Consider the following 110,291-nt stretch of genomic DNA (forward strand, 5'->3'; position numbering starts at 1 on the left):
TACGACCTGCCGGAGCCGATCGCCCGCGAGGCTTGGAAGGGACGCTATCGCGGCCAGAAGCAGAAATGGATCGCGCTGCGCTTCACCGGCGAGGAGACGGAGATCGACGTCCGCCGCCCGGGCGGGGGGCATCACAAGCCGGAGTTCACCGGCTGGCGCTGGGAGCGGCTGGAGCGCACACCCGCTCTGATCATTCCGTTCAAGCGCCCGGTCTATGAGCGCGTGGTGCAGGAGTTTCAGTCGCTGGTGACGTCGGCGCACTAGGCGCCGCGCCCCGCGAGCGCCGCGCTTTCCTGGCTTCCGGCGAATGGCCGACCCGGTCTTCCTCGCATCCGGGAGTTAACTGTGCGGACGAGATCGAAGGTGCGAACGAACGTTCGTTCTTGACTCGCCCGGCAGGATTTATCTACATGCGAACGAACGTTCGCTCCGCTGCTGGAGCCAAGGGATCGTATCCTCAATGGCCGTGCTTGCTCCACGCTCCCGCGCCGCCGCTTCGAAGAGCGCGGCAAAGCTCGCCCCCCGGGCGGGCGCCAAGACCGGCGCGGCTGCCGCTGCGGTTTCCGCTGCCGGCGCGGCGACGCGGCGCGATCCGCGCCGGCGGGTGCTGGATGCGGCGATCCTGTGCTTCTCCCGCTCCGGCTTCCACGGCACCTCGATGCACGAGATCTGTAGCGAGGCCGGCATGAGCCCGGGCGCGCTCTACCGCTATTTCCCCTCCAAGGATGCGATCATCATCGCCATCGTGGAGGAGGAGCGGGCGGCACGGGCGAGCCTGATGGAGATGCTGGAGAGCGCCCCGAGCTTCGTCGAGGGGCTGAGGCGCATGGGCCACGCGCTGTTTTCCGGCGAAATGCCGATGGTCTGCCTCGAACTCGGCCCCGAGATCTATGCCGAGGTGGCGCGCAACTCGGCGCTGAAGGCGGTGTTCGAGAGCGTCGAGCAGGAGATGGACGTCGCGCTGCGCGGCGCCTTCCTGGCGGCGCAGGCCCGCGACGAGATCGATCCCGCCATCAGTCCGGATGTCGCGCTGCTGCTGATCGGCGCCATCGGTGACGGGCTGCTGCTGCGCAACCGTTTTGAGCCCGACCTTTCGCTCGATCAGATGATGCCGGCGCTGACCGCGCTTATCGGGCGCATGCTGGCGCCGCCCGGCGCGGCGCGCCCCCTTTCGGATGTGAATCCATGACCGTGAAGCTGCCTTCCTTCCGCGCCCGCGTGACGCTCGCCATCGCCATGACCGCCGTGGTCGTCGGTATCGCCGGCTATGCCTTCCGCGACCGCATCCTGTCCGGCTTCAGCTTCGCCGAGCCGGCGCAGGCCGATGTCGCCGCGCCGGAGCCCGCGCAGGTGCGCGGCATCACCATCACCGTGGTGCCGGCCGCCCGGCGCGAGGTGATCGAGAGGCTGCCCGTCACCGGCACGCTGGTGCCGCGCGAGGAGATCATGGTCGGCCCGCAGATCGACGGCTACCAGATCACCGAGATCCTCGTCGACGAGGGCGACACGGTGGAGAAGGATCAGGTTCTCGCCCGGCTCTCGCGCGAGACCATCGAGGCCCTGCTCGCCCAGAACACCGCCAATGCGGCGAAGGCGCAGGCCGCCATCGCCCAGCAGAAGGCGCAGCTGCTGCAGATGCATGCCCAGCGCACCGAGGCCGATGCCGCGGTCGAGCGTGCCCGCACGCTGATCAAGACCGGCGCCACCTCGCAGGAAGTGCTCGACCAGCGCGAGCGCGCCGCCAAGGTCGCCGCCGCGCAGGTCACCGCGGCGCAGGAGATGGTGACGGCGGCCGAGGCCGAGGCCGCGCAGATCAAGGCCAACCGCGACGAACTCGAGGTCCGCCTCTCGCGCACCGAGATCAAGGCGCCGGCGGCCGGCATCGTCTCGGCGCGCTCGGCCCGCATCGGCGCCATCGTTCTGTCCTCGCATGCCGAGCCGCTATTCCGCATCGTCCGCGACGGCGCCATCGACCTCGACGCCGAGGTGCCGGAATCGGCGCTGCCGCGCATCGCGGTGGGCCTGCCGGTGGCGGTGACGCCGGCCGGCTTCGACGCGCCGCTCGCCGGCACGGTGCGCCTGGTCGGCGCCAAGGTCGATTCGTCGACGCGCCTCGCCCGCGTCGCGGTGGCGCTGCCGGAGGACGAGCGCCTGCGCCCCGGCGCCTACGGGCGCGGCGTGATCGAGATCGCCCGTCATGACGGCGTCGCCCTGCCGCAATCGGCGGTGCAGTTCTCGCCCGAGGGCATCTTCGTCCTCGTCGTCGAGGGCGAGACGGTGCGCCAGCGCCCGGTGAAGACCGGCCTGCAGGGCGACGGCTTCGTCGAGATCCTCGACGGCGTGAAGGAAGGCGAAAGCGTCGTCGCCCGCGCCGGCGGCTTTCTGCGCGATGGCGACCGGGTGACGCCGGTGCCGGTCGCGCCGACGGCGAAGGACGGCGTCTGATGGCTCTCAACGTCTCCGCCTGGGCGATCCGCAAGCCGGTGCCCTCCATCGTGCTGTTCGTGGTGCTCACCGCGATCGGCCTCTACACCTTCGACCGGCTGCCGATCACCCGCATGCCGAACATCGACGTGCCGATCGTCTCGGTCACCATCACCCAGCCCGGCGCCGCGCCGAGCGAGCTGGAAACCCAGGTGACCAAGATCATCGAGACGGCGGTGTCCGGCACGCAGGGCGTGAAGCACATCACCTCGACCATCACCGAGGGCACCTCGCTCACCGTGGTCGAGTTCCAGCTTGAGACGCAGGTCGACCGCGCCGTCAACGATGTGCGCGATGCCGTGACCAAGGTGCGGACCGAACTGCCGCAGGATATTGAGGAGCCGCTGGTCCAGCGCGTCGACGTCGAGGGCATGGCGATCGTCACCTATGCCGCCTCGGCGCCGGGCATGACGCCGGAAGAACTCTCCTGGTTCGTCGACGACACGGTGATCCGCTCGCTGCAGGGCGTGCGCGGCGTCGCGCAGGTGCGCCGCGAGGGCGGCGTCGACCGCGAGATCCGCATCTCGCTCGATCCCGACAAGCTCGCCGCGCTCGGCGTGACGGCGGCGGACGTCAACCGCCAGCTCGCGGCGACCAATGTCGATCTCGCCGGCGGCCGTGGCGAGATCGGCACGCAGGAGCAGTCGGTGCGCACGCTGGGCGGCGCGGCCTCGGTCGCCGACCTCGCCGAGACCCGCATCACCCTGCCGGCGGTAGGGGGCGGGACGCCGCGGAGCGTGCGTCTCGCCGATCTCGGCACGGTGACGGACGGCGCGGCCGAGCCGCGCATCTTCGCCCGGCTCGACGGCAAGCCGGTGGTGGCCTTCGGCATCTACCGCGCCAAGGGCTTCTCCGACGTGGTGGTGGCCGAGCGTGCCGAGGAGGCGTTGCGGACGCTGGAAGCCCAGCACCCGGACGTCGACATCACGATGATCGACTCGACGGTGAAGTACACCCAGGCCGACTACCAGTCCGCCATGCACACGCTCATCGAGGGCGCGGTGCTGGCGGTGATCGTGGTGATGCTGTTCCTGCGCGACTGGCGCGCCACCATCATCACGGCGACGGCGATCCCGCTCTCCATCCTGCCGACCTTCTGGGTGATGGACCTGCTGGGCTTTTCGCTGAACGGCGTGAGCCTGCTCGCCGTCACGCTGGTGACCGGCATCCTCGTCGACGACGCAATCGTCGAGATCGAGAACATCGTGCGCCACATGCGCCTGGGCAAGTCGCCCTACCGTGCCGCCATCGACGCGGCCGACGAGATCGGCCTCGCCGTGGTGGCGACGACGCTGACCATCGTCGCGGTGTTCCTGCCGGTCAGCTTCATGGGCGGCATCGCCGGCCAGTATTTCCGCCAGTTCGGCATCACGGTCGCGGTGGCGGTGCTGTTCTCGCTGCTGGTGGCGCGGCTGCTGACCCCCATGCTGGCCGCCTATTTCCTGCGCGACCAGGGGCACCGGGAGAAGCCGGACGGCGTGCTGATGCGCTTCTATGTCGGGCTGCTGAAACGCTCGGTCCGCCATCGCTTCCTCACCGTGGCGGCCGGCATCGCGCTGTTCATCGGCTCGATGTGGCTTTCCACGCTGCTGCCGTCCGGCTTCATCCCGAATTCCGACGTCTCGCGCTCGGTGCTGGCGCTGGAGCTGCCGCCCGGCGCCACGCTCGACACCACCAAGCGCGTGGTGGACGAGGTGACGGCCAAGCTGAAGGCGCAGCGGGAAGTCGACAGCGTGTTCGCCACGGCGGGTTCCGGGGCGACCGGCGGGGCGGTCGACGGCGCCGGCGAGGTGCGCAAGGCGACGATCATCGTCAATCTGGTGCCGCGCGCCGCGCGCACCGAGACGCAGAAGCAGTTCGAGACGCGCCTGCGCGAGGAGATCGCGCGGATCCCCGACCTGCGCTTCAATTTCGGCGCCTCGGGCGGCGCCGGCCCGGGCGGGCGCGAATTCACCCTCGTCCTGTCCGGCTCGGACGGCGTGGCGGTGGAAAAGGCGGCGCTCGAGCTGGAGCGCGAGATCCGCGCCGACGTGAAGGGTCTGTCCAACGTCCAGACCTCGGCGGCGCTCGACCGGCCGGAGCTGCGCGTCGTGCCCAAGCTCGCGGAAGCCGCCGAACTCGGCGTCTCGGTCGCCGACATCGCGCAGACCGTGCGCATCGCCACCATCGGCGACGTGTCGCAGAACCTCGCCAAGTTCTCCGCCGGCGACCGTCAGGTGCCGATCCGCGTGCAGCTCGACGAGGAGGCGCGGGGCGACCTGTCGACCTTCGAGACGCTGAAGGTGCGCAACGCGGCGGGCGCCTCGGTGCCGCTGTCGGCGGTGGCGGACATCTCCTTCGGCACCGGTCCGTCCAGCCTCAACCGCTATGACCGCGCACGCCGCGTCGCCGTCGAGGCGGATCTCGCCGGCAACACCCAGCTCGGCGAGGCGCTGGCCGAGGTCTATGCGCTGCCGGCGGCGAAGAACCTGCCGCGCGGTGTCATGATCACGGAGACCGGCGATGCCGAGATCATGGCCGAAGTGTTCGGCGGCTTCGCCACCGCGATGGGCGCGGGCATCCTGATGGTGCTGGCGGTGCTGGTGCTGCTGTTCGCCAACGTGCTGCAGCCGGTGACGATCCTCATCGCCCTGCCGCTGTCGGTCGGCGGGGCGTTCGTCGCGCTGTTGCTCACCAACAACGCCATGACGCTGCCGGTGGTGATCGGCTTCCTGATGCTGATGGGCATCGTGACGAAGAACGCCATCCTGCTGGTCGACTTCGCCATCGAGGCGGTGCATGCCGGGGTCGACCGCACCACGGCGCTGATGGAGGCGGGCCGCAAGCGCGCCCAGCCGATCGTGATGACCACCATCGCCATGGCCGCCGGCATGATGCCCTCCGCCATGGGCTTCGGCGAGGGCGGCGACTTCCGCTCCCCCATGGCCATCGCGGTGATCGGCGGCCTCATTGCTTCCACCGTGCTGTCGCTGGTGTTCGTGCCGGCGGTGTTCACGCTGATGGACGATCTCGGCCGGCTGTTCGCCCGTCTGTTCGGCCGTTTCGTCGGCGAGCGCGACGAGCCGGGCGAGCACGGGCACACGCCCGCCGCAACGATGGGCGTGCACGCCGTCGATGCCGGCCCGCATTCGACGCCGCGCCCGCCGCTGGCGGCGGAATAGGCGGCGGGCGCACTATCTACTGCAGCGAGCCGTCGCCCTCGCCGCCGGTGCGGGCCATGGCCATCTGCGTGACGGCGATCAGCATCTCGGCGCGCGAGGCGAGGCTCGGCGCTTCCAGCAGGGCCTGCTTCTCGCGCGGCCCGAACGGCGCCATCATGGCGAGGGCGTTGACCAGCGCCTCGTTGGGCGCGTCCTTGATGCTCTTCCAGTCGGCTTCCAGCCGGTTGGCGTCGAGATAGTCGGCCAGCGTGCGCAGCAGGGCGCCGCGGTCCACCGCCTCGGCGCCGGCATTCGGCGTGAAATCGTCACGGAACGCCTCGTAATCCACCTGCGCCTGCCGGAACGGCGTGCCGGCATCGACCTCCGCCACGACACGGAAGCGGGCGACGCCGCTCAGATTCAGCAGATAGCGCCCATCGCCGCTCTCGGCGATCTCGGTGATGCGGCCGACGCAGCCGACGCCGACGATCTCCGGCGCGCCCGGCACGGCGAGGGACGGCTGCTCGGGCGCCGTCTGGATGATGCCGATCAGCCGGTTGCCCGCCAAAGCGGCGTCGATCATCGCGAGATAGCGCGGCTCGAACACGTTCAGCGGAAGCTGGCAGCGCGGTAGCAGCAGCGCGCCTTCCAGCGGGAAGAGCGGGATGATCGTCGCCAGCTCGGAAGGGGCGGTATAGGGATGGTTGATCGCCATTGAGTTCCTTGAGGCGTTGCGGGCGGCATGTCTCGGCGGCGTCGCGCGAGATGTCGTCCCGCGGCCATGGCGGGGAGTACCCCCGTCGGCGTCAGGCGAACAGGATGGAGGACAGGCGGCGACGGCCGGCGACGGTGTGCTCGTCCGTGGGGCCCCAGGCCTCGAAGAACTGCACGAGCTGCTTGCGCGCGCCGTCCTCGTTCCAGTTGCGGTCCTTGCGCACGATGGTGAGCAGTTCGTCGACCGCCTCCTCGCGCCGGCCGCGCGCGCTGAGCGCGACGGCGAGGTCGAAGCGGGCCTGATGGTCGAGCGGGTTGGCGGCGACCTTGGCTTCCAGCTCCTTCACGTCGCCCAGCGCGCTCGCGGCCTCCTCCAGCTCGATGGCGGCGCGGACGGCGACGATGGCGCTGTCATTCGCGGCGGTTTCCGGCGCCATGGCGAGCGCGGCCCTGGCCTGCTCGATATTGCCGGCGGCAAGCTCGGTGCGGGCGAGGCCGGCGATGGCGGCGAGGTTGGCCGGCTCCTCGCCGAGCACGGCCGCGAAAATCTCCGCCGCACCGGCGAGGTCGCCCTCGGCGAGCGCAGCCTCGCCACTGGCGAGGATATCGGCGATGTCGTTGCCGCCGCCGGACGCGGCGACCAGCTTGTCGACCAGCGCCTTGATCTGCGTTTCCGGCTGCGCGCCCATGAAGCCGTCGATCGGCTGGCCGTTGACGAAGGCGTAGACTGTGGGCAGCGACTGGATGCCGAGCTGCTGGGCGACGGCGGGATGCTCGTCGGTGTTCATCTTGGCCAGGCGCACCTTGCCCTTGGCGGCACGCACCACCTTCTCGATGAGCGGAGTGAGCTGGCGGCAGGGGCCGCACCAGGGGGCCCAGAAATCGACCAGCACCGGACGGATGCGCGATTCCTCGACCACGTCCTTCATGAAGCTCTTGGTGGTGACGTCCATCACCACATCGTCGCCGGCCGGCGCATCGCCGTTCGCGGCGGGAGAGGAGGGCTGGTTCAGCAACATGGGGCGTCCTCGCAATAGGTGCTCGTGCTCGGCGTCTAAGATGGTCCGCTGCGCCGTGAATGCAACGGGCGGGGGGTACTCAGGCCTCGTCCGCCGCCTCGCTGCGGCGCGGCACGGCCATGATGACCGGCTCGTGCCCGGTGGTGCGCAGGAAGCGCACCAGGTCGTCGCGGCGGATGGTGGTGGTGGCGGTGTTCACCAGCGGATGGCAGTTGATCTCGTCATGCGCCATCAGCTCCTCGTCGAGCACCACGGTCACGCGGCCCTGCGCGTCGTTGACCGGGCCGAAGGCGGTGACCGCGCCCGGCTTCACGCCGAGCACCTCTTCCAGCAGCTCGGCGCTGCCGAAGGAGAGCCGGCTCGCCGCGCCGAGCGGGACGTGCAGGCTCTTGAGGTCGACGCGGGCGTCCTCCTCGACCACGACGAGGAAGAGATTGCCCTTCTTGTCCTTGAGAAACAGGTTCTTGGTGTGGCCGCCGGGAATGTCGCCGCGCAAGCCTTGCGAATCCTCCACCGTGAACAGCGGGGGATGCTCGATGGTGCGGGTCTCCATGCCGAGCTCGGCTAGGCGGGCGAGGAGGTCTTCGGCGGAGAGCGGAGCGGGCATGAGCGGACCGGCATCGGTGCGGGGGAGGAAAGGGCTGGCCGCGTTCTAATGCGGCCCGCGGGGTCGCGGCAAGGCGGGAACGATGGGCCGGATCAGTGCGCCTTGGCCGGGTTGCGTCCGCCGGTGCAGGGGAAGAAGCGCTCGGTCGGCGTGTAGATCAGGATATCCGGCCGGAAGCGGGCGATCAGGCCGCGGTCGAAATGGCACGTCTGATGATGCGTCCACAGGAAGGCGGAGCTGCGCGCCGCCAGCAGCCCGTGCCAGAACGTGCGGGTGAAGGAATCCCCGACCACCATGATGCGCGGGCCGGCATGGCCGGTCTCGACGGCCTGGGAGGGAAAGAGCGGATTCTCGTTGTCGCCGATGACCCCCGGGATCGGCGTCAGGCCCTTCGGATCCGCAAAGGGCTCCTGCCATTTGTAGCGGCGATCGGGCGGATCGCGCTCGTCGAGCCCGCCCAGACGCAGCAGGTCGCCGCCCGGCTTGTCGACCAACGGGCCGAGCGCGTCCTGCGGGCTCACCTCGAGATCCGGCCGGCCGGCTGCCGCCATCGCCGCGTTGAAGGCAACGAGCGCGCCGCGCTCGTTCCAGTGCGTATCGTACTGGAAATAGGTGGGGCCGTCCTTCTTGGCGGCGTCGAGAAGCGGGCGCAGGTCGACGAAGGGGATATCGTCGGCCCTGAGACGCGCGGCGACGAGGTCGTATTCGGTCGGTGCCTTCTTCTGCCGCCGGGCATAGGCGGGCAGATTCTCGAAATAGACGGTGTGCGCGTTGGGCGGGATGAGGACGACGAAGCGGCCGCCCAGCGCCTTCATCTTCTTGTCGAGCTTCTGGGCGAGGTCGATGAAGGCATTCACCGCGTCGGGGCGGATGATGCGGCCGATCGACTGTTCGAGCGCGTTGTTGTCGCGGATGAACAGCCAGCCATTCTCGCCCTGCAGCACGCGCTCGCCCTGCGGCTCGTCGATGAAGCGCAAATACCGCTGATGCGCGGCGAGAACGGCGCCGCGGAAGCCGAACACGTTGTTGACGTAGGGGTCGAGCCGGCGCGAGGCGTCCTCCCACCAGTGCTCCTCCGGCTCCAGCACGGTGCGCATCGGCGCCGGCAGGTCGGGTGTCATCAGCCCGATGGTCGGCAGGGTGAGGATGGCGACGAAGATGATCGCCCACCAGCGGCGGAAGGCCATGAGCAACGGCATCGTCTTCTCCCCCCGCTCAGAACCGGAAATACAGGAAGGGCGAATAGGTCGCCGCTCCCACCGACAGGACGCACAGGCTGAACAGCAGCGCGATCACCACCGTGTCGGTCGCGCCGTAAAGGGCGAGCCGCGCCCGCGTCGCCAGATTGCGCGCGCCGGGCTGCGGCAGCCCGAACATGGCGAGCGGCCAGGCGAGCACCATGATGGCGACGGTCACCGGCTTCAGCTCGGTCAGCAGGTTGACCGAGAGCGCCTCCACGCCGTTCAGCCCGGCGAGGCCGGCGAACAGGTCGAGCGCGTCCGGCAGGCTGTTGGCGCGGAACCAGACCCAGCTGGTCAGCACCACGAGCAGCACATAGGCGTGGTTGACCACGCGTGGGGCGCGGCGGAGCGCGGCGCCGATGCGCGTACGCTCCAGCACCAGGAAGCTGCCATGGTGGATACCCCAGATCACGAAGGTCCAGCTCGCCCCGTGCCACAGGCCGCAGAGCAGGAACACGGTCCAGAGATTCAGCGCGGTGTGCAGATGGCCCCGCCGGTTGCCGCCGAGCGGGATGTAGACATAGTCGCGGAACCAGCTCGACAGGCTCATATGCCAGCGGCGCCAGAAATCGGTGATCGAGAGCGAACCGTAGGGCAGGTCGAAATTGCGCGGGAACTTCAGCCCCATGGCCAGCGCCAGGCCGATCGCCATGTTCGAATAGCCGCCGAAGTCGAAATAGATCTGCAGCGCATAGGCGCAGACGCCGATCCACGCCTCGCCGAGGCTGGGCGTCGTGGTGTTGTCGAAGACGACCGCGACGATCGGCGCCACCTCGTCGGCGATCAGCACCTTCCAGGACAGGCCGATGACGAAGATGCGCAGGCCCGCCGACACGCGGCCCAACGTGGTGCGGCGCGCGCGGATGCGGTGCGCGATGGTCGAATAGCGCACGATCGGACCCGCCACGAGCTGCGGGAACATGGTGATGTAGACCGCGATCTCGTCGAAGCGGCCATTGGCCCGCGCCTTCCGGCGGTAGACGTCGACGAGATAGGAGATGGCGTGGAAGGTGAAGAACGAGATGCCGAGCGGCAGCGCCGGATGGATGACGGGAAGCTGCAGCCCGGCCGGTAGCGCGAGATTGATGTTCTCCGCCAGGAAGCCGGCATATTTGAAGGCCACCAGCCCGGCGACGTTCACCGCCACGGCGAGCGCCAGCATGCGCAGGCGCCACGGCTCCGACCGTCGATCGATGAACAGGGCGAAGAAATAGTTCGCCACGATCGAGGCGGCGAGCACCATCACGTTGGCGATGCCGCCCCAGGCATAGAAGACCAGCGAGAAGGCGAGCAGCACCAGATTCTTCGCCCGCACACCCGGCATGGCGAAGTAGCAGATCAGGAACGCCGGCAGGAAATAGAACAGGAAGGAGACGGACGAAAAAACCATGAGGTCCCGGCGTTGCGTGCCTGCTACCGATGATGTGCGGCCTCTTTCATACACGAAGGCGCGCACTCGGAAACCTTCGGCAAACTTTCTCGCGCGGCAGACGTCGGGTGTGGCGCTGGCGCACCAGGCGGCCGCATGGCGCGCGGGGCCGCTCCCCGGCCGGCGCATGGCGGCCGCGTCTCCGGCGCCGTTGACAGGCGGCGGGGGCCGGTACCACATCTTGCCCAGCAGGTTGCGGGAGACATCATGCGTCCAGTCATCGGTGTGATCAGCGACGTCAAGGCCAGCGGTGGCCACGTCGTCCACGGCGTCACGGAAAAGTACATCTACGCGGTCGCGCGCGGCGCGCAGGCCATGCCCGTGCTGATTCCCGGCACGGTCTCGGCGGTCGACGCCGACATGGCGCCGGAGCGGGTGGGGATCGAGGAGATCTTCGATCTCGTCGACGGCCTGTTCCTGCCGGGCAGCCCGTCCAATGTCGCGCCACATCACTATGGCGATCTGCCACATGATCCGCCGCTGCCGGCGGACCCGCATCGCGACGATATCTCACTGCCGCTGATCCGGGCGGCGCTGGAGCGCGGCGTGCCGCTGTTCGGCGTCTGCCGCGGCTTCCAGGAAATGAATGTGGCCCTGGGCGGCACGCTGTTCCAGAAGCTCTACGAGCAGCCCGGCCGCTTCGACCACCGCGAGGATTCCAGCCTCGACATCGACGGCCAGTACGCGCCGGCGCACGAGGTGATGCTGGAGCCCGGCGGCCTGCTGGCGAGCCTCGCCGGGGCACCGAGCTGGCGCGTCAATTCGCTGCACGGGCAGGGCATCGCCAGGCTGGCGCCGGGCGTCGTCGTCGAGGCGCGGGCGCAGGACGGCACCATCGAGGCGTTCCGGGTGCCGGACGCGCCGGGCTTCAACATGGCGATCCAGTGGCATCCGGAATGGCGCTTCTGGCAGGACAGGCTGTCCACCGGCATCTTCGCCGCCTTCGGCGCGGCGGCGGCGCAGGCGGCCGAGCGCCGGCGCGGCGGCGCCAGGCTGAAGGCGGCGGGCTGAGGTTTCGCCTTTTCCGTCATCCCGGACGGCCGCAGGCCAATCCGGGATGGTGCGCGGGCGCCGATCAGCCGAGCTGTGCCAGCAGGTGGCCGATGCCGTCGCGTATGTCGGCCTCGATGGCGCGGCGTAGCGCCGCTTCGTCGCGCGCCCGCAGCGCGGTCAGCGCCTGCGCGTGGCGGTCGACCGGGTAGTGCGTTTCGAGGTCGGCCAGCGCCATGCGCATGAACGGGCCGATCTGCAGCCACACCGATTCGATCAGCGGCAGCAGCACATTGTCCGCCCGCCCGCCATACAGCGCGGCGTGGAAGGCGAGGTTGGTCTCGATCATCGCCTCGGTGTCGTCGGCCGCGACCGCCGCGTCGGACGCCTGGTTGAGCATGTCGAGACGCTCGATGGCGTCGCGGTCGACAACCGCCAGCGAGCGGGCGGCGGCCTCGCATTCCAGCAGGGTGCGCGCCGCCATCAGCTCCTCGAAGCGGCGGGCGGTCATCTCCGGCACGCGCACGCGGCGATTGTCGAGCAGCACCAGCGCCCGTTCGGCCACCAGCCGCCGCAGCGCCTCGCGCACCGGCATGGAGGAAACGCCGAGCGCGTCGGAGAGTCCACGTATCGTCACCGCCTTGCCGGGCGGGAAGCGGCCGGCCATGACCGAGCGGCGCAGCCGGCGGAAGACCCATTGCTGCAGCGTTTCGCCGTCAAGGCGGGGTTCGAAGGCGAGGTCGAGTGCGGGTTGGTCCATCGATCCGTATGCGAACGCGCCATGTGGCGACGTGAGAATGTCAGCTTGCTGCGCTATATACCCGGAATTCGCCGAATCCGGTCGCCGAGATTGAGAGAGCCGCCCCATGGCCGTGAGACCCGAGAAGCCCGTCGCCCGCGCCGGCTACGAGATCGACCCCAAGCTCCTCGAGCTGCTGGTCTGTCCCGTGACCAAGGGGCCGCTGGAATATGACCGCGAGGCCCATGAGCTGGTCTCCCGCGCCGCGCGCCTCGCCTATCCGATCCGCGACGGCATCCCGATCATGCTGGCCGACGAGGCGCGCCCGCTGACCGAGGAAGAAGCGGCCAAGTGAGGCTGCCAAGTGAGGCTGCTTCAGGCTTGAGGCTGCTCAGCTTGAGCGCCTCCAGCTAAAGCACCTCGCCGCGCAGCAGCCTCGGGGCCTGCCCGCCGATGCCGGCGGCGTCGCGGATGAAGAAGGACTTCAGCGCCGGGAGGCGCTCGACGAGGCCGAGGCCGACGTCGCGCACCAGCCGCACCGCGTCCGAGCGCACCCCGAACAGGCGGTTGAGCCCGTCGGTCGCCGCTCCCATGGCGAGGGTATCGAAGCGGCGCCAGCGCTGGTAGCGCTCCAGCACGTCCGGTCCGCCGATGTCGAGGCCGAGCCGCGCGGCGTCGGTGACGGCCTCGGCCAGCGCGGCGACGTCGCGCAGGCCCATATTGATGCCCTGGCCGGCGATGGGATGAATGGTGTGCGCCGCGTCGCCGACCAGCGCGAGGCGGTCGCCGACGAAGGCGCGCGCCATCTGGAAGCCGAGCGGGAACGCCTTCGGCTCGTCGAGGATCTCGATCTCCCCGAGCTCCAGCCCGAAGCGGCGCTCCAGCTCGTCCTGCAGCAGGACGCGCGGCAAAGCGAGCAGGCGTCCGGCCGTCTCGGTCGATTCGGTCCAGACGATGGAGCAGCGATTGCCGGTCAGCGGCAGCATGGCGAAGGGCCCGGCGGGCAGGAAATGCTCGACTGCCTTGCTCTCGTGCGGGCGCTCATGGCCGACGGTGAGCACGATGGCCGACTGGCCGTAGGGCCAGCCGACGACGCCGATGCCGGCCAGCGCGCGCAGCTTCGAGCGGGCGCCGTCGCAGGCGGCGAGCAGCGCCGCCGAGGCCTCCCCGCCGTCGGCGAGCCGCAAGGCGGTGCGCGTCGGCCCGGCGGTGAAACCGGCGACAGTGGTCGGCAGCAGCTCGATGCCGCGCGTGCGGGCCAGCGCCGTCATCGCGTCCTGCAGCACGGCGTTTGGCACCATGTGGGCGAAGGGTTCGCCCGGCTCCACCTCGCCGGCGAAGGAGAGGAACACCGGGCGGGCGGCGTCGCCCAGCTTCGAATCGGTGATCTCCATGGCGAGGATCGGCTCGGCCTGCGCCGCGACGTGCTGCCACACGCCCAGCGCCTCGAACAGGTGCCGGGCACCGGCGGCGATGGCGGAGGCGCGCATGTCGGTGCTGTGCGGCTCGGCCGCCACGAAGGCAGGATCCGCCACCGCGAGGCGCGCGCTCGCGCCCAGCCCCTGGCGCAGCGCCAGCGCGAGGGAGAGGCCGGCAAGGCCGCCGCCCGCCATCACCGCATCATATCGCCCGGCCTGTTCCATGGCTTTCGCCCTCGTTCCCATTCCATCCGCGCATTGTGCGCCGGGCATCATATGCCTTAGCTACCAGTGTGGAACAATGAGCGTGGTCAAGGCCGCGCTGTGCCCGCGGGGTGCCGCCCCGCGCGCGAAGGAGCCGGAAGCCGATGTCGAACAGCGCCGCCGAACTCGTCGATCTGCTCGATCTGGAGCGGCTGGAGGACAACCTCTTCCGCGGGCTCAACCCGCCCGAATCATGGCCGTTCCGCAGCCGCGTCTTCGGCGGGCAGGTGCTGGCGCAGGCGCTGGTGGCGGCGCAGCGCACGGTGGAAGGGGCGGGCGCCCATTCCATGCACGCCTACTTCCTGCTCGGCGGCGACCCGAGCATTCCGATCATCTACGACGTCGAGCGGGTGCGTGACGGCCGCAGCTTCGCGACGCGCCGCACGGTGGCGATCCAGCACGGGCGGCCGATCTTCATCATGTCGGTGTCGTTTCATCGCGAGGAGCCGGGCCTGGAGCACCAGCTCGACCTCGACATCGTCGTGCCGGCGCCCGAGGAAGTGCCGGGCATCGGCGAACTGCCGGAGGAGGTGCTCGCCCGGCTGCCGGCACCGGTGCGGAACTACTGGCTGCGGCCGCGCCCGATCGAACTGAAGCCGATCGGCCTCGGCGAGCGCCATGCCGCGCCGCGCCGCGCCGTCTGGTTCCGTGCCAATGGCCGTCTGCCGGACGAGGACGGCCTGCACCGCGCCGTGCTCGCCTATGCCAGCGACATGACGCTTCTGGAGGCGACGACGCTGGTGCACGGTACGAGCGTGCTCGGCGAGACGCTGCAGGCAGCCAGCCTCGACCATGCGCTGTGGCTGCACCGGCCGTTCCGCGCCGACGACTGGCTGCTCTATGCCCAGGACAGCCCCAGCGCCGCGGGCGCCCGCGGCCTGGCGCGCGGGCTGGTCTACGACCGGGCCGGGCGGCTGGTCGCCTCGGTGGCGCAGGAAGGGCTTATCCGGCCGATAACGCCTTCCTTGAAGGCACCTGCCTAAAAATTAATCTTCACGTGGCAATTGTGGGGCGGTGACTCCGGATGGATCATTTCGCCGACCAAGAATTGAGCAAGCGGGCCGTGTCTCATCCACCCTGCGTAACGCCAGCCTGGGCCGCGCAGGGGCAGGATGTGTCGCGACTGCGCCGCAGGAAGTGTTGAGTCGGCACGGTTGGCACGGGAATTGTTTCCTGTCTCTTCGGCTTGACCGAATGGTCGGAATAATCCGCCTGGCCGAGTCCGACATGAAACGCCCAGAACCCCGCCAGCGGTTCGGGGCCAAGCGGGGACAGGAACCATGAAGATCGTCATGGCTATCATCAAGCCTTTCAAGCTTGAGGAAGTCCGGGATGCGCTCACTGGCATTGGTGTGCACGGACTGACCGTCACGGAGGTCAAGGGATATGGCCGTCAGAAGGGCCACACCGAGATCTATCGCGGCGCGGAATACGCGGTGAGCTTCCTGCCGAAGCTCAAGATCGAGGTCGCCGTGCCTTCCGATCAGGTTTCCAAGGTCATCGACGCGATTACCACCTCGGCCAAGACCGGCCAGATCGGCGACGGCAAGATCTTCGTCTACGCGATCGACCAGGCCGTGCGCATCCGCACCGGCGAGACCGACGCCGACGCGCTCTGAGCCCGCGTCACTGATCCCGACATTTTCCGATTGCGACGGAGCATTGAACCCATGACGACGAAGAATTGGATACGCGCGGGTCTGCCTGCGCTGGCGACGACGGCGCTGTTCGCGGCCGCCGCTTTCGCCCAGGACAACCCGGCCACCGGCGCGGAAGCCACCGCCGAGGCCGCCGCCGCGGTCGCCACCGTGGACAAGGGTGACGTCACCTGGATGATGGTCTCCTCCATCCTCGTGCTGTTCATGACCGTTCCGGGCCTCGCTCTGTTCTATGGCGGCCTGGTGCGCGCCAAGAACATGCTGTCCGTGCTGATGCAGGTCACGGTCATCGCCGCGGTGATGATGCTGATCTGGGTGTTCTACGGCTACTCGCTCGCCTTCACCTCCGGCAATGCCTTCATCGGCGGCTTCGAGAAGGCCTTCCTCGCCGGCGTGACGACGGACAGCCTGGCCGACACCTTCTCGGCCAACGTGAAGATTCCGGAGTACATCTTCATCGTCTTCCAGATGACCTTCTCGGCCATCACCCCCGCGCTCATCATCGGCGCCTTCGCCGAGCGCATGAAGTTCTCGGCGATCGTGCTGTTCTGCGTGCTGTGGGTGACGTTCGTGTACTACCCGATCGCCCACATGGTGTGGTTCTCGGAGGGCTACCTCTTCGCCATGGGCGCGCTGGACTTCGCCGGTGGCACCGTGGTGCACATCAATGCCGGTATCGCCGGTCTCGTCGGCTGCATCATCATCGGCAAGCGCACCGGCTACGGCAAGGAACTGATGCCTCCCCACTCGCTGCCCTTCGCGATGGTCGGCGCCAGCGTCCTGTGGGTCGGCTGGTTCGGCTTCAACGCCGGCTCCAACCTCGAAGCCAATGCCGGCACCACCCTGGCGGTGATGAACACCTTCGTCGCCACCGCCGGCGCGATCGTGGGCTGGACGCTCATCGAGTGGCTGGCCAAGGGCAAGCCCTCCATGCTCGGCGCGATCTCCGGCATGGTCGCCGGCCTCGTCGCGATCACCCCGGCGGCCGGCCTGTCCGGTCCGCTCGGTGCGATCGTGCTCGGCTTCGTCGCCGCCATCATCTGCTTCTTCTTCTGCACCACCGTCAAGAACGCGCTCGGCTATGACGACAGCCTCGACGTGTTCGGCGTTCATGGCGTGGGCGGCATCGTCGGCGCCCTCGGCACCGGCATCGTCGTCGCGCCGGCGCTCGGCGGCCCCGGCATCGCCGACTACGAGATGGGCCATCAGCTGTGGGTGCAGTTCCAGGCAGTGGCGGCCACGATCGTGTGGTGCGGCGTCGTCTCGGCGATCCTCTACTACATCGTCAACATCATCGTCGGCCTGCGTCCGTCGGTTGAGAAGGAGCGCGAGGGTCTCGACATCGTCGAGCACGGCGAGCGCGCCTACCACAGCTGATCGCGGCCTGACGGCTCCGATGCCCGGCGCGCGACCTGCGCGCCGGGACGCTTCTCAGGACCTGTGCCGAGTTGCGCCGCGATGCGCAGTCTCCGTTCCTGCAGCCTCCCGCTGCCTCGAGACCCCGGTCGACGCCGGGGTCTTTTCTTTTTCAGTGGCGCGGCGTTTCCCGGCGCGGCGTCCTTCGATCGCATGGTTAAGAACGCCTTTACCGCGTCGGCCCTATTCTGGTGCGAGACGCCGCATTCCCGCGGCCGTGGCGAGACGTTCCCCCGTGCCCGAATCCCGTTCCCAAGGCGCAGCGACAGACCTGGCGACGCCGGCTCCCGATCCCGGGCCGGCGGCGCGTTCGCCCTTCGTGCGCCTGACCGAACTGCTCGCCGACATCACGCCCGCCAAGCCGGCGCTCAGCCTTGCCGTGGGCGAGCCGCGCCACGCCATGCCCGGCTTCGTCGGGGAGGTGCTCGCCGCCCATCTCGACGGCTTCGGCCGCTATCCCGCCGGCAAGGGCCTGCCCGAGTTCCGCCGCGCCGCCAGCGACTGGTTCGCCCGCCGCTACGCGCTTTCGCATGCGCCCGATCCGGAGCGCGAGGTATTGGTGCTCAACGGCTCGCGCGAGGGGCTGTTCTTCGCCGCGCTGATGGCGCGCCGGCTGCTGTCGCCGGCAAAGCGCGCCCGCATCGGAGCCGGCGGGCCGGCGGTGCTGCTGCCGAATCCGTTCTATGCCGCCTATGGCGCCGGCGCCGAGGCGGCCGGCTGCGAGAGCGTCGCCCTGCCGCTGCCGCCCGGTGGCGGCTGGCTGCCGGATCTCGACGCGCTGCCGCCCGAACTGCTCGACCGTTCGGTCGCGCTCTATTTCGCTTCGCCCGCCAACCCGCAGGGCACCATCGCCCCGCGCGCCTATCTTGAGCGGCTGGTCGCGCTGTGCCGCGCGCATGAGGTGATGGTGTTCGCCGACGAATGCTATTCGGAGATATGGCTCGGCGACGCACCGCCGACCGGCATCCTCGAGGTCGGCGGTACGGACTTCGCCGGCCTCGTCGCCTTCAATTCGCTGTCCAAGCGCTCCAGCCTGCCGGGGCTGCGCTGTGGCTTCTGCGCCGGCGACGCCCGGTTCATCGAGGCTTTCGGCGAGTTCCGCAACGTCGCCGCGCCGCAGGTGCCGGAGCCGCTGCAATGGGTCGGCATCGCCGCGCTGGCGGACGAGGCGCATGTGAGCGCGAGCCGCGACCTCTACAAGGCCAAGTTCGACATTGCCGACAGGGTGCTCGCCGGGCATTTCGGCTATGAGCGGCCGGATGGCGGCTTCTTCCTCTGGCTCGACGTCTCGGCGGTGGGCGGCGGCGAGGCGGCGGCGCGACGGCTGTGGCAGCGCGAGGGGCTGCGCACCGTGCCGGGCGGCTATCTGTGCCGGACCGGGGCGGACGGCCGCAATCCGGGCATTGATTACCTGCGCATCGCCCTGGTTCAGGATCTGGCGACCACGGAGGCGGCATTGCCCCGCCTCCTGGCCGGCCTGTCCTGAACGGGCGGCGGCGGGGACACGGGCGAGGGAGCGGGGCAGGACATGGGCCGGCAGACGCAGACGACGATGCGGGCGCCTCGGCTGGAGCCAGCCCCCGGCCGCGCGGCCAGGGCGCGCTCGCGGCTCGATGTGGCCGGCAAGGGGGGCGCCGGCAAGGGCGGCGCCGCCACGCGGACCCAGTCCCGGCGCCGCAAGGGAACTCCGGGTGGTTTCCTGCCCGAGGAGATCAAGGGCGCGCTCGGTCGCCGCGGGGCGGAACTGGTGGGCCTGCTGCTGCTCTTCCTGTGCGGACTGATGCTGCTCGCGCTGGCGAGCTGGTCGGCCGACGATCCGAGCCTGAGCCGTTCCAGCGCCGCCGCGCCGTCCAATCTGCTCGGCCTGCCCGGTGCAGCCTTCGCCGATCTCATGATGCAGCTCTTCGGCGTCGCCGCGCTGGCGGCGGTGCTGCCGCTCGGCGTCTGGGGCTGGCTGGTCCTGACCCATCGCCGCCCCCGGCGTCCGCGCGCCCGGCTGATCGCCTTCGTCGTCGGTGTGGTGTTCGCGGCGGGCTTCGCCGCCTGCCTGCCGCGCTTCGGCGGCTGGCCGCTGCCGAGCGGGCTCGGCGGCGTGCTCGGCGAGGGCGTGCTGGCTGTGCCGGGCGCCTTTCGCTCCAGCTGGCTCGGCAGCGTCGACTACGCCATCGTCGGCGCCATCTGCCTGCTCGGCGCCGTGGTCGCGCTGCCGATCGCGGTCGGTGCGGGCCTGAAGGGCGGCGAGGACGCCGAGGCGGAGGACGACGAGGCCGGCTTCGAGGATGACGAGCCGGGGCGGTTCGCCTTCCTGCTCGGCATGGCGACGCATGCGGTCCTCTCGCTGAAGGCGCGGCTCTCCTCCGACACGCCACGGCAGGCCCGTCATGCGCGCCCGCGACGCGGCCTCATGGCCCGCATGCGCGGCGCCTTTGGGCTCGACGAGGAGGAGGATGATCTTCCGGCCCCACGCCGCGCCCGCCACGAGCCGAATTTCGGCCGTCGCGAGGCATTCGACGACGACGACGAGGAGGATGTCGCCGGTTTCGAGAGCGCGCAGGACGAGATGCCCGAGCCGGAGGACGAGCCCGCGCCGGCGCCGCTGCCCGCGCGTTCCGGCCGGCGTCCGCCGCTGCGTTCGATCCGGGGCGGGCGCGCCGCGCTGGAGGAGCAGCGCCGGCGCTACATGATGCCCGGCCTCGACCTGCTGGCGCCGCCGCCGCCGCGCAGCGGTCCCGCCCTGCCGCGCGAGGTGCTCGACCAGAATGCGCGCGACCTCGAGGGTGTGCTCGACGATTTCGGCGTGCGCGGCGCCATCGTCAATGCCCGGCCCGGTCCGGTGGTCACGCTGTACGAGCTGGAGCCGGCGCCCGGCATCAAGTCGAGCCGGGTCATCGGCCTTGCCGACGACATCGCCCGCTCGATGAGCGCAATCTCCGCCCGCGTCGCGGTGATCCCGGGCAAGAACGCCATCGGCATCGAGCTGCCCAATCCCAAGCGCGACAAGGTCCTGCTGCGCGAGATCATCGCCGCGCGGGACTTCGCCGAGGCGGCGCACAAGCTCGCCATCGCGCTGGGCAAGACCATCGGCGGCGAGCCGGTGATCGTCGACCTGGCGCGTATGCCGCATCTGCTGGTCGCCGGCACCACCGGCTCGGGCAAGTCGGTCGCCATCAACACCATGATCCTGTCTCTGCTCTACCGGCACCGCCCGGAGCAGTGCCGGCTGATCATGATCGACCCGAAGATGCTGGAGCTCTCCGTCTATGACGGCATCCCGCACCTCCTCACTCCCGTCGTCACCGACCCGAAGAAGGCGGTGGTGGCGCTGAAATGGGCGGTGCGCGAGATGGAGGAGCGCTACCGCAAGATGTCGAAGGTCGGCGTGCGCAACATTGACGGCTTCAACGCCCGCATCGCCGAAGCGCAGGCCAAGGGCGAGGCGATCGTGCGCACCGTGCAGACCGGCTTCGACAAGGAGACCGGCGAGGCCATCTATGAGCGCGAGGAGATGGACCTCTCGCCCATTCCCTACATCGTCATCGTGGTCGACGAGATGGCCGACCTGATGATGGTCGCCGGCAAGGAGATCGAGGGCGCCATCCAGCGCCTCGCGCAGATGGCCCGCGCCGCCGGCATCCACCTGATCATGGCCACCCAGCGCCCGAGCGTGGACGTCATCACCGGCACCATCAAGGCCAACTTCCCGACCCGCATCTCCTTCCAGGTGACCTCGAAGATCGACAGCCGCACCATTCTTGGCGAGATGGGTGCCGAGCAGCTGCTCGGCCAGGGCGACATGCTCTACATGGCCGGCGGCGGGCGCATCTCGCGCGTGCACGGCCCCTTCGTCTCCGACCAGGAGGTCGAGCGCGTCGTCGAGCACCTCAAGGCGCAGGGGGCGCCGGACTATCTCGACGAGGTCACGGTCGACTTCGACGCGGAGGGCGAGGACGGCGCGGTGTTCGACAAGGGCGGCTTCGGCGCGCCCGAGGAGGGCGGCGATCTCTACAGCCAGGCGGTGGCGGTGGTGATGCGCGACAAGAAGTGCTCCACCTCCTACATCCAGCGCCGGCTGCAGATCGGCTACAACCGCGCCGCCTCGCTGGTCGAGCGCATGGAGCGCGAGGGGCTGGTCGGCCCGGCCAACCATGCCGGCAAGCGCGAGATTCTCATTGAGGCAAGCGGGACCGAGGGCAGCTGAGCCGATGCGGAATCCGCCTCTCTCCGCAGCACCTGCCCCAAGGTCGGGGCCACAGGATCGCCACAGCGACGCGCTACCCGCATCGCTGAAACAGAGATTCGCGCGCGGCCGGTGCCCTGGTGCCCCGCGCCCACCGAGACGTGCTCCATGCGCCATATGATCCGCATTCTTGCCGCCGCTGCCCTTCTGGCCCTGCCCTGCGGTACGGCCTTCGCGCAGGTGTCGCCACCCTTCGTGCCGGTGCCGCCGAAGAAGCCGCCCATGTCCAAGCTGACGCGCACCGCGCAGGCGGCGCCGGCCGCCTCCGCGGCCGCCGACCCGAACATCCAGATCGCGGCGACGGCGAGCCGCAGCGCGGCGGCCGACACGGTCCAGCGCATCAACGATTATTTCAACAGCTTCAAGAATATGACCGGCAATTTCGTGCAGGTCGATCCGGATGGCACGCGCCGCCAGGGGCAGTTCTACATCCTCAAGCCCGGCCGCGTGCTGTTCGAGTACGACCCGCCGAGCCCGATCGAGCTGGTGGCCGACGGGCGCTCGGTCGCGGTACGCGACAAGCGGCTGAAGACGCAGGACATCTCCCCGCTCTCGGCGACGCCGCTGCGCTTCCTGCTGTCGGAGAATTTCGACCTCGCCCGCAACAGCAGCGTCACAGGCGTCTACCAGGACGACGTCTTCGCCACCGTGGTGCTGGAGGAGAAGCAGCCCATGGCCGGCACCTTCCGGCTGATGATCATGTTCGACGCCAAGACCATGCAGCTCAAGCAGTGGACGGTGACCGACCCGCAGGGCTACGACACCACGGTGGCGGTTTCCAATCTCGATACCCGCGAGCGGCCCGACCCGATGCTCTTCGTCATCAATCGGAACTGAGACGGCCCTTTTCGTTGTCCGGGAGCGACTGTCGGATCGTCTCCACGGCCGTGTGACGATCCCGGTTCCGCGCGGCGCTCCGGCCAGGATGAAGATCGCGGACGGGCGCCCCGTTCAACTTCGGCGGAACATGCTCTAGGGTCGCGGCCGAATCCCGCAGACGTCTCCAAGGTTTTGCCGCCCGTGCCGCTGACAATCGCCACCTGGAACATCAATTCGGTGCGCCTGCGCATCGGTCTCGTCGCCAAGCTTGCCGCCGAGCACCAGCCCGACGTCATCTGCCTGCAGGAGACGAAGACGCCGGACGACCGCTTCCCGCTGAAGGAAGCGGCCAAGTTCGGCTACCCGCATGCCGCGATCCACGGCCAGAAGGGCTATCACGGCGTCGCCATCCTCTCGAAGCGTCCCTTCGAGGCGGTGAGCCGGCAGGGTTTCTGCGACATGGGCGACGCGCGCCACATCTCGGTGGTGCTCGGCCGCGAGGCGGGGCTGGCGCAGCCGCTGAGCATCCATAATTTCTATATCCCGGCCGGGGGCGACATCCCCGATCCGGCGGTGAACGAGAAGTTCCGCCACAAGCTGGCCTTCCTCGACGAGGCGACGGCGTGGGAGACGCTGCACCCGGCCGATCCGGCCGCCCGCTCGGTGCTGGTCGGCGATCTCAACATCGCCCCGCTGGAGGCGGACGTGTGGAGCCACAAGCAACTGCTCGACGTGGTCAGCCACACGCCGGTCGAGGTGGACAAGCTGGCGAAGCTGCAGGCGGCGGGCCAATGGGTCGACGTGATGCGCAACTTCATCCCGCCGCAGGAGAAGCTCTTTACGTGGTGGAGCTACCGCGCGGCCGACTGGGCCGCCTCCAATCGCGGCCGCCGGCTCGACCATGTATGGGCGACGCCCGCCCTCGCGCCGGCCGCGCGCGCCATGACGGTGCTGCGCGAGGCGCGGGGCTGGGAACGGCCCTCCGACCATGTGCCGGTGGTCGTGGCCTTCGACGCCTGACCCGCGGACCAAAATGCGGGCATGGCGAAAGGCGAGGCGAGCGAAGCCGTTTTGCGGGCTCGCCTTTCGGCGGGCGTCGTTATAGTTTGCGCCAAACCGTTCGCGTTGAGCGCGCAGGTGCGCGCCATCGCGTGTAAGTGACCCAAGCCGAGGAAGTTTCCTTGTCCCGCCGCTCCCTGCCCCGCCTGACCCGCATGCTCGCCGTTTCGCTCGTCCTCAGCGGCGCGCTGGCGCTGGGCGGCTGCGGCGTGAAAGGCCCGCTCGAGCCCCCGCCGGGCACGCCCCTCGGCACGCCCGGCCCGGACGGCAAGATGCCGAAGGACACCGGTCCGGTGAAGCCGGACAAGCCCTTCTTCCTCGACGGCCTGCTCTGAACGCCCGAACCGCGCCATGCATCACTTCGCCTATCGTGACGGCATCCTCCATGCGGAGGATGTGAGCCTCGTCGACATCGCCCGGGCGGTCGGCACGCCGTTCTACGCCTATTCGACGGCGACGCTGGAACGGCACCACCGCGTGTTCACCGAGGCGTTCGCCGACATGCGCACGACGCTGTGCTACGCGGTGAAGGCCAATTCCAACCAGGCGGTGATCCGCACCTTTGCCAAGCTTGGCGCCGGCGCCGACATCGTCTCCGGCGGCGAGCTCAAGCGTGCGCTCGCCGCGGGCATCGAGCCGCGCAAGATCGTGTTCTCCGGCGTCGGAAAGACGCGCGAGGAGATGGCGGCGGCGCTCGACGCGGGCATCATGTGCTTCAATGTCGAGAGCGAGCCGGAGCTGCTGACGCTGTCGGAAGTCGCGGTGAGCCACGGCGTCGCCGCGCCGATCTCGATCCGCGTCAATCCGGATGTCGACGCCAAGACCCACCACAAGATCTCGACCGGCAAGTCGGACAACAAGTTCGGCATCCCGGTCTCGCGGGCCCGCGAGGTCTATCGCCATGCGAGCGCCCTGCCGGGCATCCGCATCACCGGCGTCGACATGCATATTGGCAGCCAGATCACCGATCTCGGCCCGTTCGACAATGCCACGGCGCTGCTGGTCGAGCTTGCCCGCGACCTGATGGCGGACGGCCACGGCCTGACCCATCTCGATCTCGGCGGCGGGCTCGGCGTGCCCTATGTCGCGGGCGAGCCGGAGCCGCCGCTGCCGTCGGCCTACGCCGCGCTGGTGAAGCGGCACACGCATAATCTCGGCCTCGGCCTGGTCTTCGAGGTCGGGCGCATGCTCGTTGCCAATGCCGGCGTCCTGATCGCCCGTGTGCTCTATGTGAAGGAGGGCGAGGGCAAGCACTTCGTCATCGTCGACGCGGCGATGAACGATCTCATCCGCCCGACGCTCTACGACGCACATCACGAAATTTTGCCCGTGCGCGAGGCGCGGCCGGGCGAGGGGCAGATCGTCGCGGATGTGGTCGGTCCGGTGTGCGAATCCGGCGATTTCCTGGCGCTCGGTCGGCGGCTGCCGGCGCTCAAGGCGGGCGACCTCATCGCGGTGATGACGGCCGGCGCCTATGGCGCGGTGCAGGCCTCGACCTACAACACCCGCCCGCTGATCCCGGAAGTGCTGGCAAAGGGCGGCGAATTCGCCGTGGTGCGCCCGCGCGTCGAGGTGGACGAGCTGATCGCCCTCGACCGCATTCCGGGCTGGCTGGCCTGACGCGGCGGGCCGAGCGCCCGCCACATTGTCCCGCGACATGTCTCACGATGTGATGATGGATTGAGCGCGCCCATTCCGGCGGCAGGGATGGCGTGCAGGGACCGCCATGTTAAGGTGACGCTGGGGCTGGTGTCGGACCAAAGTGCGTCGGAGGCTCACGCGTGACGGCAACACCGGAAGGAACGGAAGGCGTCGAGGCGCGCCCTGAAACGGCCGCCAGTGCGCGGGCGGAGCGGGCGCGGAGCAGGGGCCGGCTGGCTGAGCTGCGCCGTGCCGAGCAGCGCATGGGCGCCGCGCTCCAGCGGGCCTGGGCGACGCTGATGTGGGAGCGCGTCTGGCCGGCGGTCGCGGCTGTCGGCGCGGCCATCGGCATTTTCCTCATCGTCTCCTGGCTCGGGCTGTGGCTGGCGCTGCCGCCCTATGGCCGGATCATCGGCCTCGTCCTCTTCGCCGCGCTGTTCGCGTTCGCGCTCATTCCGGCGCTGCGCATTCGCCCGCCGTCTTCCGCCGAGACGCTGTCGCGGCTCGATCGCGAAAGCCATCTTCCGCACCGGCCGGCGACCGCGCTCGCCGACCAGATCGCCAGCCGGCCGGACGATCCGGTCGCCGCCGCGCTGTGGCGCGCGCATGTCGCGCGCATGTCGGCGCAGCTGGGGAGCCTGCGCGCCGGGCTGCCGTCGCCGCGCCTCGCCGCCATCGACCGCCAGGCGTTGCGCGCGCTGGTGCTGCTGGGTGTGATCGCCACCTTCTTCATGGTGCCGGGCGACCATCTGCGCCGCATCGCGGCAGCCTTCGACTGGCAGGCGCTGGTGCCGCCCAAGCCTTACCGCATCGATGCCTGGGTAACGCCCCCGGGCTACACCGGACGTGCGCCCGTGATGCTGCCCGGCCTGCGCTCGCTGGAGACGGCGCAGCACACCGGCGAGGCCGGCGGCGCGGGCGAAGCGAGTGACTATGAGGCGACGGCGCTGACCGTGCCCGCCGGCAGCGAATTGGTGGTGCGCATCATCGGCCTCGACGACGCGAAGCTCGTCACGCAGGGCGGCATCGCTGCCGTACCAGAAGCGGATGTGGCGGGCCCGGCCGGAACCGGCCCGGCGCCGCAGGCGAGGGCGACGCCCGCCGGGCCAGCGGCATCTCCCGCCTCGACGGCTTCCGCCTCGACGGCTCCCGCCGCGACTGGCGATGAGCGTCATTTCGTCATCGCCGCCGATGGCTCGGCCCGCGTCGAGGGCCCGGACGGACGCTTCGTCTCCTGGCACTTCCGTGCGCAGCCCGACGGACCGCCGACCATCGAGCTGACCAAGGAGCCGCAGGCCTCCGGCAACAACGCCCTGGCGCTGAGCTACAAGGCCGAGGACGACTATGGCGTCGTCGGTGCCGAGGCGCGCTTCGCCGCGCTGCCCGCGCCGCCGCCGCTGCACGCCCTCAAGAATGCGCCTCCGGCCCCGGCGCCGCGCCCGCTGGTGGAAGCGCCGAACTTTCCGCTGCCGCTCGTCGGCGGCCGCTCGAAGACGGCGACGGGCCAGACCACGAAGGACTTCACCGAAAGCCCCTGGGCGGGCACGCGCGTGACCATGTCGCTGAGCGTGCGCGACGAGGCCGGCAATGTCGGCCAGTCGCGCCCGCGCAGTTTCACGCTGCCGCAGCGCGGCTTCTCCAATCCGCTCGCCCGGGCGCTGATCGACGAGCGTCGCATGCTGGCGCTCGACGCCAACCAGCGTGAACGGGTCGAGGCCGGTCTCGACGCGCTGACCATCGCGCCGGACCGCTTCACCCCGAACGCCGCGCATTATATGGGGCTGCGCAGTGCCTATTGGCGGCTGGTCAATGCCAGGAGCGACGAGGACCTGCGTGGCGTCGTCGACTATCTCTGGGAGATCGCCGTCCGCATCGAGGACGGCGACCTGTCCGATGTCGAGAAGCGGCTGCGCGACGCGCAGCAGGCGTTGCAGAACGCGCTCGAGAACGGCGCCAATGACGAGGAGATCCAGCGCCTCACGCAGGAACTGCGGCAGGCGATGCAGGACTTCATGAAGGCGCTGGCCGAGGAGGCGCAGCGCAACCAGAACCGGGCGGACCGCAACCAGCCGATGGATCCGAACACCCGCACGGTGCGCCCGCAAGATCTGGAGAAGATGCTCGACCGCATCGAGGACATGGCGCGCAACGGCGCGCGCGATGCCGCGCGGCAGATGCTGAGCGAGCTGCAGAACATGCTCAACGGCCTGCAGGCCGGACGGCAGCAGCAGCGCCGTCAGGGCCAGAGCCAGATGTCGCAGGCGATGGACCAGCTCGGCGACATGATCCGGCGCCAGCAGCAGTTGCGCGACCGCACCTTCAAGGAAGGGCGCGACGGGCAGCAGGACCAGGCGTTCAACGACCTCAAGCAGAACCAGGAGCAGCTGCGCGACCAGCTCCGCCAGCTGCGCGAGAAGATGCAGCAGGCCATGCGCGGCCGCCAGCAGGGGCAGGGCGAGCAGGGGCAGGGCGAACCGGGCGAGGGTCAGCAGCCGGGCCAGAACGGCGAGGGCCAGCAGGGCGAGGGCCAGCAAGGGCAAGGGCAGGGGCAGGGTCAGGGTCAGGGCACGCCCGGCGCGGGCGGGCTCGCCGATGCCGAGCAGGCCATGCGCGAGGCGGAGCAGGCGCTCGGCGAGGGCGACGGCACCGGCGCCGTCGACGCGCAAAGCGAGGCGCTGCAGGCGCTGCGCAAGGGCGCGCAGCAGATGGCGGAGGCCATGCAGCAGCAGGGCGGTCCAGGCGGCGAGGGACCCGGCAGTCCCTCGGGCGAGACCGCCGAGCGCACCGACCCGCTGGGCCGGCCGCTGCGCTCGCGCGACTATGGCGACGACCAGACCGTGAAGGTGCCGGACGAGATCGACATGCAGCGTGCCCGCCGCGTGCTGGAGGAACTGCGCCGGCGCTTCGGCGAGCCTGAGCGCCCACGCCTCGAGCTCGACTATCTGGAGCGGCTGCTACGGGACTTCTAAGCGTCGCGCGCTATCCCCAATCGTCATCCCGGACGGCCGAAGGCCGATCCGGGAGCGTATTCTTCGGGATAGGGGGCCGACCGGGGAGCGCTTCCGGCTCTCCGCTTCGCGGCGGCCGGGATGGAGGTCGTATGCGGACGAGCAGGTGACGCGGCCCCGCCCTATTTCTCCGCGTCGGGGATGTAGCCGATGAAGGGGAGCTGGCGGAAGGCGTGCGACACGTCCATGCCGTAGCCGACGACGAAATAGTCGGGGCACTGGAAGCCGACGAAATCGGCGTCGATCTGCACCGCCCGCTTGTGCGGCTTCTCCAGCAGCACGCAGACCATGACGCGGCGTGCGCCACGCGCCGCGAGCAGGTCCTTGGCGAAGGCCAGGGTGCGCCCGGATTCCAGGATGTCGTCGATCAGCAGCACGTCGCGCCCGCGTACCTCGGTTTCGATGTCGCGCAGCACCGTCACCTGTCCGGAGGAGACGCGCGCGTCGCGGTAGCTGGACAGGGTGATGAACTCGACCTCCGGCGCGAGGCCGGCCGTGTGCATGGCGCGGATGAGGTCGGCCGCGAAGACGAAGCTGCCCTTGAGCACGGCGATGACCACGAGCTTCTCGGGCTCGGCGGCGACGATCTCGTCGACCAGCTCGCGATTGCGATTGGCGATGGTCTCGGCGTCGTACAGCACCTCGATCCGGGCGTTCTGGTAGGCATTGCCCGCCTCGGGGGCGGCCTGCGTGGCGGTCGTCTCGGTCATCTGTCTCCCCGCGCGCGGCGCCTTGCGCGCCCTGTCATCTGTCCGTCAGGATGGACCGGTCGGCTGGCCCGCGTCCAGCGGGCTTTCGGCGAATGCCGTCCACCGACGTTTCGGTCGCCTTCTTTTGCCGCGCGGCGCACACGCTATGTTAGGGGTGGCTGCGCCATCAGAATCACAGTGCGGCGTAGGGTTCGCCGAAGGATTGAGTCTTGGTTCGCTTCGAGAATGTCGGTCTGCGCTACGGCATGGGGCCGGAGGTGCTGCGGGATGTCACTTTCGGCATTCCCCCACACTCGTTCCAGTTCCTCACCGGGCCGTCCGGCGCCGGCAAGACGACGCTGCTGCGGCTGCTGTTCCTGTCGCTGCGCCCGACGCGCGGGCTGATTACCATCTTCGGCCGCGATGCCGCCAAACTCGATGCCGATGAAACGGCGACGCTGCGCCAGCGCATCGGCATCGTGTTTCAGGATTTCCGCTTGCTCGATCATTTGAGTACCTATGAGAACGTCGCGCTGCCGCTACGCGTTCAGGGGCGCGAGGAGGCGAGCTATCGCGCCGAGGTGACGGAGCTGCTGCACTGGGTCGGGCTGGGCGAGCGCATGCATGTGCTGCCGCCCGTGCTCTCCGGCGGCGAGAAGCAGCGTGCCGCCATCGCCCGCGCGCTGATCAGCCGGCCGGAGATCCTGCTGGCGGACGAGCCGACCGGCAATGTCGATCCGAGCCTTGCGCGCCGCCTGCTGCGCCTGTTCCTCGAACTGCACAAGAGCGGCACATCGGTGCTGATCGCGACCCATGATATCGGGCTGATGGACCAGTTCGACGCTCGTCGGCTGGTCATCAATCAGGGGCGGCTGACCGTCTATGACTGAGAAGCTGAGCGCAGTGCCGGGAATGCTGGCGGGAATCGTCGGCCGTCTGCGCCGTCAGGCACGGACGGCCGCGCCTGCGCCCGCGCCGGCCCTTGCGGCGGCGGAGCGTCCGCCGCGACCGTCCGCCGTCCCGGCCGCCAACCCGGCAAAATCGGCTGCGCAGCGCTCCATCGTGCCGAGCGCGACAGTGACGGCGCGGGCGTTGATCGCCGTGATCGCCATCATGACCTTCCTGGCCGGGATCACCATCGGCGCCGTCTCGGCGGTGAGCAATGTCGCGGCCGAATGGACCTCCGACATCGCCCGCGAAACCACCATCGAGATCAAGCCGGGCGACGGGCTCGACGTCGAGGCTGCGCTCGCCAAGGCGGTCGAGGTCGCCAAGGCGACGCCGGGCGTGAGCAATGCCCGGGTGCTCGACATGTCCGAGACCGCGGCGCTGCTTGAGCCCTGGCTCGGCACGGGCATCGACGTCGCCAATCTGCCGGTGCCGCGCCTGGTGGTGGTGAGCCTCGATTCCGACGCCGACGCGCACACGCTGACGGCGCTGCGCGCGGCGCTGGCCGAGCAGGTGTCCTCGGCGAGCCTCGACGATCACCGACTCTGGGCCGAGCGGCTTTCCGCCACCGCGCACACAGCGATGGCGATCGGGCTCGCCGTGCTGGCGCTTGTGGGCATTGCGACCGTGCTGTGCGTGGCGGTTGCCACCCGCGCGGCGGTCGACGCGGCGCGCTCCGTGGTCGAGGTGCTGCACTTCGTCGGCGCGCGCGACACGTTCATCGTGTCCGAGTTCCAGCGTCATTTCCTGACCGTCGGGCTCAAGGGCGCGGCGATCGGCGGTGGTGCGGCGGTGGCACTGTTCTTCCTCGGCTCGACGCTGCCCTCCTGGTTCGTCCTCGACCGGCAGGTCGACACGCTGATCGGTGCGCTGACGATCGACGCGCGCGGCTATGGCGGCATTCTGGGCGTGGCGGTGCTGGTGGCTCTGGTGACGACACTCACCTCGCGCACCACCGTCTACCGCACGCTGCGCGGCATCAACTAGGCGACCGGCCGTGACCGACATCCTCCCACCGGTCCCTTCCCAGACGCCGCGCCGGCCCGGCCGCCGGCTGCGCCTCGCCGCGCTGCTGGTGCTGGCCGTGGCCGCCGTGCTGCTGGCGGGCTTCGCCGTCTTCGTCGCCTGCATCGCGGGGCGGGAGGCGCAGAGCGCGCGCCGTACCGACGGCATCGTCGCGCTGACCGGCGGCTCCGAGCGCATCGCCGAGGCGACCGGCCTGCTGATGGAAGGGCGCGGCAAGCGCCTGCTGATCACCGGCGTTCACCCGGACACGACGCTGACGGAGATCGTGCGCACCGTGCCGGCGACGCGGGAGGCGCTGGAGTGCTGCGTCGAGCTCGGCCGCTCGGCGCTCAACACGCGCGGCAACGCCATCGAGGCGGCACAATGGGCGCGCGAGCACCATTTCCGCTCGCTCCTCGTGGTGACGTCGGCCTGGCACATGCCGCGCGCGCTCGTCGAGCTGCGCCGGACCATGCCGGACATCGAGCTGGTGCCCTATCCGGTGGTGCCCAGGCGCGCGCCGGAAACCGGCTGGGAGGGCACGCTGGCCAACGGGCGGCTGCTCTTCGTCGAATATGTGAAGTTCCTCGCCGCCTATGCCGGGGTGCGCGCCTGGCCGGCGCTGACATCACAACTCGGCGAGGCAGGACGGCCGGCGACGCCCTGAAGGGCGCTGTGAACGGAACATTCAGCATGTCCGCGGATTCCTGTGATGGGAAGAGTTGACGTCACCTGTGGATGTTCTAGATTTGTTCTCATGATGACACGCGACAGAATCGTTGCCGATTCGCTGCAGGACGGTGGGCCGCTGAGTGCCAGCGGGCTGTTGGCCCGGCGCTTTCGCCTGTGGCGCGGCCCTGATGGGCGGCGGCAGGTGTTCTCCGTCTATGCGGCCGATGAGGCGCCGGATTATCCGGATGCGGTCGCCATCGCCGTGCGCATGGAAGGCACGCGGCGCGTGGCGGTCTGGACGGGGCCGGCGGGCGCCAAGGCGCGCACCGCGGCGCTGGCCGCCGATGCGCAGGAAATCCATCTGCGCATCCTGCCCGAGACCGAGAGCGGCGCCCTGGCGCCGCTCTGAGGCCGCTTGCCGGGCGCGGGCTCCGCGCCCGGCGTCAGAGCCGCTCGACCAGCCAGAGCAGTTCCTCGTCGCGTATGCCGAGCTCTGTCAGGTGCCGGGCGGTGGCGGTGACGTAGTCGGCATTGGGTCCGCCGATGCCGTGACCCTGGCGGATGAGGTGCAGCCGTTCCTCGGCGGAGAGCCGGCCGGCATATTGGGCGTGGCCGCGATCCACCAGGAACGCCACGGCCGGCACGGTGCGTTCGCTGCCATCCTTCAGCCAGACGCGGCGTACCGCCTCGCGATAGATGTTCGTCACCTGCTCGCGCTCGCGCAGATAGGCGAGGGTGTCTTCCGCCTGCGCCGGGGCGACGCGGAAGGCGATGCCGACGCAGGCGCCCCCCCGGTCGAGCCCCAGCACCAGCCCCGGCCGCTCCGGTGTGCCGCGCCAATGCACCGATTTCACGCAGAAGGAGCGGTGGGCGCCGATCAGCTTGCCCGGCACCCGCTCCTCATAGGCGAAGCCGGGATTCCACATCAGCGAGCCATAGCCGAACACCCAGAGCGGGGCGGTGGACGGGACGGAACCGGTGGCGGGCGGGACGTGGCGGGCGGCGGACATGGCGGCGAATCCGGAATCGGCGAGCCTGGACGAGGGAGCAGAAGTCCTTGCGTGAGGCGGAAGCATGGCGCAAGGGGCGTGGCGACGATGAGGGGGCCCGGGGCGGACCGGCTTGCAAGCTGCGGCATGGCGGTTACGGTGCCATGCCTTAAGCCTGCCGCATCGGTATTCGAGCGTGCGCCGCCCGCGATCCCTGGAGTTGCCGCATGAGCCGTCCCGACGTCGCCTTCGAGCCGACCCTGCCGCCGTCCGGCGCCGCGCCGGGAAAACGCCGGCCGTGGCTGATCGCACTGCCATTCGCGGGGCTGGCCGTACTGGGCATCGGCTGGTCGCTGGCGTGGAACTGGGGTGCGGGCCGCGCGGCGGCGGAGATCGACGCCTGGATCGCGCGCGAGGCCACCGAGGGACGCAACTGGAACTGCGCCAGCCGCGAATTCGGCGGCTTTCCCTTTCGCTTCGAGCTGATCTGCGCCGACCCGACGGTGAGCTTCGCCGGTCCGAGCACCTGGACGGCGCGCATGGCAGGCGCCCATGCGGTGGCGCAGATCTGGAATCCCAACCACATCATCGCAGAATTCCAGGGACCGGCGACGCTGGTGGAGTCCTCGACCGGGCGCGAGGTTGTGGCCAACTGGTCGCTGTTGCAGGTGAGCGGCGTCGGCAGCGAGGGGCGTGCCGAACGGTTCTCGATCGCCGCCAACGACTATTCGCTGGCCGAGGGCGGCACCACCGTGTTTTCCGCCCGCCACGCCGAACTGCATGTGCGCCATCACCCCGGCGAGGCGGCCGGGACGCTCGACCTCGCCATGGGCTTCAAGGGCGCGACCGGCATGTCGCTGAACGCGCCGGCGCCGCAGGCGCGCACCACCGGCGTGGCCGCCAGCCAGGCTGCGGCCCAGGCGGCGGCCAGCATCGACGGCGAACTCGAGGCGACGGTGACGGGGGTTCCGCCGTTCCGTTCCATGCCGCCGGAGCAGCGCCTCGCGTTGTGGCAGCAGGCCGGCGGGCGGGTGAATCTTCTGGTGGCCCGGGTCACCGGCGGCGGTGGTTCGCTTAGCGCCTCCGGCGACATCGCCCTCGATCTCCAGCGCCGGCCCGACGGCCGGCTCGACATCGCCGTGGTGAGGGCGCAGCAGCTGTTCGGATCGCTGGCGGCGGCGGGGCTTCTGCCCGACTTCGTGGCCAATCTCGCCCCCGCCATGATGATGGCCGGGCTGCCCGCCACGGTCGACGGCACGAAGGCGAGTTCCTTCCCCTTCGTCTTCCGCGACGGACGGGTCCTGCTCGGCGTGCTGCCGCTCGGCAAGATCGGCCCGCTGTTCTGAGCGCCGGCTTTCCCTGGCCCTCGCCGGGGATGCGGCTCACACCGCGAAGATCGACGCGCCGGTGTCCGCCGTGCCGACGGCGGCGCGGAACGAGGCAAAGAGTTCGCGCCCGACGCCGACATGGGAGGGCGCGAGATTGGCTGGGGCCGGCGCGCGCTCGGACCAGGCCTCCGGATCGACCAGCACGGTCAGCGTGCCGGCCACCGCGTCGAGCCGGATCATGTCGCCGTTGCGGATCAGCGCGATGGCGCCGCCGTCGCAGGCTTCCGGTGTGACATGGATCGCCGCCGGCACCTTGCCGGAGGCGCCCGAGAGGCGGCCATCGGTGACGAGCGCGACCTTGTGGCCGCGATCCTGCAGCACGCCGAGCGGCGGCATCAGCTTGTGCAGTTCCGGCATGCCGTTGGCCTTGGGGCCCTGGAAGCGGACGACGGCGACCATGTCGCCCTTCAGCTCGCCGGCCTTGAAGGCGGCCTGCAACTCTTCCTGGCTGTGGAAGACGCGGGCCGGCGCCTCGATGACGTGGCGCTCCGGCGCGATGGCGGAGGTCTTGATCACCGCCCGGCCGAGCGTGCCCGAGAGCAGCTTGAGGCCGCCCGTGGCCTGGAACGGCGCCCGGGCGCCGCGCAGCACCGCCTCGTCGCCGCTGGTCGCGGTGCCGTCGCGCCAGCCGAGCGAGCCGTCCTCGGCGAGCGTCGGCTCCAGCATATAGGCATCGAGCCCGCCGCCCCACACGGTCTCCACGTCGCGGTGGAGCAGGCCGTCATTGATGAGCTCGCGGATGACAAAGCCCATGCCGCCGGCGGCGTGGAAGTGGTTCACGTCGGCCTTGCCGTTCGGATAGACGCGGCAGAGCAGCGGGGTGACATCGGCGAGGTCGGAGAAGTCGTCCCAGGTCAGCTTGATGCCGGCCGCGGCCGCCATGGCGACGACGTGCAGCGTGTGGTTGGTCGAGCCGCCGGTGGCGTGCAGGCCGACCACGCCGTTGACGAACACCTTCTCGTCCAGCATGCGCCCGACCGGGATGTAATCATTGCCCAGCGCGGTGATCGCCATGGCGCGCTCGGCGGCGGCGGTGGTCAGCGCCTCGCGCAGCGGCGTGTTGGGGTTGACGAAGGAGGCGCCGGGCAAATGCAGGCCCATGATCTCCATCATCATCTGGTTGGTGTTGGCGGTGCCGTAGAAGGTGCAGGTGCCGGGCCCATGATAGGACTGGCTCTCGGCTTCGAGCAGGGCGTCGCGGCCGACTTTTCCTTCCGCGAAGAGCTGGCGGATCTTGGCCTTCTCGTCGTTCGGCAGGCCGGAGGTCATCGGACCGGCGGGCACGAACACCGCCGGCAGGTGGCCAAAGCTGAGCGCGCCGATGACGAGACCGGGCACGATCTTGTCGCAGATGCCGAGGAACACGGCGGCGTCGAAGGTCTGGTGCGAGAGCGCCACCGCGGTCGCCAGCGCGATCACGTCGCGCGAGAACAGCGAGAGCTCCATGCCGGCCTCGCCCTGGGTGATGCCGTCGCACATGGCCGGCACGCCGCCGGCGACCTGCGCCACGCCGCCGGCCGCCCGCGCGGCGGCGCGGATGAGGTCGGGATAGCGCTCATAGGGCTGGTGCGCCGAGAGCATGTCGTTATAGGCGGTGACGATGGCGAGGTTGGCGCCGGCACCCTCGCGCAGCATGGCCTTGTCGGAGGGGCCGCAGGCGGCGAAGCCGTGCGCCTGGTTGGCGCAGCCGAGCTTCATCCGGCCCGGCCCGCGCTCGGCGGCAGCCGCGATCCGCTCCAGATAGCGCGAGCGGGTGTCGTGGGAGCGCCTGGCGATGCGCTCGGTGACTTCGCCGATGCGGGCGTTCACGCTGGACGGGGTGGCGTCGGCCATGCGGCTCTCCTCAGGTCGTCAGCGGCCGGCGATCCCGGCCGGTCGTCGGTGGCGGTGCCCGTCGGTTCAGGGGCACCAGAAAATGTCGAGCGCGGGCTTCGCGCGCAGCACGGCGCGGATCGGCATGTCGGTCGCCGGTCCCTCGCCCAGCGCCTTCTCCAGCACGGGGCGCTTGGCCGCCCCCTCGATGTGGAGCGCCAGCGCGTCGGCCGCCAATAGTATCGGCAGAGTGAGGGTGATGCGCGGCTCGCCGGCATCGGGCGCGCGCATCGGGATGAGGCCGAGCGTGCCGTCCGGGTCGAGCGCTTCGTCGAGATGGTCGCCATTGGGGAAGAACGAGGCGGTGTGGCCGTCATCGCCCATGCCGAGCACGGCGCAGGCGAGCGGCCAGGAGAGGTCTTCCAGCGCTTCGTTGACGGCGAACAGCCCGTCTTCCGGCGTCGGCGCGTCATTGGCGAGCGGCACGAACTTCGCCGCCGCGGCCCGGTTCTTCAGCAGATGCTGGCGCACCAGCCGGGCGTTGGACCGATCGGAGGTCTCGCGCACCCAGCGCTCGTCGACAAGGGTGATGGCGATCTTCTCCCACGGCAGGTCGCGGGTCGACAACTCCTCGAAGAAGCGGGTCGGGGTGCGCCCACCGGAGACGGCGAGGCTCGCAAAGCCGCTGCGCGCCACGCGCGCGGTCAGCGCCGAGCCGACGAAATCCGACAGGGCCCGCGCCAGCGCGGCGCCATCCTTCAACTCGTGCATCGTCGACATGCTCACACGGTCTCCTCGTCGTTCTCCGGCGCCGGCTTGCTGCCGGCCATATTCATCGCGAACGGGGCCGAAGCACCGTCCGCCGGAGAGTATACGGCACTGTCCGGCGGAACGGCGTTTCGATGGCGCCGTTCCCTAGCTGGTGGATTGGGCTAAGCGCCGTCCTCCAGCCACAGGCGCGATTACGCGCCGTCCTCCAGCCACGTGCGACCGTCGCGCTCGATGAGGGCGATGGAGGCGGAGGGGCCCCAGGTACCCGCCGTGTAGGGGCGTGGCGGCTCCTTGGCGCTGCGCCACGCCTCGAGGATCGGGTCGACCCATTTCCACGCCGCCTCGACCTCGTCGCGGCGCATGAACAGGGTCTGGTTGCCGCGCACCACGTCGAGGATGAGCCGCTCATAGGCGTCCGGGTTGCGCACCTTGAACGCCTTGGCGAAACTCATGTCGAGCGGCACATGGGTGAGGCGGATACCGCCCGGGCCGGGATCCTTGATCATCAGCCACAGTTTCACGCCCTCGTCCGGCTGCAGGCGGATGACCAACCGGTTCGGCTCGATGGCGCCGACCGCGTCGCCGAAAACCGAATGCGGCACGTGCCGGAAGCCGACGACGATCTCCGACACGCGCGAGGCGAGGCGCTTGCCGGTACGCAGATAGAAGGGCACACCGGCCCAGCGCCAGTTCTCCACCTCCGCCTTCACGGCGACGAAGGTCTCGGTATTGCTGGTGGAGGAGCCGAGCTCGTCGAGATAGCCCGGCACGGCGCCTCCGGCCGAGGCGCCGGCGCGGTACTGGCCGCGCACAGTGACTGCGGCCATGTTGAGGTCGTCGATCGGCTTGAGCGCGCGCAGCACCTTCAGCTTCTCGTCGCGCACCGCGTCAGCGTCGAGCGAGGCGGGCGGCTCCATGGCGACAAGGCAGAGGAGCTGCAGAATGTGGTTCTGCACCATATCGCGCATGGCGCCGGCGGTGTCGTAATAGCCGGCGCGCTCCTCGACGCCGAGCGCCTCGGCCACGGTGATCTGCACATGGTCGATATGGGCGTTGTTCCACAACGGCTCGAACAGCGCGTTGGCGAAGCGCAGTGCCATGAGGTTCTGCACCGTCTCCTTACCCAGATAGTGATCGATGCGGTAGACGCGCTCCTCCGGGAAGATGCGCCCGACCTGCTCGTTGAGCGCGACGGCGGACTTCAGGTCCTTGCCGATCGGCTTCTCGATGACGACGCGGCCTTCCGCAGCGAGGCCGTATTTGCCGAGCCGCTCGCAGATCGGCCCGAAAAGGTGGGGCGCGGTGGCGAGATAATAGACGGGAATATGCTCGGGAAAGCCACCCACGCGCCGCGCCAGCTCGGCCCAGCCGGCATCGGCATCGGCATCGGCGGCGACATAGGAGAGGCGGGCGAGGAAACGGTTGATCTCCGGCCCCTCGAGCTCGCTGGCGGGAATGTGGTCGGTGAGCGCCTGGCGCGCGAAGGCGCGGAACTGCTCGTCGCTCAGCTCGCGGCGCGACACGCCGATGATGGAGGCGTCATCGGGAATCTGGCCGTCGAGATCACGATGGAACAAGGCCGGAATCAGCTTGCGGCGGGACAGGTCGCCGGTCGCCCCGAAAACGGTGAGCGTGAAGGGAGCCACCGGAATCACGCGGCTGGTCATTTGATCAGTGTCTCCTCTTGCCGTGGCGGGTGGTGTGTCCCAAGGATCGGCTCGCATCGCGGCCGGATTGCGGACGCGGATTCTGTCCTTATGGATGCTCTAGCAAAAACGATTCCGCACGGCGACGTCGGCGCCGCGTTTTGCCGGCCCGTACACTGCCGGCTGTGTACGACGTGGCAATGATGCGCGGGGCGGCTCGCGGCCCGTAAGAAAATGTGTTGCGACGCAACAATATGGCGACAAAGCGGGCGCAAGCGGGGCAAAATCGGGCATGTCGCAGCGCGCCAAGTATTCGCGGCCCGGTTCGACGCATCACGGCGCCGGACGATCGGCGCTGCATGAAGCGCTGGGACATGGGCCGTCCGGCGCGGGACCGGGCCGTGGAGCTTGAAGGAAAAGGCTTTCTTGTCAACGGTTTGAGTAATAAGGTATGCGTTTCGACATTATGAATTATTACGTATACCAAAGTATGTATGCCAAATACATAATAACGCGAATACGTAATACCAACTGACATTGCGTCGCAACATTGAACTTTAGAATTATCTCTTGGCTTCGGCCTCTTCTTGGTACAAGTTATTCCACAGAATATCCGGCGGAGAGACACAACAAAGTCGCCGGCTATCGAGGTCCAGCCCCGTCCTCCGGATGAGAGGCGCGACCCAATCAGAAAGCCGACCTGTTCAAGAGTCGGCCACTCGCCAAACCCTTTGGGAAGGAAACGCCAAATGAAACACTTGCATGCTCTCGGCCTTGGCGCCGTGACCGCTCTTGGCATGACGGCCCTGTCCATGCTGCCCGCGTCGGCGGCCTGGGAGCCCACCAAGCCGGTCGAGTTCATCGTGCCGGCCGGTACCGGCGGCGGCGCCGACCAGATGGCCCGCACGCTTCAGGGCATCATCGCCAAGCACGACCTGATGTCGACCCAGCTCGTCGTCATCAACAAGTCCGGAGGCGCCGGCGGCGAGGGCTTCCTCGACGTGAAGAGCAACAAGGGCAATCCGCACAAGATCGTCATTTCGCTCTCGAACCTGTTCACCACCCCGCTCGCCACCGGCATTCCCTTCAACTGGAAGGACCTGACCCCGGTGGCCATGCTGGCACTGGACGAGTTCGTGCTGTGGGTGAATGCGCAGGAGCCCTACAAGACCGCGCAGGAATATGAGGCCGCGATCAAGGCCGCCCCGGACAACACCTTCAAGATGGGTGGCACCGGCTCCAAGCAGGAAGACCAGATCATCACCGTCGCCATCCAGAAGGCGCTGGGCAAGAAGCTGACCTACATCCCGTACAAGGGCGGCGGCGAAGTCGCGGTGCAGCTCGTCGGTGGTCACATCAACTCGAGCGTGAACAACCCGATCGAGGCCGTCTCGCAGTGGCGCGGCGACAAGCTGCGCCCGCTGTGCGTGTTCGACTCCAAGACGCTCCCCTACACCGACAAGATTCAGGGCGACCTGTCCTGGTCCTCGGTGCCGACCTGCAAGTCGGCCGGCCTCGACGTGGAATATCTCATGCTCCGCGGCGTCTTCATGCCCCCGGGCGTGACCGACGAGCAGGTCGCCTATTTCGTCGACCTGTTCAAGAGGGTCCGCGAGACCCCGGAGTGGAAGCAGCTCATGAAGGACGGCGCCTTCAACCAGACCTTCATGGCGGGCGACGAGTTCAAGGCCTGGCTGACGCAGTCCGAGACGACCCACAAGGGTCTGATGCAGGAAGCGGGCTTCATCGCCGGCAACTGATACGCCTGTCGATGGCGTAGCGTGAGCACGGTCGACCCTCGGGCCGACCGCGCGATCCTCGACCGGATCGCGGCACCAACGGTGCAGGGCGGGGACCGAACAGTGTCCCCGCCGAGCCGCCCTTCGGGCGAGACAAGAACAAACTTTCAGCGGGCTGGCGTCAAACGCGATGCCGACGGGTAGCTGTCCCGCCGGCCCGTTCTTCGCGCGGATTTTCGGAGACATCGTGATGGAACAGGCTCACCACGGAGCCGCAGCGGGACCGAAGCAGCGTGCCGTAGAGATCGGTACGGCGCTGCTGACCCTGCTGTTCGGCCTTATCGTCATCTATGGCAGCGTCATCGTCGGCTTCGGCTGGGGCTCGGACGGCCCGCAGGCCGGCTTCTTTCCCTTCTATGTCGGGCTCATCATCTGCTTGTGCAGCCTGATCAACCTTGTCATGGCGTTCCGCGAGGACTCCGTTGGGCTGTTCGCCGAATGGGGCCAGCTCGGCCAGGTTCTCCGGGTTCTGATCCCGGCGTCGATCTACGTCGTGATGATCCCGTTCCTCGGCATCTATCTTCCGTCGTTCCTTCTCATCGTCGTGTTCATGACGTGGCTGGGCAAGTACGGCTTCCCGCTTTCGCTGGCGGTGGCGGTCGGTGTGCCGGCGTTCTTCTACGTGACGCTTGAGCGCTGGTTCCTGATCCCGCTCCCCAAGGGGCCGATCGAGGCGATGCTCGGACTCTGACCATAGACAGATAAGAGGGGGCCGGTCGCGGCCGCCCCCAGGGAAAAGCGCCCATGCTCGACAATTTCATCAACCTTTATCACGGCTTCTACATAGCCGGCGATCCGTTCAACATCCTCCTGATGGTGGTCGGCATCCTGCTCGGCGTGATCATCGGCGTGCTGCCGGGCCTCGGCGGCGCCAACGGCGTCGCGATCCTGCTGCCGCTGACCTTCTCGATGTCGCCGACTTCGGCGATCATCCTCCTGACCTGCATCTACTGGGGCGCGCTGTTCGGCGGCGCCATCACCTCCGTCCTGTTCAACATCCCGGGCGAACCCTGGTCCGTGGCGACGACCTTCGACGGTCATCCCATGGCGCGTTCGGGACGGGCAGGCGAGGCGCTCACCGCCGCCTTCACCTCGTCCTTCGTCGGCGCCTTCTTCGCGATCGTGATGATCACCATGATCGCGCCGCTGGTCGCACAGTTCGCGCTGCAGTTCGGCCCGGCCGAGAAATTCGCGGTGTACTTCCTCGCCTTCGCGTCCTTCGTGGGCATGAGCAAGGAGCCGCCGGCCAAGACCGTCGTGTCCATGATGATCGGCTTCGCCCTCGCGGCGGTCGGCCTTGACATGGTGACGGGCCAGCTGCGCCTGACCTTCGGCGTTACCGAGCTGCTCAACGGCTTCGACTTCCTCATCGCGGTCATCGGTCTCTTCGGCATCGGCGAGATCCTGCTGACCATGGAAGAGGGCCTGGAGTTCCGCGGCAAGGCGGCGAAGATCGACCCGAAGGTGGTGTGGAAGACCTGGAAGACGCTGCCCAAGTACTGGGTGACGTCGCTGCGCTCCTGCATCATCGGCTGCTGGATGGGCATCACGCCCGCCGGTGCGACGCCGGCCTCGTTCATGGCCTACGGCATCGCCAAGCGCGTGTCGAAGAACGGCAAGAACTTCGGCAATGGCGAGATCGAGGGCGTCGTGGCCCCCGAGACCGCCGCGCATGCCGCCGGCACGGCGGCCATGCTCCCGATGCTGGCGCTGGGCGTTCCCGGTTCGCCGACCGCCGCGGTTCTGCTCGGCGGCCTGCTGATCTGGGGTCTCCAGCCCGGTCCGATGCTGTTCGTCGAGCAGGCCGAATTCGTGTGGGGCCTCATCGCCTCCATGTATCTCGGCAACATCGTCGGCCTCATCCTGGTGCTGACCACGGTGCCGCTGTTCGCCTCGATCCTGCGGATCCCCTTCTCGATCATCGCCCCGGTGATCCTGGTGATCTGCGCCATCGGTGCCTACACGGTGAACAACAACGTGTTCGACGTGCTCATGATGATGGTGTTCGGCGTCCTCGGCTACCTGCTGAAGAAGACGAACTACCCGCTGGCCCCGCTGGTGCTGGCGATCGTTCTCGGCGACAGCGCCGAGGAAGCCTTCCGCCAGTCCCTGCTCGGCTCCGGTGGCTCCATCGCGGTGTTCTGGTCGAACCCGCTCGTGTCCTCGATCATGGCCCTCGGCGTCATTGCCGGCATATGGCCGCTGATCGGCATGCTCTTCAGCAAGCTGCGCGGAACCTCTGCCCAGCCCGCCTGAAGTCGGCATGAAGCAAGAGAGCCCGCCGTGCGATGAACGCGCGGCGGGCTTAAGTCGAGGGGGTTACCTCAGGTAATTCTTCCGACGCCCAGGCGAAGGGCGGGGCCAATCGCTCTTCCGCCGAATCCCTCGCCCCCGGAGAGGGAGATCGGGCCATCAACGGTCGCGGGACACCCCGTCGCCCGAGCCACGCAACAGAAGGTGGCCGGCAGGCGGGAGCGCGAACCGGCGTTTCGGGGGGACGGGAGGCAACGCCAATGTTTTACGCCGATAGAAGGCTTCATTCCCGATGCCATGGGCCGGTGCCCGGCACCGGGCCCGGGATGGAAGCATCATGATGAGCGTCGAAAGCACCATTCGCCGGGTGAACGGCGGGGCTGCGAAGCTCTCCGTGGCACCGCTTGAGGATACCTCCACCTTCAAGAACCGCGCTTACATCGCGCTGAAGGAGGTCATCGTCTCGCTCAACATCTACGATCAGACCAACGAGGTCCGGCTCGACGAGCGCCAGCTCGCCCAAAGCCTCGGCGTGAGCCGCACGCCGGTGCGCGAGGCGATGGCGCAGCTGGAGCGCGAGGGCTTCGTGCATTCGGTGCCGCGGCGCGGCATCTATGTGGTGCGCAAGACCAAGCGCGAAGTGATCGAGATGATTCAGGTCTGGGCCGCGCTGGAGAGCCTCGCGGCGCGGCTGATCACGCTGCATGCCAGTGACGAGGAGATCGGCCGGCTGCGGCAGATGTTCGCCTCCTTCGAAGAGGGCGAGGATGCGCCGCACGCCAAGCTCGACGAATATTCCGAGGTGAACATCCAGTTCCACCAGACCATCATCGCGATGGGTGGAAACGGCATTCTCGTCAATCTGGCAGAGAACCTGTTCACCCATATGCGGATGATCCGCCGCAAGACGATCGCCGAGGAGGATCGGGCCAACCGCTCGATCCAGGACCACCTCGCCATCATCCAGGCGCTGGAGGCGCGAGCCACCGACGCAGCCGAGGTGCTGGTGCGCAACCATGCGCTCGGCCTGGCGGATCACGTGTCGCGCTACGCCGACTATCTCGAATAGTCCGGCATCGCGCGGCGGGTCGGTGCCGGACGGCACGGCCCGGATGGATTCCCCAACCTCATCCCGGCGGGTTCCTCGACCCCGTCGGGCTCTTTTTTGGGCGGTCGGAATTCGATCGCCGCTGGCGAGCGGCTCCAGCCCCCGACGTGGGTGTGGCGTGGCTGCACCGCTGCGCCCGCGATCTGTCGCGCGCGGCGGACCGGCCGTTGCGCCGTCCAGACGATTACGTTACGCACGCTGAGGACCTGAAAGCCGGGTCCCATCCCATTTCCCGACCTGTCCGCCCCGTCGCAGGAGGAGCCGCCCGGCATGCTGCGCTCGCTGACCGATTTCATCGCCGAGATCGCCGGTGGCGGCCGCGAGACCGCCGCCTTCGCCGAGAACGACTACCGTCTGGCGGCGGCAGCGCTGCTGGTGCATGTCGTGACGATCGACGGCATCATCGGCGCGGACGAGATGGCCAAGCTGCGGGGCATCCTTGCCGACCGTTTCAGTCTCTCCGACGGCGACGCCGAGAAGCTTCTGGAAGCCGCCATTGCGCGCGATGCCGAAGCGGTCGACCTCTATGGCTTCACCAGCGTGCTCAATCGGGCCATGGATGAGGAGGGGCGCAAGCGCGTGGTCGAGATGATGTTCGAGGTTGCCTATGCCGATGGCGGCCTGACCGAATTCGAGGACAATCTCGTCTGGCGGGCCGCGGAGCTGCTCAATGTGAGTTCGCGCGACCGGGTCGAGCTTCGCAAGCGGGTGCGCGACGAGTTCGACGAATAGGCTTTCCGGGCGGCCGGAGGAGGCTGCGGCCGCGTCGCCTGAACCGCCCGCGAGTCCTTGGCGTCATCCTTGCTTGCGGGAAGAGGAAACGCCCGACGTCCCCTCCGGTCCCGTGCCTGATCGAAATCATGGCTTCCGCTGTTCCGCCGCTTCCCGTGCTCATCGTGCTCCATCAGGAGCATTCCTCCCCCGGACGGGTCGGGAGGCTGCTGGTCGAGCGCGGTCATCGGCTCGACATCCGCCGGCCCTGCCTCGGCGAGCCGCTGCCGGCGACGCTCGCCGGCCATGCCGGGGCCGTGGTGTTCGGTGGTCCGCAAAGCGCCAATGACTGCCACGATTATGTGCGCTCCGAGATCGACTGGATCGGCGTGCCGCTGGCGGAGGGCAAGCCCTATCTCGGCATTTGCCTCGGCGCGCAGATGCTCGCCCGGCATCTCGGCGCCAAGGTCGCGCCGCATCCCGAGGGGCTGGTCGAGATCGGCTACTACCCGATCCGCGCCACGTCCGCCGGGACGGCGCTGCTGGACGTGACATCAGGGGAGGGGCCGGGCGCGCCGTGGCCGGACCATGTCTATCACTGGCACAATGAGGGCTTCGAGCTGGCCGCCGGGACGGAGCTCCTGGCCGAGGGCCGGACCTTCCCGAATCAGGCGTTCCGCTTCGGGCCGAGCGCCTACGGCATCCAGTTCCATCCCGAGGTGACGCATCACATGATGTGCCGCTGGACCGTGCGGGGCAGCGAGCGACTGGACCAGCCGGGTGCCCGGCCGCGCCGCGCGCATTTTCTCGACCGCTTGCAGCACGATGCGCGGATCCGCCTCTGGCTCGATGCCTTCATCGGCCATTGGCTCGCGGGTGGCGCGGATGCGGAGCGTCGACCAGATCAAATCTAGCCCCGCGGGCGCGCCAAAGAAAATGCCGCGCTGACCCGGTCAGCGCGGCATTTTTCAATTGGTCCGATCGCCTGGCGCGTGCGGCGGAAGCGTCGCCTGCTTCACGCCACCTTCTTGGCGCGGCCGCGGGTCTTGACCGGCGCCGCCGGTACCGGCTTCTTGCGCTGCTGGCCGAGGCCCATCTTCTTGGCGAGGTTGGAGCGGGCCTCAGCATAGCTCGGAGCGACCATGGGATAGTCGTTCGGCAGGCCCCACTTCGCGCGGTATTCTTCCGGCGTCATGTTGTACTTGGTACGCAGATGACGCTTGAGGGACTTGAACTTCAGGCCATCCTCAAGACAGATGATATATTCCGGCGTGACCGACTTCTTGACCGGAACCGCAGGCTTCAGAACCTCCTCGACCACAGCCGGAGCCGGGGTGGAAAGTCGAAGCAGCGCGCCATGAACCTTGGCGATCAGATCGGGAAGCTCGGTGGCGGGGACCGAGTTGTTGCCGACAAAAGCCGCAACGACATCAGCGGTGAGGCCGAGATAATCGACCGACGAGCTATCCTGCTCCGACATCTATTTCCTCCATGGAGAACCATGTCGGATTTAACACCAAATGTGAAAAGGTCAATAAGCAATCGGCAAGCAGTGTTTCCCGATGACATGCACAAGTCTCATTGGCCAGCCTGCTATACCGCCATGTCCTCAATGTTCCGGCGGAGTTGGTCGGACAATGCACGCCGCATCGGGTTGGTGATACGGGAATCGGATGAATTCGTTGGCTTCCGGTGCTTTCGTGCGTTTTGTCGACGGCATCAGGCGTGAATAATTTGGTGTCAGATAATTTGCAGACCGCGCCTGAGTTCAACCGAGAGGGATTGCCGGAAATAAAGCGGAAACGATTCAGGCGAACACAATCTTTTGACGAAAGCCGCAGAGGTGCAATCCGTGGATGTTGTGCGCGACGGTAACGCGTTTTGCTCGCATCAATCGTAGATGTGATCGAAGAAGGCGCGCTCCAGGCTGACGGCACGGCGGAAGAAGGCGGCAGCGGAGGCGCGCTTCTCTTCGTCGACTGCTGCGCCGACACGGTCGAGTTCGCCGCGCAGCCAAGTCACGAAGGCGCGGAAACTGTCATTATTGTGCAGCGTGATCCATTCCGCATGCACGAAATCTTCCGGCAGCGGTGCGTCCGGCCTGTCGGCCCAGGAGAGATAGAGCCATTCGGCCACGGCGAGCACGGCGAGGCAGCTCGCGTAGTCGCGGCTGGCGGCGGCGTCCTTCATCAATGTCTGGAAGCCGCTGGTCGGCGCGGTGAGCACGGGATGCGCGCGTTCGGCCGCCGGCACGCCGAGCGCGTCGAAGGAGCGCTGGAAATAGGTGTTCTCGTCGCTGGTGATCATCGCGGCGAACTGGGCGAAGCGGATGCGCGAATCGAAGCGGTCGGCGGTGGCGATGGCCATGCCGAGCAGGGCGACGAAGCCGTCGATGAACTGATAGTCCTGCGTCAGGTAGCGGCGCATCACTTCGGGCGGAATGGCGCCGCGAAAGATCTCGTCGACGAAGCGGTGGCCGACCGAGGCGTTCCAGTCCGCCGCATTCTCCTCGCGCAGGCGTTCGCTGAAGCTCATCCATATTCCTCCCTGAACCCGGCGGGGTTCTAGGGCGCATCCGCCGGTGCGTCGAGGGCGGAAGCGCGCGGCAGGTCGGCGCGGCAGGTCGGCGCGCGCTACATGCGCACGGTCTGTCCGCCGTCGACCACCAGCACATGGCCGTTGACGAAGGACGCCTCGTCCGAGGCGAGGAACACCGCCGCGGCGCCGATCTCATCCGGCTTGCCCCAGCGGCCGATGGGCACGCGGATGTCGACGAAGGCGGAGAACTCGGCATCGCCGACCAGCGCGGCATTGGTCTCGGTCGCGAACATGCCGGGCGCGATGGCGTTGCTGGTGATGCCGAGGCGGGCATAGTCGACGGCCAACGCCCGCATCAGGCCGGTCAGCCCCGCCTTGGCGGCGGTGTAGACCGGGTCGTGGCGATTGGCGACGTGGCCGGCGATGGAGGTGATGGTGATCAGTCGGCCATGCCGATGCTCGGCCATCCGCTCGGCGGCCTCGCGCGCCAGCAGCATCGGTCCGACGAGGTCGGTGCCGATCAGCGCGCTCGCCTCCTCCGGCGAGAAGTCCTTCAGCGGCCGGCGGTCGCGCGCGCCGACATTGTTGATCAGGATGTCGAGCCGGCCATGCTCGCGCGCCAGGGCGGCGATGGCCTCCCGGCCGGCGCCGATATCGGCGACGTCGAACGGGGCGATGTGTATCGCGCGCCCGGTCGCCGCGCCGAGCGCCGCCGCCGCGATCTCCAGCCGCTCGGCATGGCGCCCGTTGATCACGACCGTGGCACCGGCGGCCGCGAGCGCCTTCGCCATTTCGAAGCCGAGACCCCGGCCGGCCCCGGTGACGAGGGCAATGCGACCGTCGAGCCGGAACGGGCGGGGGGCGACAAAGGCGGCGTGCGTATCGGTCATTCGGGGCTCGTGGCGAAGGAGCTGGTCAATCGCAGTCACTCTGGCCCGGTCCCTGCGCCGACGCCACCCGCTTTCGCGCCGGACCAGCCGGGGCGGCGCTGCGGCCTTTGCGCCCGAGCCGCGCGACCGGCTTCCTCTGCCGTCGCCGGTCATGCCACAGTGACAAATGGTGCGCCCGCCTTCTGGCATCGGTTTCGCATGGTGGATCGGCGGGGATCCGGCGCAGACAGGGGAGACGTGGTCATGCCGCTCATTCGCAATTCCTACGGCAAGGGCCGCGTCCGGATCATGCGGGTGCAGCGCGACACTCCGCGCCACGAGGTGCGCGAGCTTTCCGTGCAGGCGATGCTGACCGGCGATTTCGACGCTGCCTATACGGAGGGCGACAACACCAAGGTCATCGCCACCGATTCGATCAAGAACATCATCAATATCGTGGCGCGCGACCATGTCGGGGCCGAAAATGAGGTGTTCGCCAGCGAACTGGCGCAGTATTTTCTTGGCCGCTATCTCCATGTCGCCGGCGTCGAGGTGACGGCGAGCGAGACGAAGTGGCGCCGCATCGAGCTCGATGGCGAGCCGCACGATCATTCCTTCGTGCTCGACGGCAATGGCAAGCCTTTCGTCAAGCTGTCGGCGACGCGCGAGGGTACGCGCCTGGCCTCGGGCGTCAGCGGCCTTACCTTCCTGAAGACGACACAGTCGGGCTGGGAGAATTACTGGGTCGACGAGGCGACGACGCTGAAGCCGACCGCCGACCGGCTGTTCGCCACCTCGATGGACGCCGAATGGCTCTGGGGCGGCACTCCCGCCAGCTATGAGGCCGCGAACGCGGCCGTGCTGGAGGCGGGGTTGAGGGTGTTCGCGACCACTTACAGCCCCGGCGTGCAGAACACCATGTATCTCATGGGCGAGGCGGTGCTGGCGGCGGTGCCGGAGGTGGCTGAAGTCTCGATGGCCTGCCCGAACAAGCACTATCTGCCGATCGACCTGTCGCCCTTCGGCCGGGCGTTCGACGGTCAGGTCTTCACGCCGACGGACGAGCCGCACGGCCAGATCGAATGCACGCTGGCTCGCGGCTGAAGGGCGAGGGAAGACGTCCATGGATCTCAACGCGGTCACGTCCGTTCTGCGACCACGCGGACGGGCCGAACTTCCGCCTGCGGTGGAAGGCGATGCCTGGCTGGGCGGGGGGACATGGCTGTTCTCGGAACCGCAGCCGGACGTCCGGCGGCTCATCGATCTCGCCGCTCTCGGCTGGATGCCGTTGCGTGCCGGCGAGCACGGGCTGACCGTTTCCGCCACCTGCACCGTCGTCCAGCTCTACGGCTTCGAGCCGCCGGCGGGATGGAGCGCGGCCTCGCTGATCCCGGAGTGCTGCCGCTCCTTCCTCGCCTCGTTCAAGATCTGGAACATGGCGACGGTGGGCGGCAATATCTGCCTGGCGCTGCCAGCCGGGCCGATGATCTCGCTCTGCGTCGCGCTTGACGGCACCTGCCTTCTCTGGACGCCGGACGATGGCGAGCGGCGGGTGAAGGTCATCGATTTCGTGCGCGGTCCGCGCGACATCGCGCTGGAGCCCGGTGAGTTTCTGCGTGCGGTCGAGTTGCCGGCGGAAGCGCTGCGACGGCGCGCCGCCTTCCGCCGCGCCTCGCTCACCCCGCTGGGGCGCTCGGGCGTGCTGCTGATCGGCACGCTCGATGCGAGCGGTGCCTTCGCGCTCACCATCACCGCTGCGACGCGCCGTCCGCTGCAGTTCGCCTTTCCCGGAATTCCCTCCCGCTACGATCTTGCCACGCGCCTGGCGGCGGCGATCCCCGACGAGCTCTATTATGACGACATGCATGGCCGGCCGGACTGGCGCCGCCACATGACGGCCATGCTGGCCGAGGAGATCCGTGAGGAACTGCAAGAGGAGGGGGCGTGAGGTTCACCGTCAACGGCCGTGGCTTCGACATCGACCCCCGTCCCGGTCAGTGCCTGCGCACGCTGCTGCGGGAGCTGGGCTGGTTCGGCGTTAAGAAGGGCTGCGACGCCGGTGACTGCGGCGCCTGCACGGTGCATCTCGACGGGCGGCCGGTGCACAGCTGCGTCACCCCCGCCTTCCGCGCCGAGGGGCGCAGCGTGACCACCATCGAGGGGCTGGCCGACACGACGCAGGACACCGGGCTCCACCCGATGCAGCAGGCCTTCCTTGCGGCGCAGGGCTTCCAGTGCGGCTTCTGCACCGCGGGCATGGTGATGACCGCCGCGGCGCTCGACCAGGGACAAAGGGCCGAGCTGGCGGCGTCGCTGAAGGGCAATCTGTGCCGCTGCACCGGCTACGCCGCGATCGCGGATGCGATCGACGGGATCGCGACGGTGGAGCCGGACCTCACGGGCGAGGCGGCCGGCCGCAGCCTGCCCGCCCCGGCCGGCCCGGCCATCGTCACCGGCGCGGCGCGCTACACCATGGACGTCGCGCCCGAAGGCGAACTCGCCGGGCTGCTGCACATGAAGCTGCTGCGCGCGCCGCTGCCGCATGCCCGCATCCGCGCCATCGATGCCTCGGCGGCGCTGGCTGTGCCCGGCGTCGTGGCGGTGCTCACCCATGAGGACGCGCCGGAGCGGTGTTTCTCCACCGCGCGGCACCACCACGCCACCGACGATGTCGACGATACGCGCGTGCTCGACAGCCAGGTACGCCATGTCGGCCAGCGCGTCGCCGCCGTGGTGGCGACGAGCGAGGCGGCGGCGGAGGCGGGGTGCGCCGCCATCCGCATCGACTACCAGCCTTTGCCGGGCGTGTTCGATCCGGAAGCGGCGATGGCCCCCGGTGCGCCGCTGGTGCATGGCGACAAGGGGGCGGCCTCGCGCATCGCGGATCCCGCGCGCAACATCGTCGCCGAGATGCACGGCGAGGTCGGCGACGTCGCGGCGGGCTTCGCGGAGGCCGATGTGATCCACGAGGCGACCTATGAAAGCCAGCGCCTGCAGCACGCCCATCTGGAGACGCATGGCTGCATCGGCTGGCGCGACGCGGATGGCCGGCTCAATATCCGCACTTCGTCGCAGACGCCCTTCCTGACCCGTGACGCGCTGTGCGCGCTGTACGACCTGCCGCGCGATGCGGTGCGCGTCTTCGCCGAGCGGGTCGGCGGCGGCTTCGGCGGCAAGCAGGAGATGCTGACCGAGGACATCGTCGCCCTCGCCGTGATGAAAACCGGGCGGCCGGTGAAGCTGGAATATACCCGCGGCGAGCAGTTCGCCGCCTCGACCAGCCGCCACCCGATGAAGGTGACGCTGAAGATCGGCGCCACGCGCGAGGGGCGGCTGACGGCCATTTCCATGCGCATGCTGCTGAATACCGGCGCCTATGGCAACCACGCCGCCGGCGTGCTGTTCCACGGCTCGGGCGAATGCGTCGCGCTCTACCGCTGCCCGAACAAGAAGGTCGACGGCTATTCCGTCTATACCCATTCCCTGCCGAGCGGAGCGTTTCGCGGCTACGGGCTGAGCCAGACCAATTTCGCCGTGGAATCGGCCATGGACGAGCTGGCGCACCGGCTCGGCATCGATCCGTTCGCGTTTCGCCGGCTGAACGTCGTGCGGCCCGGCGACCCGATGGTCTCCTCCTCCGAGGAGGTGCACGATGTCGAGATGGGCAGCTATGGGCTCGACCAGTGCCTCGACCTGGTGGAGACGGCGCTGGACCGGCCCTCCCCGCAGCGTCTGTGCGGCGACTGGCGGATCGGACGCGGCATGGCGGTGGCGATGATCGACACCATCCCGCCGCGCGGGCATGTCGCGCAGACGCGGCTGCGCCTGACCCTGGAGGGCGGCTATGAGCTGCACACCGGAACGGCGGAGTTCGGCAACGGCACCACGACCGTGCACGCGCAGATCGCCGCGACGCTGCTCGGCGCCCGGATCGGGCAGGTCGCGATACGCCAGTCCGACACCGAGCATGTGAGGCACGATACCGGCGCCTATGGCTCGACCGGCACGGTGGTGGCCGGCGAGGCGACGCGCAAGGCGGCGGAGGCTCTCGCCGCGAAGATCCGCGCGGCGGCGGCCGAACGGCTGGGCGTCGATGCTTCCGCGTGCCGGATCGAGGCCGATGGCGTCGTCGCCGGTGCAGCGCGGATTGCACTCGGCGAACTGGCGCCGCTGGAGGCCCTCGGCGATGCCGCCGGCACCCCGCGCTCGGTCGCCTTCAATGTGCAAGGCTTTGAAGTCGCTGTACATTCTCGCAGCGGCGAGATTCGCATCCTACGCTCGCTGCACGCGGCTGATGCGGGGACTGTAATCAACCCGATGCAGTGCCGGGGGCAGGTTGAGGGCGGGGTTGCGCAGGCCATCGGCGCTGCACTTTATGAGCGGCTGATCATCGACGAGGCGGGCGCGGTGGCCAATCCGAGCTTTCGCGGCTACCACATTCCCGCCTTCGCCGACGTGCCGCGCACCGAGGTGTTCTTCGCGCAAACCTATGATTCCATTGGACCGCTGGGAGCGAAGTCGATGAGCGAGAGCCCCTACAACCCGGTGGCGGCCGCGCTCGCCAACGCCATTTTCAACGCCACCGGCGTGCGCCTGCGCGCGACGCCGTTCATGGCCGACCAACTGTACGCGCTGCTGCCTCATCAAGCTGCAGAGGGCGCAGCCGAATGAGCGCCATCGGCGGGACGGTGGTGCTGCGCGGGCCGGCGGCGACGCTGGTCGACGATCCGTTCGACAAACCCTCGCGCGCCTGCCTGGATTATCATGACGACGCGCTGGTGCTGATCGAGGACGGCATCATCCGCGCCTTCGGAGCCTATGCGGAGCTGTGCGACCAGGTGCCGGCCGGCAGCGAGATCCGGCACTATCGCGACCATCTGCTGGTGCCCGGCTTCATCGACGCCCATGTGCACTACCCGCAGATGCAGATGATCGGCGCCTATGGCGCGCAACTGCTCGAATGGCTCGACACCTACACGTTCCCGGCGGAGATGAGCTTCGCCGACGCCGGCCATGCCGAGCGCGTGGCGCGGCTGTTCCTGCGCGAATTGCTGCGGGCGGGCACGACGACGGCGATGGTCTACTGCACCGTGCACCCCCATTCGGTGGAGGCCTTCTTCGCCGAGTCCGAGCGCTTCAACACCCGCATGATCGCCGGCAAGGTGCTGATGGACCGCAACGCGCCGGCGGCGCTGCTCGACACCGCCCAGCGCGGCTACGACGAGAGCCTCGCGCTGATCGAGCGCTGGCACGGGCGCGGCCGGCAGCTCTATTGCGTCACGCCGCGCTTCGCCCCGACCAGCACGCAGGCGCAGCTCGAGGCGGCCGGCGCTCTGCTGAAGAGCCGCGACGGGCTCTTCCTGCAGACCCATCTGTGCGAGAATCCGGGCGAGGTGGAATGGGTGCGCGAGCTCTTCCCCGCGCGCTCCTCCTATCTCGACGTCTATGCCCATGCCGGGCTGGTGGGGCGGCGCTCCATGTTCGGCCATGCGGTGCACATGCATGAGGGCGATTTCTGCACCTGCCACCAAAGCGGGGCGGCGCTGGCGCATTGCCCGACCTCGAACCTGTTCCTCGGCAGCGGGCTGTTCCGCCTGTTCGACGCGGTCGATCCGCGCCGGCCGGTGAAGGTGGGGCTCGGCACCGATGTCGGGGCCGGCACCAGTCTCTCGCAGTTGCAGACGCTGAACGAGGCCTACAAGGTGGCGGCGATGGCGGGGCACAAGCTCGATGCGGTGCAGGGCTTCTATCTCGCCACGCTGGGCGGGGCGCGCGCGCTCTGCCTCGACGACCGGCTCGGCCGGCTGGCGCCGGGCTTCGAGGCGGATATCTGCGTGCTCGACGCCAGGGCGACGCCGCTGATGGCGTTCCGTGCCGGCTATTGTGCTTCCATCGAAGAACTGCTGTTCATGCTGATGACGCTCGGGGATGATCGCGCGGTGCGGGCGACCTATGTCGCCGGCGACTGCGTCTATGATCGCGCCCGCGCCGACGACCCGTTCCGATTCGCCGCGGCCATATGAGGTTCCCGTGTCCGACCGCATCAGCCTCGACGACCTGAACGCCCAGGACAAGGCCGGCTTCGTCATCGCGCTGCACGATATTTTCGAGCACACGCCCTGGGTCGCCGATTCGGCCTTTCGCATGCGGCCCTTCGCGACGGTGGCCGCGCTGCACGAGGCGCTGATGGGGGCCGTGCGCGCGCGCAGCGAGGCGGAGCAGGCGGCCTTCGTCTCGGTTCATCCGGACCTCGCCGGCAAGGCGGCGCGGGCGGGCGACATGACGGCGGCCTCCGTCTGCGAGCAGGCCGGCCTCGGCCTCGACCGGCTCTCCGAAGAGGAATATGGGCGCTTCGAGGCGCTCAACGCGGCCTATCGCGAGCGTTTCGGCTTTCCCTTCGTGATCTGCGTGCGCCGACAGACGCGCGACGCCATTCTCGACGCCTTCGAGCGGCGCCTCGGCAATGACCGCGCGCACGAGCTCGCCATGGCGCTCGACGAGATCGGCCACATCACCCGGCTACGGCTGATCGAGCGGGTGACCGGCCCCGGCGTCCCGAACGTCGCCGGCCGGCTCTCCACCCATGTGCTCGATACCCGCAAGGGCGGGCCGGCGGCCGACGTGCAGGTGGAACTCTACGAGGTGGGAACCTCCGGCCGGGCGCGGCTGGTGCAGGTCCGCACCAATGAGGACGGACGCACCGACGCGCCGCTGATCGCCGGCGTACCGCTGCGCGTCGGCACCTATGAGCTGGTGTTCCACATCGGCGACTATTTCGCCGGGCAGGGGTTCGCCTTGCCGGAACGGCCCTTTCTCGACACGGTGCCGATCCGCTTCGGCATCGCCGAGCCGGAGGGGCACTATCACGTGCCGCTGGTGGTCACGCCCTGGAGCTATTCGACCTATCGGGGGAGCTAGAGCACTCCCCCTGAAAGGCGAGTGGTCCTCACGTCTGTAAGACGCTTTGGAACACCGAATCGAGAGCCCGTAGATCCCGGCGATGTTCTCCGCGATGGCGGGAAATCGCAGGGCCTCGGACAGCACCGGTCGCGGGCCGCGCACCGTCGCATCCGGGGCGCGGCGCCATCAGCGGCCGCGGGAATAGGCGTTGATGGTCTCCTGCCAGCGTATGGCGGCGTCGCCATTTATGGCGGCCTGGTTGGTCGCGCGGGGCGGCGTCGCGTAATTGCGCAGCCAGGGGAAGGCCGACGGCGGCGCGTTCTGCGCCTGCGCGGCGGCGGGCAGGGCCATCGCGGCGGCGAGCGCGGCGGCGGCCAGGATCTTGGTGGCACCCATGATGGGTCGCTCCTCAACAGGCGTGCGACATGCACGACCACCTGTATCTATGATCGACCTTGACGAAGCGCTTTCAAGGGCGCGCGGATTCCGCCCCGCTTCACCGCCTGTTGATGCGGGCGCGGTTTCGCCACCGCTCAGTCGTCGGTGGGGCCGGCGAGGGTGTGGTAGCGCCGGCTGTAATAGATCAGGCCCTCGCCGGCGCCGCCCTCGGAGACGCCGATCACCTCGCAGAACAGCACGTCATGTGTGCCGACCTCGACCGTGCGCACGATGCGGCAGTCGAAGGCGACGACCGCGCCGACCAGCATCGGCGCGCCGGTGGCGGCCACGCGCCATTCGCCGCTGGCGAAGCGCTCCTCGGGCGGGGTGCGCCCGCCGAACAGGTTGGAGAGCGGCTCATGGCCCGCCGCCAGCGTGTTGATGCAGACGACGCCATTGGCGTGGACGGGGCCCGCCGCCGAGGAGCCCTTGTTGAGGCAGACGAGCAGCGTCGGCGGGCTGTCGGTGACGGAGCACACCGCCGAGGCGGTGAAGCCGTGGCGGCCGCCCGGCCCGTCGGTGGTGACGATGTTCACCGCCGCGCCGAGGCGCGCCATGGCGTTGCGGTAGCCCTGGCGCGTCACGGCGTTCGGGGGCGGTTCGGTTGTGCCGTCGACCGGCGAGCACTGTGCCATGCCCATCCTCCATCGCGCCGGGTCGTGGGCCGGCGAGGTTTTGCGGGGCGCGGGCGAGCCGCGCCCCCGACGGTCAGAATTCGCGCAGATTGTCGCGCAGCATCTGATGCTTGTATTGCGTGCGGGTGAGGCCGCGCTTCTGCAGCTCGGGCACCAGGCCGTCGCAGATCTCGGTGATGTAGCGGCGCGAGACGCGCAGCACCGGCGTGGTCAGGAGGAAGCCGTCGCCGCCCACCTCCTCCATCGCCGCGCCCATCTTCTCCGCCACCTGCGCGGGCGTGCCGATCAGCTCCAGCGAGGAGACGAGGCCGCCGCCGCCGGCCGCCGCGAGCTGGCGCAGCGTCTTGCCCGAGCCCCATTGCTGGAACTTGTCGAGCGTGCCGGATTCGCCGTTGGTGACGAGCTTCTCCGGCAGCGGCTTGTCGAGGTCGAACTGCGCGAAGTCGATCTCGGTGATGGCGGAGATGGAGATCAGCACGTCGGTGACGAAATTGTCCGACATGGTGACGTGCTCGTAGCGCGTGCGGGCTTCCTCCTCGGTCTCGCCGAGGCTCGGCGTGATGCAGAAGAACACCTTGATGTCGTCCGGGTCGCGGCCGAATTTCTCGGCGCGGGCGCGGATGTCGGCGCGGAACTCCTTCATGCCCTCCACCCCGTTGGCGACCGAGACGATGGCATCGGCGTAGCGGGCGGCGAAATCGCGCCCGCGCGGCGAGGCGCCGGCCTGCAGGTAGACCGGACGGCGCTGCGGCGAGGGCACGGTGTTGAGCGGGCCGCGCACCTGATAATACTTGCCCTTGTGGTCGATGGTGTGGACCTTCGAGCCGTCGGCATAGATGCCGTTCTCGCGGTCGAGCACCACCGCGTCCGGCTCCCACGAATCGAACAGCTTGCCGACCACCTCCATGTATTCCTCCGCCATGGCGTAGCGGTCCTCGCGCGGGGGCAGCTTGTCCATGCCGAAATTCTGCGCCGCGAGGTCCTCCGCCGAGGTCACGACGTTCCAGCCGAAGCGGCCCTTGGTGAGGCTGTCGATGGTGGAGGACAGGCGCGCCAGCATGAAGGGCGGGTAGGCCATGGTCGACATGGTGGCGACGACGCCGAGATGGCGCGTGGCCATGCCCATGGCGACGGCGAGCGGGGCGGGGTCGGCCTTGGGCACCATCATCGCGTGCTTGAGCGAGAGGTCGCGCGAGGCGCCGAAGGTCTCCGGCACCATCAGCTTGTCCTCGATCATGATGAGGTCGAAGCAGGCGCGCTCCAGGCTCTGCGCCATCTCGATGTAGAACTGGCCGTCCCAGGGATAGCCGCCCTGCCCGAAGGGTTCGCGCCACTCGTCGGGCGTGAAGTTCATGAACCAGGCGAGATGAAAGCGCTTGTCGGCCATTGCAGTCAGTCCTTCACAAGTGCCGGGACGGTCGGGCCGTCTTCCGGCAGGGAATTGCCGGCGAGGAGGGCGAGGCGCACCCTCTCGCGTTCCGCTTCGAAGAGGCGGGATTCGCGCACGCTGCGGCACTTGCTCTCGAAGTCGGAGACGATGGTGGCGCCGAAGCGTTCGGGCGCCTGCGGGTCGTTGCGCGGGCGGTCGACCGCGATGACGCGGGTGCCGAGCAGGAAGGCCTCCGGCAGGTCGTGCGTGACCATGACGATGGTCATGCGGTTCTCCTCCCACAATTCGCCGACCAGCTCGTGCATGGATTTGCGGGTGCCGGGATCGAGCGCGCCGAACGGCTCGTCGAGGAGCAGCACCTTGGGCTTCATGATCAGCGCCTGAGCGAGGGCGAGGCGCTGCTGCATGCCGCCGGACAGCTGGGCGGGATATTTGTGCGCGTGCTCGCCGAGGCCGACGCGGGCGAGCAGCGCCATGGCGCGCTCTTCCAGCGCCTTGCGGCGGGCGCCGAAGAAGCGGCCGAGCAGCGGCGCGCCGGCCCATTGCGGGCCCATCATCACATTGCCCAGCACGGTCCGGTGCGGGAACACCGAGTAGCGCTGGAAGACCACGCCGCGATCGGCGGTCGGCTCGGCGGCGATGGGGTCGCCGTCGATCAGGATCCTGCCGCGCGTCGGGCGCTCCTGCGAAAGCAGCATGCGCAGCAGCGTGGTCTTGCCGACACCCGAGGGGCCGATGATGACGAGGAACTCGTGGTCGTCGAGCGAGAGGTTGACGCGCTCGAGGACGACGCGGTCGTCATACTCTTTCCAGACGTTCTCGAAGACGATGGTGGTCATTCAGGCCGCCTTTATCTGGTCCCACGGATAGGCGGCGACCGCGAGGCGGCGCAGCGCGTAATCCATGAGGAAGGCGAGCAGGGTGATCCAGATCACGTAGGGAAGGATCACGTCCATGGCGAGGTAGCGCCGCACGAGGAAGATGCGGTAGCCGAGGCCGCCCTCGGCGGTGATCGCCTCCGCGGCGATGACGAACAGCCAGGCGGCGCCGAGCGAGAGGCGCACCGAATCGATGAGGCGCGGCATGACCTGCGGCAGCACCACGCCGGATATCATCTGCCAGGTCGAGGCGCCGAGCGTCTGCGCCTTGATGATCTGCTCGGTCGGAATGGCGGACACGCGCAGCATCACGTCGCGGATGATGAAGGGGGCGATGCCGAACACGATGAGCACGATCTTGGACGCCTCGCCGAGGCCGAACAGGATGAACAGGATCGGCAGCACCGCCAGCGGCGGGATCAGCGAGAAGGCGGCGAAGAACGGCTCGAAGGTCGAGCGCAGATAGGGCACGAAGCCGACGATGATGCCGAGCACGAGGCCCAGCAGGGCGGAGATGCCGAGGCCGAGGAACAGACGCTGCAGGCTGAGCCAGGTGTCCCACCACAGAAGATACTGCTTGGTGGCGATGTCGATCGTCGTCGCCATGCGCACCATGGTCGCCCAGAAGCTGGCGAAGCTCGGCATCAGCTTGTCGGCCGGCTCCACCGCGAGGCGCGCATTGGAGGCGAGCAGATAGATCACCAGCACCGCGAGAAAGGGCAGGATGGCGAGGATCAGCCGGACGCCCGGACGGGGCGCGTAGTTGATGATGCGGCGCATGGCGGCTTTCCGTTTCGAGGGCGTCACCCGGGAGGCTGCACCTGCTCCCGGGATGCTCGTTGTCGAGCACTCAAGATCCCATCCTTCGAGGCTCGCTTCGCTCGCGCCTCAGGATGACGGAGCTTTGGAGAGCCGTTTATTGCCGGCTCCCGCCGGGGCGAGGGGCTGAGGAACGTCCAACCGTGGTCCCCTCACCGTCCCGCGGAGCCTGTCCTCGGGCTCGCCGAAGGCGAGACCCGTGGGCTGGCCACTTCTCCCCAATGGGGAGAGGGATGAGCGGGGACGGCTCTCCGGTCCTTCGGGCGTCAGAGCTTGCCGTCGGCGACGTCCTTGGTGAAGGTCGCGTTGACCCGCATCTTGATGTTGGCCTTGTCGCCCAGCACCGTGCCGTCGGCGACCTCGATGCCGATCGTGTCGACGCTGGTGGCGCCCTGTCCGAACAGGCCCTGCTGGAAGCAGAAGGTGCGGATGCTGTTCCAGATCTTGGCGTTCTCGGGCGAGGCGAGGAAGCTGTAGGCTTCGCCCGCCGTGTAGAAGAAGTGGGTGGTGTCGAGCTGCGCCTGCAGGCCGCCGGCATCGGTGCCCATGGCGCTGGTCATGACCGCGCGCATCTCCTCGCCCGGCGCGCCGCCGGCCTTGAGGATGCCGAGCGCCTCATACCAGGCGCCGACCACCGCCTTGCCGAAATCGGGATTGTCCTTCAGCGTCTGGGTATTGCCGATGAACACATCCATGATCTCGCCCGGGATCTTGGAGGAGTCGAACAGGTTCGTCGCGCCCTTGACCTTGAGCATGTCCTCGGTCAGCGGCTTCCAGGAGACCGCGTGCTTCATGTCGTCCTGCGAGACGAAGGCGGCGGAGATCTCGGCGTCGGAGATGTTCACCGTCTTGGCGGCGGTGGGGTCGTCGATGCCGTTGAGCTGCAGCGCGCGGTTCAGCAGATAGTGCGAGACGCTGTACTGGAGCAGGTAGGTGTCCTGACCGGCCAGTTCCTTGACGGTCTTGGCGGTCTTGGACAGGACGATGTCGTTGCCGTTGGAATAGTCGGTGATCAGGAAGATCGAGGTGTCGACGCCGCCGGCCGCCGGCATGGTGAGGCCATCCATCGAGGCCACGCCCACCGCGTCGATCTCGCCGGCGATGAACTGGTTGATGCTGCCGACGTAATCGTTGGCCTGGATGATCTCGACATCGATGCCGTACTTGTCGGCCCACTTCTTCATGATGCCGGACGACTTCATGTAGGCGAAGGGCATGAAGCCGATATAGACGGTGTAGGCGACCTTGAAACTCTTCTTGGGGGCGGCCTGCGCCCCCGGCATTCCCGTGAGGGCGGCGGCAGTGAGGCTGGCGAAGACGGCTGCAGCCCTGAAAATGCGCTTCATGAGGAGTGGCTCCGGTCGCTGAAATGGCTGGACCGGGTTATTAAACGGTGACTTAATATCGTCTGCAAGCCCAACAAATGGGCACGCCTAGCATATGAGCAAGGCAGAAAATTCCGTACAAGTACGGAGGAGCCGCATGATTGCACGACCCGCGCGCAAGCGCCTCCAGCCGGCGGAGCGGCGGGGGATGATCCTCGAGGAAGCCTTGCGGCTGTTCGCCGAGCGCCATTTCTCGGTGGTCACGGTGCGCGACATCGCGATGGTCTGCGACATCAATGTCGGGCTGCTCTACCACTATTTCGACAACAAGGACGATCTGGTGCGCCGCGCGCTTGGGCACGCCATCGAGCAGCTCATGGCCGGTTACGAGGCGCGCCGCGCCGCCGGCACGGAGCCGCTGGCGGAGATTCTCGCCTGGCTCGACACCCATATGGAGCTTGCCCCGACGCTGGCGCTGATGGTCAAGCTGATGTCCGATTATGCCAGCTCGGGCCTGCGCGACGTCGAGCTCGACGCGCTGATCGCCGGCTTCTACGGGCGCGAGAAGCAGCTTCTGGAAGGGGCGCTGCAGCGCGGCGTCGCGAGCCGCCAGTTCGCCGAGGTCGACATTCCACGCACCGCCCGCCGGATCGGCCTGATGCTCGACGGCATCTTCTACGCCTCCGCCAGCCGCGGCGACGACCGCATCACCGACGACATTAGCGACCTCGCCGATTTCGTGCGCGCCATGCTCGGGGCGACCGAGCGGGCGGAAGCCTGAGGCGTCGGTACCCGCGTGCGGGCGCGTCGTCCGGCGGGCGGCGGCGTCACGTATTGGTGATTAGATGACGGCCATCATGAAGCCTAGCTTCCGCGCGGGAGCGCAGACGACATAGCCGGAGGTGGCCGGGACACCGCCCGCCGGCGGCGTCGTCGCGCGTCCTCATCCCCGATAAGGAGAGGGCGACTGATGAAATTCACACTCAACGGAAGCGAACGCACCATCGACGCCGATGGCGGCATGCCCCTTTTGTGGGCGATTCGCGACATTGTCGGCCTGACCGGCACGAAGTTCGGCTGCGGCGTCGCCCTGTGCGGCGCCTGCACGGTCCATGTCGACGGCGTGCCGGTGCGCTCGTGCCAGACCTCGCTCGCCGATGTCGAGGGCAAGAGCGTCACCACCATCGAGGGCGTCGGCGGCGAGGTCGGCGCGGCGGTGGTCGCCGCCTGGCGCAAGCTCGACGTCGTGCAGTGCGGCTACTGCCAGTCCGGCCAGATCATGTCGGCCATCGGCCTGCTCAGCGAGAATCGCAAGCCGAGCGACGAGGACATCGACAGCGCGATGGACGGCAATGTCTGCCGCTGTGCCACCTATCAACGCATCCGCGCGGCGATCCACGACGCCGCCGCCAACCTCGCGTGAGCGCCATGCATATCATCAAACCCGAACATTACCGGCAGATGCTGGCGGGGATGGGCGAGCCGGTCGCTCCCTCGCGCCGCAATTTCCTCAAGGGGCTCGCCGCCGCCGGTGGCGCGCTGGTGATCGGCGTGCATCTCGACCCGCGCGCGGCGTACGCCGAGGGCGCCCCCGCCGCTTCCGCGCCGCCCATGCCGAACGCCTTCGTGCGCATCGCGCCGGACAATACGGTGACGGTGCTCATCAAGCATCTCGACATGGGGCAGGGCGTCACGACGGGCCTTTCCACCATCGTGGCGGAGGAACTGGACGCCGACTGGAGCCAGATGCGCGCCGCCTTCGCCCCGGCCGACGCCACGCTCTACAACAACCTCGCCTTCGGCCCGGTGCAGGGCACCGGCGGCTCGACCTCGGTGGCCAATAGCTGGGAGCAACTGCGCAAGGCCGGCGCGGCGGCGCGCCAGATGCTGGTCGCGGCCGCCGCCGCGCAATGGCGCGTGCCGGCCGACACCATCACCGTCGCGAAGGGCGTGCTGACGAGCGGCAGCCATTCTGGCCGTTTCGGCGACTTCGCCGAGGCGGCGGCGAAGCTGCCGGTGCCGGCCGAGGTGACGCTCAAGGACCCCAAGGACTTCACGCTGATCGGCACGCGCCTGCCGCGCCTCGATTCCGCCGAGAAGACGGACGGCAAGGCGATCTACGCGCTCGACATGAGGCGGCCGGGCATGCTGACCGCGGTGATCCGCCGGCCGGACCGCTTCGGCGCCACGGTGAAGAGCTTCGACGCCGCGGCGGCCAAGAAGGTGCCGGGCGTGGTCGAGGTGGTGGCGGTGCCCTCGGGCATCGCCGTGCTGGCGCAGAACACCTGGGCGGCGATACAGGGCCGCGACGCGCTCGCCGCCATCGAATGGGACGAGGCGCAGGCGGAGACACGCGGCACGGCCGAACTGTTCGACGAGTACCGCAAGCTGGCGCGGACGCCGGGCGTGCCCGCCGCACGCCGGGGCGATGCCGCCAAGGGCCTGGCGGGTGCGGCGAAGACCATCGAGGCCGAGTTCAGCTTTCCCTATCTCGCCCACGCGCCGATGGAGCCGCTGAACTGCGTCATCGAGAAGACCGGCGATGGTGTCACCATCTGGACCGGCTCGCAGTTCCAGACCATCGAACAGGCGGTCACCGCCGGCATTCTCGGCCTGAAGCCGGAACAGGTGAAGATCGAGACCTTGTGGGCCGGCGGCTCCTTCGGGCGCCGCGCCAACCCGCCGGCGGACTACATCGCCGAGGCCGCCACCATCCTGAAGGCGATCGACGGCCGCGCGCCGGTGCACCTCGTCTGGACCCGCGAGGATGACATAAAGGGCGGCTTCTACCGCCCGATGTTCTACCATTCGGTGCGCGCCGGCCTGACGGCGGACGGCAAGATCGCCGGCTGGGACCAGCGCATCGTCGGCCAGTCCTTCATCGCCGGCACGCCGTTCGAGGCCTTCATCATCAAGGACGGCGTCGACGGCACCTCGGTCGAGGGCGCCTCCGACACCAATTACGCCATCGGCGATTTCCGGGTCGACCTGCATTCGCCGGCGGTGAAGGTGCCGACGCTGTGGTGGCGCTCGGTCGGCCACACCCACACCGCGCATGTGGTGGAGGTGATGATCGACGAACTCGCCCGCGCGGCCGGTCGCGACCCGGTCGAGTTCCGGCTGGAACTGCTGAAGGACATGCCGCGCCACGCCGGGGTGCTCAAGCTGCTGGCCGAGAAGGCGCAATGGGGTCCCAAGGCCGGCGCCGGCAAGGGGCGCGGCGTCGCGCTGCACGAGAGCTTCAACACCGTGGTTGGCAGCGTGATCGACATCTCGGTGGTGGATGGCAAGATCAAGGTCGACCGCGTGATCTGCGCGGTCGATTGCGGCATCGCGGTCAATCCGGACGTGATCGCCGCGCAGATCGAGGGCGGCGTCGGCTTCGGCCTCGGCGCGGCGCTGCATGACGAGATCACGCTCGACAAGGGCGTCGTCGAGCAGGCCAATTTCGACACCTATATTCCGCTGCGCATGTCGGAGATGCCGAAGGTGGAGGTGCATATCGTGCCCTCCGCCAACGCGCCGACCGGCATCGGCGAGCCGGGCGTTCCCGGCGTCGCCCCGGCGCTGTCCAACGCCATCTTCGACGCCACCGGCCAGCGGCTTCGCTCGCTGCCGTTCAAGCTGGAAGACTTCAAGGCGTAGGTCGCTGCGTCACCGATCCCGTCGGCATCCCGGACGGTCCGCAGGACCGATCCGGGATGGCGCGAAGATGGAGAGCGATCCCGGCTCTCCGCTTCGCTTCGGCCGGGATGACGGAGGGGGCGGTGGCCGGCTGCTATTGCAGGGCCACCGTCCGCAGGCCCTCGACCAGCGCGTCGAACACCACGCGGTGGCGGCGGCTGGCCTTCAGATCCTCATGCATGACGATCCACACCGGCAGGTCGAGCGCGAAGGCGTCCGGCAGCACCGGCACGAGGTCCGGCTCGCGCCGGGCGATCGCCCCCTGGCAGATGCCGATTCCGAAGCCGGCGCGGATCGCGGCGAGCTGCGCGAGGTCGCTGTCGGTCCTGAGCGCGAAGGCGGCGCGCGCCAGCACCGGAAAACGCTGGACGGCGGCGCGGATCGCCGGCGTCTCGCGGTCGAAGCCGATGAGGTCGTGTCCGGCCAGCGCGTCGAGGCGTGCGGGCGTGCCCTTGCGCGCGAGATAGCGCCGATGGGCGAAAAGGCCGACGCGGATCGACGGCAGATGCCGGGCGAGCAGCGCCTCCTGCGCCGGCTCGACCATGCGTACCGCGATGTCGGCGGCGCGCTCCAGCACGTTCTCCACCGCATTGGACAGGGCCAGCTCGATCACCAGGCCGGGATGGCGCGCGCGCAGATCCGCGAGGAGGGGCGGCAGATGCTCCGCGCCGACCACCTCGGAGGCGCTGATCCGCACTGTCCCGCGCACCTCCCGCGCGCGGCCCGAGGCGGTGCGCAGCAGCGCGGCCGAGGTAGTGGCCATCGCGCGGGCATAGGGGCCGAGCTCCAGCGCCGTCTCGGTGGGGGCGAGGCCGCGCTGCGAGCGCAGGAAGAGCTGCGTTCCGATCGCCTGTTCCAGCGCGTCGAGATGGCGGGCAATCGTCGGCTGGGTCAGCCCGAGCCGCCGCGCCGCGCCGGACAGCGAGCGCTCGTCGAGGACGGCGAGGAAGCTGCGGTAGAGGTTCCAGTCCGGTTCCACGTTCATTCATTCATGTATAGCGATGGCAAGATTATAGGCAATTTCGTTTATCTCCGCATGCGCCCATTCTCGCGTCGCCACGATGTTGAGGAGATGGACATGACGACAAGGACAGCCCTCGTGCTCGGCGCGACCGGCGGCATCGGCGGGGAGGTCGCGCGGCATCTGGCCGGGCGCGGCTGGACGGTGCGGGCGTTGGCCCGCTCATGCGAGGCCGGGCAGCGCCAGGGCATCGCCTGGGAGCGCGGCGACGCGCTGAACGCGGCCGATATACGCCGCGCCGCCGCGGGCACGTCGCTCATCGTGCACGCGGTGAACCCGCCCGGCTATCGCGACTGGGACCGGCTGGTGCTGCCCATGCTGGACAACACGATCGGCGCGGCCCGCCTCGCCGGCGCGCGCGTGCTGCTGCCGGGCACGGTCTATAATTACGGGCCGGACGCCTTTCCGCTGATCGACGAGGAGGCGCCGCAGAACCCGCTGACCCGCAAGGGCCGGATCCGGGTGGAGATGGAGCGGCGCCTGCGCGCGGCGGCCGAGGCCGGCGACATCCGCGCGCTGATCGTGCGGGCGGGAGACTTCTTCGGGCCGCGCGCCGGCAACAACTGGTTCGGGCAGGTGCTGGCGAAGGCCGGCGCCCGGCCCCGCAGCCTGACCTATCCCGGCCGGCAGGGCGTCGGCCACCAATGGGCCTATCTGCCGGACGTGGCGGCGACCATGGCGCAACTGGCCGAGCGCGAGGATCTCGGCGCGTTCGCGCGCTTCCACATGGAGGGGGAATGGGATGGCGATGGCGGCGGCATGATCGGCGCGGTCCGCCGGGCGCTGGGCGACCCCGGCCTGCCGGTCCGTCCGCTGCCCTGGCTCGCCCTGCGGCTGGCCTCGCCCGTGGTGCCGCTGTTCCGGGAACTGGCCGAGATGCGCTATCTCTGGCAGCGGCCGGTGCGGCTCGACAACCGCCGGCTCGTCGGCCGGCTCGGCGCGGAGCCGCATACGCCGCTCGATATCGCGGTGCGGGCGACGCTGGCCGGGCTCGGCTGCCTCGACCGGCCGGCGGTGGCGGCCTAGATCCTGGTCCCGGCCCGCCGCGCCGCCCGCTCGCGCCATGACTGGCCGAGCGGGCGCGCCGTCAAGGCTCAGAGGCCGATGCAGACATATTTGACGTCGACATACTCGTCGACGCCGTATTTCGAGCCCTCGCGGCCGATGCCCGATTCCTTCACCCCGCCGAACGGCGCCACTTCCGTGGTGATGACGCCGGCATTGATGCCGACCTGGCCGTAGCGCAGGTTTTCCGAGACGCGGAAGGCGCGGGCGAGGTCGCGTGTGTAGAAATAGCAGGCGAGGCCGAACTCGGTGTCGTTGGCGAGGCGCACCGCCTCCTCCTCGGTCTCGAAGCGGAACACCGGGGCGACGGGACCGAAGATCTCCTCGCGGGCGAAGTGCATCTCCGGCGTGGCGTCGGCGATCACGGTCGGCTGGAAGAACTGGCCGCCGCGTGCGTGGCGCGCGCCGCCGGCGACGATCCTGCCGCCCTTGGCGAGGGCGTCGGCGACGAAGCTCTCGGTCTTGGCGACCGCCTTGTCGTCGATCAGCGGGCCCTGCACCACGCCGTCCTCGAGGCCGGGGCCGACCTTCAGGGCGGCGGCGGCGGCGGCCAGCTTCGCGACGAAGGCGTCGTAGATGCCGGCCTGCGCGTAGAAGCGGTTGGTGCAGACGCAGGTCTGGCCGGAATTGCGGTATTTCGAGGCGATGGCGCCGGCCACCGCCGCGTCGACATCGGCGTCGTCGAAGACGAGGAAGGGCGCGTTGCCGCCCAGTTCCATCGACACCCGCTTCACCGTTTCGGCGGCCTGCTTCATCAGGAGCTTGCCGATCGGGGTGGAGCCGGTGAAGGTGATCTTGCGCACGGTCGGGTTGGAGGTCATCTCGCCGCCGATGGCCGAGGCCGAGCCGGTGAGGATGTTGACGACGCCCGCGGGATAGCCGGCCTGCTCGCACAGCACGCCCCAGGCGAGGCCCGAATAGGGCGTCTGCGTCGCCGGCTTCACCACCGAGGTGCAGCCCGTCGCCAGCGCCGGGCCGATCTTGCGCGCCAGCATGGAGGAGGGGAAGTTCCACGGCGTGATGGCGGCGACGACGCCGACCGGCTGCTTGGTGACGAGGATGCGGCGCTCGCCCCAGGGCGAGGGGATGACGTCGCCATAGACGCGGCGGGCTTCTTCCGAGAACCAGAGCACATAGGCGGCGCTGGCGCCGACCTCGCCCATGGATTCGGCGAGCGGCTTGCCCTGCTCGACGGTGAGCAGCTCGGCCAGCGCGCGCTGATTGTCCATGATGGCGGCGTGGAGGCGGCGCAGCAGCTTGGCGCGCTCGTCCGCCGTGGTGCGCGAGAAGCTTTCGAATGCCGTCTCGGCGGCGGCGATGGCGCGGCGGGTCTCCTGCGCGCCGGCGTTCGGCACGGTGCCGATCACCTCGCCGGTGGCCGGGTTGGTGACCTCGATGGTGCCCTTGCTGTCGGCGCCGACCCAGTCGCCGCCGATGAAATTCGCCTCGCGCTTGAAATCCGCCCAGTTCATAGGCCTGCCTCCTGACGGGCGCGCGCCCTCATGGCCCGCGCCGGGTGAGGCTATGTAGCGCCCGCGCCGGAAGGCGACAACGCCAGCGGGCGCGCATCAGCTGCGATGATAGGCGGCTTCCAGCGCGGCGATGTCGAGCTTCACCATGTCGAACATCGCCTCCATCGCCCGCTTCGCCCTGGCCGTGTCGGGGTCCTTGATCATGGCGAGGAGCACGCGCGGTGTGATCTGCCAGGACAGGCCGTAGCGGTCGGTGATCCAGCCGCACTGCACCGGCGTGCCACCTTGCGACAGCGCGTCCCATAGCCGGTCGATCTCTTCCTGGCTGTCGCAGGGGACAATGAGCGAAACGGCGGGCGTGAACTGGTAATGCGAGCCGCCATTGAGCCCGAGATAGGCGACGCCGTTGAGCGTGAACTCCACCGTCAGGACGTCGCCCGCCTTGTTGCCGGGCGTATCGACGGGAGAGAGGTTGACGGATTCGACATGCGAGTTGGGAAGCAGCGAGACGTAGAACCGCGCCGCCTCCTCCGCCTTGCCGTCGAACCACAGGCAGGTGCGGATGGGCTGCATCGCTCAGCCCCCGCTCACGTCGAGCAGCGGGGCGAAGCCGCCGAAGATCATGCGCTGGCCGTCGAAGGGCATGTCGGTCATTTCCTTCAGGCGCGGATCCTCCATGAATTTCTTCATGCCGATGTCGCGCGCCTCGCGCGAGGGCCACTCGATCCAGGAGAACACCACGGTTTCCTCGGGCGTCGCCTTCACCGCCATGCGGAAATCCGTGACCTTGCCGTCCGGCACGTCGTCGCCCCAGGCCTCGACGGCGCGCGTCGCGCCGTGTTCCACGAAGATCGGGGCCGCCATCTCGGCCATGGCGCGGTAGGCGTCCTTCTTGGCGGTCGGCACGGCGACAACGAATCCATCGATGTAGCTCATCGTTTCCTCCTGTCCGCAAATGCGGGTAAGCCGGTGTCAGGATGCGTCCGCCCGCGCGGCGGTGGCAGGCTGCATGTCCATCCAGAACGGTTCCCAGATATGTCCGTCCGGATCCTCGAAGCTGCGGCCATACATGAAGCCGAGATCCTGCCGCGGGCCGGGATCGGCCTTGCCGCCGAAGGCGACGGCCTGCGCGACGATGGCGTCCACCGCCTCGCGGCTGTCCTGCGAGAGGGCGATCAGGACTGCGCAGGCGGCATGCGCGTCGGCGATCGGCCTGGGCGTGAAGCCGCTGAACTTCGCATGGGTGAGAATCATGACGAAGATGGTCTCGGAAAGCACCATGCAGGCGGCGGTGTCGTCGGAGAATTGCGGATTTCGGGTCGCCCCGATGGCCTCATAGAAGGCGATGGAGCGGGGGAGGTCGCGGACCGGCAGATTGATGAAGACGTGCTTGGACAAGGCTTCCTCCCGCGGCTCTCTGCCGCCTTCCCCAGCGGCATTTTATTGACGTGATAGAGCGATAAGTTACATAAGGCAACAATGGACTTAAAAAAGGTAACCATGGAGGGCGGGGCACCGTCGCGGCGTCACTATCAGGATGCCTGCGCCGCCGCGCATGCGCTGGACCTGTTCGGCGAGCGCTGGGCGCTGCTGGTCATGCGCGAGCTGATGATGGGACCCAAGCGCTTCGGCGACATCAAGGCGGACCTGCCGGGCATCAGCGCCAATGTGCTGACCCAGCGCCTCGAAAGCCTTGAACAGTCGGGCGTGCTGCGCCGCCGCCGCCTGCCGCCGCCGGCCTCCGCGCAGGTCTATGAGCTGACCGAATGGGGCTATGAGAGCGAGCCGATCTTCCAGGCCATGGGCCGCTGGGCGGCGCGCTCACCTCTGCACGACCCGACGCTGCCCTTCGGCGCGGTCTCGCTGATGATGTCGCTGCGCACCATGCTGAGCCGCGAGCGGGCTGCGTGGATGGCGGCGAGGATCAACATGGCGATCGGCCGCGAGACGTTTCGCCTGACGCTGGCGGAAGGCGAGATCGCCGCCGAGCGCGGGCGGCACGAGGCGCCGGATTTCACCTTCACCGGCGAGGCGCGGATGATCGCCGCCGCGATCTATGGCGGCCAGCCGATCGAGGCGCTGGAGGCGGCGGGGCTGCTGAGGCTGGACGGCGACCGGGCGCTCGCCGGGCGCTTCATCAGCCTGTTTCCGCTGCCGCCGAAGGCCGAGCTGCCGGCGCCAGCGGAGGCGTGACGGATCTTTCCCGCCCTCGGGCGCGCGGACAAAGAAAAAGCCCCGGCGGCTGCCGGGGCTTTCGGTCTGCGTGAGGCCGCTGCGCGAGGGCGCGGGGCGGCTCAGTTGTTCCGGTTGCCGAAGAGCTGCAGCAGCATCAGGAACAGGTTGATGAAGTCGAGATAGAGCGTCAGCGCGCCCATGATGGCCTTGCGGCCGGCCACCACGTCGTCGTCGCCGGCGAAGTACATCTCCTTGATGCGCTGGGTGTCGTAGGCGGTGAGGCCGGCGAACACCAGCACGCCCACCACCGAGATGATGAACTGCAGCATCGAGGAGCCGAGGAAGATGTTCACCACCATCGCGATGATGATGCCGATCAGGCCCATCATCAGGAACGAGCCCATGCCGGACAGGCTGCGCGTCGTGGTGTAGCCGTACAGGCTCAGCCCGCCGAAGGTCGCGGCGGTGATGAAGAACACCCGCACGACGCTCTCATGCGTGTAGACCAGGAAGATGCTGGCGAGCGACACGCCGACGAGGCCGGCATAGAGCCAGAAGATGCCCTGCGCGGCGCCCACGCTGAGGCGGTCGACGCGGAAGCTGAGGAAGAACACCGCCGCGAGCGGGGCGAGCATCACCACCCAGCGCAGCGGGCTGAAGAACAGCGCGACGCCGAGATCGGTGAGATAGATGCCGGGCGCGATGGCGGACGCCGTCGGCACGTCGGAGACGGCCAGCATGTAGATGCCGAGCGCCGCCGCGCCGGTGATGGCGAGGCCGAGCGTCATGTAGTTGTAGACGCGCAGCATGTAGGAGCGCAGGCCCAGGTCGATCTCGGCCTGCGTCCGCGCCGCCGTCGCCCCGAAGCGCGGCACGGAGACGTTGCGGTTAAAGTCGGACATGGTCGGATCCTCTCCCGATAACACCGTGCCCCATCCGGGCACCGGCAGCATGCCGGTTCGCCCGAACGGGAAGTCACGGGGAATATGAGGGGCGTACCGGCTTGCCGCAAGTGAAGTTTGCGACAGGAATGACGCTGCGGCAGCCCTTCTTGCCGCCGCGCACGCTCACAGGTTGCGCAGGATGCGCGCCGGTTTCTGCCCCAGCGCGCGCCAGGTGCCGATGAGGCCGAAGCCGACGGTGAGCACGAGGGCGACCGCCACCGCGCCGACCGCCGCGCCGGTCGACCAGGCGAAGGCCAGCTTCATCACGTAGACCACCACGACATAGGCCGCGGCCGCGCCGGCGCCGACCGCGACGACGGCGGTGACGAGGCCGAGCGCGGCATATTCCAGCGCGTAGGCGGCCACCAGCCGCGCCCGCGTGGCGCCCAGCGTCTTGAGGATCACCGCATCGTAGACGCGGTGGTGCTGGCCCGCCGCCAGCGCGCCGGCGAGCACCAGAACGCTGGAGAGCAGGGTGACGAGGCTGGCGCCGCGTATCGCCGTCAGCAGGTTGGCGACGATCTCGCCGATCTGCGTCAGCGCCTCCTTCACCCGCACGGCGGTGACGGCGGGGAAGTCGGCCGCCACGGCGCGGCCGAGGCTGCGCTCGGTCGCCGCGTCGCCGCCCTCCGGCAGGGTGAGGGTGGCCAGCGAGGTGTGCGGCGCGCCGGCGAAGCTGTTGGGCGAGAACACCATGACGAAATTGATCGCCAGCCGTTCCCATTCGACGTCGCGCAGATTGGCGATGGTGGCGGTGATCGACCGCCCGAGGACGTTCACCGTCACCTCGTCGCCGATCTTCAGGCCGAAGGCGTCGGCGATCTCGCGCTCGAAGGAGACCAGCGGCGGGCCGGCATAATCGGCCGGCCACCAGTCGCCGGCGGTCAGGATCGAGCCTTCCGGCACCTCCTGCGCATAGGTGACGCCGCGGTCGGAGGACAGCACCCAGGCGAATTCCGGCGGCGGGTCGAGGCTTTCCGCCGGCCGGCCGGCGAGCGTGATGATGCGCCCGCGCAGCATCGGCACGATCTCGACCTCGCCCTCGGGCGCCTTCTGCTTCAGCCATGTGGCGAAGCGGTCGGTCTCGTTGCTCTGGATGTCGAGGAAGAAGAAGCTCGGCGCCTCGGTGGGCAGCCGCGAGGTCAGCTCGCGCGTCAGGCTGCGGTCGATCAGCGCCAGCGTGACCAGCAGCGTCAGGCCGAGGCCGAGCGACAGCACGATGGTCGGCGTCAGCGCCGCCGGCCGGTGGATGTTGGCCAGAGCGAGCCGCAGCGCCGTGGAGCGCGGGCGCGGCAGGCGGCGGGCGACCGCCATGATGAGCGCCCCGACGAGGCGCAGCGTCACCAGCACGCTGGCGGCGGCGACGAGATAGAACAGCGCGATGCGCCGCTCCTCGGACGCGGCGACGGCCAGCGCGGCGAGGGCGAGGATGGCGAGGCCGGTCAGCGCGATATAGACGAGGCGCGGCCGCCGCCGCCCGCCTTCCACGCGCTCGCGGAACAGCGCCGAGACCGGCACGTCATGGGCGAGGCCCAGCGGCCACAGCGCGAAGGCGAGCGCGATCAGCCCGCCATAGGCGACGGCCAGCGCCAGCGCCGCCGGCTGCAGGCTCGGTTCGATGGGCACGGGCAGCAGATGGCCGAAGGCGGCATTGGCGATGAAGGGCAGCGCCGAGCCGACCGTGACGCCGATGGCGATGCCGACCAGCGCGATCAGCCCGACCTCGGCGAGATAGATGGCGAACACGGTGACGCCGGGCGCGCCCAGGCTCTTGAAGGTGGCGATGACGCCGCGCTTGGCGTCGAGATGGCTCTTCACCGCATTGGCGACGCCGACGCCGCCGACCAGCAGCGCGGTGAGGCCGACAAGGGTCAGGTACTCGGTGAAGCGCCGGACATTGTTTTCCAGCCGGGGAGCGGCGGCGTCGCGGGTGCGGACCTCGAAGGCGGCTTCCGGCGCGCCGTGCTGCACATGCTCGACGAAGCTCGCGAGGGCCGCCGGATCGGTCATCCGCACCCGGTAGTGCCAGCGCACGAGGCTGCCGGGCTGCAGCAGATGGGTCGCGCGCAACGCGTCCATCGACACCATCAGGCGCGGGCCGAAGCCGATGCCGGTCGACAGCAGGTCCGGCTCGCGGGCGATGATGCCGCGGAGGGTGAGCGTGGCCTCGCCGAGCTGGAAACGGTCCCCGGCCTTGAGGCCGAGCCGGTCGGCCAGCGCCGGATCAACGACCGCGCCATAGCTGCCGTCGCGTTCCGCCAGGGCGGCGGCGAGCGGCTGGGAGGGTTCGATGTCGAGGGTGCCGACCATCGGATAGGCGCCGTCGACCGCCTTCACCTCGGCCAGCGTGGCGTCGAGCGTGTCGCCCGCGCCGGCGCGCGCCATGGCGCGCAGCGTCGCGACGGTGGAGACCCGGCCGCCCTCGGCGATCAGCCGGTATTCCTGCGGCGTGGCCTCGCGCTGGACGAGGCTGAAGGCGGCGTCGCCCCCGAGCAGGGTGGTGCCCTCGCGGGCCAGCCCGTCGGTCAGGGCGCGCGAGAAGGCGCCGACGCCGGCGATGGCCGCCACGCCGAGCGCGAGGCAGGCGAGGAAGACGGCGAAGCCGCGCAGGCCGCCGCGCAGCTCGCGCAGGGCGAAGCGCAGCGCCAGCGTCCGGCGGGCCGGGCGGGGCATTGCCGTCGGCCGCGCGGCATCGGCGGCGGAGGACGACAGGCGTTCCGTGCTCATGCCCCGGTCCCGGCAAGGGCGGCGTCGAGCGCCGTCTCGGCCTCGATGACGCCGGAGCGCAGCCGCACGGTACGGTCGCAGCGCCCGGCCAGGGTGGCGTCGTGGGTGACGATCACCAGCGTCGCACCGCGGCGCGCCTGCGCGTCGAACAGCAGGTCCATGATCTGTCGACCGGTGGTCTCGTCGAGATTGCCGGTCGGCTCGTCGGCCACGAGGATGCGCGGCTCGGGCGCCAGCGCCCGGGCAACCGCCACGCGCTGCTGCTCGCCGCCGGAAAGCTGCGAGGGATAATGGTCGAGCCGCTGGCCGAGCCCGACCGCCGCGAGTTCGGCAGCGGCGCGCTCGAAGGCGTCGGCGCGGCCGGCGAGTTCCAGCGGCACCGCGACATTCTCCACCGCCGTCATGGTGGGGATGAGATGGAAGGCCTGGAACACGATGCCGACATTGCGGCCGCGGAAGCGGGCGAGGGCGTCCTCGTCGAGCCCGGTCAGCTCCTGCCCGGCGACCGTCACCCGGCCGGAATTGGCGCGCTCGAGGCCGGCGAGCACCATCAGCAGGCTCGACTTGCCGGAGCCCGACGGCCCGACCAGGCCGACGGCCTCGCCCTGGCCGATGTCCAGCGACACGCTCTTGAGGATATGGACGCGCGCTGCGCCGGTGCCGAGGGAGAGTTCCACCTCATGGAGGCGGATGGCGGGATCGGTCCTGGAATGTGACGGCATGTCTTCCTTTTCACGTCTGGCCCGGCGTGGATGGTGCCCGGCGTGCCCCCGGTGCGCCTCGTCGATGCTGCTTGACGGATGCGTTCCCCTTGGCGGCCGGCAGCAAAGGCAACATATGCTGCGCTGCACCGTTTCCGGAAGGGTATGGCCTTGTCACGATTTCTCCACCACCTCCTCGCCCTCGGCGGCCTCGTGCTGGCGACCTGCGCGCCGGCGGGCGCCGCGACGCTGCGCATCGTCGCCTTTGGCGACAGTCTCACGGCCGGATACGGGCTTCCCGCCAGCCAGGCCTTCCCAGCGCGGATGGAAGCGGCGCTGCGGGCCAAGGGACACGATGTTGTGATCGAGAATGCCGGAGTGTCGGGCGACACGACCAGCGCCGGCCTCGCCCGGCTCGACTGGTCGGTGCCCGAGGGAACCGACGCGCTGATCCTGGAGCTCGGCGCCAACGACTCGCTGCGCGGCCTCGATCCCGCCATTCCCGAGAAGTCGCTCGACGCCATTCTGGCGCGGCTGAAGCAACGGGGCATTCCGGTGCTGATGGCGGGGATGCTGGCGCCGCCGAACTACGGCGCCGATTATCAGCGGCGTTTCGATCCCATCTATGAGCGCCTGGCGACGAAATACGACGCGACGCTCTATCCCTTCTTCCTCGACGGGGTGGCCGGCCAGCCACGCCTCAACCAGCCGGACGGCCTGCATCCTACCGCCGCCGGCGTCGACGTCATCGTCGCCCGCATGCTGCCGACGGTGGAGGCCTTCATCGTGGGCCTGCCCGCCCGAAGGGCCGACTGACGGGCGGCCGGGCCATTCACCGAGCCCGCGTTTCGAGCCCGCATCTTTCATCGCGTCGAAGCTCCCGGCGGCGTCTGTCACATGAATGCCGCAGGGGTGTGTCCGCGCGGCCCTCGACGCCGTCAGGGGCATATTGTATTGACTGATTGCGGAGCATTTCAGGTCGTTAATTGAACTTATTGCCTTGTTCGGGGTGTTATGAAGTATAGAAGCGAGATCGACGGGTTAAGGGCCGTCGCTGTCGTCCCCGTTATTCTGTTTCATGCGGGATTTGGCGCTTTTGGCGGCGGATATGTCGGTGTCGACATTTTCTTTGTCATCAGCGGCTACCTCATCACGAGGATCCTGCTCGCCGACATCGAGAGCGGCAGGTTCTCCATCGCGAAATTCTACGAGCGGCGGGCGCGGCGTATCCTTCCCGCGCTGTTTCTCGTCATGGCCGCCTGCATCCCCTTCGCCTGGATCTGGATGATTCCGGAGCAGCTGCGCGATTTCGGCCGCAGCATCGTCGCGGTGGTGTTCTTCGTCTCGAACTTCCTGTTCTGGCGCGAGGAGGGCGGCTATTTCGCCGCCGTCGCCGAGCTGAAGCCGCTGCTGCACACCTGGAGCCTGGCGGTCGAGGAGCAATATTATCTGTTCGCGCCGCTCAGCCTCGCGCTGCTCTGGCGGTTCGGCCGCAGGGCGGTGTTCTGGGCGGTGGTCGCCACGGCCGTGGTGAGCCTGCTCGCCACCGAATGGGGCTGGCGCTACGCGCCGCGCGCGAATTTCTATCTGCCGCAGTTTCGCATCTGGGAATTGCTGGCCGGTTCGATCTGCGGATTTCTCGCCGCCGAGCGCATGCCGCGGCCGAACAACTGGCTGAGCGCCCTCGGGCTCGGGCTGATCCTGTTCGCCGTCTTCTATTTCGACCGCAACACGCCGTTTCCGAGCCTCTACGCCCTCATTCCGGTGGTCGGCACGGCGCTGGTGGTGATGTACGCGCACAAGGGCACCATCGTCGCCCGGCTGCTGTCGGCGCGGCTGCTCGTCGGCCTCGGACTGATCAGCTACAGCGCCTATCTCTGGCACCAGCCGCTCTTCGCCTTCGCCCGCATCCGCTCTATGGGCGAGCCGCCGCCGGCGCTGCTGCTGGCGCTCGCCGTGCTGTCGCTGCTGCTCGCCTATCTGAGCTGGCGCTTCGTCGAGCAGCCGTTCCGCAAGCGTCCGCTCCCGCTCCTGCCGAGCCGGCGCCTGGTGTTCGGCGTGAGCAGCGTGGTCGGCATGCTGTTCGTCGGCTTCGGCCTCTATGCCAGCGTGACCAACGGCATTCCCAGCCGCCTCGCCAATCCCGAGCTGGGCAGCCGCGAGGCGCGCCTGCTCGAATCGGTGCGGCCGAGCCGGCTCGGCGCCAAGTGCTACGCCGGCAGCGAGCTGCAGAATGCCGGCGAGCGCGGCCAGCTCTGCCCGATCTTCGAGCCGAAGGACCCGGAGCTGCGCATATTGGTGATGGGCGACAGCCATTCCTACACGCTGCTGCCGGCCTTCGCGGAGATCGGCAAGCGCAATGCGGTCTATCGCATGGGTCTCGGCAGCTGCCCGCCGATCATCGGCGCGTCGGTGCGCGGCGGCGTGTTCGACGAGCATGTCTGCCCGGATCTGGCGCGCCGGCAGATGCAGGCGGTGAAGGACGGAAAATTCGACGTCGTGGTGCTGTCCGCGCGCTGGACGTTGTACCCGGTCGGCACCGGCAATCATTTCCGGCTGTCGCGCGAGGGCGATCCCTATTTCCCCTCCCGCGCCGAAGCGCAGGACGTGTTCGCCACCATGCTGGCCGAGACGGTGAAGGCGTATCGCGCGCTCGGCGCGGCGGTGGTGCTGGTCGAGCAGGCACCGGAACAGGCCGTGCTGCCGCAGAAGATCCTGCAGCAGGTCGCGCTGCTCGGCGTCGGCGAGGGACTGACCGAGGAGCAGTTCGAGGAGGCGATCTTCGACACCTCCGCGCCGGCCGAGGGGGAGCGGGAGCGGCAGGCCTTCGTGCGCAGCGTGTTCGACAAGGTGAAGGGCGAGAAGGTCTGGGTGCTGTCCTTCGACGAGGCCTTCCTGCTCAATGGCCGCTATCTCTGGGGCGACCGGAACGGCAGCTACTATATCGACGGCGACCACCTCTCCGCCTATGGCGGCAGGCTTCTGGAGCCGGCGATGACGGCGGCCTTCGCCGAGATCCGGCGCAGCCTGCGCGGCGATTGAGGGCGGGGAGCGCGACGGCAGCCGTGAGCCGCCCATCGTCGCGCTCCCCGCGTTCCAGCTCCCCGAAAAACCGCCCCATGCAATAGCGTGCGCTCGGCCGCACCGGCCGTGAGGTCAGCACCCTCCGTCTCGGCACCATGACCTTCGGCCGGCAGAACACCGGGGGCGGTGGCGGCCCGCCGTCAGCTCTCGCCCTTGGTCTCGGGCGGCGCGTGGCGGGTCATCAACGGCACCTGCGCCATGGCGAAGACAAGCGTCGCCGGCAGGTAGACGAAGGTCTTGAAGGCGACCCAGGTGTCGGTCGACACGTTGCGCCAGACGATCTCGTTGAGCACCGCCATGACGAGGAAGAAGGAGCCCCAGCGCAGGGTGAGCTCGCGCCAGCCGAGATCGGTCAGCGTGAAGACGTCGCCCAGCACATAGGGCAGCAGCGGCTTGCGGAAATACAGCCCGCTGAACAGGGCGAGGCCGAACAGCGCGTTGACGATGGTCGGCTTCATCTTGATGAAGTGGTCGTCCTGCAGGACGATGGTGAGCGTGCCGAACACCATGACGACGCCGGCCGAGACCAGCGGCATCACCGCGATCTTGCGCGCCACGATCCACATCACCGCCAGCGCCGCGAAGGTGGCGACCATGAAGGCGCCGGTGGCGAGATAGATGCCGCCGCGCCCGTTGGCGATGAAGAACACGGCCAGCGGGCCGAGCTCCAGCGCGAATTTGAGCATCGGGTGCATGGTGCGCAGGCGGGTCGCGGACGGCGTGTCGGTCATGATCAGCTCTCCAGTCCGACGATGGCGCGGGCAAAGTCCCTCGCCTCGAAGGGTTGCAGGTCGTCGATGCCCTCGCCGACGCCGATGAGGTGCACGGGCAGGCCGTATTTGGCGGCGATGGCGACGAGGATGCCGCCGCGCGCCGTGCCGTCCAGCTTGGTCATCACGAGGCCGGTGACGCCCGCCACCCGCCGGAACACCTCGACCTGCTGCAGCGCGTTCTGCCCGACCGTGGCGTCGAGCGTCAGCACCACGGCGTGCGGGGCCGAGGGATCCTGCTTCTTGATGACGCGCACGACCTTTTCCAGTTCCGCCATCAGCTCGGCGCGGTTCTGCAGGCGGCCGGCGGTGTCGACGATCAGCACGTCGGCGCTATCGGCGCGCGCCTGCTGTAGCCCGTCGAAGGCGACGCCGGCGGCGTCGGCGCCGGGGGCACGGGAGACGATGGTCGCACCGGTGCGGTCGGCCCAGACCTTGAGCTGCTCGATCGCCGCGGCGCGAAACGTGTCGCCGGCGGCGAGCACGACCTTCTTGCCCTGCGCCTTCAGGATGGAGGCGAGCTTGCCGATGGTGGTGGTCTTGCCCGAGCCGTTGACGCCGACCATCAGCAGCACGAAGGGCTTCGTCTCGGCGGCGAAGACCAGCGGATGGGCGACGGGCTTGAGCACCGCCTCGATCTCCTCGGCGACCAGCGCGCGGACCTCGTCGGGCTCGATGGTCTTGTCGTAGCGCCCCTTGCCGACCATGGCGGCGATGCGGGCCGAGGTCTCCACGCCGAGATCGGCGCGGATCAGCACGTCCTCGAGGTCCTCGAGCGTGTCGGCGTCGAGCTTGCGCTTGGTGAAGAGGTCGGTGATGCCGGTCGACAGGCCGGACGCGGTGCGCGTCAGGCCCTGCGTCAGGCGTTTCCAGAAGCCGGGGCGGGAATTGGTCGTGTCGTTCATGTCGCTCATGCCGCGATCAGCCGCGCGCCGTCATGGCCGGCGATGCGTATCTGGGCCAGGGTGCCGGGCGCCAGCGGGCGGGCGAGGCGTACCGGGGTGAAGCCGGGGGTGCGGGCGATGCCGCCGCGCTCGGCCAGCACCTCGCGGCGCCGGCCGACCTCGCCGGCGAGGTGGCGCAGCAGGGCCTGCGCGGCTTTTTCCCGCAGACGGCGGGCGCGGTCCTTCACGATGTCGGTTCCGATCTGCGGCATGCGCGCCGCCGGGGTGCCCTGGCGCGGGGAGAAGGGGAAGACGTGCAGATGCGTCAGGCCGCAGGCGTCGACGAGGTCGAGCGAGGCGCGGAACTGCGCCTCGGTCTCGGTCGGGAAGCCGGCGATGATGTCGGCGCCGAACACCATGTCGGGGCGGCGGCGGCGCATTTCGGCGCAGAAGCGGATCGCGTCGGCGCGCAGGTGCCGGCGCTTCATGCGCTTGAGGATCAGGTCGTCGCCGGCCTGCAGCGAGAGGTGCAGATGCGGCATCAGCCGCTCCTCCTCGGCGATGGCGCGCATCAGTTCGTCGTCGACCTCGACCGAATCGATCGAGGAGAGCCGCAGCCGGGCGAGTTCCGGCACATGGCGCAGCAGCGCGCGCACCAGCGTGCCGAGCCGCGGCGCGCCGGGCAGGCCGGCGCCATAGGAGGTGAGGTCGACGCCGGTCAGCACCACCTCGCCGAAGCCCTCGGCGACGAGGGCGCGCACGCGCTCCACCACCGCGCCCATCGGCACGCAGCGCGCGTTTCCCCGTCCATAGGGGATGATGCAGAAGGTGCAGCGGTGGTCGCAGCCATCCTGCACCTGGACGAAGGCGCGGCTGTGCCCGTCGATCGTGTCGGCTGGGCCGTCGAGCAGGTGCGGCGCGCTCTCGCGCACGGCCATGATGTCGCCGACGCGGATCTTCTCGCCGGCCTCGAGGTCGAACGGGTTAGCGAAGGCGTCGCGCGTCGCGCGCCAGCTCTGCGGCGACAGCTTCTCGGCATTGCCGAGCACGCGGTCGACCTCTGCCATGCCGGCGAAGGCGGCGGGCTCGGTCTGGGCGGCGCAGCCGGTGACGACGATGCGGCGGGCGGGGTCCTCGCGCTTGAGCCGGCGGATCGCCTGCCGCGCCTGCTTCACCGCCTCGGCGGTGACGGCGCAGGTGTTGACGATGACGGCGTTCTCCAGCCCGGCGGTCTCCGCCATCGCCTTCGCGGTCGCCGAATCCAGCGCGTTGAGCCGGCAGCCGAAGGTCACGACGTCGACGGGCGAGGCAGAAGCGAGGGCGGGAGAGGCGAGGCTCATGGGATCAGTCGGCGCCGGCGGGGGCGCCGAGCATGGCGGCGGTGAGACGGCCGTCGAACTCGAATTCGGCCGGGCCGGTCATCAGCATGTGGTCGTCGCTCGCGCGCCAGTCGATGACGAGATCGCCGCCCGGCAGGGTGACGGTGACGCGGCGGCCGGTGAGGCCGAGACGGGCGGCGGCGACGGCGGCGGCGCAGGCGCCCGTGCCGCAGGCGCGAGTGAGGCCGACGCCGCGCTCCCACACCTTCAGCACGATGTGCTCCGGCGAGACGACCTGCGCGGCGGAAATGTTGGCCCGCTCGGGGAAGATCGGGTGATGCTCCAGCTCCGGCCCGTAGCGGCCAAGCTCGACGGCCTCGACGTCCTCGACCCAGAAGATGGCGTGCGGATTGCCGACATTCACCACGGCCGGGGCACGCAGCACCGGCGCGTCGGCCGGGCCGGCCTGCAGCTCGATGGCGCGGGTGTCCGCCACCGGGCCGGCGAGGGGGATGTCGTGCCAGCCGAAATGCGGCACGCCCATGTCGACGGTGATGCCCTGCGTGCGGACGGTGCAGTCGAGCGCGCCGGCCACGCTCTCGAACACCAGGTGGCTCGCGCCGGTGCGGCCGGCCTCGTAGAGCGCGATGCAGCGCGTGCCGTTGCCGCAGGCGCCCGATTCCGAGCCGTCGGCGTTGATGATGCGCACGAAGGCGCTCGTGCCTTCGCTCTTCGGCGGGTAGAGCGCCATGATCTGGTCGAAGGGCAGCACGTCGGGGCGGGCCAGCGCCCGCGCTTCCTCCGGCGGCACGGCGAGCGGCGCGTCGCGCAGATCCAGCACGACGATCTCGTTGCCGAGGCCGTTCATCTTGACGAAGGGACGGTTTTCCAGCGCTGCCATTGATCCGGGTTCGCGGCTTTCGGCCCGCAGGCCTGAAGATTGGCTCCTTATATGGCGAAGCGCCGCGGATTGGCCAGACTCAATGGCCCGACTTGCGGCGGCGGGCGCCGCATCGATCGGCGTGCGAACGCGCCCTCCGCGCGTCGCGCCCCGGTCGCGGGCGGCGCGGGAGAATGCTAAGCATGGGCGGCGTCCGTGCCTTTTTCCGGTGAACCGATGATGTTGGTGATCTCGCCCGCCCGCCTTGCCATGCGGCGGCTGTCCGCTCCGCTCGCGCTGCTTGTCGCGGCGCTCCTGTTCTCGGGACCGTTGCGGGCGCAGACCGCGCCGGCCGACGGCGCTCCCGTCGCGCCGCCCGCCGGGCCGGCGGCAACGGACGCACCCGCCGCGCCATCGCCCGACGCTCCATCGCCCGAGGCTCCTGCACCGCCCGACGATGCGGCGCCGCTGGACGATGACGGCATGGTCGCCCCGCCGGTGGTCGACCCGAAGGCGGTCGACACACAGAAGATCGCCCCCGCCGGCGATCCGCTGAAGCGGCCGGACGGTTTTGGCGACGCGGCGACGCTGCAGCCCGTGCCGGTGCTGATGAAGAAGGCGCATGCGAGCTGGGACGACGCGTTCAAGACCATCGTCGCCACGCTGAGGGAGATCGACGCCGAGATGGCGCGGCTGAAGCTGACGCCGAACGGCGCCTCCTTCATCATCTATACCGCGACCGACGATCTCGGCTTCGACTTCGAGGCGGCCGTGCCGTTCGAGGGGGCGACGACCGAGAAGCCGCAGAACGGCGTCAGCTTCTCCGCCTCGCCGGCCGGCAAGGCGCTGCGCTTCACCCATCGCGGCCCCTATGACGCGATGGACCCCACTTACGAGCAGATCGCCAACCTGCTCGACGCCAAGGACCTGGAGGCGCAGGACCTCTATGTCGAGGAATACCGCTCCGATCCGCGCACGACCTCGCCGGACGATCTCGTCATCGACATCTGGGTGCCGCTGAAGTGAGGCGGCGGGCGGCGCGCCGGCATTCGCATCGCGCGCCGCTCTGTGCTATGAGGCGCGCAAACACGCATCCTCGATAAAGCAATGAACCTGATCGATACCACTGCGGCGACCGCCGCCGGGGCAGCCCCCGGCGTCGAGACGCACCCTTCCGAAACGACGAGCGCGGCGGCGACGCCGGCCCCGGCGAAGCGTTCGCTTGCCGGCCTCGACCGCGCAGGCCTCGCCGAGGCGCTGGCGCAGATCGGCGTCTCCGAGCGCGAGCAGCGTATGCGCGTCGCCCAGCTCTGGCACTGGATCTATCTGCGCGGCGTCACCTCCTTCGACGAGATGACCAATGTCGGCAAGCCGCTGCGGGCGAAGCTGGAAGCCGCCTTCACGCTCGCCCGGCCGGAAGTGGTGGTCGAGCAGGTGTCCAATGACGGCACCCGCAAATGGCTGCTGCGCCTGCCTCCCGACATCGCCGGCGACAAGCCGCACGATGTCGAGATGGTCTACATCCCCGAGAGCGACCGCGGCACGCTGTGCGTCTCCAGTCAGGTCGGCTGCACGCTCAACTGTTCGTTCTGCCACACCGGCACGCAGCGGCTGGTGCGCAACCTCACGAGCGCCGAGATCGTCGCGCAGGTGATGGTGGCGCGGGACCGTCTGGGCGACTATCCCGGCATGGCGCGCGCCGTCGGCCCCGGCCTGCCGACCGAGGGCGACCGGCTGGTGACGAATATCGTCTTCATGGGCATGGGCGAGCCGCTCTATGCCTATGAGTCGGTGGCGAAATCCATCGAGATCCTGGCCGATGGCGAGGGGCTCGGCATCGGCAAAAGGCGCATCACCGTCTCCACCTCCGGCGTGGTGCCGGAGATCGAGCGGCTCGGCCGCGAGGTCGGGCCGATGCTCGCCATCTCGCTGCACGCGGTGCGGGACGAGCTGCGCGACGAGCTGGTGCCGATCAACAAGAAATACCCGCTGAAGGCCCTGCTGGAGGCCTGCCGCACCTATCCGCCGGCCTCCAACGCCAAGCGCATCACCTTCGAGTACGTCATGCTGAAGGGCGTGAACGATTCACCGGCCGACGCCAAGGCGCTGGTGAAGCTGCTGGCCGGCATCCCGGCCAAGATCAACCTGATCCCGTTCAACCCCTGGCCGGGCACGAAGTACGAGTGCTCGGACTGGGAGACCATCGAGACCTTCTCCGACATCGTGTTCCGCGCCGGCTATTCCAGCCCGGTGCGCACGCCGCGCGGGCGCGACATCCTCGCCGCCTGCGGCCAGCTCAAGAGCGAGACCGAGAAGCTCTCCGCCCGCGAGCGCCTGGCGCTTCGGGCGATGGCGGCGGCGGCGGAATAGGCGGGAACGATGGACAATCTGCTGCGTCTCCTGCTGCGGCTGCTGCTGGTGCCGACCGGCGTCGTCGCCGGCATGCTCGCGACCATGGCCGTGGTGCTGTTCGGCTACTGGCGGATCGGCGATCTCCTCGCCGGCAATGACGAGGTGCAGGCGGTGGCGCTGTTCGACGCGCTGGCGGCGGCGAGCTACCTCTTGATGATGGTGGTGATGGCGATGTGGGCGGTGGCGCTGATCGGCATCCTGTTCGCCGAAGCCTTCGCGGTGCGCTCCTGGATCTTCCATGTGGCCAATGGCGCGCTCTCGGCCTGGCTGGCCGCGTCGGTGTTCGCGCCCTATGCGCAGGCGCCGGTGCCGTTCGACGGCGATCTCTACATCGTCGCGGCCGGGCTTGCCGGCGGGCTCGCCTACTGGCTGGTCGCCGGTTGGAGCGCCGGCTTCTGGAAGCCGCTGCGGCCCGAGCGTGCGATGGCGCCGCTGCCCCCCTCTCAGCCGGCACCGCCGCCATCGACCCCGGCGGGCTGAGCCAGCGGGCGATTTTTCATACACACGAAAATGTTGCGCCCGCGCGGGCCATGCCTATAGTCCGCGCGCTTTTCTGGGCTCGGCTTCTCTCCTGCGGAATGTGACATGGCTAGCGATGTGAAGAAGGTGGTGCTCGCCTATTCGGGCGGTCTCGACACCTCGGTGATCCTCAAATGGCTGCAGACCACCTATGGCTGCGAGGTGGTGACCTTCACCGCCGATCTCGGCCAGGGTGAGGAGCTGGAGCCGGCGCGCAAGAAGGCCGAGCTGCTCGGCATCAAGCCCGAGAACATCTTCATCGAGGACGTGCGCGAGGAATTCGTTTCCGACTACGTGTTCCCGATGTTCCGCGCCAACGCGCTCTATGAGGGGCTGTACCTGCTCGGCACCTCCATCGCGCGGCCGCTGATCTCCAAGAAACAGATCGAGATCGCCCGCAAGGTCGGCGCCGACGCGGTGGCGCACGGCGCCACCGGCAAGGGCAACGACCAGGTGCGCTTCGAGCTGAGCTATTACGCGCTGGAGCCGGAGATCAAGGTGATCGCGCCGTGGCGCGAATGGGACCTGACCTCGCGCACCCGGCTGCTGGAATTCGCCGAGAGCCACCAGATCCCGATCGCCAAGGACAAGCGCGGCGAGGCCCCGTTCTCCGTCGACGCCAACCTGCTGCACTCGTCCTCCGAGGGCAAGGTGCTGGAGGACCCGGCGGACGAAGCCCCGGAATATGTCTATCAGCGCACCATCTCGCCCGAGGCGGCGCCCGACAAGGCGAGCTACATTACCGTCGGCTTCGAGAAGGGCGACCCGGTCTCCATCGACGGCATCGCGCTCTCCCCGGCGGCGCTGCTGACCCGGCTGAACGAGCTCGGCAAGGAGAACGGCATCGGCCGGCTCGACCTCGTCGAGAACCGCTTCGTCGGCATGAAGTCGCGCGGCGTCTACGAGACCCCCGGCGGCACGATCCTTTTGCAGGCGCATCGCGGCATCGAGAGCATCACGCTCGACCGCGGCGCGGCGCATCTCAAGGACGACATCATGCCCCGCTACGCGGAGCTGATCTATTACGGCTTCTGGTTCTCGCCCGAGCGCGAGATGCTGCAGGCGCTGATCGACAAGAGCCAGGAATTCGTCACCGGCGAGGTGCGGATCAAGCTCTACAAGGGCAATGTCGAGGTGGTCGGCCGCGAGAGCCCCTATTCGCTCTACAATCAGGACCTCGTCACCTTCGAGGAAGGCGCGGTGGCCTATGACCACCGCGACGCGGCCGGCTTCATCAAGCTCAACGCCCTGCGCCTGCGCACGCTGGCCAACCGCCACCGCCGCATGGGCCGCTGACGCGGTCCGCCATGCACGCCTCGAACGCTGGGCCCCGCCCGGCGACGAGGGGCCGCAGCTGGAACGTGCACGCCGGGATCGCTCCCGGGCGATCACCCGTCATCCCGGATCGGCCGTGCGGCCGTCCGGGATGACGGGCCCTTCAGGAGGGCGCGCCAGCCTAGTCCAGCGGCACCTTGCGGTTGTCGCCAAAGTCGGGCTTCTCGCCGGCGAGGCGGGCGGCGGCGCGCGTGAGGCCGACGAGGACCGAGCTCGACGGGCCGTCCCAGTACTCGGCGTGCGCGGGCAGGAAGCGCAGCACCTGAATGTTCGGATCGTCCTTGCCGCGCGGCCAGTAGGCCGCCGCCGCGCCGCTCCACAGCGCGGCGATCTTCGCCCGGTCCTCCATCACCTCGCTCTCGCCGGAGACCGAGAGGAAGTCGCGGCCGGACGCGTCGGAGAAGACGAGCGCCGTCTGCGGGTCGCGCCGCAACTCCTCGTCCTTGTGGCCACGCCGGTCGGACAGGAACCACACGCAGTTCTCCTCGCGCGCGGTCAGGGCGTGCATCGGCCGGGCGCGCAGGGTGAGGCCCTGCTTGCTCACCAGCATGCAGGCACGGATCCGGTCCATCATCTCCCAGACATGGTCGACGGCTTGGGCGGTGGTTTTCGCGTCCATGGCGATCTCCCTGTTGCCTGGGGCAACCGCGCAGCGGGCGAGGGGTTCCCGATCCCGGAGCGGCGGATCGGGCAATTGCGCTGTCCTGTCACGGCGACGGGGTTATGCTGTGTGGCGGCCCGCCTTAGAGCCTGACCCCAATGCACCGTCATCCTGAGGTGCGAGCGGAGCGAGCCTCGAAGGATGGATTTCCGGTGGCCCGGACGAGCATCCTTCGAGGCTGGCCTTCGGCCAGCACCTCAGGATGACGGTCATCGGAGAGAATGCGAATTACGAGCTCAGACTCTTAGGAGAATCCCATGCCCTGGTCGCTCACCGTCGGACATGTCTATGGCACCGCGGTCCGCATCCACGTCACCTTCCTGCTGTTCCTGATCTGGATCTGGGTCGCCTATTACCAGCGCGGCGGCACCGGCGCGGCCTGGGAGGGCGTGGCCTTTGTCGCGCTGCTGTTCTTCTGCGTGCTGCTGCACGAGTTCGGCCACATCTTCGCGGCGCGGCGCTACGGGGTGAAGACGCCGGAGGTCACGCTGTGGCCGTTCGGCGGCATCGCCCGGCTGGAGCGCATCCCGGAGAAGCCGTCGGAGGAACTGGTCGTCGCCATCGCCGGGCCGCTGGTCAATGTCGCGATCGCCGCGGTGCTGCTGGTGTTCCTGGGCGGCCATGTCGGCCTCGAGCACATCGAGAACATCGAGAACCCGCAGGTGAGCCTGCTGGCCAAGCTGGCGGCGGCCAACATCTTCCTCGTGGTGTTCAACCTCATTCCCGCCTTCCCGATGGATGGCGGGCGGGTGCTGCGGGCGCTGCTGGCGATGAAGATGAGCCACGCGCAGGCGACGCAGACCGCCGCCTCGATCGGCCAGGGGCTCGCCGTGGGCCTCGGCGTGCTCGGCATCTTCGGCAATCCGATGCTGATCATCATCGCCGTCTTCGTCTTCCTCGCCGCCTCCGGCGAGGCGGGGCAGGTGCAGATGAAGCAGGCGGCGCAGGGGCTGCTGGTGCAGGACGCGATGATCACCCAGTTCGAGACGCTGGGGCCGGCGGCCAGCGTGGGCGACGCCGCCGAGGCGCTGATCCGCACCACGCAGAAGGAATTCCCCATCGTCGACGGCGCCGGGCATCTGCGCGGCGTGCTGACCCGCGACGCCATGATCCATGCCCTGCAGGCGAAGGGGCCGGGCTCCTCGGTGATCGAGGCGATGCAGGGCGACGTGCCGAGCGTCGGGGCGCGCACGCCGCTCGACCGCGCGCTCAAGCTGATCACCGAGAGCGGCGCGCCGGTGGTCGGGGTGGTGGATGCCGGCGGTAAGCTGGTCGGCCTGCTGTCGCCGGAGAATGTCGGCGAGATGATGATGCTGCGCGCCGCCCAGCCCGACGCGCGCTTCGGCCCATGGGCCAAGCGGCCGGTGGCGTGAGCGGGCTTCAGTCGGCTTCGCGCACGCCGGTGACGGCGGTGAAGGAGGGCGGGTCGCTGGCGGGGAAGGACTCGTCCAGCGCCTCGTCGACCGCTTTCTCGGACGGGGCCGGCTTCTTCCCGGCCGGCGGCGGCTCGTCGCCGGTGATGCCGCTGAAGGCCGGCGGGTCGCTCGCCGGGAAGCTCTCCTCGACGGATTCGTCGACTTCGCGCTCGGTGTAGTCCGGGGCGCCCGGCTTGCCGTTGTGCTGCACCATCGCGGGGTCTCCTGCGTTGCTCCCCTAAGATACTGGGCTGTCGGCCGGGCGGTTCAAGGCCCGGGGGCGTGGCGGGCGTTCGATTCCGGCCTGCGGGAACCTTTTGCGGCGATCGGCGTTGCTCCCCGACGCCGCGTCCTTCCCAGGCGCGCGGGCGCGGCGCCTGTCGCAGGACGCGCGCTGAGGAGAACGGTTCATGACACCCGATCACGAACCCGCCCGGCTGCAGTACTGGCCGCCGTCCCATACCGTCGACGCTCCCGACCGCTGGCCCGATTCCTACGAGTTCGGCACGGTGGAGGATGCCATCGCCTTTGCCATGACCCAGGCGCCGGCCAATCGCGAAATCGCCTGGCTGCGCACCCCGGATGGGGCGATCCTCAAGCCGCCGCAGATCCGCCGGCTGTGGGAGCTGCGCCAGCCGGATTGAGGCTGCGACGATGGCGCGGCCTTTCCAACGTTGATATTCGAGGCGTTCTGAGTATAGTGCGCCGCAAAATTCACGCGGGTCCGAAGCCCTTCGGGCCCGCTTTTTGGTGTTTTCATATGAAGCTGCGCAACATCGCCATCATCGCCCACGTCGACCACGGCAAGACCACGCTGGTGGACGAACTGCTCAAGCAGTCCGGCTCTTACCGTGAGAACCAGCGCGTCGCCGAGCGTGTGATGGATTCGAACGACCTCGAAAAAGAGCGCGGCATCACCATCCTCGCCAAGGCCACCTCGGTGGTCTGGAAGGACACCCGGATCAACATCGTCGACACCCCCGGCCACGCCGATTTCGGCGGCGAGGTGGAGCGCATCCTGAACATGGTGGACGGCGCCATCGTGCTGGTGGACGCCGCCGAAGGCCCGATGCCGCAGACCAAGTTCGTGGTCGGCAAGGCGCTCAAGGTCGGTCTTCGCCCGATCGTCGCCATCAACAAGGTCGACCGCTCCGACGCCCGCGCGCAGGAAGTCATCAACGAGGTGTTCGACCTGTTCGCGGCGCTCGACGCCACCGACGACCAGCTCGACTTCCCGATCCTCTACGGCTCCGGCCGCAATGGCTGGATGGCCGACAGCCCGGAAGGCCCGCAGGACCAGGGCATGGCGCCGCTGTTCGACCTGGTGCTGAAGCATGTGCCCGAGCCGACCGTCGACGACGGCCCGTTCCGCATGATCGGCACGCTGCTGGAAGCCAACCCCTTCCTCGGCCGCATGATCACCGGGCGCATCACCTCCGGCTCGATCAAGCCGAACCAGTCGGTCAAGGTGCTGGCGCAGGACGGCTCGCTGGTCGAGCAGGGCCGCGTCTCCAAGATCCTCGCCTTCCGCGGCATCGAGCGCCAGCCGATCGAGGAAGGCGTGCAGGGCGACATCATCGCCATCGCCGGCCTCTCCAAGGGCACCGTGGCCGACACCTTCTGCGATCTCAGCGTCGATGCGCCGCTGAAGGCGCAGCCGATCGACCCGCCGACCGTCACCATGTCCTTCATCGTCAACGATTCGCCGCTGGCCGGCACCGAGGGCGACAAGGTCACCAGCCGCGTCATCCGCGACCGCCTGCTGCGCGAGGCGGAAGGCAATGTGGCGCTGAAGATCGAAGAGTCGTCCGACAAGGATTCGTTCTTCGTGTCCGGCCGCGGCGAGCTCCAGCTTTCCGTGCTGATCGAGACCATGCGCCGCGAGGGCTTCGAGATCGCGGTTTCCCGCCCGCGCGTGGTCTTCACCAAGGACGAGACGAGCGGCGAGATTCTCGAGCCGATCGAGGAAGTGCTGATCGACGTCGACGAGGAATATTCCGGCGTTGTCGTGCAGAAGATGAGCGAGCGCCGCGCCGAGATGGTGGAGATGCGCCCCTCCGGCGGCAGCCGCCAGCGCCTGGTGTTCTACGCCCCGACCCGTGGCCTCATCGGCTATCAGGGCGAGCTGATGACCGACACGCGCGGCACCGCCATCATGAACCGGCTGTTCCACGCCTACCAGCCGCATCGCGGCGAGATCCCCGGCCGCCGCAACGGCGTGCTGATCTCCAACGAGGCCGGCGAGGCGGTGGCCTATGCGCTGTGGAACCTCGAGGATCGCGGCCCGATGATGATCGAGCCCGGCTGGAAGGTCTATCAGGGCATGATCGTCGGCGAGCACAACCGCGAGAACGACCTCGAGGTGAACGTTCTCAAGGGCAAGAAGCTCACCAACATCCGCACCACCTCCAAGGACGAGGCGGTGCGCCTCACCCCGCCGATCCGCATGACGCTGGAGCGTTCGCTGGCCTGGATCCAGGACGACGAACTGGTCGAGGTGACGCCGAAGTCGATCCGCATCCGCAAGCGCTTCCTCGACCCGAACGAGCGCAAGCGCGAGGAGCGCCGCAAGGAGGCCGAGGGCGTCTGATCGCCCCCGGTCGGCGGGTCTCATGACCCAGCGGCATATCCCGGCGGCGTGGCACATCTGCCACGCCCTGGTGGATCGATCGTGCTTTTTGCGATGAAAGCCCTTGATCCCGGGGAGCGCATTTGCTCCCATCTGCTCGATGAGCACGCTTCTTGTCGAGACACGCCGGGCACGCCCGGCCGATGCTGACGACGTCGCCGAGATCCATGACTCGGCCTGGCGTGCCTCGTATCGCGGCCTGATCCCCGGCGCCGAGCTCGAGAAGATGATCCAGCGGCGCGGCCCCGGCTGGTGGGAGACCGCGCTCAAGCGCGGCTCGCGCGTCATCGTGCTCACCTTCGGCGACGCGGTGGCCGGCTACGCCAATCTCGGCCGCAACCGCGCCCGCGGCCTGCCCTATGAGGGCGAGATCTACGAGCTTTACCTGCGCCCGGAATATCAGGGCCTCGGCTTCGGCCGGCGGCTGTTCCTGGATGCGCGCAAGGAACTGGCCAGCGCCGGCTTCGAGGGGATGGCGGTGTGGGCGCTGGCGGCCAATGACCAGGCGGTCGGCTTCTACCGCGCCATGGGCGGCCTCGGCGTCGCCCGCTCGACCGAGACCTTCGGCGGCCGCGCGCTGGAGAAGCTGGCCTTCGGCTGGAACGGCTGAGCGCGCCCGCGCTCCCTCGCCATCACATCCCTGTCGTCGCGACGAGGCTCAGCTGCCCGCCAGCGCCTGCAGACGCGCGGCGATGTCGGCGGCATCGCCGCTCAGCCGGAAGCTCTTGGTGCGGCCGGTGGCGCCGGAAACCAGCTCCACCCGCGAGGGCGCGATGCCCGCCGCCTTGGCGAGCAGCCGGGCCAGCGCCGTATTCGCCTTGCCGTCTTCCGCGACCACGCTGACGCGGGCCTTGAGGGCGGAGCGGCCGTCGCCAAGCATCACCAGGCCGTCGATCGCGTCCCGCCCGCCGCGCGGCGTCGCCCGCACCGTCACCACGACCGAATCAGCCGCCAGTGTCCACGGCAGGGGGGCGCTCGGCGAGGGCGTGCTCACGCCCCCGCCACGACCTCGAAGACGAGGTTGCGGATGAAATAGAGCAGGATGATCAGGATGACCGGCGAGATGTCGATGCCGCCCAGATTGGGCAACACGCGCCGCAGCGGCGCCAGCGCCGGCTCCGTCACCCGCCAGAGGAATTCGCCGACGCTGCGGACGAACTGGTTCTGCGGATTGACCACGTTGAAGGCCACCAGCCAGGACAGGATGGCCGAGCCGATGAGAATCCAGACGTAGAGCGTGATCAGCGTGTCGAACAGCCAGAGAAGCGAGTACATCGGGAGCCTCGGAACGGGGGCGGGAGCACGGCGCGCGAACGGCCGTCCAGCATGATGCTTAATGGCGCCGCCGCATCGCGGCAACCCTGATTCACAACCCAGCGGGGTCGCCATGCGCAGCCGCCTTGACAGCGGGGCGGCGGCGAACGTACAAGGCGCGCCTGATGTCTGGGGCCGTAGCTCAGTTGGGAGAGCGCTGCAATCGCACTGCAGAGGTCAGGGGTTCAAATCCCCTCGGCTCCACCATTCAGACACCTCCCTGATTCGACACCATAGCGAAACACCCCGGCGCCCGGCTGCGTGCACGGGCATCCGAAGCCGCGCCTGATCGCCGATCCGGGCGACCTTCGGCAGATGTCGACGGCATCGTCCGGGAATGACCGGGATCCACAGCGCCGTCTTCGCTATTGGCGCACACGGCCGCGAGGCGGACGAGCGCGGAAGGCCGGCCGGCGGGTATGCGGGCCGCGCGCCTCGGCGCTCCTGCTTGACACCGCGGCTTGACACCGCCCGTGCGAGGCTCGACGCTGGCGCCATGTCCGACCCGCAGCGCACCACCCTTTACATCATCATCCTCGGCGTCATCGCCGTGGTCGCGGGCACCCTGATCGTTGGCGAGGGGCCGCTTCTGAGCAGGCTTCTGCCCTAGCGACGGCGGAAATCGGCGGGGCGTCGGTCGGGGGCATCGATCGGGGACACGCGCCAAGCTCGCTCTCGCCGGCGGCTCCGGAGGTTGCTCGGGAATCTCCCTCACCCCGCGAGCGGCGGGCTTTTTCGCGGGCCGTCCTGCTGATAGCATCGGTCGACGCAAGAGCATGACCGGGAGTGCACGATGAACAAGATGCCGCCTGCCTGCCTGCTGGCCGGGCTCCTGGCCTGCTCCCTGCTGATCGCCGCTCCGGTGGCGCCGGCCCTGGCGCAGGAAACCGGCACCCGTGCGGGGGGCCTGAAGGGGCCGTTGCCGCCGGCTCCCGACCTGATCGCTCCCAATTCCGGCCCGGATCAGCCGGCGCCGCTGACGGGCGAGCTGGTGCCGATACCACCGGGCGTGCCGCCGGAGGGGGCGGCTGCGGACATCAAGCTGCCGGACTGCGCGCCGCCGAACTGCGGCACGCCGGAGATCATGGCGGAGTAGCGCGCCTCACGTGCACCGCCTCACGTGCCACCTCACCGCACCGCCTTCGCGGGGCGGCGGGACGGCGCCGTGTATGGCGCGCGGATGGCCTTGTCGGGGAGGCGACCGCCGGCCCCTTCGTCCGGCGTGGTCAGGACAGCCGGGTGGCCCCGCGCATGCCGGTGTTGAGCGGCGAGGTCGACAGGTACTGGATGGAGCGGCGCACCAGCTCGGGCAGGCTGGTCGCCCCGAGCTTCGACTTGAGCGCCGAGCAGGTATTGGCGACGGTCTTGTAGCTGACGCCGAGCTCGGCGGCGATGTTGGCGTAGTCCTTCCCCTCGGCCAGCAGCGAGAGCGTCTGCAGTTCGCGCGGGGTGATGTCGGCGAGCGGGGCGGTCTTGCGCGAGCCCAGCAGCGCGACCTGCATGGCAAGGTCGTGGCTCATATAGTGCTGGCCGCGCCGCACCTTGTCGAACGCCTCCAGCAGGGAGCTGGAGGAGGTGTCCTTCAGCACGTAGCCATTGGCGCCGGCCTCCAGCGCGCGGCTGGCGATCACCGGATCGCCATGCATGGAGAAGACCAGGATGGGCGTGCGCGGGCTCTGCGCGCGCAGCCGGTGCACCAGCATCAGGCCGCTCAGCCCGTTGCCCTGAAGGGCGAGGTCGATGATCACCACGTCCGGCTTCTCGCGGCGGAACAGGCGGTAGCCCGCGAGCAGTGTGCTGGCTTCCAGCACCTGCTCGACGCCGGCATCCTCCAGCAGGCGCCGGCAGCCCTGCAGCACGATGGGGTGGTCGTCGATCACCAATACGCTCGTCATGTCGCGACTACCTTCTCGGGCGTGGCCGGCTGGCCGGTCTCGCCGGGGGGGACGGGAATGCAGATCTCGACGCGGGTGCCGCGCCGCGCGGCGGGCAGGATGCGCCAGCTTCCCCCGAGCGCGCCGATGCGCTCCTCGATGCCGATGAGGCCGAAGCCGGGCGGCGCGCCCGGCGGCATGCCGGCGCCATCATCCTCGACGACGACGACGAGCCGGCGCGCGGCACGGTCGCCGCGGACCTCGATGACGATGTTCCCGGCGTCGCCGTGGCGCAGGGCGTTGGTCACGGCTTCCTGGATGCAGCGATAGACGGTGATGTCGATGCTGTCGCCGTAACGCTCGGCGAGTCCTTGCGTGGCGAGGCGGAAATGGCGGCCCGGCGAATGGCCCTCGAAATCCGCCACCAGGTCGGCGATGACCGCCGCGAGCGGCACATGGCCGAGCGCCATCGGCCGGATCTTGCGCAGCAGCCGGCGGTTGAGACCCTGGATGCGGTCCAGTATCTCGAGCATGGTGGTCGCGCGCTCGCCGATGCGCTCGCCGATCTCCGGCTCGGCGCGGGCCGCCAGCCGTTCCACCGACGCCAGATTGGCGCGCAGGCCGAAGACGCAGGGGCCGAGCTCGTCATGCAGGTCGGAGGCGATCTGGCGGCGCTCGTCGTCCTGCACGCGGATGAGGCGCTCATTGAGCCGGGCATTGTCGTCGCGGGCGAGCTTGAGCGCGGCGCCGAGGGCGTTGAAGCGGTCGGCGATCAGCGCCAGCTCGCGCACGCTTGGCGCGGGCAGGCGATGATCGAAGCGGCCGGCCTCCAGCGCGTGGAGGCCGGAGGAGAGCGTCCGCAGCGGCATCAGCAGCCGGCCCAGCACGACATAGAGCGCGACCAGTATGGCGAGGTTCACCGCGGCCGCGAGCAAAGCGAGGTCGGACATGTCCTGCCAGACCTCGGCGATCTCGTCGGAGGCCTCGCCCGCCACGTGTACCGTGCCGATCCGCTGGCCGTTCTCGATGACCGGGATGACGGTCTGCGTCCCGTCGACCGATACCAGCGCGGTGAACCAGCCGGGGACCTCCTCGTGCTCCTCGTCCTGGTCGGGATCGGCGGCGGGCGGGTCGATGTCGATCGCCCGGCCGGCCGCATCCTCGATGCGGATGCGCGCATGCCGCAGGCCGCTGACATGAAGCGGGAGCTGGGCCAGCGAGCCGGTGCCGTCCTGCGCGCTGGCCAGCCGCTCGACCGTCTCCTCGACGAATCGCTCGGCGACGGCCAGCGAGGAGAGCATCTCCACCTCCGTGGCGCGGCGGGCATTGGCGATGATGACCACCACCGCCACCAGCGCCGCGCACAGATTGACCGCGATCACCGCCGCCATGACCTGCCAGCGCAGCGAGCGGCGGTGCCAGGGGTTGAAGGCGGACGGGTTGGAGGCCGTCTCCGGCATGAAGGCGTTCATGGCTGGGCTCCCGTCCCCGACGCCGGGGCGGCGCCGTTTCCGGCATTGCTCGGCTCGGCGCGCAGCGCGGCGAAGGCCGCCTCGCGCGACAGGCCCTGGACGCGCAGATTGTAATAGTGCTGGCACAGGTCGCTGAAGCCGGCCCGCGCGCCCGGCGCGGCGAGGGTGGAGAAGTCGGCCATGATCTGCCGGGCGCTCTCCTCGATGCCGATCTCGCCCAGCATGGTTTCGAGCTGCGCGGCGCGGTTGGCGATCATGCGGTCGGTCTCGCCGAAGCGCGCGTCGGCATCCTCCAGCCGCGCCCGCCAGGCGGCGATAGCGGGGGCGCCGGCCGCCACGTCGGTGCCCGCCTCGCGGCTGGCCAGCCAGATGTCGGGCGGCGTGCCGTCGGTCGGCTGAAGCCAGGTCTTGCCGGCGATGACGTTTGCGGCCGGCGCCGCCACCCGCTCGCGGGTCTCCGGCTCGCGCGCCTCCGGTTCACGCGTCTCCTGCTCGCCGCCGCCGGGGCAGCCGGCGAGGGCGAAGGCGAGGGCGGCGCCGAGCAGGGCGCGCGCGCGAGGCAGCACAGTAACGGTCATCTATACTTATGAGCTTCTTATAAGCTTAACTGAGCAAAAACTTATTTTGGCTGCTCGACTCCCGGATCGCAGACGCGGCATCGAAGGTTCGACGACAGAGAGCCGGCTGCGAGACTCGTTCAAGGCCCTGAGAGGAAACCACTTTTAACGCATCCCGACAAGGCTTTCGGGAGCAGGCGGTGCATTCTCACGGGTTTCGGGGAAAAGTTCCCGACTAGAATTTCCATTTTGCCTAAAGACATTAATTGGCTTCGAGGCAAACAATAGTCGCATAAACAATAACATCTTGAAAAATTCATAAGAATTCTACCCCGCTCCGACAATACAGCTCACGGAAACGCCATGTGCCGTGGGCTGCGCGGGGAGAATCGAAGAAGTCCGCCTCCGTCCGGCGCAAGCCGGGGGTAACGCGGAACGGCCTGGGAATAGGAAACGCGAGGGAATACCCAATGAGCCGACTGCACTCTTCGGTGTCCGTGGTCACCGTCGCCGCCGCTCTGGCGGCCGCGGTGAGCTTCGGCGCCTCGGCGCCGGCGGTTGCCAACGACAAGCTCGTCGAGCTGTCGAAAAGCACCGACAATTGGCCGATGACCGGCAAGAACTACAGCGCCAACAACTACAGTGAGGCGAACCAGATCACCAAGGAGAACGTCAAGCAGCTTCGTCCTGCCTGGTCGTTCTCCACCGGCGTGCTGTCGGGCCATGAGGGCACGCCCCTCGTCGTCGACGGCGTGATGTACATCCACTCGCCCTTCCCCAACACGACCTTCGCGGTCGGGCTGGACGACCCGGGCAAGATCCTGTGGCAGCACAAGCCGAAGCAGAACCCGACCGCCCGCGCGGTCGCCTGCTGCGACGTCGTCAACCGCGGCCTCGCCTACTGGCCGGGCAACGGGACGGTCGGCCCGCTGATCGTCAAGACCCAGCTCGACGGCCATGTCGTGGCGCTCAACGCCAAGACCGGCGAGGAGTTCTGGAAGCTCGAGAACTCCGACATCAAGGTCGGCTCGACGCTCACCATCGCCCCCTACGTCGTGAAGGACACCGTGCTGGTCGGCTCCTCGGGCGCCGAACTCGGCGTGCGCGGCTACGTCACCGCCTATGACATGGCGACCGGCGCCCAGAAGTGGCGCGCCTATGCCACCGGCCCGGACGAGGAAGTGCGTCTCTCCGACGACTTCAACAGCGCCAACCCGCATTACGGCCAGAAGGGCCTGGGCAAGGCGACCTGGGAAGGCGAGGCGTGGAAGATCGGCGGCGGCACCAACTGGGGCTGGTACGCCTTCGACCCGGACACCAACCTCTTCTACTACGGCTCGGGCAACCCGGCGCCGTGGAACGAGACCATGCGTCCGGGCGATAACAAGTGGACCATGACCATCTGGGGTCGCGACATCGACACCGGCAATGCCAAGTTCGGCTACCAGAAGACCCCGCATGACGAGTGGGACTATGCCGGCGTCAACGTCATGATGCTCTCCGAGCAGAAGGACAAGGAAGGGAAGATGCGCAAGCTTCTCACCCATCCCGACCGCAACGGCATCGTCTATTCGCTCGACCGCACCAATGGCGACCTCGTCTCGGCCGACAAGATCGACGACACGGTCAACTGGGTGAAGAAGGTCGACCTGAAGACCGGCCTGCCCGAGCGCGACCCGGAATACGGGACCCGCATGGACCACAAGGGGCGTGACATCTGCCCCTCGGCGATGGGCTACCACAACCAGGGCCATGACTCCTACGATCCGGAGCGCAAGTCCTTCTTCATGGGCATCAACCACATCTGCATGGATTGGGAGCCCTTCATGCTCCCCTACCGTGCCGGCCAGTTCTTCGTCGGTGCGACCCTGTGGATGTATCCCGGCCCGAAGGGTGACCGCCAGACCTATGAAGGTCTCGGTCAGGTGAAGGCCTATGATGCCATCAACAACAAGTTCAAGTGGCAGGTGATGGAGCGCTTCGCGGCGTGGGGTGGCACGCTCGCCACCGCTGGCGGCGTGATGTTCTACGGCACGCTGGACGGCTTCATCAAGGCGCGCGACAGCGACACCGGCGAGCTGCTCTGGAAGTTCAAGCTGCCCTCCGGCGTCATCGGCCACCCGATGACCTACACCCATGACGGCAAGCAGTACGTCGCCATCTATTACGGCGTCGGCGGCTGGCCGGGTGTCGGCCTGGTGTTCGACCTCAACGACCCGACCGCCGGCCTCGGCTCGGTGGGCGCCTTCAAGCAGCTCCAGCACTACACCCAGATGGGTGGCGGCGTGATGGTGTTCTCGCTGAACGGCGACGGCCCCTACAGCGATCCGAATGTCGGCGAATACTCGACCAACGTGATCCAGGGTGGCGGCTGATCCCGCCCAAGCCTGACGGCCGCCCGCCGCGCCCCTCCTGACGCGGCGGGCGGCCACGTCACCCGGGTCCGCTGACCCGCCTTCCCGCACCAGCTGCGGGGCGCCGGGGCCGGCTCCGGATCCTGCGTCCGCCTCAGAACCCACCTCGGTCAAGGAGGATCCAACCATGTCCAAGCGACAGGCCATTAGCCGGCTATCACTAGCCGTTGCCGGCCTCGCCTTCTCGGGGTTCGCCTTCGCCGGCCTCGCGGCCGCCGCGACGGTCGAGGCCGACAAGACCGCCGGCCGCAATCCCAACGAGCTGCGCATCTGCGCCTCCAATGTCGAGGCGCCTTTCTCGGCCGCCGATTCCAGCGGCTTCGAGGATCGCATCGCCACGGTGCTGGCGCAGGCCATGGGCCGCAAGCCGGTGTTCGTGCGCTCCGACCAGCCGGGCATCTATCTGGTGCGTGACCAGCTCGACAAGAACAACTGCGACCTCGTCATGGGCGTGGATGTCGGCGACGAGCGCATGCTCACCTCCAAGCCCTATTACCGCACCGGCTATGTCCTGGTGACCAAGGCCGACCGCGACATCACCACGGGCGACTGGGAAGATCAGCAGATCAAGGACCAGACCCGCTTCGCCGTCCGCTTCTACTCGCCGGCCGAGACCATGCTCAAGCGCATCGGCCGCTTCGAGGACAACGCGGCCTACATGTATTCGCTGGTCAACTTCAAGTCGCGCCGCAACCAGTGGGTCCAGGTGCCGGGCGACCGGATCGTGACCGAGGTCGCCAGCGGCGAGGCCGATGTCGGCATCGCCTTCGCGCCGGAAGTCGCGCGCTACGTGAAGTCCTCCACCACGCCGCTGCGCATGACGGTGATCACCAGGGACATCGACCGGCCGAACGACAAGCCGATCCCGATGCATTACGACCAGGCGATCGGCGTGCGCAAGAACGATCCCGCCTTGCTCGTGGAGATCAACACGGCGCTGGAGAAGGCCCGGCCGCAGATCGAGCAGATCCTGACGCAGGAAGGCATTCCGCTGCTCGAGCCCAACACCTGATCCCTATCGACCCGGACCGGCGGGCTCGCGCGCGAGCCGCCGGCGCCGCCCCTCGATCTCGCGATGTGAACAAGGTTCGATGAAGAAGACGATTTTCACGAAGAAGGCGGCCGTCCTGCTCCTTGCCGGCGCCCTCGGGGCCGGTGCGGCCGGGCTCGGGGCCCGTGCCGCGATCATGCTGACCAATACCATCACCGGACAGCCGCTCGATCTGGCGGAGGCACCCGAGGAGGGGCGCGACACCGAGGCGGTCAAGGTCTTCCTGGAGACGGGGAAGAACATCTATGTCGAGAATCCCGTCTGCCTGCCGAAGGCGCACGAACTCTTCCTCTCCATGTGCTCGGGCTGCCACGGGCATTACGGGGAAGGCAAGATCGGGCCCGGCCTGAACGATTCCTACTGGACCTACCCGAAGAACGAGACCGACCAGGGTCTGTTCGAGACGATCTTCGGTGGCGCGAACGGGCAGATGGGCCCGATGTATGGCGCGCTGAACATGAACGAGATGCTGCTCGTCATGTCCTGGGTCCGGCACCTCTACAAGGACGATCCGAAGGGCGCGGTCTGGCTGACCAGCGAGCAGCGCAGCAAGTTCAAGCCCTTCGACGCGAACGCCAAGCATGTCGAGCCAGCCGAAGAGCTGCCCGAAATGTGCGGCGGACCGGCGGGCTGAAACACGCCGGCAGAAGACGGGTGGAAACGACGAGGAGACTGAACATGAGCATCATCGATCGCAGCGTTAAGTGTGCCTTTGCTGTCGCCGGCGCCGGGGCTCTGGCCCTCGCCATGGTGGGCGGTGCGAACGCCTATGACGGCACCAACTGCAAGGCGCCCGGCAATTGCTGGGAAGCCAAGCCGGGCTACCCCGACAAGGTCGCCGGTTCCAAGTACGACCCCAAGCACGATCCGAAGGAGCTGAACAAGCAGTCGGAATCGATCAAGGCCATGGAAGCGCGCAATGCGCAGCGCGTCGCCAATTTCCAGAAGACCGGCACGTTCGTCTACGACGTGAACAAGATCCCGAGCGCCAACTGACGGTCTTCCGGCAAGACATTGCTTTCGAGAACCCACTTGCGGGCGGACGCCATTCTCCTGTCCGCCCCGCGATCCTCCGGGCCTAGCCGCCCGGTTTGTGGGCAACTGGCGCGGCCCACGCGAGCGGGCACTCCCGTTTGCGTGGGCCGCGCCCTTTTGGGGCGCCTGCTTTCGTTCGCCCCGTGTGCTTGAAGAGGTCTTCAGGATGCGCGTCGCTCGCGACACCGATTCCGTCCTGTCGGACTGGCAGGGCCAGGCGCTGCGCTTCGAGCGCGAGATCGGCAAGGTGGTGCTGGGACAGGAGCGGGTCATCCGCCTGCTCGCCATCGCCACCTTCGCCCGCGGCCATGTCCTGCTGGAGGGCGATGTCGGCGTCGGCAAGACCACCCTGCTGCGGGCCATGGCGCGCGCCATCGGCGGCGCCTTCGAGCGGATCGAGGGCACCATCGACCTGATGCCGACCGATCTCATCTACCACGCCCATCTCGGCGAGGACGGGCGGCCGCGCATCGATCCCGGCCCGCTGCTGCGGCAGGGCGAAGAGCTGTCCATCTTCTTCTTCAACGAGATAAATCGCGCCCGGCCGCAGGTGCATTCGCTGCTGCTGCGGCTGATGGCGGAACGCTCGGTCTCGGCGTTCAACCGCGAATACCGCTTCCCGCACGTCCAGGTCTTCGCCGACCGCAACCGGGTCGAGCGCGAGGAGACCTTCGAACTGCCGGCCGCCGCGCGCGACCGCTTCCTCATGGAGGTGCAGGTCGCCATGCCGGCGGAGACCGAGGCGCGCCGCAGCCTGGTCTTCGATCCGCGCTTCCACGACGTCGACGCGCTGCTGATGGAGGTCGAGAGCGGCGTGCTCGACCCGCAGGCGCTGGGCACCGTGGCGCGCACGATCCAGCTCGGCGTGCGCACCAGCCCGGCGCTGGAAGCCTATACGCTGGCGCTGTGGGAAGCGGTGCGCAACCCGGCGATGCTCGACCTCGAGATCGAGGGCGTGGACGCGGGACGCCTCATCCAGGGCGGCGCCAGCCCGCGCGGCATGAGCTACCTCGTGCGGGCGGCGCGCGTGCGCGCCTGGCTGGAAGGCCGCGACATGGTGGTGCCGGAGGACCTGCGCGCGGTGTTCCCGGAAGTGATGGCGCATCGCATCTTCATCGACCCGGTCTACGAGCTGCGCCGCGAGCGCATCGTCGGCGCGCTCATCGCCGGCGTGTTCGCCAGGGTGCCGGCGCCATGACGGCCGCCGGCGACGGCGAGCTGCGGCCGATCGCCTACCGGCTGCGCTGGCGGCCGGAAGGCATTTTCCCCGGCGCGCATCCCGGCCGCGGCGAGGGCGCCGAGGGCGAGTTCCGCCGCCATGTCTCGCTGCTGCGCCAGCCGGACCCGCGCCGCATCGACCTGCGCGTATCGCTGCGCGACCCCTTTGGCGAGCTGCATGTCCGCCAGTTCGCGCCGCGCCGCACGGTGCCGGTCGCCGCGCTGGTCGACCTGTCCGGCTCGATGCGCTTCGGCGAGGCGGTGGTCGGGCGCGTGGCGGATCTGTGCGCCGTGCTGGCGCTCTCGGCGGTGACTGCGGGCGACAGCTTCGCGCTGTTCGGCTGCGACGCGCATTTTCGCGAAGAGGCGAGCCTGCCGCTCGCGCGCCGGCGCGGGCTGGAGGCGGAAGTGCGCCAGCGCCTGCTCGCGGTCCGCCCGCGTGGCGCCGGCGCGGCGGGCCTGATGGAGGCCGCCGAGCGGCTGCCGGGCCGGCGCGGCCTGGTCTTCCTGATCTCCGATTTCCTCATGCCGGTCGGGGAGATCGAGCGCCTGCTCGATGCGCTGTGGCGGCACGACGTGGTGCCGGTGATCGTGCGCGACGGCGCGGTGGAGGAGCGGCTGCCGCGCTGGGGGCTGATGGAGGTCGCCGACCTCGAGACCGGCGCCGCGCGCCTCGTCTTCATGCGGCCCGGCTTGCGCGAGCGCTGGCGCGCGCAAGCGCAGGCCCGCCGGCAGGCGCTGGGGGCGCTGTTCAGCCGGCGCGGGCGCCGCCCCGTCGACCTCAAGGACGCGCTGGACAGCGACGCGCTGGCGCAGCGCCTGATGGAGGGGTGAATGGGGCGGCTCGCACCTGTGCTCCTGCTGCTGATCGCCCTGTTGCCGGCCTCCGGCCCGGCCCTGGCGCAGCTGCGCGGCGTCGAGCTCTACGCCCCGCGGCCCTTCGGCTACGCCATCGGCGACGTGGTCGCGCTCTCCGCCGAGATCGCGCTTGACGCGCCCTATGTGCTGGATGCGGCCTCGCTGCCGCCGCCGCGCGCGCTCGACTACTGGCTCGACCTGCGCGAGGCCCGGCTGACCGATCACGGTATCGTCGAGGGCGTGCATCGCTACACGCTCGATCTCGTCTACCAGACCTTCTACGCGCCGCTCGAACCGCGCCGGATGACGATTCCGCCGCTGGCGCTTTCGGCGATGGATGGCGAGAGGCGGGTGACGGTGCCGGTGCCGTCCTGGTCCTTCCTGATGTCGCCGCTGCGCGAGATCGTCGCCACCGGCCCGGGCTCGGCCATGGCGCTGCGGCCGGACATCGCGCCACGCCCGATTGCCACCGCCGGCACGGTGCGGGGGCTGCTCGCCGCGCTGGCCGTGGCGCTTTTCGCCTTCCTGCTGCTGGCCTGGCAGATGGGGTGGGGCCCGTTCGGCCGGCGCCGCGCGCGCCCCTTCGCCCGGGCCGCCCGTGCGATTTCCCCCGCCCTGGCGGGCCCCGGCGTTGGCGCGTCGGCCTATGGCGGCGCGCTGCTCGCCCTGCACCGGGCCTTTGACGCGACGGCGGGCAAGGGCGTCTTCGCCGAGGACCTGACGGCGTTCTTCGAGGGACATCCGGCCTTCCGGCAGGTCGAGGCCGAGGTGCGCCGGCTCTTCGAGGCCTCGCGGCGGGCGTTCTTCCGCGCCGACCCCGCCGGCGCGCAGAGCGATCTGCCGCCGCCGCAGCTCGTCGCGCTGGCACGCCGGCTGCGCGCGGTCGAGCGGGAGGCGTCATGAGCGGACTGGCGGCGACCGGGGGGTGGCTGACGCGGGACTGGGGCGTGGACCGCCCGCTGGTGCTGGCGCTGCTGGTCCTCGCCCTGCTTCCGCTGCTCGCCACGGTGTTCCGGCGGCGCGGCATCCCCGCCGCCTCCCTGGTGCCGGACGATCCGCTGTCGCGCGCCGTCTCGGTGGCGCTGCGGCTCGCCGGCTGCCTCGCCATCGCCGCGCTGGTGCTCGGCCTCGCCGGGCTGCACCGGCGCGCGCAGAGCGTGGAGCGCGAGGGCACCGGTGCGCATCTCGTGCTGCTACTCGACCGTTCGTCCAGCATGGACAACAGCTTCGCCGACCGCGCGCCGACCGGCGACCAGGAATCGAAATCCGCCGCCGCCAAGCGGCTGCTGGCGCAGTTCGTCGCGCGCCGCCCGCATGACCGCATCGCCGTCGCGGCCTTCTCGACCTCGCCCATGCCGGTGCTGCCGCTTACCGACCATCACGAGGTGGTGGATGCGGCGATCGACGCCATCGACCGGCCGGGTCTCGCCTTCACCGATGTCGGGCGCGGCCTGGCGCTGGCCTTCTCCTATTTCGCCGACGACACCGACGAGGCCTCGCGCGCCGTGTTGCTGGTCTCGGACGGGGCGGCGCTGATCGACCGGCGGGTGCAGGAGACGCTGCGCCAGGCGATCGCGCGCACGCCGGTGCATCTCTACTGGCTGTTCCTGCGCTCGCGCGGCTCGCCGGGCATCCATGACAAGCCGGCCTCGGGCGAGGACACACCGCAGTCCAATCCCGAGCGGCATCTCCACCTGTTTCTCGAAAGCCTCGGCGTACCCTACCGCGCCTTCGAGGCGACGAGCCCGCAGGCGGTGGCCGAGGCGATCACCGAGATCGACCGGCAGGAGACGCGGCCGATCCGCTATGTCGAGCGCATTCCCCGCCGCGACTATACGCGCCCGGCCTATGGCCTCGCGGGGGTGGCCGTCGCCCTGCTGTTCGCCGCCAAGCTCGCCGAGCGCCGGCTCGGCCCGACCACCGCTCGGCCGGCGGTGACCGCCCCGGTGGCGGAGATGAGGAGGGCGGCATGACGGCGTTCGGCATGAAGGCCTGCGGCACGAAGGCGTTCGGTATGAAGGCCTGCGGCAGTACGCCGTGCGGTGTTGGGAGAGTGCCATGAGCGCGGGACGCCTCGTCATCCTCGCGAGTTCTCTCGTGCTGGCGCTCAGCCTGGCGGCGGCGGCCTGGTTCGGCGGTCGGCTCTTCGTCGACCAGCGCGACAATGCGCTGATCGCCTCGCTGGTCTCCGGCCATGACCTTGCCGTCGGTCCGGACGATCCACCGGAACTGCTCTTCGCGCGGCTGCATTTCCTCGCCGTGCGCGACCGGCTCGACGAAGCGCAGCCGCTGCTCAACCGGCTGGCCTCGGGCGAGGACCGGCGGCTCGCCGTCGCCGCGCTCTACGACATGGCGAATGCGCGGCTGCGCGTGGCGATCGACCATCTCGGCTCCAACCGGATCGACCCGGCGATCCCGCTGGTGCGCCTCGCCAAGGACAATTACCGCCGCGCGCTGACGCTCGATCCCGGCCTGTGGGACGCCAAATACAATTTCGACGTCGCCATGCGGCTGGTGCGCGACTTCCCGCAGATCGACGTCGACGGCGAGGAGATGCCGCCGGAGGCCGCCAAGCGGCTGTGGACGGATCTCCCGGGCGTGCCGCAGGGGCTGCCATGAGCACGGCCATGAGCACGACCATGGGCACGGCCGCGCGCAGCGTTGGGAGGGCCGCCGTCGCCTTGATCCCGCGCGACTGGCGGAGCTGGCTGCTGCTGGCCGCGCTGCTGGCCATCCTGGCGGCGCTGCTGGCCCCGCGCATCGCCCTGACCGGCAATGTGCGCGACATCGTGCTGGTCATCGACGTGACCGGCAGCATGAACGTGCGTGATGCCGCCGTCGATGGCGCGCCGGCGTCGCGTCTCGCCGCGGCCAAGCAGGGCGCGCGCGACATCCTGGCCGGGCTGCCCTGCCAGTCGCGGCTCGGGCTCGCCATCTTCACCGAGCGGCGCAGCTTCCTGCTCTTCGAGCCGGCCGAGGTCTGCGAGAACTTCGCCGCCATCGACGGCGCCATAGACGGCCTCGACTGGCGCATGGCGTGGGAGGGCGACAGCTATGTCGCGCGCGGCGTCCATGCCGGCCTGGCCCTCGCCGCCGGCCTGAAGGCCGACCTCGTCTTCATGAGCGACGGCCATGAGGCGCCGCCCTTGGCGGGGGGCGCGCTTCCCGCCTTCGACGGCAAGCCGGGCGAGGTGGCCGGGCTGATCGTCGGCGTCGGCGGCGCCGAGCCCTCGCCGATTCCGAAGTTCGACGCGGACGGGCGCGAGGTCGGTTTCTACGCGGAAGAGGACGTGCCGCAGGAAAACCGCATGGGCCCGCCGCCGGCGGACGCGGCCTCGCGGGCCGGCTGGAATCCGCGCAACGCGCCCTGGGGCGGTGAGCCGGCCTCGGGCACCGAGCATCTCAGCGCGATGCGCGAGGAGCATCTGCGCGCGCTCGCCGCGCAGACCGGGCTCGGCTTCCTTGCGCTCGGCACCGCGCCTTCGCTTCTGGCCGCCGTCGAGGTCGATACGCGCCCGCGTCCGGTCGAGGTGCGGGTCGATGCCGCCATCGTGCCGGCCGCGCTGGCGCTGTTCTGCCTTGCCATTCTCTTCGGCCTCGGCGCCGCCACCTCGCGGCGCCCGGACCGGCTTCCCACCCAATGAAGGAAAAGACGATGCTTCAAAGACTTGCGCTTGCGTTCGGCCTGCTGCTGCTTGGCCCGGCTCTGGCCTTCGCGCACGGTCCGACGCCGCAGCGCGCCGACGAAACCCTCGTCATCGCCGCGCCGCCGGAGGTGGTGTGGGAGCTGGTTTCAAAGTTCGGCGACATCGGCACCTGGCACCCGCTGGTGAAGAACGTCACCGCCACCGGCGGCGAGGCGGCCGGCGCCGAGCGCGTGCTCACGCTCGACAAGGGCGAGGTCACCGAGGGGCTGGACGAGGTCGATGCCGGCGCCAAGCGCATCTCCTACCGCCTGCTGAAGGAGAATGCGGAGGCGATTCCGGTCAGCTTCTACACCGAGACCATCGAGGTGAAGCCGGCCGCCGGCGGCAGCGAGGTCGCCTGGAGCGCACGCTTCTACCGGGCCGACACCACCAACGAGCCGCCGGAGGATCGCAACGACGCCGCCGCCGTCGCGGCGATGACCGATTTCATCAAGCAGGGCCTCGAAGGGCTGAAGGCCAAGGCGAACGGCAAGTGACGCGGCTGCGCCTGCGCTGCGCGCTCGTCGCCCTGGCGCTCGTCGTCCTGGCGCTGGCGTCCGGGCTGGCCTGCGCGCTGGCGGCGCTGGCCGGCGGGGCGCCGCCCACCGTCGCGGTGGTGTCGCAGCAGGGAGCCAAGGTCACGCTGGTCGATGTCGCGGCGGGCAACGTGGTGGCGGAGATCGCGCTGCCGCGCGTGCCGGCCGGCGTCGCGGCGAGCGCCGACGGGCGCACGCTGTTCGTGACGCATCCGGATCTCGGCCTCGTCACCCGGGTCGATGTCGCGACGCGGCGCGCCGTCGGCAGCGTTCCGGTCGGCCAGGAACCCTTCGGCATCGCCGTCGTGGCGGAGGGGCGGACGCTGCTGGTCAGCGACTGGAGTGCCAATGCGCTGATCCGCCTCGACGCGGCGACCGGCCGGGAGACCGGGCGGGCCTCGCTCGGCCGCTCGCCCGCCGGGCTCGTGGTCGACCACAAGGCCGGCCGCGCCTATGTCGCCGACCGCGAGAGCAACCAGGTGAGCGTGGTCGACATCGCCGCGATGCGCCGGGTCGCGACGGTTCCCGTGGGCCGCGCGCCGTTCGCGCTCGCCCTCGCGCCGGACGGCAGCGAACTCTACGTCGCCAACGTCCAGAGCAACGATCTTTCCATCGTTGAGACGGCCGGCGCGCGCGAGGTGGCGCGGGTCCGCGTCGGGTTGATGCCCTATGGCGTGGCGGTGACGGCCGATGGCGCCCGCCTCGCGGTGACCAACCAGCAGAGCGGCAAGGTCGCGCTGCTCGACCGCGCCACGCGGGCGGTCGTCGGCGAGATGAAGGTGGGGGATTACCCCGAGGGCGCGGTGATCACGCCCGGCGGGGTGCTCGTGGTGGCCAATTGGGCGGACGATGCGCTGTGCATCGCCGAGCTGAGTGCCGCTCCGGCCTGCGACCGCCGCGTGCCGGTGGCGGCGGGGCCGCGCATGATGGTGATGCTTCCCGCCGCGGCGGAGTAGCCCACCGCCGGCATGGGAAGGCTTCAGTCCTCGGCGCCGCGGCCGATGCCGACATATTTGAAGCCGCGCCCGACGAGGTCGCCCGAGGGATAGATGTTGCGCAGGTCCACCACGATGGGCTGGCGCAGCAGCGTCTTCAGCCGGTCGAGGTCGAGCGCGCGGAAGGCGTCCCATTCGGTGACGATGACGAGGCAGTCCGCGCCCTCGGCGCACTCATAGGGGCTCTCGGCATAGGTGACCTCGGTGGGCAGCACCTTCTTCGCCTCGTTCATGCCGACGGGATCGTAGGCCCGCACGCGCACGCCGCGGTCGAGGAGCGACTGGACGATGTTGATCGCCGGGCTGTCGCGCATGTCGTCGGTGTTCGGCTTGAAGGTGAGGCCGAGCACCGCCACCGTGGCGCCGCGCGGGGGGATGCCGATGGCGTCGAGCACGCGGCGGCCCATCGCCGCCTTGCGGCTCTCATTGACGGTGGTGACGGTCTCGATCAGCCGCAGCGGGCTGCCGGCCTCCTGCGCGGTGCGCATGAGGGCGAGGGTGTCCTTGGGGAAGCAGGAGCCGCCATAGCCCGGCCCGGCATGGAGGAATTTCGAGCCGATGCGGCGGTCGAGGCCGATGCCGCGCGCCACTTCCTGCACGTTGCCGCCGACCTTCTCGCACAGATCGGCCATCTCGTTGATGAAGGTGATCTTCATGGCGAGGAAGGCGTTGCTGGCATATTTGATCAGCTCGGCGGTGTTGCGCTCGGTGAATAGGAGCGGCGCCGCGTTGAGCGAGAGCGGACGGTAGAGCGCCGTCATCACGTCGCGGGCGCGCGGGTCGCTGGTGCCGATGACGATGCGGTCCGGCCGCTTGAAATCTTCGATCGCCGCGCCCTCGCGCAGGAATTCCGGGTTGGAGACGACGGCGATGTCGGCCTCGGGCGCCTCGACGCGGATGATGTGCTCGAGGTCGGCGCCGGTGCCGACCGGCACGGTCGACTTGGTGACGACCACGGTGAAGCCGTTCGCCGCGCGGGCGATCTCGCGCGCCGCCGCGTGGACATAGGAGAGGTCGGCATGGCCGTCGCCGCGCCGCGAGGGCGTGCCGACGGCGATGAACACCACTTCCGCCTCGCGCACCGCCTCGGCCAGCTCGGTGGTGAACTGCAGCCGGCCGTCGGCGGCGTTGCGGCGCACGAGGTCATCGAGGCCCGGTTCGAAGATCGGTATCTCGCCGGCCTTGAGACGCTCGATCTTCGAGGCGTCCTTGTCGACGCAGACGACTTCGTGGCCGAAGTCCGAGAAGCAGGTGCCGGAGACCAGGCCGACATAGCCCGTACCGATCATCGCAACGCGCATGGAGTGCTCTCAGTCTGATTCCCGGCGGCGAGGTGGGTGAGGAGCCGCCGCCCGTGGGCCTTGCTTCCCCGTTTATCCAATCGTCCGCCCGAATTCGAGAGGGAAACGCGAAAACGCCGGTGCACCGGCGCGCTCGTCCGAAGCTGGCGGGGCGCGTGGACATGCTTGCCAGAAATCTGCGTCGGTTTGGCGACGCGGCATTTCGGCGGGGTCAGCGGCGGGGATTCGGGAAGTTGATGACGTCAGGCGAAGACATTGCACGTTACGGAAAGTAGAATGCGACAGTTACGTCAATTAAATCTACATTAGACTAATTAAAAATAAGCAATTACAAATTGTTTAGTTGACATTGCGTGCTCTCCGGAGGGATTAGGCGGCGACAAAAGCACTTCTCGTCCGGTGTCTTCCGTTCATGCCTCGTGATTCCCGCCCATCTTCTGCCCTTTGGCCGGCTCTAAGTCGCGGGTTGCTGCTGGTGCTGGGCCTGGCTTTTCTCGGCCTACCGCGTCCGGCCGCCGCCGAGATCGCGCTCCGGGACGTGACCGGGCGCGCGGTGACGCTCGCGGCGCCGGCGCACCGGCTGCTGATCGACGACGGGCGCTTTCTCATCGCGCTGGCGCTGATCCATCCCGACCCGGTGAGCGTGCTCGCCGCCTGGCCGCGCGACATCAACCGCATCGGCACGCGCACCTACGAGGCCTACAGGGCGAAGTTCCCCACCATCGAGACCCTCGCCAAGGTGGCGAGCTCGGCCGGCGCGCTGTCGGTCGAGCAGGTGGTGGCGGCGCGGCCGGACCTTGCCGTATTCTCGCTCGGCGCGCAGCCCTCGCCGGAGGAGCGCGCCCGCATCGAGGCGGCCGGCATCCCGGTGGTGGTGATCGACTTCTTCACCCATCCGCTGACCAATCTGGAGCCGAGCCTCGCTCTGCTCGGCGCGGCGACCGGGCGGGCGGCGCAGGCGGCGGATTTCATCGCCTTCCGCCGTGCCCGCCTCGACGCGGTGCGGGCGAAGCTCGCGGGGCTGAAGCCGGACGAGCGTCCGCGCGTCTTCCTCGAACCGCATGCCGCGATGACGGCGGATTGCTGCAATTCCCCCGGGCGCGGCAATGTCGGCGACATCATCGAGGCGGTGGGCGGCACCAATATCGGCGCGGCGGTGATCCCGCGCGCCTTCGGCAAGCTCAACCTCGAATATGTCATCGCCCAGGACCCGCAGGTCTACATCGCCACCGGCGGCAGCCATATGGAAGGCACGGGCGGGCTGCTGATCGGGCCCGAATACAGCGCCGCGCAGGCGCGGCAGACGCTGGCCCGCGTCGTCGCCCGGCCGGGCTTCGCCGGGCTGGCGGCGGTGCGCGCGCATCGCGTCCACGGCCTCTCGCACCAACTGCTCAATTCCCCGCTCGACCTCTTCACCGTCGAGATCCTGGCGAAGTGGATCCATCCCGAACGCTTCGCCGGGCTCGATGTCGACGCGACGGTGGCGCAGGTGAACGCGCGTTTCCTCGCCGTGCCGATCGAGGGGCCGAACTGGATCGATCTCGACTGATACGCGCCGCTCGCCGGGGGCGGCGCGCCTGCCAACCCGACCTGACCCATCCATGGAGAAACGTCATGCCGATCGACGCGACCTTTGCCCGGCCCCGCCTGCGGGCCTTCGCCCTCGCCACCGTCGCGGTGGTCGGCCTTGCCGGGACGGCGCTGGCCGACCCTGAATTCGTCAGATCGGTGAAGCCCGGCGCGGGCCTCTACGAGCTCGTCTTCAGCGCGCCGATGAACCGCGTCTATGTCGCGGCGGCCGGCACGCGCGGGGCGAACGAGACCTTCGTCTACGCGCTCGATCCAACCACGCTGGAAACCAGGGAGACCATCGCGCTCGGCGACGATCCGGTGTTCGGCCTCGGCATCAACAACACGACGAAGACGCTCTACGGCACCCAGACCCGCGACGGCTCGCTGGCGGTGATCGACCTCGCTAGCGGCAAGGTGGTCGCCAAGCTGACCAAGGGCGAGAAGGCGCATGTGCGGGAAGTCGCGGTGGATGAGGCCGCCAACCGCGCCTATGTGACCGTGCTCGGCACGCGCGACAAGCCGAGCGCGGTGTGGATCGTCGATGGCGCCAAGAAGGAGATCGTCGACAGCATCGACGACATTCCGGGCGGCATCGCCGGCATCTCGCTCGACGCGAAGAACAACCGGCTCTTCCTTTCGGCGCTGCAGGCCAACGAGGTCGTCGTGGTCGACCTCGCCACCAAGAAGGTGACCAACCGGTTCCCCTCGGGCGGCGAGGGGGCCATCAACCTCGCCTACGATGCCTCGGGCAATCAGGTCTTCGTCGCCCATCAAGGCTCGGGCGAGGTGGTCGCGCTCGATGCCAGGGACGGCAAGGTGATCAAGAAGATCCCGACCGGCGGCGGCGCGCTCGGCGTCGCGATCGATCCGCAGCGCAGCCTCCTCTACGTCACCAACCGGCAGGGCGGCTTCGTGTCGCTCGTCGACACCAAGACGCTGGAGCCGATCGCCAATGTCGTGACCGGCTCGATGCCGCAGACCGTCGCGGTCGATGCCGCCACGGGCAACGTCTATGTCTCGAACAAGCTGAAGACCGCCGGCCGTCCGCGCCCGCCGGCGCCGCCCGCCGCCGGCGCGGCCCCTGCGGCGCAGCCGGCTTCCGCTCCCGCCGGCGCGCCGCCGGCCGGCGGCGAGGGCCAGCGCCCGCGTCCCGTGCCGATGGTCGACCCCTATGGCGACACCGTCACGCTGATCAAGCCCTGAGCCCACCACGCCGGAGCCCGGACTGCCCGATGACGGTTCCCC

104 protein-coding genes and 1 tRNA gene (2 of these 105 cut by a window edge) are annotated in these 110,291 nt (G+C 69.1%); 64 read left to right on the forward strand and 41 right to left on the reverse strand.

Annotated features, from left to right (window positions below; genetic code table 11):
* The 4 genes from AC1PZ7_RS04960 to AC1PZ7_RS04975 all read left to right on the forward strand — a co-directional run.
* Positions 1-264 carry the 3' portion of an RNA pyrophosphohydrolase gene (locus AC1PZ7_RS04960; RefSeq protein WP_482358397.1) on the forward strand. Its footprint begins 249 nt before the window's first position, so the window shows 264 of its 513 coding nt (coding positions 250-513); the start codon falls outside the window, past its left edge; its stop codon occupies positions 262-264.
* Positions 265-460: 196 nt separating this feature from the next.
* On the forward strand, positions 461-1,189 hold the full coding sequence (locus AC1PZ7_RS04965) for a TetR/AcrR family transcriptional regulator (RefSeq protein WP_482358398.1): 729 nt from the start codon (positions 461-463) through the stop codon (positions 1,187-1,189).
* On the forward strand, positions 1,186-2,445 hold the full coding sequence (locus AC1PZ7_RS04970) for an efflux RND transporter periplasmic adaptor subunit (protein WP_482358399.1): 1,260 nt from the start codon (positions 1,186-1,188) through the stop codon (positions 2,443-2,445). Before AC1PZ7_RS04965 ends, AC1PZ7_RS04970 begins: the two co-directional genes overlap by 4 nt.
* Positions 2,445-5,645 (forward strand): efflux RND transporter permease subunit, encoded by a 3,201-nt coding sequence (locus AC1PZ7_RS04975; protein ID WP_482358400.1) that lies wholly within the window; start codon positions 2,445-2,447, stop codon positions 5,643-5,645. Before AC1PZ7_RS04970 ends, AC1PZ7_RS04975 begins: the two co-directional genes overlap by 1 nt.
* A 16-nt stretch (positions 5,646-5,661) precedes the next feature.
* Here AC1PZ7_RS04975 and AC1PZ7_RS04980 read toward each other — a convergent pair whose 3' ends face one another.
* The 5 genes from AC1PZ7_RS04980 to AC1PZ7_RS05000 form a co-directional block, all read right to left on the reverse strand.
* Entirely contained in the window at positions 5,662-6,339 is a 678-nt protein-coding gene (locus tag AC1PZ7_RS04980) for an LON peptidase substrate-binding domain-containing protein (RefSeq protein WP_482358401.1), read from the reverse strand.
* Positions 6,340-6,430: 91 nt separating this feature from the next.
* Positions 6,431-7,357 carry a thioredoxin gene (gene trxA / locus AC1PZ7_RS04985; protein WP_482358402.1) on the reverse strand — a complete coding sequence of 309 codons (927 nt, stop codon included), beginning with the start codon at positions 7,355-7,357 and terminating at the stop codon, positions 6,431-6,433.
* A gap of 79 nt (positions 7,358-7,436) precedes the next feature.
* Entirely contained in the window at positions 7,437-7,964 is a 528-nt protein-coding gene (locus AC1PZ7_RS04990; RefSeq protein WP_482358403.1) for a prolyl-tRNA synthetase associated domain-containing protein, read from the reverse strand.
* 92 nt (positions 7,965-8,056) lie between these two features.
* Positions 8,057-9,163 (reverse strand): alginate O-acetyltransferase AlgX-related protein, encoded by a 1,107-nt coding sequence (locus AC1PZ7_RS04995; protein WP_482358404.1) that lies wholly within the window; start codon positions 9,161-9,163, stop codon positions 8,057-8,059.
* 16 nt (positions 9,164-9,179) lie between these two features.
* Positions 9,180-10,595 carry an MBOAT family O-acyltransferase gene (locus AC1PZ7_RS05000; RefSeq protein WP_482358405.1) on the reverse strand — a complete coding sequence of 472 codons (1,416 nt, stop codon included), beginning with the start codon at positions 10,593-10,595 and terminating at the stop codon, positions 9,180-9,182.
* A gap of 246 nt (positions 10,596-10,841) precedes the next feature.
* Here AC1PZ7_RS05000 and AC1PZ7_RS05005 point away from each other — a divergent pair, with 246 nt between their 5' ends.
* The gene (locus AC1PZ7_RS05005; RefSeq protein ID WP_482358406.1) at positions 10,842-11,645 is read left to right on the forward strand and encodes a gamma-glutamyl-gamma-aminobutyrate hydrolase family protein; all 804 of its coding nucleotides are present in this window, start codon (positions 10,842-10,844) and stop codon (positions 11,643-11,645) included.
* Between the two features lie 64 nt (positions 11,646-11,709).
* Here the strand turns inward: AC1PZ7_RS05005 and AC1PZ7_RS05010 are convergent, their stop codons facing one another.
* Positions 11,710-12,384 carry a GntR family transcriptional regulator gene (locus AC1PZ7_RS05010; protein ID WP_482358407.1) on the reverse strand — a complete coding sequence of 225 codons (675 nt, stop codon included), beginning with the start codon at positions 12,382-12,384 and terminating at the stop codon, positions 11,710-11,712.
* A 106-nt stretch (positions 12,385-12,490) separates the two neighbouring features.
* On the opposite strand from AC1PZ7_RS05010, the gene AC1PZ7_RS05015 reads away from it, so the two are divergent.
* Positions 12,491-12,718 (forward strand): Trm112 family protein, encoded by a 228-nt coding sequence (locus AC1PZ7_RS05015; protein WP_482358408.1) that lies wholly within the window; start codon positions 12,491-12,493, stop codon positions 12,716-12,718.
* A 55-nt stretch (positions 12,719-12,773) separates the two neighbouring features.
* Here the strand turns inward: AC1PZ7_RS05015 and AC1PZ7_RS05020 are convergent, their stop codons facing one another.
* Positions 12,774-14,006: a ubiquinone biosynthesis hydroxylase gene (locus tag AC1PZ7_RS05020; RefSeq protein ID WP_482358409.1), complete on the reverse strand. Its 1,233-nt coding sequence runs from the start codon at positions 14,004-14,006 to the stop codon at positions 12,774-12,776.
* Positions 14,007-14,149: 143 nt separating this feature from the next.
* Between AC1PZ7_RS05020 and AC1PZ7_RS05025 the strand changes: the two genes are divergently transcribed.
* From AC1PZ7_RS05025 to AC1PZ7_RS05070, 10 genes are all read left to right on the forward strand, one after another.
* Entirely contained in the window at positions 14,150-15,028 is an 879-nt protein-coding gene (locus AC1PZ7_RS05025; protein ID WP_482358410.1) for an acyl-CoA thioesterase, read from the forward strand.
* Between the two features lie 297 nt (positions 15,029-15,325).
* A complete protein-coding gene (locus AC1PZ7_RS05030) occupies positions 15,326-15,664 on the forward strand; it encodes a P-II family nitrogen regulator (protein ID WP_013168191.1) in 339 nt (112 codons plus the stop codon).
* 51 nt (positions 15,665-15,715) lie between these two features.
* Entirely contained in the window at positions 15,716-17,080 is a 1,365-nt protein-coding gene (locus AC1PZ7_RS05035; protein ID WP_482358411.1) for an ammonium transporter, read from the forward strand.
* Positions 17,081-17,354: 274 nt separating this feature from the next.
* On the forward strand, positions 17,355-18,605 hold the full coding sequence (locus AC1PZ7_RS05040; RefSeq protein WP_482358412.1) for an aminotransferase class I/II-fold pyridoxal phosphate-dependent enzyme: 1,251 nt from the start codon (positions 17,355-17,357) through the stop codon (positions 18,603-18,605).
* 42 nt (positions 18,606-18,647) lie between these two features.
* The gene (locus AC1PZ7_RS05045; RefSeq protein WP_482358413.1) at positions 18,648-21,317 is read left to right on the forward strand and encodes an FtsK/SpoIIIE family DNA translocase; all 2,670 of its coding nucleotides are present in this window, start codon (positions 18,648-18,650) and stop codon (positions 21,315-21,317) included.
* A 147-nt stretch (positions 21,318-21,464) separates the two neighbouring features.
* Complete coding sequence (locus AC1PZ7_RS05050) at positions 21,465-22,193, forward strand: LolA family protein (protein WP_482358414.1); 729 nt, start codon at positions 21,465-21,467, stop codon at positions 22,191-22,193.
* 183 nt (positions 22,194-22,376) lie between these two features.
* Complete coding sequence (locus tag AC1PZ7_RS05055) at positions 22,377-23,195, forward strand: exodeoxyribonuclease III (RefSeq protein WP_482358415.1); 819 nt, start codon at positions 22,377-22,379, stop codon at positions 23,193-23,195.
* 161 nt (positions 23,196-23,356) lie between these two features.
* On the forward strand, positions 23,357-23,569 hold the full coding sequence (lptM, locus tag AC1PZ7_RS05060) for an LPS translocon maturation chaperone LptM (protein ID WP_482358416.1): 213 nt from the start codon (positions 23,357-23,359) through the stop codon (positions 23,567-23,569).
* A gap of 16 nt (positions 23,570-23,585) precedes the next feature.
* On the forward strand, positions 23,586-24,854 hold the full coding sequence (gene lysA / locus AC1PZ7_RS05065) for a diaminopimelate decarboxylase (protein ID WP_482358417.1): 1,269 nt from the start codon (positions 23,586-23,588) through the stop codon (positions 24,852-24,854).
* Positions 24,855-25,015: 161 nt separating this feature from the next.
* Positions 25,016-27,844 (forward strand): TIGR02302 family protein, encoded by a 2,829-nt coding sequence (locus AC1PZ7_RS05070; protein WP_482358418.1) that lies wholly within the window; start codon positions 25,016-25,018, stop codon positions 27,842-27,844.
* A 161-nt stretch (positions 27,845-28,005) separates the two neighbouring features.
* On the opposite strand, the gene hpt is transcribed toward AC1PZ7_RS05070, so the two are convergent.
* Positions 28,006-28,593, reverse strand: a complete 588-nt coding sequence (gene hpt, locus AC1PZ7_RS05075; protein ID WP_482358419.1) for a hypoxanthine phosphoribosyltransferase — start codon at positions 28,591-28,593, stop codon at positions 28,006-28,008.
* Between the two features lie 209 nt (positions 28,594-28,802).
* On the opposite strand from hpt, the gene ftsE reads away from it, so the two are divergent.
* The 4 genes from ftsE to AC1PZ7_RS05095 are packed head-to-tail and all read left to right on the forward strand — an operon-like array spanning position 28,803 to position 31,606.
* Positions 28,803-29,462: a cell division ATP-binding protein FtsE gene (gene ftsE / locus AC1PZ7_RS05080; RefSeq protein ID WP_482358420.1), complete on the forward strand. Its 660-nt coding sequence runs from the start codon at positions 28,803-28,805 to the stop codon at positions 29,460-29,462.
* A complete protein-coding gene (locus AC1PZ7_RS05085) occupies positions 29,455-30,507 on the forward strand; it encodes a cell division protein FtsX (protein WP_482358421.1) in 1,053 nt (350 codons plus the stop codon). The genes ftsE and AC1PZ7_RS05085 overlap by 8 nt, the downstream gene beginning before the upstream one ends.
* A gap of 10 nt (positions 30,508-30,517) precedes the next feature.
* Positions 30,518-31,192 (forward strand): YdcF family protein, encoded by a 675-nt coding sequence (locus AC1PZ7_RS05090; protein ID WP_482358422.1) that lies wholly within the window; start codon positions 30,518-30,520, stop codon positions 31,190-31,192.
* A 45-nt stretch (positions 31,193-31,237) separates the two neighbouring features.
* Positions 31,238-31,606 carry a hypothetical protein gene (locus AC1PZ7_RS05095; protein ID WP_482358423.1) on the forward strand — a complete coding sequence of 123 codons (369 nt, stop codon included), beginning with the start codon at positions 31,238-31,240 and terminating at the stop codon, positions 31,604-31,606.
* Positions 31,607-31,640: 34 nt separating this feature from the next.
* Here the strand turns inward: AC1PZ7_RS05095 and AC1PZ7_RS05100 are convergent, their stop codons facing one another.
* Entirely contained in the window at positions 31,641-32,207 is a 567-nt protein-coding gene (locus AC1PZ7_RS05100; RefSeq protein ID WP_482358424.1) for a gamma-glutamylcyclotransferase, read from the reverse strand.
* Positions 32,208-32,413: 206 nt separating this feature from the next.
* Between AC1PZ7_RS05100 and AC1PZ7_RS05105 the strand changes: the two genes are divergently transcribed.
* Positions 32,414-33,532 (forward strand): DUF2125 domain-containing protein, encoded by a 1,119-nt coding sequence (locus AC1PZ7_RS05105; RefSeq protein WP_482358425.1) that lies wholly within the window; start codon positions 32,414-32,416, stop codon positions 33,530-33,532.
* 36 nt (positions 33,533-33,568) lie between these two features.
* Here AC1PZ7_RS05105 and edd read toward each other — a convergent pair whose 3' ends face one another.
* From edd to zwf, 3 genes are all read right to left on the reverse strand, one after another.
* Positions 33,569-35,407, reverse strand: coding sequence for a phosphogluconate dehydratase (gene edd / locus AC1PZ7_RS05110; protein WP_482358426.1), 1,839 nt, complete (start codon positions 35,405-35,407; stop codon positions 33,569-33,571).
* 66 nt (positions 35,408-35,473) lie between these two features.
* Positions 35,474-36,166 (reverse strand): 6-phosphogluconolactonase, encoded by a 693-nt coding sequence (pgl, locus tag AC1PZ7_RS05115; RefSeq protein WP_482358427.1) that lies wholly within the window; start codon positions 36,164-36,166, stop codon positions 35,474-35,476.
* A gap of 182 nt (positions 36,167-36,348) precedes the next feature.
* Complete coding sequence (gene zwf, locus AC1PZ7_RS05120) at positions 36,349-37,824, reverse strand: glucose-6-phosphate dehydrogenase (protein WP_482358428.1); 1,476 nt, start codon at positions 37,822-37,824, stop codon at positions 36,349-36,351.
* A 728-nt stretch (positions 37,825-38,552) separates the two neighbouring features.
* Between zwf and AC1PZ7_RS05125 the strand changes: the two genes are divergently transcribed.
* The 6 genes from AC1PZ7_RS05125 (at position 38,553) to AC1PZ7_RS05150 (ending at position 44,588) form a co-directional block, all read left to right on the forward strand.
* On the forward strand, positions 38,553-39,563 hold the full coding sequence (locus AC1PZ7_RS05125; RefSeq protein WP_482358429.1) for a Bug family tripartite tricarboxylate transporter substrate binding protein: 1,011 nt from the start codon (positions 38,553-38,555) through the stop codon (positions 39,561-39,563).
* Positions 39,564-39,792: 229 nt separating this feature from the next.
* Positions 39,793-40,293, forward strand: a complete 501-nt coding sequence (locus AC1PZ7_RS05130) for a tripartite tricarboxylate transporter TctB family protein (RefSeq protein ID WP_482358430.1) — start codon at positions 39,793-39,795, stop codon at positions 40,291-40,293.
* Between the two features lie 53 nt (positions 40,294-40,346).
* Positions 40,347-41,858: a tripartite tricarboxylate transporter permease gene (locus AC1PZ7_RS05135; RefSeq protein WP_482358431.1), complete on the forward strand. Its 1,512-nt coding sequence runs from the start codon at positions 40,347-40,349 to the stop codon at positions 41,856-41,858.
* Positions 41,859-42,192: 334 nt separating this feature from the next.
* Positions 42,193-42,924: a GntR family transcriptional regulator gene (locus tag AC1PZ7_RS05140; protein ID WP_482358432.1), complete on the forward strand. Its 732-nt coding sequence runs from the start codon at positions 42,193-42,195 to the stop codon at positions 42,922-42,924.
* A gap of 309 nt (positions 42,925-43,233) precedes the next feature.
* Positions 43,234-43,695, forward strand: a complete 462-nt coding sequence (locus AC1PZ7_RS05145; protein WP_482358433.1) for a tellurite resistance TerB family protein — start codon at positions 43,234-43,236, stop codon at positions 43,693-43,695.
* Between the two features lie 128 nt (positions 43,696-43,823).
* Complete coding sequence (locus AC1PZ7_RS05150; protein WP_482358434.1) at positions 43,824-44,588, forward strand: glutamine amidotransferase; 765 nt, start codon at positions 43,824-43,826, stop codon at positions 44,586-44,588.
* 101 nt (positions 44,589-44,689) lie between these two features.
* On the opposite strand, the gene AC1PZ7_RS05155 is transcribed toward AC1PZ7_RS05150, so the two are convergent.
* The 3 genes from AC1PZ7_RS05155 to AC1PZ7_RS05165 form a co-directional block, all read right to left on the reverse strand.
* Entirely contained in the window at positions 44,690-45,154 is a 465-nt protein-coding gene (locus AC1PZ7_RS05155; RefSeq protein ID WP_482358435.1) for a Ros/MucR family transcriptional regulator, read from the reverse strand.
* Positions 45,155-45,564: 410 nt separating this feature from the next.
* On the reverse strand, positions 45,565-46,209 hold the full coding sequence (locus tag AC1PZ7_RS05160; RefSeq protein ID WP_482358436.1) for a TenA family protein: 645 nt from the start codon (positions 46,207-46,209) through the stop codon (positions 45,565-45,567).
* 98 nt (positions 46,210-46,307) lie between these two features.
* Positions 46,308-47,102: an SDR family oxidoreductase gene (locus AC1PZ7_RS05165; RefSeq protein ID WP_482358437.1), complete on the reverse strand. Its 795-nt coding sequence runs from the start codon at positions 47,100-47,102 to the stop codon at positions 46,308-46,310.
* 243 nt (positions 47,103-47,345) lie between these two features.
* Here AC1PZ7_RS05165 and pucL point away from each other — a divergent pair, with 243 nt between their 5' ends.
* Genes pucL through uraD form a run of 5 tightly spaced genes read left to right on the forward strand, consistent with a single transcriptional unit; the run spans position 47,346 to position 53,999 of the window.
* Positions 47,346-48,185: a factor-independent urate hydroxylase gene (pucL, locus tag AC1PZ7_RS05170; RefSeq protein WP_482358438.1), complete on the forward strand. Its 840-nt coding sequence runs from the start codon at positions 47,346-47,348 to the stop codon at positions 48,183-48,185.
* A 19-nt stretch (positions 48,186-48,204) separates the two neighbouring features.
* Positions 48,205-49,029, forward strand: a complete 825-nt coding sequence (locus AC1PZ7_RS05175; RefSeq protein WP_482358439.1) for an FAD binding domain-containing protein — start codon at positions 48,205-48,207, stop codon at positions 49,027-49,029.
* Positions 49,026-51,752: a molybdopterin-dependent oxidoreductase gene (locus AC1PZ7_RS05180; protein WP_482358440.1), complete on the forward strand. Its 2,727-nt coding sequence runs from the start codon at positions 49,026-49,028 to the stop codon at positions 51,750-51,752. Before AC1PZ7_RS05175 ends, AC1PZ7_RS05180 begins: the two co-directional genes overlap by 4 nt.
* Positions 51,749-53,104 (forward strand): guanine deaminase, encoded by a 1,356-nt coding sequence (guaD, locus tag AC1PZ7_RS05185; protein ID WP_482358441.1) that lies wholly within the window; start codon positions 51,749-51,751, stop codon positions 53,102-53,104. Before AC1PZ7_RS05180 ends, guaD begins: the two co-directional genes overlap by 4 nt.
* 7 nt (positions 53,105-53,111) lie before the next feature.
* Entirely contained in the window at positions 53,112-53,999 is an 888-nt protein-coding gene (gene uraD, locus AC1PZ7_RS05190; protein ID WP_482358442.1) for a 2-oxo-4-hydroxy-4-carboxy-5-ureidoimidazoline decarboxylase, read from the forward strand.
* 168 nt (positions 54,000-54,167) lie between these two features.
* Here uraD and AC1PZ7_RS05195 read toward each other — a convergent pair whose 3' ends face one another.
* The 6 genes from AC1PZ7_RS05195 to AC1PZ7_RS05220 all read right to left on the reverse strand — a co-directional run bounded on the left by AC1PZ7_RS05195 (position 54,168) and on the right by AC1PZ7_RS05220 (position 59,487).
* A complete protein-coding gene (locus AC1PZ7_RS05195; protein WP_482358443.1) occupies positions 54,168-54,377 on the reverse strand; it encodes a hypothetical protein in 210 nt (69 codons plus the stop codon).
* A 137-nt stretch (positions 54,378-54,514) separates the two neighbouring features.
* A complete protein-coding gene (locus AC1PZ7_RS05200; RefSeq protein ID WP_482359571.1) occupies positions 54,515-54,976 on the reverse strand; it encodes a flavin reductase in 462 nt (153 codons plus the stop codon).
* A 151-nt stretch (positions 54,977-55,127) separates the two neighbouring features.
* Positions 55,128-56,441 carry an NtaA/DmoA family FMN-dependent monooxygenase gene (locus tag AC1PZ7_RS05205; protein WP_482358444.1) on the reverse strand — a complete coding sequence of 438 codons (1,314 nt, stop codon included), beginning with the start codon at positions 56,439-56,441 and terminating at the stop codon, positions 55,128-55,130.
* Positions 56,442-56,446: 5 nt separating this feature from the next.
* Entirely contained in the window at positions 56,447-57,283 is an 837-nt protein-coding gene (locus AC1PZ7_RS05210) for an ABC transporter ATP-binding protein (protein ID WP_482358445.1), read from the reverse strand.
* Positions 57,284-58,102 carry an ABC transporter permease gene (locus AC1PZ7_RS05215; protein WP_482358446.1) on the reverse strand — a complete coding sequence of 273 codons (819 nt, stop codon included), beginning with the start codon at positions 58,100-58,102 and terminating at the stop codon, positions 57,284-57,286.
* A gap of 305 nt (positions 58,103-58,407) precedes the next feature.
* Positions 58,408-59,487, reverse strand: a complete 1,080-nt coding sequence (locus tag AC1PZ7_RS05220) for a putative urea ABC transporter substrate-binding protein (protein ID WP_482358447.1) — start codon at positions 59,485-59,487, stop codon at positions 58,408-58,410.
* A gap of 136 nt (positions 59,488-59,623) precedes the next feature.
* On the opposite strand from AC1PZ7_RS05220, the gene AC1PZ7_RS05225 reads away from it, so the two are divergent.
* From AC1PZ7_RS05225 to AC1PZ7_RS05235, 3 genes are all read left to right on the forward strand, one after another.
* On the forward strand, positions 59,624-60,247 hold the full coding sequence (locus AC1PZ7_RS05225) for a TetR/AcrR family transcriptional regulator (protein ID WP_482358448.1): 624 nt from the start codon (positions 59,624-59,626) through the stop codon (positions 60,245-60,247).
* A gap of 189 nt (positions 60,248-60,436) precedes the next feature.
* Entirely contained in the window at positions 60,437-60,889 is a 453-nt protein-coding gene (locus AC1PZ7_RS05230; protein WP_482358449.1) for a (2Fe-2S)-binding protein, read from the forward strand.
* Positions 60,890-60,894: 5 nt separating this feature from the next.
* On the forward strand, positions 60,895-63,111 hold the full coding sequence (locus AC1PZ7_RS05235; RefSeq protein WP_482358450.1) for a xanthine dehydrogenase family protein molybdopterin-binding subunit: 2,217 nt from the start codon (positions 60,895-60,897) through the stop codon (positions 63,109-63,111).
* A gap of 133 nt (positions 63,112-63,244) precedes the next feature.
* On the opposite strand, the gene AC1PZ7_RS05240 is transcribed toward AC1PZ7_RS05235, so the two are convergent.
* Positions 63,245-64,135 carry a LysR family transcriptional regulator gene (locus tag AC1PZ7_RS05240; protein WP_482358451.1) on the reverse strand — a complete coding sequence of 297 codons (891 nt, stop codon included), beginning with the start codon at positions 64,133-64,135 and terminating at the stop codon, positions 63,245-63,247.
* A gap of 93 nt (positions 64,136-64,228) precedes the next feature.
* On the opposite strand from AC1PZ7_RS05240, the gene AC1PZ7_RS05245 reads away from it, so the two are divergent.
* Positions 64,229-65,197, forward strand: coding sequence for an NAD-dependent epimerase/dehydratase family protein (locus tag AC1PZ7_RS05245; protein ID WP_482358452.1), 969 nt, complete (start codon positions 64,229-64,231; stop codon positions 65,195-65,197).
* A gap of 68 nt (positions 65,198-65,265) precedes the next feature.
* Here the strand turns inward: AC1PZ7_RS05245 and AC1PZ7_RS05250 are convergent, their stop codons facing one another.
* The 4 genes from AC1PZ7_RS05250 to AC1PZ7_RS05265 form a co-directional block, all read right to left on the reverse strand.
* Positions 65,266-66,708 (reverse strand): NAD-dependent succinate-semialdehyde dehydrogenase, encoded by a 1,443-nt coding sequence (locus tag AC1PZ7_RS05250; RefSeq protein ID WP_482358453.1) that lies wholly within the window; start codon positions 66,706-66,708, stop codon positions 65,266-65,268.
* 96 nt (positions 66,709-66,804) lie between these two features.
* Complete coding sequence (locus tag AC1PZ7_RS05255) at positions 66,805-67,281, reverse strand: VOC family protein (protein WP_482358454.1); 477 nt, start codon at positions 67,279-67,281, stop codon at positions 66,805-66,807.
* Positions 67,282-67,284: 3 nt separating this feature from the next.
* A complete protein-coding gene (locus tag AC1PZ7_RS05260; RefSeq protein WP_482358455.1) occupies positions 67,285-67,644 on the reverse strand; it encodes a DUF1428 domain-containing protein in 360 nt (119 codons plus the stop codon).
* Between the two features lie 36 nt (positions 67,645-67,680).
* The gene (locus AC1PZ7_RS05265; protein ID WP_482358456.1) at positions 67,681-68,106 is read right to left on the reverse strand and encodes a VOC family protein; all 426 of its coding nucleotides are present in this window, start codon (positions 68,104-68,106) and stop codon (positions 67,681-67,683) included.
* Between the two features lie 81 nt (positions 68,107-68,187).
* Here AC1PZ7_RS05265 and AC1PZ7_RS05270 point away from each other — a divergent pair, with 81 nt between their 5' ends.
* Positions 68,188-68,901, forward strand: coding sequence for a winged helix-turn-helix transcriptional regulator (locus AC1PZ7_RS05270; protein WP_482358457.1), 714 nt, complete (start codon positions 68,188-68,190; stop codon positions 68,899-68,901).
* A 101-nt stretch (positions 68,902-69,002) separates the two neighbouring features.
* On the opposite strand, the gene AC1PZ7_RS05275 is transcribed toward AC1PZ7_RS05270, so the two are convergent.
* The 3 genes from AC1PZ7_RS05275 to AC1PZ7_RS05285 form a co-directional block, all read right to left on the reverse strand.
* Positions 69,003-69,785 (reverse strand): Bax inhibitor-1/YccA family protein, encoded by a 783-nt coding sequence (locus tag AC1PZ7_RS05275; protein ID WP_482358458.1) that lies wholly within the window; start codon positions 69,783-69,785, stop codon positions 69,003-69,005.
* Between the two features lie 165 nt (positions 69,786-69,950).
* Complete coding sequence (locus AC1PZ7_RS05280; protein WP_482358459.1) at positions 69,951-72,554, reverse strand: ABC transporter permease; 2,604 nt, start codon at positions 72,552-72,554, stop codon at positions 69,951-69,953.
* Positions 72,551-73,276: an ABC transporter ATP-binding protein gene (locus AC1PZ7_RS05285; protein ID WP_482358460.1), complete on the reverse strand. Its 726-nt coding sequence runs from the start codon at positions 73,274-73,276 to the stop codon at positions 72,551-72,553. The genes AC1PZ7_RS05280 and AC1PZ7_RS05285 overlap by 4 nt, the downstream gene beginning before the upstream one ends.
* A 144-nt stretch (positions 73,277-73,420) precedes the next feature.
* On the opposite strand from AC1PZ7_RS05285, the gene AC1PZ7_RS05290 reads away from it, so the two are divergent.
* Entirely contained in the window at positions 73,421-74,071 is a 651-nt protein-coding gene (locus tag AC1PZ7_RS05290; protein ID WP_482358461.1) for an arylesterase, read from the forward strand.
* 198 nt (positions 74,072-74,269) lie between these two features.
* Positions 74,270-76,297, forward strand: coding sequence for an acyltransferase family protein (locus tag AC1PZ7_RS05295; RefSeq protein WP_482358462.1), 2,028 nt, complete (start codon positions 74,270-74,272; stop codon positions 76,295-76,297).
* 182 nt (positions 76,298-76,479) lie between these two features.
* Here the strand turns inward: AC1PZ7_RS05295 and AC1PZ7_RS05300 are convergent, their stop codons facing one another.
* From AC1PZ7_RS05300 to dapF, 4 genes are read right to left on the reverse strand one after another with little or no spacing between them, the layout of a single operon-like run.
* Positions 76,480-77,070 (reverse strand): septation protein A, encoded by a 591-nt coding sequence (locus tag AC1PZ7_RS05300; RefSeq protein WP_482358463.1) that lies wholly within the window; start codon positions 77,068-77,070, stop codon positions 76,480-76,482.
* A 2-nt stretch (positions 77,071-77,072) separates the two neighbouring features.
* Positions 77,073-78,023 (reverse strand): signal recognition particle-docking protein FtsY, encoded by a 951-nt coding sequence (ftsY, locus tag AC1PZ7_RS05305; RefSeq protein ID WP_482358464.1) that lies wholly within the window; start codon positions 78,021-78,023, stop codon positions 77,073-77,075.
* Entirely contained in the window at positions 78,020-79,333 is a 1,314-nt protein-coding gene (gene mtaB, locus AC1PZ7_RS05310; protein ID WP_482358465.1) for a tRNA (N(6)-L-threonylcarbamoyladenosine(37)-C(2))-methylthiotransferase MtaB, read from the reverse strand. Before mtaB ends, ftsY begins: the two co-directional genes overlap by 4 nt.
* A gap of 4 nt (positions 79,334-79,337) precedes the next feature.
* Complete coding sequence (gene dapF / locus AC1PZ7_RS05315) at positions 79,338-80,213, reverse strand: diaminopimelate epimerase (protein WP_482358466.1); 876 nt, start codon at positions 80,211-80,213, stop codon at positions 79,338-79,340.
* A gap of 216 nt (positions 80,214-80,429) precedes the next feature.
* On the opposite strand from dapF, the gene AC1PZ7_RS05320 reads away from it, so the two are divergent.
* The 4 genes from AC1PZ7_RS05320 to AC1PZ7_RS05335 all read left to right on the forward strand — a co-directional run bounded on the left by AC1PZ7_RS05320 (position 80,430) and on the right by AC1PZ7_RS05335 (position 84,419).
* Positions 80,430-81,218 carry a GyrI-like domain-containing protein gene (locus AC1PZ7_RS05320; protein WP_482358467.1) on the forward strand — a complete coding sequence of 263 codons (789 nt, stop codon included), beginning with the start codon at positions 80,430-80,432 and terminating at the stop codon, positions 81,216-81,218.
* An 81-nt stretch (positions 81,219-81,299) separates the two neighbouring features.
* Positions 81,300-82,562 (forward strand): dual-specificity RNA methyltransferase RlmN, encoded by a 1,263-nt coding sequence (gene rlmN / locus AC1PZ7_RS05325; protein ID WP_482358468.1) that lies wholly within the window; start codon positions 81,300-81,302, stop codon positions 82,560-82,562.
* 9 nt (positions 82,563-82,571) lie between these two features.
* Positions 82,572-83,084: a hypothetical protein gene (locus tag AC1PZ7_RS05330; protein WP_482358469.1), complete on the forward strand. Its 513-nt coding sequence runs from the start codon at positions 82,572-82,574 to the stop codon at positions 83,082-83,084.
* 105 nt (positions 83,085-83,189) lie between these two features.
* On the forward strand, positions 83,190-84,419 hold the full coding sequence (locus AC1PZ7_RS05335) for an argininosuccinate synthase (protein ID WP_482358470.1): 1,230 nt from the start codon (positions 83,190-83,192) through the stop codon (positions 84,417-84,419).
* A 160-nt stretch (positions 84,420-84,579) separates the two neighbouring features.
* Here the strand turns inward: AC1PZ7_RS05335 and AC1PZ7_RS05340 are convergent, their stop codons facing one another.
* Positions 84,580-85,077: a pyridoxamine 5'-phosphate oxidase family protein gene (locus AC1PZ7_RS05340; RefSeq protein WP_482358471.1), complete on the reverse strand. Its 498-nt coding sequence runs from the start codon at positions 85,075-85,077 to the stop codon at positions 84,580-84,582.
* A 299-nt stretch (positions 85,078-85,376) separates the two neighbouring features.
* Between AC1PZ7_RS05340 and AC1PZ7_RS05345 the strand changes: the two genes are divergently transcribed.
* Positions 85,377-86,492 carry a site-2 protease family protein gene (locus AC1PZ7_RS05345; RefSeq protein WP_482358472.1) on the forward strand — a complete coding sequence of 372 codons (1,116 nt, stop codon included), beginning with the start codon at positions 85,377-85,379 and terminating at the stop codon, positions 86,490-86,492.
* A 7-nt stretch (positions 86,493-86,499) separates the two neighbouring features.
* Here AC1PZ7_RS05345 and AC1PZ7_RS05350 read toward each other — a convergent pair whose 3' ends face one another.
* Positions 86,500-86,748, reverse strand: a complete 249-nt coding sequence (locus AC1PZ7_RS05350; protein WP_482358473.1) for a hypothetical protein — start codon at positions 86,746-86,748, stop codon at positions 86,500-86,502.
* Positions 86,749-86,944: 196 nt separating this feature from the next.
* On the opposite strand from AC1PZ7_RS05350, the gene AC1PZ7_RS05355 reads away from it, so the two are divergent.
* The 3 genes from AC1PZ7_RS05355 to AC1PZ7_RS05365 all read left to right on the forward strand — a co-directional run bounded on the left by AC1PZ7_RS05355 (position 86,945) and on the right by AC1PZ7_RS05365 (position 89,773).
* A complete protein-coding gene (locus AC1PZ7_RS05355; RefSeq protein ID WP_482358474.1) occupies positions 86,945-87,178 on the forward strand; it encodes a hypothetical protein in 234 nt (77 codons plus the stop codon).
* 116 nt (positions 87,179-87,294) lie between these two features.
* Positions 87,295-89,124, forward strand: a complete 1,830-nt coding sequence (gene typA, locus AC1PZ7_RS05360) for a translational GTPase TypA (protein WP_482358475.1) — start codon at positions 87,295-87,297, stop codon at positions 89,122-89,124.
* 139 nt (positions 89,125-89,263) lie between these two features.
* Positions 89,264-89,773 carry a GNAT family N-acetyltransferase gene (locus AC1PZ7_RS05365; protein ID WP_482358476.1) on the forward strand — a complete coding sequence of 170 codons (510 nt, stop codon included), beginning with the start codon at positions 89,264-89,266 and terminating at the stop codon, positions 89,771-89,773.
* Positions 89,774-89,821: 48 nt separating this feature from the next.
* Here the strand turns inward: AC1PZ7_RS05365 and AC1PZ7_RS05370 are convergent, their stop codons facing one another.
* Both AC1PZ7_RS05370 and AC1PZ7_RS05375 read right to left on the reverse strand, forming a co-directional pair.
* A complete protein-coding gene (locus AC1PZ7_RS05370) occupies positions 89,822-90,157 on the reverse strand; it encodes a DUF167 family protein (protein ID WP_482358477.1) in 336 nt (111 codons plus the stop codon).
* A complete protein-coding gene (locus tag AC1PZ7_RS05375) occupies positions 90,154-90,438 on the reverse strand; it encodes a YggT family protein (protein ID WP_482358478.1) in 285 nt (94 codons plus the stop codon). The genes AC1PZ7_RS05370 and AC1PZ7_RS05375 overlap by 4 nt, the downstream gene beginning before the upstream one ends.
* A 170-nt stretch (positions 90,439-90,608) precedes the next feature.
* On the opposite strand from AC1PZ7_RS05375, the gene AC1PZ7_RS05380 reads away from it, so the two are divergent.
* Positions 90,609-90,684: transfer RNA gene (locus AC1PZ7_RS05380), tRNA-Ala, on the forward strand.
* A gap of 586 nt (positions 90,685-91,270) precedes the next feature.
* Complete coding sequence (locus tag AC1PZ7_RS05385) at positions 91,271-91,573, forward strand: hypothetical protein (RefSeq protein WP_482358479.1); 303 nt, start codon at positions 91,271-91,273, stop codon at positions 91,571-91,573.
* 130 nt (positions 91,574-91,703) lie between these two features.
* On the opposite strand, the gene AC1PZ7_RS05390 is transcribed toward AC1PZ7_RS05385, so the two are convergent.
* From AC1PZ7_RS05390 to AC1PZ7_RS05400, 3 genes are read right to left on the reverse strand one after another with little or no spacing between them, the layout of a single operon-like run.
* Positions 91,704-92,372 (reverse strand): response regulator transcription factor, encoded by a 669-nt coding sequence (locus AC1PZ7_RS05390; RefSeq protein ID WP_482358480.1) that lies wholly within the window; start codon positions 92,370-92,372, stop codon positions 91,704-91,706.
* Positions 92,369-93,823 carry an ATP-binding protein gene (locus AC1PZ7_RS05395; protein WP_482358481.1) on the reverse strand — a complete coding sequence of 485 codons (1,455 nt, stop codon included), beginning with the start codon at positions 93,821-93,823 and terminating at the stop codon, positions 92,369-92,371. Before AC1PZ7_RS05395 ends, AC1PZ7_RS05390 begins: the two co-directional genes overlap by 4 nt.
* Positions 93,820-94,401 carry a hypothetical protein gene (locus AC1PZ7_RS05400; RefSeq protein ID WP_482358482.1) on the reverse strand — a complete coding sequence of 194 codons (582 nt, stop codon included), beginning with the start codon at positions 94,399-94,401 and terminating at the stop codon, positions 93,820-93,822. The genes AC1PZ7_RS05395 and AC1PZ7_RS05400 overlap by 4 nt, the downstream gene beginning before the upstream one ends.
* Positions 94,402-94,850: 449 nt before the next feature.
* Here AC1PZ7_RS05400 and AC1PZ7_RS05405 point away from each other — a divergent pair, with 449 nt between their 5' ends.
* From AC1PZ7_RS05405 to AC1PZ7_RS05460, 12 genes are all read left to right on the forward strand, one after another.
* Positions 94,851-96,755, forward strand: a complete 1,905-nt coding sequence (locus AC1PZ7_RS05405; protein ID WP_482358483.1) for a methanol/ethanol family PQQ-dependent dehydrogenase — start codon at positions 94,851-94,853, stop codon at positions 96,753-96,755.
* A gap of 166 nt (positions 96,756-96,921) precedes the next feature.
* Positions 96,922-97,806: a methanol oxidation system protein MoxJ gene (moxJ, locus tag AC1PZ7_RS05410; protein WP_482358484.1), complete on the forward strand. Its 885-nt coding sequence runs from the start codon at positions 96,922-96,924 to the stop codon at positions 97,804-97,806.
* Between the two features lie 79 nt (positions 97,807-97,885).
* The gene (gene moxG, locus AC1PZ7_RS05415) at positions 97,886-98,479 is read left to right on the forward strand and encodes a cytochrome c(L), periplasmic (RefSeq protein ID WP_482358485.1); all 594 of its coding nucleotides are present in this window, start codon (positions 97,886-97,888) and stop codon (positions 98,477-98,479) included.
* A 44-nt stretch (positions 98,480-98,523) separates the two neighbouring features.
* Entirely contained in the window at positions 98,524-98,841 is a 318-nt protein-coding gene (locus AC1PZ7_RS05420) for a methanol dehydrogenase [cytochrome c] subunit (protein ID WP_482358486.1), read from the forward strand.
* Between the two features lie 205 nt (positions 98,842-99,046).
* Positions 99,047-100,078: an AAA family ATPase gene (locus tag AC1PZ7_RS05425; RefSeq protein WP_482358487.1), complete on the forward strand. Its 1,032-nt coding sequence runs from the start codon at positions 99,047-99,049 to the stop codon at positions 100,076-100,078.
* Entirely contained in the window at positions 100,075-100,932 is an 858-nt protein-coding gene (locus AC1PZ7_RS05430; RefSeq protein ID WP_482358488.1) for a DUF58 domain-containing protein, read from the forward strand. The genes AC1PZ7_RS05425 and AC1PZ7_RS05430 overlap by 4 nt, the downstream gene beginning before the upstream one ends.
* Entirely contained in the window at positions 100,933-101,859 is a 927-nt protein-coding gene (locus AC1PZ7_RS05435) for a nonribosomal peptide synthetase MxaA (RefSeq protein ID WP_482358489.1), read from the forward strand.
* A complete protein-coding gene (locus AC1PZ7_RS05440) occupies positions 101,856-102,929 on the forward strand; it encodes a vWA domain-containing protein (protein ID WP_482358490.1) in 1,074 nt (357 codons plus the stop codon). Before AC1PZ7_RS05435 ends, AC1PZ7_RS05440 begins: the two co-directional genes overlap by 4 nt.
* A gap of 85 nt (positions 102,930-103,014) precedes the next feature.
* Complete coding sequence (locus AC1PZ7_RS05445; RefSeq protein ID WP_482358491.1) at positions 103,015-103,575, forward strand: hypothetical protein; 561 nt, start codon at positions 103,015-103,017, stop codon at positions 103,573-103,575.
* Between the two features lie 20 nt (positions 103,576-103,595).
* The gene (locus AC1PZ7_RS05450) at positions 103,596-104,600 is read left to right on the forward strand and encodes a vWA domain-containing protein (protein WP_482359572.1); all 1,005 of its coding nucleotides are present in this window, start codon (positions 103,596-103,598) and stop codon (positions 104,598-104,600) included.
* An 11-nt stretch (positions 104,601-104,611) separates the two neighbouring features.
* Positions 104,612-105,139 (forward strand): SRPBCC family protein, encoded by a 528-nt coding sequence (locus AC1PZ7_RS05455; RefSeq protein ID WP_482358492.1) that lies wholly within the window; start codon positions 104,612-104,614, stop codon positions 105,137-105,139.
* The gene (locus AC1PZ7_RS05460; RefSeq protein ID WP_482358493.1) at positions 105,136-106,134 is read left to right on the forward strand and encodes a YncE family protein; all 999 of its coding nucleotides are present in this window, start codon (positions 105,136-105,138) and stop codon (positions 106,132-106,134) included. Before AC1PZ7_RS05455 ends, AC1PZ7_RS05460 begins: the two co-directional genes overlap by 4 nt.
* Before the next feature lie 23 nt (positions 106,135-106,157).
* On the opposite strand, the gene AC1PZ7_RS05465 is transcribed toward AC1PZ7_RS05460, so the two are convergent.
* Complete coding sequence (locus AC1PZ7_RS05465) at positions 106,158-107,474, reverse strand: UDP-glucose dehydrogenase family protein (RefSeq protein WP_482358494.1); 1,317 nt, start codon at positions 107,472-107,474, stop codon at positions 106,158-106,160.
* 475 nt (positions 107,475-107,949) lie between these two features.
* Here AC1PZ7_RS05465 and AC1PZ7_RS05470 point away from each other — a divergent pair, with 475 nt between their 5' ends.
* From AC1PZ7_RS05470 to AC1PZ7_RS05480, 3 genes are all read left to right on the forward strand, one after another.
* Positions 107,950-109,023, forward strand: a complete 1,074-nt coding sequence (locus tag AC1PZ7_RS05470) for an ABC transporter substrate-binding protein (protein ID WP_482358495.1) — start codon at positions 107,950-107,952, stop codon at positions 109,021-109,023.
* A gap of 65 nt (positions 109,024-109,088) precedes the next feature.
* A complete protein-coding gene (locus AC1PZ7_RS05475) occupies positions 109,089-110,249 on the forward strand; it encodes a YncE family protein (RefSeq protein WP_482358496.1) in 1,161 nt (386 codons plus the stop codon).
* A 29-nt stretch (positions 110,250-110,278) separates the two neighbouring features.
* Positions 110,279-110,291 carry the beginning of an isochorismate synthase gene (locus AC1PZ7_RS05480; RefSeq protein ID WP_482358497.1) on the forward strand. 1,220 nt of this gene lie beyond the right edge of the window, so only the first 13 of its 1,233 coding nucleotides appear in the window; its start codon is at positions 110,279-110,281; its stop codon lies beyond the right edge, outside the window.

The organism is Ancylobacter sp. TW_SC_1, assembly GCF_056836805.1.

What these genes read in the sequence shown, in the direction of transcription:
- AC1PZ7_RS05000 (WP_482358405.1), bottom strand. Translation starts at nt 10,595, where the DNA reads ATGGTTTTTTCGTCCGTCTCCTTCCTGTTCTATTTCCTGCCGGCGTTC.
- AC1PZ7_RS05295 (WP_482358462.1), top strand. Translation starts at nt 74,270, where the DNA reads ATGAAGTATAGAAGCGAGATCGACGGGTTAAGGGCCGTCGCTGTCGTC.
- AC1PZ7_RS05045 (WP_482358413.1), top strand. Translation starts at nt 18,648, where the DNA reads ATGGGCCGGCAGACGCAGACGACGATGCGGGCGCCTCGGCTGGAGCCA.
- AC1PZ7_RS05365 (WP_482358476.1), top strand. Translation starts at nt 89,264, where the DNA reads ATGAGCACGCTTCTTGTCGAGACACGCCGGGCACGCCCGGCCGATGCT.
- AC1PZ7_RS05425 (WP_482358487.1), top strand. Translation starts at nt 99,047, where the DNA reads ATGCGCGTCGCTCGCGACACCGATTCCGTCCTGTCGGACTGGCAGGGC.
- AC1PZ7_RS05030 (WP_013168191.1), top strand. Translation starts at nt 15,326, where the DNA reads ATGAAGATCGTCATGGCTATCATCAAGCCTTTCAAGCTTGAGGAAGTC.
- AC1PZ7_RS05390 (WP_482358480.1), bottom strand. Translation starts at nt 92,372, where the DNA reads ATGACGAGCGTATTGGTGATCGACGACCACCCCATCGTGCTGCAGGGC.
- AC1PZ7_RS05175 (WP_482358439.1), top strand. Translation starts at nt 48,205, where the DNA reads ATGGATCTCAACGCGGTCACGTCCGTTCTGCGACCACGCGGACGGGCC.
- AC1PZ7_RS05455 (WP_482358492.1), top strand. Translation starts at nt 104,612, where the DNA reads ATGCTTCAAAGACTTGCGCTTGCGTTCGGCCTGCTGCTGCTTGGCCCG.
- pgl (WP_482358427.1), bottom strand. Translation starts at nt 36,166, where the DNA reads ATGTCGACGATGCACGAGTTGAAGGATGGCGCCGCGCTGGCGCGGGCC.
- moxG (WP_482358485.1), top strand. Translation starts at nt 97,886, where the DNA reads ATGAAGAAGACGATTTTCACGAAGAAGGCGGCCGTCCTGCTCCTTGCC.
- AC1PZ7_RS05405 (WP_482358483.1), top strand. Translation starts at nt 94,851, where the DNA reads ATGAGCCGACTGCACTCTTCGGTGTCCGTGGTCACCGTCGCCGCCGCT.
- AC1PZ7_RS05230 (WP_482358449.1), top strand. Translation starts at nt 60,437, where the DNA reads ATGAAATTCACACTCAACGGAAGCGAACGCACCATCGACGCCGATGGC.
- AC1PZ7_RS04990 (WP_482358403.1), bottom strand. Translation starts at nt 7,964, where the DNA reads ATGCCCGCTCCGCTCTCCGCCGAAGACCTCCTCGCCCGCCTAGCCGAG.
- AC1PZ7_RS05095 (WP_482358423.1), top strand. Translation starts at nt 31,238, where the DNA reads ATGGGAAGAGTTGACGTCACCTGTGGATGTTCTAGATTTGTTCTCATG.
- AC1PZ7_RS04965 (WP_482358398.1), top strand. Translation starts at nt 461, where the DNA reads ATGGCCGTGCTTGCTCCACGCTCCCGCGCCGCCGCTTCGAAGAGCGCG.
- AC1PZ7_RS05020 (WP_482358409.1), bottom strand. Translation starts at nt 14,006, where the DNA reads ATGGAACAGGCCGGGCGATATGATGCGGTGATGGCGGGCGGCGGCCTT.
- AC1PZ7_RS05400 (WP_482358482.1), bottom strand. Translation starts at nt 94,401, where the DNA reads ATGACCGTTACTGTGCTGCCTCGCGCGCGCGCCCTGCTCGGCGCCGCC.
- AC1PZ7_RS05270 (WP_482358457.1), top strand. Translation starts at nt 68,188, where the DNA reads ATGGACTTAAAAAAGGTAACCATGGAGGGCGGGGCACCGTCGCGGCGT.
- AC1PZ7_RS05140 (WP_482358432.1), top strand. Translation starts at nt 42,193, where the DNA reads ATGATGAGCGTCGAAAGCACCATTCGCCGGGTGAACGGCGGGGCTGCG.
- AC1PZ7_RS05320 (WP_482358467.1), top strand. Translation starts at nt 80,430, where the DNA reads ATGATGTTGGTGATCTCGCCCGCCCGCCTTGCCATGCGGCGGCTGTCC.
- AC1PZ7_RS05255 (WP_482358454.1), bottom strand. Translation starts at nt 67,281, where the DNA reads ATGCAGCCCATCCGCACCTGCCTGTGGTTCGACGGCAAGGCGGAGGAG.
- AC1PZ7_RS05050 (WP_482358414.1), top strand. Translation starts at nt 21,465, where the DNA reads ATGCGCCATATGATCCGCATTCTTGCCGCCGCTGCCCTTCTGGCCCTG.
- AC1PZ7_RS05165 (WP_482358437.1), bottom strand. Translation starts at nt 47,102, where the DNA reads ATGACCGATACGCACGCCGCCTTTGTCGCCCCCCGCCCGTTCCGGCTC.
- AC1PZ7_RS05235 (WP_482358450.1), top strand. Translation starts at nt 60,895, where the DNA reads ATGCATATCATCAAACCCGAACATTACCGGCAGATGCTGGCGGGGATG.
- AC1PZ7_RS05150 (WP_482358434.1), top strand. Translation starts at nt 43,824, where the DNA reads ATGGCTTCCGCTGTTCCGCCGCTTCCCGTGCTCATCGTGCTCCATCAG.
- hpt (WP_482358419.1), bottom strand. Translation starts at nt 28,593, where the DNA reads ATGACCGAGACGACCGCCACGCAGGCCGCCCCCGAGGCGGGCAATGCC.
- AC1PZ7_RS05335 (WP_482358470.1), top strand. Translation starts at nt 83,190, where the DNA reads ATGGCTAGCGATGTGAAGAAGGTGGTGCTCGCCTATTCGGGCGGTCTC.
- AC1PZ7_RS05250 (WP_482358453.1), bottom strand. Translation starts at nt 66,708, where the DNA reads ATGAACTGGGCGGATTTCAAGCGCGAGGCGAATTTCATCGGCGGCGAC.
- AC1PZ7_RS05430 (WP_482358488.1), top strand. Translation starts at nt 100,075, where the DNA reads ATGACGGCCGCCGGCGACGGCGAGCTGCGGCCGATCGCCTACCGGCTG.
- AC1PZ7_RS05215 (WP_482358446.1), bottom strand. Translation starts at nt 58,102, where the DNA reads ATGCGCCGCATCATCAACTACGCGCCCCGTCCGGGCGTCCGGCTGATC.
- AC1PZ7_RS05225 (WP_482358448.1), top strand. Translation starts at nt 59,624, where the DNA reads ATGATTGCACGACCCGCGCGCAAGCGCCTCCAGCCGGCGGAGCGGCGG.
- AC1PZ7_RS05100 (WP_482358424.1), bottom strand. Translation starts at nt 32,207, where the DNA reads ATGTCCGCCGCCCGCCACGTCCCGCCCGCCACCGGTTCCGTCCCGTCC.
- AC1PZ7_RS05445 (WP_482358491.1), top strand. Translation starts at nt 103,015, where the DNA reads ATGAGCGCGGGACGCCTCGTCATCCTCGCGAGTTCTCTCGTGCTGGCG.
- AC1PZ7_RS05160 (WP_482358436.1), bottom strand. Translation starts at nt 46,209, where the DNA reads ATGAGCTTCAGCGAACGCCTGCGCGAGGAGAATGCGGCGGACTGGAAC.
- AC1PZ7_RS05280 (WP_482358459.1), bottom strand. Translation starts at nt 72,554, where the DNA reads ATGAGCACGGAACGCCTGTCGTCCTCCGCCGCCGATGCCGCGCGGCCG.
- AC1PZ7_RS05105 (WP_482358425.1), top strand. Translation starts at nt 32,414, where the DNA reads ATGAGCCGTCCCGACGTCGCCTTCGAGCCGACCCTGCCGCCGTCCGGC.
- AC1PZ7_RS05015 (WP_482358408.1), top strand. Translation starts at nt 12,491, where the DNA reads ATGGCCGTGAGACCCGAGAAGCCCGTCGCCCGCGCCGGCTACGAGATC.
- AC1PZ7_RS05260 (WP_482358455.1), bottom strand. Translation starts at nt 67,644, where the DNA reads ATGAGCTACATCGATGGATTCGTTGTCGCCGTGCCGACCGCCAAGAAG.
- trxA (WP_482358402.1), bottom strand. Translation starts at nt 7,357, where the DNA reads ATGTTGCTGAACCAGCCCTCCTCTCCCGCCGCGAACGGCGATGCGCCG.
- AC1PZ7_RS05465 (WP_482358494.1), bottom strand. Translation starts at nt 107,474, where the DNA reads ATGCGCGTTGCGATGATCGGTACGGGCTATGTCGGCCTGGTCTCCGGC.
- AC1PZ7_RS05340 (WP_482358471.1), bottom strand. Translation starts at nt 85,077, where the DNA reads ATGGACGCGAAAACCACCGCCCAAGCCGTCGACCATGTCTGGGAGATG.
- pucL (WP_482358438.1), top strand. Translation starts at nt 47,346, where the DNA reads ATGCCGCTCATTCGCAATTCCTACGGCAAGGGCCGCGTCCGGATCATG.
- AC1PZ7_RS05210 (WP_482358445.1), bottom strand. Translation starts at nt 57,283, where the DNA reads ATGACCACCATCGTCTTCGAGAACGTCTGGAAAGAGTATGACGACCGC.
- AC1PZ7_RS05285 (WP_482358460.1), bottom strand. Translation starts at nt 73,276, where the DNA reads ATGCCGTCACATTCCAGGACCGATCCCGCCATCCGCCTCCATGAGGTG.
- rlmN (WP_482358468.1), top strand. Translation starts at nt 81,300, where the DNA reads ATGAACCTGATCGATACCACTGCGGCGACCGCCGCCGGGGCAGCCCCC.
- AC1PZ7_RS05375 (WP_482358478.1), bottom strand. Translation starts at nt 90,438, where the DNA reads ATGTACTCGCTTCTCTGGCTGTTCGACACGCTGATCACGCTCTACGTC.
- AC1PZ7_RS05220 (WP_482358447.1), bottom strand. Translation starts at nt 59,487, where the DNA reads ATGAAGCGCATTTTCAGGGCTGCAGCCGTCTTCGCCAGCCTCACTGCC.
- AC1PZ7_RS05135 (WP_482358431.1), top strand. Translation starts at nt 40,347, where the DNA reads ATGCTCGACAATTTCATCAACCTTTATCACGGCTTCTACATAGCCGGC.
- AC1PZ7_RS05475 (WP_482358496.1), top strand. Translation starts at nt 109,089, where the DNA reads ATGCCGATCGACGCGACCTTTGCCCGGCCCCGCCTGCGGGCCTTCGCC.
- mtaB (WP_482358465.1), bottom strand. Translation starts at nt 79,333, where the DNA reads ATGAGCCTCGCCTCTCCCGCCCTCGCTTCTGCCTCGCCCGTCGACGTC.
- AC1PZ7_RS05435 (WP_482358489.1), top strand. Translation starts at nt 100,933, where the DNA reads ATGGGGCGGCTCGCACCTGTGCTCCTGCTGCTGATCGCCCTGTTGCCG.
- AC1PZ7_RS05130 (WP_482358430.1), top strand. Translation starts at nt 39,793, where the DNA reads ATGGAACAGGCTCACCACGGAGCCGCAGCGGGACCGAAGCAGCGTGCC.
- AC1PZ7_RS05450 (WP_482359572.1), top strand. Translation starts at nt 103,596, where the DNA reads ATGGGCACGGCCGCGCGCAGCGTTGGGAGGGCCGCCGTCGCCTTGATC.
- AC1PZ7_RS05005 (WP_482358406.1), top strand. Translation starts at nt 10,842, where the DNA reads ATGCGTCCAGTCATCGGTGTGATCAGCGACGTCAAGGCCAGCGGTGGC.
- AC1PZ7_RS05395 (WP_482358481.1), bottom strand. Translation starts at nt 93,823, where the DNA reads ATGAACGCCTTCATGCCGGAGACGGCCTCCAACCCGTCCGCCTTCAAC.
- AC1PZ7_RS05195 (WP_482358443.1), bottom strand. Translation starts at nt 54,377, where the DNA reads ATGGGTGCCACCAAGATCCTGGCCGCCGCCGCGCTCGCCGCCGCGATG.
- AC1PZ7_RS05290 (WP_482358461.1), top strand. Translation starts at nt 73,421, where the DNA reads ATGGCCTTGTCACGATTTCTCCACCACCTCCTCGCCCTCGGCGGCCTC.
- AC1PZ7_RS05355 (WP_482358474.1), top strand. Translation starts at nt 86,945, where the DNA reads ATGACACCCGATCACGAACCCGCCCGGCTGCAGTACTGGCCGCCGTCC.
- guaD (WP_482358441.1), top strand. Translation starts at nt 51,749, where the DNA reads ATGAGCGCCATCGGCGGGACGGTGGTGCTGCGCGGGCCGGCGGCGACG.
- AC1PZ7_RS05205 (WP_482358444.1), bottom strand. Translation starts at nt 56,441, where the DNA reads ATGGCCGACAAGCGCTTTCATCTCGCCTGGTTCATGAACTTCACGCCC.
- AC1PZ7_RS05385 (WP_482358479.1), top strand. Translation starts at nt 91,271, where the DNA reads ATGAACAAGATGCCGCCTGCCTGCCTGCTGGCCGGGCTCCTGGCCTGC.
- AC1PZ7_RS04980 (WP_482358401.1), bottom strand. Translation starts at nt 6,339, where the DNA reads ATGGCGATCAACCATCCCTATACCGCCCCTTCCGAGCTGGCGACGATC.
- typA (WP_482358475.1), top strand. Translation starts at nt 87,295, where the DNA reads ATGAAGCTGCGCAACATCGCCATCATCGCCCACGTCGACCACGGCAAG.
- AC1PZ7_RS05145 (WP_482358433.1), top strand. Translation starts at nt 43,234, where the DNA reads ATGCTGCGCTCGCTGACCGATTTCATCGCCGAGATCGCCGGTGGCGGC.
- AC1PZ7_RS05035 (WP_482358411.1), top strand. Translation starts at nt 15,716, where the DNA reads ATGACGACGAAGAATTGGATACGCGCGGGTCTGCCTGCGCTGGCGACG.
- AC1PZ7_RS05010 (WP_482358407.1), bottom strand. Translation starts at nt 12,384, where the DNA reads ATGGACCAACCCGCACTCGACCTCGCCTTCGAACCCCGCCTTGACGGC.
- lysA (WP_482358417.1), top strand. Translation starts at nt 23,586, where the DNA reads ATGCATCACTTCGCCTATCGTGACGGCATCCTCCATGCGGAGGATGTG.
- edd (WP_482358426.1), bottom strand. Translation starts at nt 35,407, where the DNA reads ATGGCCGACGCCACCCCGTCCAGCGTGAACGCCCGCATCGGCGAAGTC.
- AC1PZ7_RS04970 (WP_482358399.1), top strand. Translation starts at nt 1,186, where the DNA reads ATGACCGTGAAGCTGCCTTCCTTCCGCGCCCGCGTGACGCTCGCCATC.
- AC1PZ7_RS05025 (WP_482358410.1), top strand. Translation starts at nt 14,150, where the DNA reads ATGTCGAACAGCGCCGCCGAACTCGTCGATCTGCTCGATCTGGAGCGG.
- dapF (WP_482358466.1), bottom strand. Translation starts at nt 80,213, where the DNA reads ATGGCAGCGCTGGAAAACCGTCCCTTCGTCAAGATGAACGGCCTCGGC.
- AC1PZ7_RS05155 (WP_482358435.1), bottom strand. Translation starts at nt 45,154, where the DNA reads ATGTCGGAGCAGGATAGCTCGTCGGTCGATTATCTCGGCCTCACCGCT.
- moxJ (WP_482358484.1), top strand. Translation starts at nt 96,922, where the DNA reads ATGTCCAAGCGACAGGCCATTAGCCGGCTATCACTAGCCGTTGCCGGC.
- AC1PZ7_RS05330 (WP_482358469.1), top strand. Translation starts at nt 82,572, where the DNA reads ATGGACAATCTGCTGCGTCTCCTGCTGCGGCTGCTGCTGGTGCCGACC.
- AC1PZ7_RS05300 (WP_482358463.1), bottom strand. Translation starts at nt 77,070, where the DNA reads ATGACCGACACGCCGTCCGCGACCCGCCTGCGCACCATGCACCCGATG.
- AC1PZ7_RS05420 (WP_482358486.1), top strand. Translation starts at nt 98,524, where the DNA reads ATGAGCATCATCGATCGCAGCGTTAAGTGTGCCTTTGCTGTCGCCGGC.
- AC1PZ7_RS05200 (WP_482359571.1), bottom strand. Translation starts at nt 54,976, where the DNA reads ATGGCGCGCCTCGGCGCGGCGGTGAACATCGTCACCACCGACGGGCCG.
- AC1PZ7_RS05240 (WP_482358451.1), bottom strand. Translation starts at nt 64,135, where the DNA reads ATGAACGTGGAACCGGACTGGAACCTCTACCGCAGCTTCCTCGCCGTC.
- AC1PZ7_RS05125 (WP_482358429.1), top strand. Translation starts at nt 38,553, where the DNA reads ATGAAACACTTGCATGCTCTCGGCCTTGGCGCCGTGACCGCTCTTGGC.
- AC1PZ7_RS05350 (WP_482358473.1), bottom strand. Translation starts at nt 86,748, where the DNA reads ATGGTGCAGCACAACGGCAAGCCGGGCGCCCCGGACTACACCGAGCGC.
- AC1PZ7_RS05440 (WP_482358490.1), top strand. Translation starts at nt 101,856, where the DNA reads ATGAGCGGACTGGCGGCGACCGGGGGGTGGCTGACGCGGGACTGGGGC.
- AC1PZ7_RS04995 (WP_482358404.1), bottom strand. Translation starts at nt 9,163, where the DNA reads ATGCCGTTGCTCATGGCCTTCCGCCGCTGGTGGGCGATCATCTTCGTC.
- AC1PZ7_RS04975 (WP_482358400.1), top strand. Translation starts at nt 2,445, where the DNA reads ATGGCTCTCAACGTCTCCGCCTGGGCGATCCGCAAGCCGGTGCCCTCC.
- AC1PZ7_RS05245 (WP_482358452.1), top strand. Translation starts at nt 64,229, where the DNA reads ATGACGACAAGGACAGCCCTCGTGCTCGGCGCGACCGGCGGCATCGGC.
- AC1PZ7_RS05275 (WP_482358458.1), bottom strand. Translation starts at nt 69,785, where the DNA reads ATGTCCGACTTTAACCGCAACGTCTCCGTGCCGCGCTTCGGGGCGACG.
- AC1PZ7_RS05085 (WP_482358421.1), top strand. Translation starts at nt 29,455, where the DNA reads ATGACTGAGAAGCTGAGCGCAGTGCCGGGAATGCTGGCGGGAATCGTC.
- ftsY (WP_482358464.1), bottom strand. Translation starts at nt 78,023, where the DNA reads ATGAGCGACATGAACGACACGACCAATTCCCGCCCCGGCTTCTGGAAA.
- AC1PZ7_RS05345 (WP_482358472.1), top strand. Translation starts at nt 85,377, where the DNA reads ATGCCCTGGTCGCTCACCGTCGGACATGTCTATGGCACCGCGGTCCGC.
- zwf (WP_482358428.1), bottom strand. Translation starts at nt 37,824, where the DNA reads ATGACCAGCCGCGTGATTCCGGTGGCTCCCTTCACGCTCACCGTTTTC.